105 protein-coding genes and 1 other annotated feature (1 of these 106 cut by a window edge) are annotated in these 94,836 nt (G+C 41.9%); of the genes, 21 read left to right on the forward strand and 84 right to left on the reverse strand.

Going from position 1 to position 94,836, the window contains the following annotated elements:
• Together CN378_RS04520 and gpmA are read right to left on the reverse strand one after the other, a co-directional pair.
• Positions 1 to 440 carry the start of a cell adhesion domain-containing protein gene (locus tag CN378_RS04520; RefSeq protein ID WP_142323569.1) on the reverse strand. Its footprint begins 631 nt before the window's first position, so the window shows 440 of its 1,071 coding nt (coding positions 1-440); the start codon lies at positions 438 to 440; its stop codon lies beyond the left edge, outside the window.
• A gap of 320 nt (positions 441 to 760) precedes the next feature.
• The gene (gene gpmA / locus CN378_RS04525) at positions 761 to 1,528 is read right to left on the reverse strand and encodes a 2,3-diphosphoglycerate-dependent phosphoglycerate mutase (RefSeq protein WP_098350739.1); all 768 of its coding nucleotides are present in this window, start codon (positions 1,526 to 1,528) and stop codon (positions 761 to 763) included.
• Between the two features lie 117 nt (positions 1,529 to 1,645).
• Between gpmA and CN378_RS04530 the strand changes: the two genes are divergently transcribed.
• A complete protein-coding gene (locus CN378_RS04530) occupies positions 1,646 to 3,346 on the forward strand; it encodes a pyruvate oxidase (RefSeq protein ID WP_098350740.1) in 1,701 nt (566 codons plus the stop codon).
• A 90-nt stretch (positions 3,347 to 3,436) separates the two neighbouring features.
• Here the strand turns inward: CN378_RS04530 and CN378_RS04535 are convergent, their stop codons facing one another.
• The 6 genes from CN378_RS04535 to CN378_RS04560 form a co-directional block, all read right to left on the reverse strand.
• The gene (locus CN378_RS04535; protein WP_098350741.1) at positions 3,437 to 4,123 is read right to left on the reverse strand and encodes a response regulator transcription factor; all 687 of its coding nucleotides are present in this window, start codon (positions 4,121 to 4,123) and stop codon (positions 3,437 to 3,439) included.
• A gap of 1 nt (position 4,124) precedes the next feature.
• Positions 4,125 to 5,210: a sensor histidine kinase gene (locus CN378_RS04540; protein ID WP_098350742.1), complete on the reverse strand. Its 1,086-nt coding sequence runs from the start codon at positions 5,208 to 5,210 to the stop codon at positions 4,125 to 4,127.
• Positions 5,211 to 5,405: 195 nt separating this feature from the next.
• Positions 5,406 to 5,927 (reverse strand): hypothetical protein, encoded by a 522-nt coding sequence (locus CN378_RS04545; protein WP_098350743.1) that lies wholly within the window; start codon positions 5,925 to 5,927, stop codon positions 5,406 to 5,408.
• A gap of 274 nt (positions 5,928 to 6,201) precedes the next feature.
• Positions 6,202 to 7,080: an AraC family transcriptional regulator gene (locus tag CN378_RS04550; RefSeq protein WP_098350744.1), complete on the reverse strand. Its 879-nt coding sequence runs from the start codon at positions 7,078 to 7,080 to the stop codon at positions 6,202 to 6,204.
• A 276-nt stretch (positions 7,081 to 7,356) separates the two neighbouring features.
• Positions 7,357 to 9,945: a phosphoenolpyruvate synthase gene (gene ppsA / locus CN378_RS04555; RefSeq protein WP_098350745.1), complete on the reverse strand. Its 2,589-nt coding sequence runs from the start codon at positions 9,943 to 9,945 to the stop codon at positions 7,357 to 7,359.
• A gap of 252 nt (positions 9,946 to 10,197) precedes the next feature.
• A complete protein-coding gene (locus CN378_RS04560; RefSeq protein WP_257141004.1) occupies positions 10,198 to 10,641 on the reverse strand; it encodes an SRPBCC family protein in 444 nt (147 codons plus the stop codon).
• A gap of 348 nt (positions 10,642 to 10,989) precedes the next feature.
• Between CN378_RS04560 and CN378_RS04565 the strand changes: the two genes are divergently transcribed.
• Positions 10,990 to 11,973, forward strand: coding sequence for a phosphotransferase enzyme family protein (locus tag CN378_RS04565; protein ID WP_098350746.1), 984 nt, complete (start codon positions 10,990 to 10,992; stop codon positions 11,971 to 11,973).
• 45 nt (positions 11,974 to 12,018) lie between these two features.
• On the opposite strand, the gene CN378_RS04570 is transcribed toward CN378_RS04565, so the two are convergent.
• The 5 genes from CN378_RS04570 to CN378_RS04590 all read right to left on the reverse strand — a co-directional run bounded on the left by CN378_RS04570 (position 12,019) and on the right by CN378_RS04590 (position 14,266).
• Complete coding sequence (locus CN378_RS04570; protein WP_257141016.1) at positions 12,019 to 12,444, reverse strand: ribonuclease FAU-1 family protein; 426 nt, start codon at positions 12,442 to 12,444, stop codon at positions 12,019 to 12,021.
• Positions 12,445 to 12,565: 121 nt separating this feature from the next.
• Complete coding sequence (locus CN378_RS04575; protein ID WP_098350748.1) at positions 12,566 to 12,964, reverse strand: VOC family protein; 399 nt, start codon at positions 12,962 to 12,964, stop codon at positions 12,566 to 12,568.
• A 60-nt stretch (positions 12,965 to 13,024) separates the two neighbouring features.
• Positions 13,025 to 13,240, reverse strand: coding sequence for a hypothetical protein (locus CN378_RS04580; RefSeq protein WP_098350749.1), 216 nt, complete (start codon positions 13,238 to 13,240; stop codon positions 13,025 to 13,027).
• 77 nt (positions 13,241 to 13,317) lie between these two features.
• Complete coding sequence (locus tag CN378_RS04585) at positions 13,318 to 13,713, reverse strand: VOC family protein (protein WP_098350750.1); 396 nt, start codon at positions 13,711 to 13,713, stop codon at positions 13,318 to 13,320.
• Positions 13,714 to 13,831: 118 nt separating this feature from the next.
• On the reverse strand, positions 13,832 to 14,266 hold the full coding sequence (locus tag CN378_RS04590; RefSeq protein WP_142323570.1) for a hypothetical protein: 435 nt from the start codon (positions 14,264 to 14,266) through the stop codon (positions 13,832 to 13,834).
• 514 nt (positions 14,267 to 14,780) lie between these two features.
• Between CN378_RS04590 and CN378_RS04595 the strand changes: the two genes are divergently transcribed.
• Complete coding sequence (locus CN378_RS04595) at positions 14,781 to 17,813, forward strand: efflux RND transporter permease subunit (RefSeq protein ID WP_098350752.1); 3,033 nt, start codon at positions 14,781 to 14,783, stop codon at positions 17,811 to 17,813.
• A gap of 175 nt (positions 17,814 to 17,988) precedes the next feature.
• On the opposite strand, the gene CN378_RS04600 is transcribed toward CN378_RS04595, so the two are convergent.
• Together CN378_RS04600 and CN378_RS04605 are read right to left on the reverse strand one after the other, a co-directional pair.
• Positions 17,989 to 18,414 carry a VOC family protein gene (locus CN378_RS04600; RefSeq protein WP_098350753.1) on the reverse strand — a complete coding sequence of 142 codons (426 nt, stop codon included), beginning with the start codon at positions 18,412 to 18,414 and terminating at the stop codon, positions 17,989 to 17,991.
• 16 nt (positions 18,415 to 18,430) lie between these two features.
• Complete coding sequence (locus CN378_RS04605) at positions 18,431 to 19,240, reverse strand: class I SAM-dependent methyltransferase (protein ID WP_098350847.1); 810 nt, start codon at positions 19,238 to 19,240, stop codon at positions 18,431 to 18,433.
• 188 nt (positions 19,241 to 19,428) lie between these two features.
• Here CN378_RS04605 and mraY point away from each other — a divergent pair, with 188 nt between their 5' ends.
• Positions 19,429 to 20,385 carry a phospho-N-acetylmuramoyl-pentapeptide-transferase gene (gene mraY / locus CN378_RS04610; protein ID WP_098350754.1) on the forward strand — a complete coding sequence of 319 codons (957 nt, stop codon included), beginning with the start codon at positions 19,429 to 19,431 and terminating at the stop codon, positions 20,383 to 20,385.
• Positions 20,386 to 20,521: 136 nt separating this feature from the next.
• Here the strand turns inward: mraY and CN378_RS04615 are convergent, their stop codons facing one another.
• The 6 genes from CN378_RS04615 to CN378_RS04640 all read right to left on the reverse strand — a co-directional run bounded on the left by CN378_RS04615 (position 20,522) and on the right by CN378_RS04640 (position 24,379).
• Positions 20,522 to 20,956, reverse strand: coding sequence for a hypothetical protein (locus tag CN378_RS04615; RefSeq protein ID WP_098350755.1), 435 nt, complete (start codon positions 20,954 to 20,956; stop codon positions 20,522 to 20,524).
• A 26-nt stretch (positions 20,957 to 20,982) separates the two neighbouring features.
• A complete protein-coding gene (locus CN378_RS04620; RefSeq protein ID WP_098350756.1) occupies positions 20,983 to 21,498 on the reverse strand; it encodes a GNAT family N-acetyltransferase in 516 nt (171 codons plus the stop codon).
• Positions 21,499 to 21,541: 43 nt separating this feature from the next.
• The gene (locus CN378_RS04625; RefSeq protein ID WP_098350757.1) at positions 21,542 to 21,766 is read right to left on the reverse strand and encodes a hypothetical protein; all 225 of its coding nucleotides are present in this window, start codon (positions 21,764 to 21,766) and stop codon (positions 21,542 to 21,544) included.
• A gap of 15 nt (positions 21,767 to 21,781) precedes the next feature.
• Complete coding sequence (locus tag CN378_RS04630; protein WP_098350758.1) at positions 21,782 to 22,717, reverse strand: GNAT family N-acetyltransferase; 936 nt, start codon at positions 22,715 to 22,717, stop codon at positions 21,782 to 21,784.
• A gap of 87 nt (positions 22,718 to 22,804) precedes the next feature.
• On the reverse strand, positions 22,805 to 23,344 hold the full coding sequence (locus CN378_RS04635; protein ID WP_098350759.1) for a DinB family protein: 540 nt from the start codon (positions 23,342 to 23,344) through the stop codon (positions 22,805 to 22,807).
• Positions 23,345 to 23,533: 189 nt separating this feature from the next.
• A complete protein-coding gene (locus CN378_RS04640; protein ID WP_257141006.1) occupies positions 23,534 to 24,379 on the reverse strand; it encodes an alpha/beta fold hydrolase in 846 nt (281 codons plus the stop codon).
• Between the two features lie 391 nt (positions 24,380 to 24,770).
• On the opposite strand from CN378_RS04640, the gene CN378_RS04645 reads away from it, so the two are divergent.
• Positions 24,771 to 25,409, forward strand: coding sequence for a zinc dependent phospholipase C family protein (locus CN378_RS04645; RefSeq protein ID WP_098350761.1), 639 nt, complete (start codon positions 24,771 to 24,773; stop codon positions 25,407 to 25,409).
• On the opposite strand, the gene CN378_RS04650 is transcribed toward CN378_RS04645, so the two are convergent.
• The gene (locus CN378_RS04650; RefSeq protein WP_098350762.1) at positions 25,398 to 25,790 is read right to left on the reverse strand and encodes a DUF1259 domain-containing protein; all 393 of its coding nucleotides are present in this window, start codon (positions 25,788 to 25,790) and stop codon (positions 25,398 to 25,400) included. The genes CN378_RS04645 and CN378_RS04650 overlap by 12 nt on opposite strands.
• Before the next feature lie 142 nt (positions 25,791 to 25,932).
• Here CN378_RS04650 and CN378_RS04655 point away from each other — a divergent pair, with 142 nt between their 5' ends.
• Positions 25,933 to 26,787 carry a helix-turn-helix domain-containing protein gene (locus CN378_RS04655; RefSeq protein ID WP_098350763.1) on the forward strand — a complete coding sequence of 285 codons (855 nt, stop codon included), beginning with the start codon at positions 25,933 to 25,935 and terminating at the stop codon, positions 26,785 to 26,787.
• 12 nt (positions 26,788 to 26,799) lie between these two features.
• The gene (locus tag CN378_RS04660) at positions 26,800 to 27,153 is read left to right on the forward strand and encodes a VOC family protein (protein WP_098350764.1); all 354 of its coding nucleotides are present in this window, start codon (positions 26,800 to 26,802) and stop codon (positions 27,151 to 27,153) included.
• A 25-nt stretch (positions 27,154 to 27,178) separates the two neighbouring features.
• Here CN378_RS04660 and CN378_RS22285 read toward each other — a convergent pair whose 3' ends face one another.
• A complete protein-coding gene (locus tag CN378_RS22285) occupies positions 27,179 to 28,060 on the reverse strand; it encodes a LysR family transcriptional regulator (RefSeq protein WP_179884813.1) in 882 nt (293 codons plus the stop codon).
• Positions 28,061 to 28,178: 118 nt separating this feature from the next.
• Between CN378_RS22285 and CN378_RS04675 the strand changes: the two genes are divergently transcribed.
• Positions 28,179 to 28,805 (forward strand): class I SAM-dependent methyltransferase, encoded by a 627-nt coding sequence (locus CN378_RS04675; protein ID WP_098350766.1) that lies wholly within the window; start codon positions 28,179 to 28,181, stop codon positions 28,803 to 28,805.
• A 62-nt stretch (positions 28,806 to 28,867) separates the two neighbouring features.
• On the opposite strand, the gene CN378_RS04680 is transcribed toward CN378_RS04675, so the two are convergent.
• From CN378_RS04680 to CN378_RS04695, 4 genes are all read right to left on the reverse strand, one after another.
• Positions 28,868 to 29,341, reverse strand: coding sequence for a GNAT family N-acetyltransferase (locus CN378_RS04680; protein WP_098350767.1), 474 nt, complete (start codon positions 29,339 to 29,341; stop codon positions 28,868 to 28,870).
• A gap of 27 nt (positions 29,342 to 29,368) precedes the next feature.
• Positions 29,369 to 29,839, reverse strand: a complete 471-nt coding sequence (locus CN378_RS04685; RefSeq protein ID WP_098350768.1) for a GNAT family N-acetyltransferase — start codon at positions 29,837 to 29,839, stop codon at positions 29,369 to 29,371.
• Positions 29,840 to 30,028: 189 nt separating this feature from the next.
• Positions 30,029 to 30,460 carry a GNAT family N-acetyltransferase gene (locus tag CN378_RS04690; protein WP_257141007.1) on the reverse strand — a complete coding sequence of 144 codons (432 nt, stop codon included), beginning with the start codon at positions 30,458 to 30,460 and terminating at the stop codon, positions 30,029 to 30,031.
• Positions 30,423 to 31,349, reverse strand: coding sequence for a DMT family transporter (locus CN378_RS04695; RefSeq protein ID WP_098350769.1), 927 nt, complete (start codon positions 31,347 to 31,349; stop codon positions 30,423 to 30,425). Before CN378_RS04695 ends, CN378_RS04690 begins: the two co-directional genes overlap by 38 nt.
• A gap of 106 nt (positions 31,350 to 31,455) precedes the next feature.
• Between CN378_RS04695 and pdxR the strand changes: the two genes are divergently transcribed.
• Positions 31,456 to 32,847 carry a MocR-like pyridoxine biosynthesis transcription factor PdxR gene (gene pdxR / locus CN378_RS04700; protein WP_098350770.1) on the forward strand — a complete coding sequence of 464 codons (1,392 nt, stop codon included), beginning with the start codon at positions 31,456 to 31,458 and terminating at the stop codon, positions 32,845 to 32,847.
• Positions 32,848 to 32,950: 103 nt separating this feature from the next.
• Here the strand turns inward: pdxR and CN378_RS04705 are convergent, their stop codons facing one another.
• The 7 genes from CN378_RS04705 to CN378_RS04735 all read right to left on the reverse strand — a co-directional run bounded on the left by CN378_RS04705 (position 32,951) and on the right by CN378_RS04735 (position 38,738).
• Positions 32,951 to 33,628, reverse strand: coding sequence for a phosphopantothenoylcysteine decarboxylase domain-containing protein (locus CN378_RS04705; RefSeq protein WP_098350771.1), 678 nt, complete (start codon positions 33,626 to 33,628; stop codon positions 32,951 to 32,953).
• Between the two features lie 197 nt (positions 33,629 to 33,825).
• Complete coding sequence (locus CN378_RS04710) at positions 33,826 to 34,350, reverse strand: P-loop nucleotide/nucleoside kinase family protein (RefSeq protein WP_098350772.1); 525 nt, start codon at positions 34,348 to 34,350, stop codon at positions 33,826 to 33,828.
• A 133-nt stretch (positions 34,351 to 34,483) separates the two neighbouring features.
• Positions 34,484 to 35,107: a hypothetical protein gene (locus tag CN378_RS04715; RefSeq protein WP_098350773.1), complete on the reverse strand. Its 624-nt coding sequence runs from the start codon at positions 35,105 to 35,107 to the stop codon at positions 34,484 to 34,486.
• Positions 35,108 to 35,368: 261 nt separating this feature from the next.
• Complete coding sequence (locus CN378_RS04720; protein WP_257141017.1) at positions 35,369 to 36,178, reverse strand: protein phosphatase 2C domain-containing protein; 810 nt, start codon at positions 36,176 to 36,178, stop codon at positions 35,369 to 35,371.
• A gap of 3 nt (positions 36,179 to 36,181) precedes the next feature.
• A complete protein-coding gene (locus tag CN378_RS04725) occupies positions 36,182 to 36,628 on the reverse strand; it encodes an HIT family protein (RefSeq protein WP_098350774.1) in 447 nt (148 codons plus the stop codon).
• 45 nt (positions 36,629 to 36,673) lie between these two features.
• Positions 36,674 to 36,892: a binding site (T-box leader), on the reverse strand.
• A 103-nt stretch (positions 36,893 to 36,995) separates the two neighbouring features.
• Positions 36,996 to 38,216 (reverse strand): GNAT family N-acetyltransferase, encoded by a 1,221-nt coding sequence (locus tag CN378_RS04730; protein WP_179884814.1) that lies wholly within the window; start codon positions 38,214 to 38,216, stop codon positions 36,996 to 36,998.
• Between the two features lie 57 nt (positions 38,217 to 38,273).
• Entirely contained in the window at positions 38,274 to 38,738 is a 465-nt protein-coding gene (locus tag CN378_RS04735) for a DinB family protein (RefSeq protein ID WP_098350776.1), read from the reverse strand.
• Positions 38,739 to 39,633: 895 nt separating this feature from the next.
• Here CN378_RS04735 and CN378_RS04745 point away from each other — a divergent pair.
• A complete protein-coding gene (locus tag CN378_RS04745; RefSeq protein WP_098350778.1) occupies positions 39,634 to 40,095 on the forward strand; it encodes a DUF4367 domain-containing protein in 462 nt (153 codons plus the stop codon).
• Between the two features lie 14 nt (positions 40,096 to 40,109).
• On the forward strand, positions 40,110 to 40,262 hold the full coding sequence (locus CN378_RS22530; RefSeq protein ID WP_179884815.1) for a hypothetical protein: 153 nt from the start codon (positions 40,110 to 40,112) through the stop codon (positions 40,260 to 40,262).
• Positions 40,263 to 40,529: 267 nt separating this feature from the next.
• Here the strand turns inward: CN378_RS22530 and CN378_RS04750 are convergent, their stop codons facing one another.
• The 26 genes from CN378_RS04750 to CN378_RS04885 form a co-directional block, all read right to left on the reverse strand.
• A complete protein-coding gene (locus CN378_RS04750) occupies positions 40,530 to 41,213 on the reverse strand; it encodes a class I SAM-dependent methyltransferase (RefSeq protein WP_179884816.1) in 684 nt (227 codons plus the stop codon).
• Between the two features lie 81 nt (positions 41,214 to 41,294).
• Positions 41,295 to 41,513 carry a hypothetical protein gene (locus CN378_RS04755; protein WP_098350780.1) on the reverse strand — a complete coding sequence of 73 codons (219 nt, stop codon included), beginning with the start codon at positions 41,511 to 41,513 and terminating at the stop codon, positions 41,295 to 41,297.
• 181 nt (positions 41,514 to 41,694) lie between these two features.
• Positions 41,695 to 42,633 carry a phosphotransferase enzyme family protein gene (locus CN378_RS04760; RefSeq protein ID WP_098350781.1) on the reverse strand — a complete coding sequence of 313 codons (939 nt, stop codon included), beginning with the start codon at positions 42,631 to 42,633 and terminating at the stop codon, positions 41,695 to 41,697.
• Between the two features lie 258 nt (positions 42,634 to 42,891).
• A complete protein-coding gene (locus CN378_RS04765) occupies positions 42,892 to 43,413 on the reverse strand; it encodes a DinB family protein (protein WP_098350782.1) in 522 nt (173 codons plus the stop codon).
• Positions 43,414 to 43,641: 228 nt separating this feature from the next.
• Positions 43,642 to 44,439 carry a phosphotransferase gene (locus CN378_RS04770; RefSeq protein WP_098350783.1) on the reverse strand — a complete coding sequence of 266 codons (798 nt, stop codon included), beginning with the start codon at positions 44,437 to 44,439 and terminating at the stop codon, positions 43,642 to 43,644.
• 646 nt (positions 44,440 to 45,085) lie between these two features.
• Entirely contained in the window at positions 45,086 to 45,532 is a 447-nt protein-coding gene (locus CN378_RS04775) for an SRPBCC family protein (RefSeq protein WP_098350784.1), read from the reverse strand.
• A gap of 620 nt (positions 45,533 to 46,152) precedes the next feature.
• Positions 46,153 to 46,719: a DUF2812 domain-containing protein gene (locus tag CN378_RS04785; protein ID WP_098350785.1), complete on the reverse strand. Its 567-nt coding sequence runs from the start codon at positions 46,717 to 46,719 to the stop codon at positions 46,153 to 46,155.
• Positions 46,706 to 47,023: a PadR family transcriptional regulator gene (locus tag CN378_RS04790; RefSeq protein WP_098350786.1), complete on the reverse strand. Its 318-nt coding sequence runs from the start codon at positions 47,021 to 47,023 to the stop codon at positions 46,706 to 46,708. The genes CN378_RS04785 and CN378_RS04790 overlap by 14 nt, the downstream gene beginning before the upstream one ends.
• A 176-nt stretch (positions 47,024 to 47,199) precedes the next feature.
• On the reverse strand, positions 47,200 to 47,556 hold the full coding sequence (locus CN378_RS04795) for a cell division protein FtsK (RefSeq protein ID WP_257141008.1): 357 nt from the start codon (positions 47,554 to 47,556) through the stop codon (positions 47,200 to 47,202).
• Between the two features lie 74 nt (positions 47,557 to 47,630).
• Positions 47,631 to 48,125 (reverse strand): AAA family ATPase, encoded by a 495-nt coding sequence (locus CN378_RS04800; RefSeq protein ID WP_098350788.1) that lies wholly within the window; start codon positions 48,123 to 48,125, stop codon positions 47,631 to 47,633.
• Positions 48,126 to 48,204: 79 nt separating this feature from the next.
• Entirely contained in the window at positions 48,205 to 48,492 is a 288-nt protein-coding gene (locus tag CN378_RS23115) for a GNAT family N-acetyltransferase (protein WP_098350789.1), read from the reverse strand.
• Between the two features lie 12 nt (positions 48,493 to 48,504).
• The gene (locus tag CN378_RS22535; RefSeq protein WP_098350790.1) at positions 48,505 to 48,951 is read right to left on the reverse strand and encodes a hypothetical protein; all 447 of its coding nucleotides are present in this window, start codon (positions 48,949 to 48,951) and stop codon (positions 48,505 to 48,507) included.
• Positions 48,952 to 49,087: 136 nt separating this feature from the next.
• Positions 49,088 to 49,807 (reverse strand): alpha/beta fold hydrolase, encoded by a 720-nt coding sequence (locus tag CN378_RS04815; protein WP_098350791.1) that lies wholly within the window; start codon positions 49,805 to 49,807, stop codon positions 49,088 to 49,090.
• A 71-nt stretch (positions 49,808 to 49,878) separates the two neighbouring features.
• Positions 49,879 to 50,694, reverse strand: coding sequence for an SDR family NAD(P)-dependent oxidoreductase (locus CN378_RS04820; protein WP_098350792.1), 816 nt, complete (start codon positions 50,692 to 50,694; stop codon positions 49,879 to 49,881).
• 114 nt (positions 50,695 to 50,808) lie between these two features.
• A complete protein-coding gene (locus tag CN378_RS04825; protein ID WP_098350793.1) occupies positions 50,809 to 51,294 on the reverse strand; it encodes an NUDIX hydrolase in 486 nt (161 codons plus the stop codon).
• Positions 51,295 to 51,407: 113 nt separating this feature from the next.
• Positions 51,408 to 52,010, reverse strand: coding sequence for a GNAT family N-acetyltransferase (locus CN378_RS04830; RefSeq protein WP_306471840.1), 603 nt, complete (start codon positions 52,008 to 52,010; stop codon positions 51,408 to 51,410).
• Positions 52,011 to 52,187: 177 nt separating this feature from the next.
• Entirely contained in the window at positions 52,188 to 52,379 is a 192-nt protein-coding gene (locus tag CN378_RS04835) for a hypothetical protein (RefSeq protein WP_098350794.1), read from the reverse strand.
• A gap of 542 nt (positions 52,380 to 52,921) precedes the next feature.
• Positions 52,922 to 54,871 (reverse strand): ABC transporter ATP-binding protein/permease, encoded by a 1,950-nt coding sequence (locus CN378_RS04845; protein ID WP_098350796.1) that lies wholly within the window; start codon positions 54,869 to 54,871, stop codon positions 52,922 to 52,924.
• Positions 54,872 to 54,889: 18 nt separating this feature from the next.
• Positions 54,890 to 56,335, reverse strand: coding sequence for an MDR family MFS transporter (locus tag CN378_RS04850; RefSeq protein ID WP_098350797.1), 1,446 nt, complete (start codon positions 56,333 to 56,335; stop codon positions 54,890 to 54,892).
• Positions 56,336 to 56,343: 8 nt separating this feature from the next.
• Complete coding sequence (locus CN378_RS04855) at positions 56,344 to 57,597, reverse strand: glycosyltransferase (protein ID WP_098350798.1); 1,254 nt, start codon at positions 57,595 to 57,597, stop codon at positions 56,344 to 56,346.
• A 133-nt stretch (positions 57,598 to 57,730) separates the two neighbouring features.
• Entirely contained in the window at positions 57,731 to 58,168 is a 438-nt protein-coding gene (locus CN378_RS04860; protein ID WP_098350799.1) for a MarR family winged helix-turn-helix transcriptional regulator, read from the reverse strand.
• Positions 58,169 to 58,733: 565 nt separating this feature from the next.
• Positions 58,734 to 59,489, reverse strand: a complete 756-nt coding sequence (locus tag CN378_RS04865; protein ID WP_098350800.1) for a serine hydrolase — start codon at positions 59,487 to 59,489, stop codon at positions 58,734 to 58,736.
• 95 nt (positions 59,490 to 59,584) lie between these two features.
• Positions 59,585 to 60,124, reverse strand: coding sequence for a GNAT family N-acetyltransferase (locus tag CN378_RS04870; RefSeq protein ID WP_098350801.1), 540 nt, complete (start codon positions 60,122 to 60,124; stop codon positions 59,585 to 59,587).
• A 114-nt stretch (positions 60,125 to 60,238) separates the two neighbouring features.
• On the reverse strand, positions 60,239 to 60,745 hold the full coding sequence (locus CN378_RS04875; protein ID WP_098350802.1) for an NUDIX hydrolase: 507 nt from the start codon (positions 60,743 to 60,745) through the stop codon (positions 60,239 to 60,241).
• Positions 60,746 to 60,805: 60 nt separating this feature from the next.
• On the reverse strand, positions 60,806 to 61,252 hold the full coding sequence (locus CN378_RS04880; RefSeq protein WP_142323573.1) for a hypothetical protein: 447 nt from the start codon (positions 61,250 to 61,252) through the stop codon (positions 60,806 to 60,808).
• A gap of 173 nt (positions 61,253 to 61,425) precedes the next feature.
• Complete coding sequence (locus tag CN378_RS04885; RefSeq protein WP_098350804.1) at positions 61,426 to 62,316, reverse strand: hypothetical protein; 891 nt, start codon at positions 62,314 to 62,316, stop codon at positions 61,426 to 61,428.
• Between the two features lie 233 nt (positions 62,317 to 62,549).
• Between CN378_RS04885 and CN378_RS04890 the strand changes: the two genes are divergently transcribed.
• Positions 62,550 to 62,753 carry a hypothetical protein gene (locus CN378_RS04890; RefSeq protein WP_098350805.1) on the forward strand — a complete coding sequence of 68 codons (204 nt, stop codon included), beginning with the start codon at positions 62,550 to 62,552 and terminating at the stop codon, positions 62,751 to 62,753.
• 544 nt (positions 62,754 to 63,297) lie between these two features.
• Here CN378_RS04890 and CN378_RS04895 read toward each other — a convergent pair.
• The 10 genes from CN378_RS04895 to CN378_RS04950 form a co-directional block, all read right to left on the reverse strand.
• Complete coding sequence (locus CN378_RS04895; RefSeq protein WP_257141010.1) at positions 63,298 to 63,831, reverse strand: GNAT family N-acetyltransferase; 534 nt, start codon at positions 63,829 to 63,831, stop codon at positions 63,298 to 63,300.
• A 352-nt stretch (positions 63,832 to 64,183) separates the two neighbouring features.
• On the reverse strand, positions 64,184 to 64,966 hold the full coding sequence (locus tag CN378_RS04905) for a hypothetical protein (RefSeq protein WP_098350807.1): 783 nt from the start codon (positions 64,964 to 64,966) through the stop codon (positions 64,184 to 64,186).
• A gap of 174 nt (positions 64,967 to 65,140) precedes the next feature.
• On the reverse strand, positions 65,141 to 66,130 hold the full coding sequence (locus CN378_RS04910; protein WP_098350808.1) for a S66 family peptidase: 990 nt from the start codon (positions 66,128 to 66,130) through the stop codon (positions 65,141 to 65,143).
• A 341-nt stretch (positions 66,131 to 66,471) separates the two neighbouring features.
• Positions 66,472 to 66,900: a hypothetical protein gene (locus CN378_RS04920; protein WP_098350809.1), complete on the reverse strand. Its 429-nt coding sequence runs from the start codon at positions 66,898 to 66,900 to the stop codon at positions 66,472 to 66,474.
• A 65-nt stretch (positions 66,901 to 66,965) separates the two neighbouring features.
• The gene (locus CN378_RS04925; RefSeq protein ID WP_257141011.1) at positions 66,966 to 67,190 is read right to left on the reverse strand and encodes a DUF3951 domain-containing protein; all 225 of its coding nucleotides are present in this window, start codon (positions 67,188 to 67,190) and stop codon (positions 66,966 to 66,968) included.
• A gap of 67 nt (positions 67,191 to 67,257) precedes the next feature.
• Positions 67,258 to 68,181 (reverse strand): alpha/beta hydrolase, encoded by a 924-nt coding sequence (locus CN378_RS04930; protein WP_257141012.1) that lies wholly within the window; start codon positions 68,179 to 68,181, stop codon positions 67,258 to 67,260.
• A 495-nt stretch (positions 68,182 to 68,676) separates the two neighbouring features.
• Positions 68,677 to 69,138, reverse strand: a complete 462-nt coding sequence (locus CN378_RS04935) for an NUDIX hydrolase (protein WP_098350811.1) — start codon at positions 69,136 to 69,138, stop codon at positions 68,677 to 68,679.
• 213 nt (positions 69,139 to 69,351) lie between these two features.
• The gene (locus CN378_RS04940) at positions 69,352 to 70,158 is read right to left on the reverse strand and encodes an aldo/keto reductase (RefSeq protein WP_098350812.1); all 807 of its coding nucleotides are present in this window, start codon (positions 70,156 to 70,158) and stop codon (positions 69,352 to 69,354) included.
• A 207-nt stretch (positions 70,159 to 70,365) separates the two neighbouring features.
• On the reverse strand, positions 70,366 to 70,572 hold the full coding sequence (locus CN378_RS04945; protein ID WP_098350813.1) for a hypothetical protein: 207 nt from the start codon (positions 70,570 to 70,572) through the stop codon (positions 70,366 to 70,368).
• Between the two features lie 52 nt (positions 70,573 to 70,624).
• Entirely contained in the window at positions 70,625 to 72,100 is a 1,476-nt protein-coding gene (locus CN378_RS04950; protein WP_098350814.1) for an amidase family protein, read from the reverse strand.
• 204 nt (positions 72,101 to 72,304) lie between these two features.
• Between CN378_RS04950 and CN378_RS04955 the strand changes: the two genes are divergently transcribed.
• The 3 genes from CN378_RS04955 to CN378_RS04965 are packed head-to-tail and all read left to right on the forward strand — an operon-like array spanning position 72,305 to position 73,839.
• The gene (locus CN378_RS04955) at positions 72,305 to 72,898 is read left to right on the forward strand and encodes a TetR/AcrR family transcriptional regulator (protein WP_098350815.1); all 594 of its coding nucleotides are present in this window, start codon (positions 72,305 to 72,307) and stop codon (positions 72,896 to 72,898) included.
• A 22-nt stretch (positions 72,899 to 72,920) separates the two neighbouring features.
• A complete protein-coding gene (locus CN378_RS04960; RefSeq protein ID WP_098350816.1) occupies positions 72,921 to 73,382 on the forward strand; it encodes a DUF2269 family protein in 462 nt (153 codons plus the stop codon).
• A 22-nt stretch (positions 73,383 to 73,404) separates the two neighbouring features.
• The gene (locus CN378_RS04965) at positions 73,405 to 73,839 is read left to right on the forward strand and encodes a DoxX family protein (protein ID WP_098350817.1); all 435 of its coding nucleotides are present in this window, start codon (positions 73,405 to 73,407) and stop codon (positions 73,837 to 73,839) included.
• Positions 73,840 to 74,068: 229 nt separating this feature from the next.
• Here CN378_RS04965 and CN378_RS04970 read toward each other — a convergent pair whose 3' ends face one another.
• Positions 74,069 to 75,649, reverse strand: a complete 1,581-nt coding sequence (locus CN378_RS04970; protein ID WP_098350818.1) for a bifunctional metallophosphatase/5'-nucleotidase — start codon at positions 75,647 to 75,649, stop codon at positions 74,069 to 74,071.
• A 461-nt stretch (positions 75,650 to 76,110) separates the two neighbouring features.
• A complete protein-coding gene (gene bla, locus CN378_RS04980) occupies positions 76,111 to 77,028 on the reverse strand; it encodes a class A beta-lactamase (RefSeq protein ID WP_098350820.1) in 918 nt (305 codons plus the stop codon).
• Positions 77,029 to 77,118: 90 nt separating this feature from the next.
• On the opposite strand from bla, the gene CN378_RS04985 reads away from it, so the two are divergent.
• A complete protein-coding gene (locus CN378_RS04985; protein ID WP_098350821.1) occupies positions 77,119 to 77,961 on the forward strand; it encodes a sialate O-acetylesterase in 843 nt (280 codons plus the stop codon).
• Positions 77,958 to 78,497, forward strand: a complete 540-nt coding sequence (locus tag CN378_RS04990; RefSeq protein ID WP_098350822.1) for a PadR family transcriptional regulator — start codon at positions 77,958 to 77,960, stop codon at positions 78,495 to 78,497. The genes CN378_RS04985 and CN378_RS04990 overlap by 4 nt, the downstream gene beginning before the upstream one ends.
• 596 nt (positions 78,498 to 79,093) lie before the next feature.
• On the opposite strand, the gene CN378_RS04995 is transcribed toward CN378_RS04990, so the two are convergent.
• The 5 genes from CN378_RS04995 to CN378_RS05020 all read right to left on the reverse strand — a co-directional run bounded on the left by CN378_RS04995 (position 79,094) and on the right by CN378_RS05020 (position 86,246).
• The gene (locus CN378_RS04995) at positions 79,094 to 80,665 is read right to left on the reverse strand and encodes a SagB family peptide dehydrogenase (RefSeq protein WP_098350823.1); all 1,572 of its coding nucleotides are present in this window, start codon (positions 80,663 to 80,665) and stop codon (positions 79,094 to 79,096) included.
• A gap of 20 nt (positions 80,666 to 80,685) precedes the next feature.
• Positions 80,686 to 82,632, reverse strand: a complete 1,947-nt coding sequence (locus CN378_RS05000) for a TOMM precursor leader peptide-binding protein (RefSeq protein WP_098350824.1) — start codon at positions 82,630 to 82,632, stop codon at positions 80,686 to 80,688.
• Entirely contained in the window at positions 82,629 to 84,539 is a 1,911-nt protein-coding gene (locus CN378_RS05005) for a putative thiazole-containing bacteriocin maturation protein (RefSeq protein WP_098350825.1), read from the reverse strand. The genes CN378_RS05000 and CN378_RS05005 overlap by 4 nt, the downstream gene beginning before the upstream one ends.
• 156 nt (positions 84,540 to 84,695) lie before the next feature.
• On the reverse strand, positions 84,696 to 84,965 hold the full coding sequence (locus CN378_RS05010) for a heterocycloanthracin/sonorensin family bacteriocin (protein ID WP_098350826.1): 270 nt from the start codon (positions 84,963 to 84,965) through the stop codon (positions 84,696 to 84,698).
• 339 nt (positions 84,966 to 85,304) lie between these two features.
• Complete coding sequence (locus tag CN378_RS05020) at positions 85,305 to 86,246, reverse strand: DHH family phosphoesterase (RefSeq protein ID WP_098350828.1); 942 nt, start codon at positions 86,244 to 86,246, stop codon at positions 85,305 to 85,307.
• Between the two features lie 93 nt (positions 86,247 to 86,339).
• Here CN378_RS05020 and CN378_RS05025 point away from each other — a divergent pair, with 93 nt between their 5' ends.
• Positions 86,340 to 86,645, forward strand: coding sequence for a YtpI family protein (locus CN378_RS05025; protein ID WP_061809474.1), 306 nt, complete (start codon positions 86,340 to 86,342; stop codon positions 86,643 to 86,645).
• 384 nt (positions 86,646 to 87,029) lie between these two features.
• On the opposite strand, the gene CN378_RS05030 is transcribed toward CN378_RS05025, so the two are convergent.
• The 4 genes from CN378_RS05030 to CN378_RS05045 all read right to left on the reverse strand — a co-directional run bounded on the left by CN378_RS05030 (position 87,030) and on the right by CN378_RS05045 (position 89,622).
• Positions 87,030 to 88,349, reverse strand: coding sequence for a DRTGG domain-containing protein (locus tag CN378_RS05030; protein ID WP_098350829.1), 1,320 nt, complete (start codon positions 88,347 to 88,349; stop codon positions 87,030 to 87,032).
• Positions 88,350 to 88,587: 238 nt separating this feature from the next.
• The gene (locus tag CN378_RS05035; RefSeq protein WP_098350830.1) at positions 88,588 to 88,836 is read right to left on the reverse strand and encodes a hypothetical protein; all 249 of its coding nucleotides are present in this window, start codon (positions 88,834 to 88,836) and stop codon (positions 88,588 to 88,590) included.
• Between the two features lie 294 nt (positions 88,837 to 89,130).
• Positions 89,131 to 89,364, reverse strand: a complete 234-nt coding sequence (locus CN378_RS05040) for a hypothetical protein (RefSeq protein ID WP_098350831.1) — start codon at positions 89,362 to 89,364, stop codon at positions 89,131 to 89,133.
• 15 nt (positions 89,365 to 89,379) lie between these two features.
• Positions 89,380 to 89,622, reverse strand: coding sequence for a hypothetical protein (locus tag CN378_RS05045; protein WP_257141015.1), 243 nt, complete (start codon positions 89,620 to 89,622; stop codon positions 89,380 to 89,382).
• A gap of 66 nt (positions 89,623 to 89,688) precedes the next feature.
• On the opposite strand from CN378_RS05045, the gene CN378_RS05050 reads away from it, so the two are divergent.
• Entirely contained in the window at positions 89,689 to 90,156 is a 468-nt protein-coding gene (locus tag CN378_RS05050) for an Hsp20/alpha crystallin family protein (protein WP_098350833.1), read from the forward strand.
• On the opposite strand, the gene CN378_RS05055 is transcribed toward CN378_RS05050, so the two are convergent.
• Entirely contained in the window at positions 90,146 to 90,373 is a 228-nt protein-coding gene (locus CN378_RS05055; RefSeq protein WP_098350834.1) for a hypothetical protein, read from the reverse strand. The two genes, CN378_RS05050 and CN378_RS05055, sit on opposite strands and share 11 nt — an antisense overlap.
• Before the next feature lie 39 nt (positions 90,374 to 90,412).
• Here CN378_RS05055 and CN378_RS05060 point away from each other — a divergent pair, with 39 nt between their 5' ends.
• The gene (locus CN378_RS05060; RefSeq protein ID WP_098350835.1) at positions 90,413 to 91,150 is read left to right on the forward strand and encodes a hypothetical protein; all 738 of its coding nucleotides are present in this window, start codon (positions 90,413 to 90,415) and stop codon (positions 91,148 to 91,150) included.
• Positions 91,151 to 91,344: 194 nt separating this feature from the next.
• Here the strand turns inward: CN378_RS05060 and CN378_RS05065 are convergent, their stop codons facing one another.
• Together CN378_RS05065 and ald are read right to left on the reverse strand one after the other, a co-directional pair.
• On the reverse strand, positions 91,345 to 92,025 hold the full coding sequence (locus CN378_RS05065; protein ID WP_098350836.1) for a metal-dependent hydrolase: 681 nt from the start codon (positions 92,023 to 92,025) through the stop codon (positions 91,345 to 91,347).
• 162 nt (positions 92,026 to 92,187) lie between these two features.
• Entirely contained in the window at positions 92,188 to 93,306 is a 1,119-nt protein-coding gene (ald, locus tag CN378_RS05070) for an alanine dehydrogenase (protein WP_098350837.1), read from the reverse strand.
• 242 nt (positions 93,307 to 93,548) lie between these two features.
• On the opposite strand from ald, the gene CN378_RS05075 reads away from it, so the two are divergent.
• The coding region (locus CN378_RS05075; protein ID WP_098350838.1) for a purine-cytosine permease family protein at positions 93,549 to 94,836 on the forward strand (1,288 nt) is incomplete at its 3' end.

The following is a 94,836-nucleotide window of genomic DNA, read 5'->3' on the forward strand; positions in this document are numbered from 1 at the left end:
GACACGGTTGGTGATCCTTCTGTGCTGTAAGTTCCGTCTTTTTTGCGCCAACGCATGCCCTTTGGTCCGGAGGTGGACCAAATTTTAGCTTCTGCATCCTTTACTTCACTTTCATCTGCGAGCTGATTCCAGTAAAAGATCCCTATGTTCCATCCTTTTGAAACCCAGTAGTCCACAGTATTTACGTCAGGACCATTTATTGGGTCATTTTGTTTAGGATTGAATGACTCGCGGTTCAAAAATGCGGTTGAGCCATTTTGCCATCCGTGAATATAAATCACGGTGGGCTTGCTTGCATTGAAGTATGGGTTAGTCTGCCCGTCAATGAACTTTTGTGAAACATTTCCCGAACCGAACCAGTAAATACCTGTGTCCAGGGTTTGTCCATCGTAGGCAGCTAAAGTAGGGGCAGGAAACCAAGGCACGATAACAAATAGCAAAATCATACTGATAAAAACCTGACGGAACTTCTTCAAATCATCAACCTCCGAATATCATTTTTGTTACAATATTCAGTATAAGTTAATAATCTGAATTTTCAATACAATGTCACACAAAAAATGTACGCGCTTACAAAAGTAGTCTTATTTAGACAAAATTAGATCTTTTTCACCTAAAATCAATAGTATAAGCTAGCTGGAACATGACTAGTTAATAATAAAAAAATGGCCAGTAGCATGAGCCACTGACCATTTCTCTTTTGTTTATCGTTAATCGTCTTAATAGAACATATCAAGTAACCAGATCCATTCTAATGCCCTTACCCCATCCAATCCCAATTCTCCCTATCATCCAAATCCATATGCCGAGGAATCTTTTCATGAGGCACCTCTCCCTCATCGTCCAAATAGTAATGCCTGATCGGCTTCAAATCGTCATCCAATTCATACACGAGGGGGATGCTGTTGGGAATATTGAGACTGACAATCCCATCATCCGGAATGTGGTCAAGGTATTTCACGAGTGCCCGGAGCGTATTTCCGTGGGCTGAGATGATGACGTGCTGATTGTGCCGAATGCTCGGGACAATCTCTTCATTCCAATAGACCAGGGTCCTTTTTTCAGTATCAAGGAGACTTTCCGAAAATGGCATATTCGACTTTCCTACAGTCGCGTATTTCGGATCGGACAGATTCCCGCGGTGGCCTTCTTCTGAAATCGCCGGTGGACGGACATCGGCAGACCGCCTCCATTCATGCACCTGCTCCTCCCCGAATTTCGCCGTCACTTCATCCTTATCGAGTCCCTGAAGAGCACCATAATGCCGCTCATTTAATCTCCATGATTTATAGACTGGGATCCACACAAGATCCATTTCGTGCAAAGTGATCCATAGTGTTCTGATCGCCCGTTTTAAAACAGATGTATAGGCAACATCAAATACAAACCCGTGCTTCTTCAATACGGCCCCCGCATTTCTTGCCTCGTTGTAACCGTCATCGGTCAAATCCACATCCGTCCAACCGGTAAATCGGTTTTCAAGATTATACTGGCTCTCTCCATGGCGGATCAACACGAGCTTCTTCATCTTCATCACCCCAGGTCGTTTTTTTTCAGTATGTGCATGTTGGATTAGAAATATTGAGTAATTTAGGAAAGATTGTACCAAAATAAGCATAACCAATTTTGGAGAGGAGACGATGTGATGTTTAAACAAAACGCTGGTGAGAAGTTAATTGATCTTTTGATTGAATGGGGAGTCGACCATATTTACGGCATGCCCGGGGACTCCATCAATTCCATTATAGAACCACTTCGAAAAAGACAGGACAAAATCAAATTCATTCAAGTCAGACATGAGGAAGCCGGGGCATTGGCCGCTGCGGCGTATGCAAAATTAACGGGGAAACTGGGTGTTTGCACGGCGATTGCCGGTCCAGGGGCGATCCATCTTCTGAATGGATTATATGATGCGAAGCTTGATAGAGCACCGGTATTGGCCATCACCGGCCAAGTGGAAACGGACCTTTTAGGGACGGACTCTTTCCAAGAAGTCAATCTTGAGAGAATGTTCGATGATGTCGCAGTTTATAACCAGCGCATCATGTCCGCTGAGCAGCTCCCTGCCGTTGTCAATCAGGCCATCCGGACGGCCTATGCAAAAAAAGGAGTATCGGTGCTCACCATCCCGGATGACATCCCCCGCTTTGAAGTGGGAAAAGAAGCCCGTGTGACGGCTCATTTTGCAGTGAAGCAAGAAATTTCCCCGCTCCCTGAGGATTTACAGAGAGCGAAAGAAATCATTGATGGTGCGGAAAAGCCGATCATCCTTGCAGGAAAAGGCGTCCATGGGCATCGGGAAACATTATTATCCTTTGCTGAAAAAGTGGGGGCACCCATCGTGTTGACTCTTCCGGGTAAAGGGGTCATCCCTGATAAGCACCCCTATTGCTTGGGTGGTCTCGGTCTGATCGGGACAAAGCCTTCGTATGAAGCGATGCAGGAAGCCGATATGCTCATGATGATCGGGACTTCATTCCCGTTCACTGGATTTCTGCCTGACAATGCAAAGACCATTCACATTGACATCGATCCTACCCAAATCGGGAAGCGCTACCCGGTTGATGCAGGTCTCGCAGGAGATGCCGCCACTTCCCTCAAGTGGCTGACGGAGCATGTTTCAAGGAAAGAAGATCGTACATTCCTGGAGAAGAATCAGGACAGAACGAACAAATGGTGGGAAAAGTTAGAGGCACAAGAGGAGGACGGATCGGTTCCCCTCAAGCCACAGAGGCTGATTCACGCTCTCAAGGAAGTCGCGTCCGATGACGCCATCCTGTCTGTGGATGTTGGAAACGTCACGGTTTGGATGGCCCGGCACTTCCCTATTACCAATCAGTCCTTCGTCATTTCAAGCTGGCTTGCGACCCTCGGCTGCGGCCTGCCAGGTGCCATCGCCGGTCAAATCGCCCATCCCCATCGGCAGGTATTTGCGATTTGCGGGGACGGCGGATTCGCCATGACAATGGCGGACTTCGTCACAGCGGTCAAATATGACTTACCCATCATCGTCGTGATCCTAAACAATCATAAGATTGCCATGATCAAGTTCGAGCAGGAAGTCATGGGGAATATCGAGTTCGGCACGAACCTTCAGAACCCGGACTTCGCCAAATACGCCGAAGCCTGCGGAGGAGTGGGATACCGGGTCGAACGCCCGGAGGACATCCTGCCATCACTCCAAAAGGCCATCCAACAAAAGAAACCATGCATCATCGACGTAGTCGTCGACGCAGACGAAGCACCAATGCCTGCGAAAATCCAATTCTCCCAGGCTGCCGGCTATACCAAGCACATGCTGAAACAACTATTTGAGGAAGGAAAGTTTGACCTTCCGCCACTATAAGAAAGAGGGACGGACCTTGAAATCGAAGGTCCGTCCCTTACATTTTTCGAGAAACAAGGTCCGTCCCTCTTAATGTTTACGGAATCCAGATTATTTTTTGAAGCGGTATCCGACGCCCCAAATGGTTTCAATAAATTCAGGGGTTGAAGGATCCTGCTCTATTTTCTCTCTGATTTTCCTGATATGAACGGTCACCGTCGTAATGTCTCCCAACGAATCATATCCCCAAATCCGTTCGAATAAGTGTTCTTTACTGAAAACCCTGTCCGGATGGGTCGCGAGGAAAACCAATAAGTCGAACTCCTTGGCGGTAAATGTTTTTTCTTCCTTATCGACGTATACTCTGCGTGAGTCTAAATCGACCACAAGATTCTTAATCTCGATTTCCTTTTTCTTTTCTTCTCGGTTGATTAATTGGTTATATCTGGAAATATGGGCTTTCACCCTGGCCACCAGTTCACTCGGAGTGAACGGTTTTACGATATAATCGTCTGCTCCTCGATCAAATCCCCGGATTTTGTCAATGTCTTCTTTTCTTGCGGTAACCATTAGAATCGGAATGTCCAGAAACTCCCTCAGTTTCTTGCATAACTGTAAACCATCGATGCCCGGCAGCATTAAATCTAACAAAATCAAACTGTAGGAATGCACCCTTGCCAGGTTCAGCCCTTCCTCTCCGGTCGATGCAATATCACTATCAAATCCATTCACCTCTAAATAATCCCTCTCTAATTCAGCAATATCCGTCTCATCTTCTATGATCAATATTTTTTGCACGTTAGTTCACCTTTTTCAATGTAAAATAAATACTCGTCCCCACTCCAGGCTCACTAACTGCCCAAATCTTCCCACCGTGATTTTCAATTATTTTCTTGGCTATCGATAGGCCAAGTCCGGTTCCTCCCGTGGCTGAGTTTCTCGAAACGTCTGTCCGATAGAAGCTGTCAAAGATATAAGGTACATCCTTGGCCGGGATTCCGCTCCCGTTATCTTTGATTTCTACCTGGACTTCACTCTGTTTCTCACTCAGAATGACTTGAATTTCTTTATATGCTTTATCCATATATTTTAAACTGTTTTGTGTAATATTCATGACGACCCTATTTAGTTTTTCCCTATCCGCCTCAACGATATAAGACTCATGATCATCATGATACAGGACAGCTTTCCCTTTCTCTTTTTCAAGCCTTAAAGAAAGTTCTTCAATGTAATCATCAAAATAGTGGTTCAGATTTACCTTCTCAAACATGAACGGCAATTGTTCCAGGTCCAGCTTGGAATAAAGAAACAATTCATCAATGAGAGTGTCCATATCATGAGCATTTTTCTCAATCTTAGACATGTAGCGATTCAATTTCTCAGGAGTACTTGCCACTCCATCTTGAATGCCGCTCACATATCCTTTAATCGATGTTAAAGGTGTTTTTAAATCATGAGAAATACTGGCGATGAGCTCCTCACGATTCAATTCGTATTGCTTTTGAAGAGCTGCTGCTTCCTTCAGTTTAAGGCGCATATCTTCAAAGGTATTCGACAATCGGCCTAACTCATCTTTCTTCTCTGACGCACAGCTATCATCAAGGTTACCTTCACTGATTTTTGTTGCTGCTAATGACAACCTTTTAATAGGCTCTATGATACTCCTGGAAATATAATAGGTCAGTAAGCCGTTGGTGATGACTACTATCAGGATCATTGCCCCAAAACGAAAGCTATTAAAAAATTGTAAGTCTTCTCCTTCCGGCTTCATGCCCATCGCATAAAAAAACAAATATCCAGCAACGAACTCGACCAGGATTAATCCGAGAATGGGAATGACAATCATTCCTATATTCGATAAGATCAGTCTTTTCTTTATGGACATACCATCACCTGCTCCAACTCAAATTCTCCTGTACAAGGAGAGTTTGGGCTGTCAGGATGACCAGACAGCCTCTTCATTCCTATTCCATTATTCGTCCATCTTCTATATAAAATACCCGTTCACATAGATGGAGATAAATTCCCATAATAAAAGGGTGCAATCCGGGAGATCTCAACCGTCCGACGACCCCAGTTTTTATTTATTTAACTCCCTTTGATTAGATTTGTCTGCCGTTAAAAAACAATCATACTTAATAAAGCCAATAAAAATAAACATTGATCCGAAAATATTACAGGCAACTCTGAACCAGTGTACGATTTTGAATTCACGCACGGTCTGTTTTAGAAATTCTACAGAATGAACGTCAGCCCCTTCAATGAACAGAATCTCATTTCTCGGCCACTCGAATAAGATAGAAGCCGCCCCTTCTAATATGATAGCCAGCAGGCTGAGCAGTACCCACTTTCTTGCCGGCTTGATTTTCCACGCTAAGATCGCTGCAAAAACACCAGTGACTATACTTACGAACCCTAATGGTGGAAAGTAGGTATGAGGACTTGCGACTTCCATCCATTCCATCGAGGACTCCAATGTCTCCGGTATGTTGTGAAAGATATTTGGATAGACCATAAATGTATTGAGGAGGATGCTTCCTAAAATGATCCATTGTATCCATAAGTGGGATAAAGTTGAGTAATAGCCTAATTTTTTTATCATGTGATAAACTCCTTTTCATTTTTAATTTTTCATATAAACTTTGAATCATTTACTCAGTGTCCGATTTTTACTGCTGAAACATAATGATTAACCCTCTCCCTCATTCGGTAATATCCTCATCTTAATGAGGAATTCTAAAGCCATTCTTATGTATTTCTTAAGGAATTCTTAAATAAATATCTTATTTAACAACCACCGCATATCCCCCCAAATTTTATTGCCAATTAGAAAAAGACACCCGAAAAGGAGTGTCTTTAACTATAGCTATTTAGAATCATTCAACGTTCTTTTTCTTTACGGGAATCCAAATCTCACTTCTATACTTTGGATCGCCTGTGTCCTTGCTCTCATTCCAAAGAATTTCAGGACCTTCCACTGCTTCATAGCCTGAGGTTGGAAACCATTCCGAGTAGATCCTTCCCCACACTTTTTGAAGTGTATCAGGGAATGGTCCAATGGATTCAAATACTGCCCAGGTACCTGCGTTTATTTTCAATATATCAAATTCTCCTATTTCATCTGAAGTTGCCACACCGATATAATGATCCACCTCTCCCTTTTCTTCCATCCTTCCTTCAGAGAAATTAGTTGAAGCGCTGATGATACTTGTTGGTTCAACGTTAGAAAGTGCTTTTAATTGTTTAATGACCTCAGGTGTTAACAACTCATACATTTTAGCAATCTCCGGATTCACTCCATTAAAGATGATGGGAACCCTCTTCTTGAAGCCCACTAACTTAAACGGTTCCTTTTCTACAATACGATAATTCATTTCGCATCCTCCTCTTATTGTGAGTTGAAAGGTCATTTTAGGATAAGCTTTTAGCGGTGTATTCTCACTTCTTGCTTCAGAAGGAAGAAAGCCATGCATCGAATGAAAGGCCCGGGTGAAGGAATCAGCTGAACGATAGCCGTATTTGACGGCAATATCGATTATTCTCAAATCACTGTCTTTCAAATCAAGGGCAGCCAGCGTCAGTCTTCTTCTCCGGATATATTCTGATAAGCTTATACCTGATAAAAAAGAAAACATCCGTTTAAAATGATACTCTGAACAGTAAGCGATTTTTGATATTTCCTTATAATCAATATCCTCCGTCAGGTGCTCTTCAATGTAAGACAATGCATTATTCATACTGCTTAAAGAATCCATTAAATAACCTCCTTTCTTCATCAATATTAGTAGAGGGGGAGTTAATCCATCCGACAATCTGTGCACAATATAGTCGACATCTTTTAAACATTATATTCCTTCTGGTATCACGTCTCAATAAACTCCTTCAAGCATTCCCGAGGTCATGAATATCTAATCATCCACACCCCTCTGCTTTTCTATTGAGTTGGAGAATCGGCTTATTTACTGGATAGCCCAATGAGTAAGGCGCAATCCAAGTAGGGGATTACGCCTTTTGAGCCGATGGCTTATTCATTACAATATTTCGATATACCCTTCCGTCCCATTCACCCTGATCCTCTGCCCATCTTGTATTCTCTTAGTTGCACGTTCAACGCCGACGACAGCCGGCAGTCCATATTCCCGTGCAATGACGGCCCCATGGGTCATCAGTCCGCCAACCTCTGTGACTAATCCTTTGATGGATACAAATAAAGGTGTCCAGCTCGGATCAGTAAACGTGGTGACCAGTATATCTCCCTCTTCCAAATCCGCGTTTTCCATATTGATAATCACACGCGCCCGTCCCTCTATCACTCCTGATGAGACAGCCAAACCGGCTATGGCACCTGCAGGCAGATCATCCTGCTTGTATTCACCGGTGATGATTTCTCCGTCCGACGTGATTACCCGTGGCGGCGTTAGTTTTTCATAAAAGTAGTACTCTTCTTTTCGCTTACAGATGAGATCGTCTTCCCGTTCCTGGGTTCTCACCAAGTCCTTCAATTCTTCAAATGTAAGATAGAAAATGTCCTCTTTTTCTTGAAGAATATTCTGGTGGACAAGCCGTTCAGCTTCTTTTAATAATGCCTGCTTATAAACAAAGTAGCGGTGGATCATACCGTATTTCGGATATTCACGGTAACCGGTGAAATGCCTGATGATGTCGATCCTTCTTTTCGTCTCTTTTACCTTTTGTTCGCCATCTGGTAATGAGCTTAATCGCTCCAGTAATTCTCGTTCTTTTTCTAACGCTTCCAGACGCCCTTTCTCAAATTTACGTTTGCTCTCCTGCGGTTCAAACTGTTGGATGTTCCTGAGGATCATTGGGACAATGATTGTTGGCTTTTCACTCCAGCGCACTCTCGAAATATCGATTTCTCCGCTGCATCTCATCCCATAATTCGAGAGAAAGTCTTCGATAGCTTCCCTGGCTTCCTTTCCACCCTTGACTTTCACCAGTTTATCCAGGAAATGGTCGTCTTTTACCTGGTGCAAATAATCGATGACTGCCTGATGCGGACGTATAACATCGGCTACGTCCATCAATGCCAAGCCCATATCGGAAGTGATATTATTCGGGACCGATTGAGACAGTGTATCTGCCACATTTTTTTCTCCCAACCACTCGTACATATGGTCATTGATCCAGAATAAAGCATCCATCGCAGCCATGATCACCCGGGAACTTTGCGGATCAAATAGAATCCTCTTTAATTCCTTCATATCTTCTAAGATAAAATTGATTAACTCCGATCCCTTTTTCAAATGAATCGTTTGTTTCAACTGTTCAATCGAGGACTCACTTTTCTTAATGAGTTCCGCAACGATGGCAGGATCGGGGGCGATTGGATCCACTTTTGCCTTTGCTTGAGCAGGCTTCCCTTCATCCTCTACCGTTTTGATGAAACCTTCCCGCTCTACAATCGTTGTGAGAGCATCTTTTATAAGTGGTTCGGATTTCCCCATTAATTCGATGAACGAATGTCTCATGGCAGGGGATGCCAACCGAGGTGTGCAATCCACGAACAATCTTCCACCGGCGACTTTCATCGGTGCAGGGGTCGTCAACAGGAAAAAGGATAACCCGAGGGGCTTCATGGCATCCGTCATCATTTGTTGATGGCCCACGGATAAATACACTCGATTCGGCCCATCAACCACTTCTGGAATCGGATATAAGGTGGTGATCGGCCTACTTTGCACAATGTAAAAGGTGCCATCTTCCAAACACCATTCAATATCTTGAGGACAGTCAAAATGCGCTTCAATCTTTCTACCGATTCGGGAGAGTTCTATAACCTGTTCATCCGTAAGGGCCGCTGTCTTTTGCTGGTCCAGAGGGACATGCTTCGTTTCCGTCCCTCCCCCGTTCACTCCATAGATCGCCAATTTCTTCGTTGCAATCTTCTTATCTATGATCATGCCGTCCTGAATTTTATAGGAATCTGGTGAAACCAAGCCGGACACCAACGCTTCTCCAAGACCAAAACCTGCGTCAATAGACAATACCTTCCGATTGGAACTAACCGGGTCAGCCGTAAACAGAATTCCTGAAACCTGCGGGGATACCATCCTCTGAACGATAACTGAAATGTGAACTTGCCTGTGATCTACCCCATTCTGCATGCGGTAAATGACGGCGCGATCCGTAAAAAGGGAAGCCCAGCACTTGCGGATATGGTCCAGGATGGCATCCTTGCCGATCACATGAAGGTACGAATCCTGCTGCCCGGCAAAAGAGGCATGTGGCAAATCCTCAGCCGTTGCGCTTGAACGCACCGCGTATGCATGTTCCTCGCCAAACCTAGAGTGATAGTAAGTAACAGCTTCCACTACATCGGAAGGAATCGTTACATTCAAGAGGACATCCCGTATCTCCTTGCTGACTTCCCCAATTTGATTCCGATCTTCGGGTTTAAGCTTGGATAACCTCGCCAGCAATGTGTGATACGTCTCATTCTGTTCAATCGCTCTTTGAAATCCCACCGTCGTCACACTGAATCCGTCCGGAACTTGAATTCCTTGAATCTTTGATAACGCCCCCAGATTCAACCCCTTTCCACCTACTAGCGAAAGCTTCGACTGTTCCATTTCTTGAATACTGAGAACCACTGAATTCATACTGCCACTCCCCTATCCATCAATGTTATTTGATTTTAGCAGTAGTACATGGGAAGAAACAGTCTATAATACGTTTTTTTAGCGTGGTATAATGAGAGTAGGAAGAGACGTTTGGTTTGTAGAAAACCTACGAATAAAGATGATAAAAGCTCAGAGATAATTGCTCTGAGCTTCTTTAAATTCAACTTCATATTGGTCATTCTGCTAAAAGCTTTATCCTTCCTTTACACTTCATTTACATTAACTCAAACCTTACTTAACAAGCGATGCCCTAAGGTTCACACCATACTCCATGTACCCTTTCAAGCATGTTAGCATATATACCCAGCCTTCTTTATTATCCACTAATTCGTTGATAACCTTTTCATTGTTCTCGTCGAAGCCTTCTTCTTTAACCCCTACCATTGTGCTGCCTGTCTCTTCTTGAGTAAAGGATATGGTGACTTTATGGTTTCCTGCCCACTCGAAAACAATCTTCTTTTCTTCTTGGATTTCTACTATATGTATATCACCTTGAGCGTCATACTCTTCATACCTTAACGTAACCGTCTTTCCTTCCTCCCACCTTTCAGAGCTTGAAGAGAACCAGAAGTTCCCTATCATTTCGGGATCAACAAACGCCTTGAAGATTTCATGTGCCGGCTTTTGAATTTTCATTTGAGTGATATTATACATAATCCATCTACTCGCTTTCATTTTATTTAACACTCATTATACATCAGACTCCCCCATTCGAAATCCCTTGATTTGCCAATCTTGAAAATGGTATAATTTTCTTATCAATAACGAAGGGAGTGAGATGACGCAATGACTAATTTCATGAAGATAACCTTGGAGAATGATACGGATTGCCCTCTCACTCATACGGATACATTTTGAAAAAAGAATGAGAATGGCAGTATTGGCTTGTAATGATAAACGAAATCTTTAGCCACAGGGTTATTTTATATACCCTGTGGCTTTTTATATTTCGTTTTTTACCAGGAATATCATCTCCAGTTATTCTTCTCAAATTACCTAACAAAATGAGGAGTTGACTGTTTTATGTTGAAGCTGAAATACCTTTTTAACAATGAGGACCTGGCAGAGATGTTGTTAAGACATTGGGAATGTGATGGACAATCACCAGAATTGTTCACAACCTACAGGATCTCATCGAATGCTACTTATTCCTTTCAATTCAGAGATAAGACGCAGTTTCTGAGATTTACGCCAACATCAGAGAAGTGCCGGGAAAATCTTCTTGCGGAACTTGATTTTATTTCTTATCTTCGTTCAAAGGAGTATGGCGCACTAGAAACGGTGGGTTCAAAAAGTGGAAATGAGCTTATGGAAGTTCAAACACCATGGGGGGAATACTATGCTTCCATGTTCAAACAGGTACCAGGTGTACCAATTAGCGAGACTGATCTAAATGATCATATAATTTTCAGTTATGGAAAATCATTAGGCAAACTTCATCGGTTGTCCAATGAGTATCAACCTGTTCAATCCAAGCGGTGGTCCTTTAGCGATGTACTAACTTCCATTGAGTCGATTCTGATTGATCTTCCACATGAAACATTGGCATTAAAGGAGACAAAGTTATTACAAGATTATTTTCAGACCATTCCTAAGTCCAAGAGCAATTTTGGATTGATTCATTATGATTTTGAATACGACAATGTATTTTATGATGCAGAATCTCAATCTTGTTATGTCATAGATTTTGACGATGCGATGTATCATTGGTATGTGATGGACATTGAACAGACACTTGATAGTTTGCAAGATTGCATTCTGCCTGAATTGTTTCAGGGGAAAAAAGAATGTTTTCTGGATGGGTATCGAACCGAATATGAAATCGAGGATGATATGATGGCACTACGGCCGGTTTTCAGAAGGTTTGCCGATTTATATGGGTATGTACGTATCTTAAGATCAACAGAAGATCAGTGGAACCATGAACCGGACTGGTTAGTAGGCTTGAGAGGAAGGTTAATGGAGGCAATGAAGAATAAATCGAAGTGTTTTGGAATGGATTTATAACATAAAAAGGGTGTCTGGCTCAAGGTTCAGACACCTTTACTCTGTCTACTTAAGTTTGATCTCCAACATACTTTTATGTTCTTGAGCCAGTGTCATTAATCTAAACTCATCATTATCTAACTGTCTCATAATTTCTTTAACTTCATTATGTGCTATATCATATTTCTTCTTTGAGATAGTTCCACTTTCATACGCCTGTTCCAGTTCATCCTCATCCAATACAAAGATCTCACCTGATGGCAGAACCACAATATCCAAGTAGAGATCATCCATCCACGGAACACCGTCCTCCACTCCATTTTCCAGGCATATATCTATGTACCACTGAACGATCTCCCCATTTGCATCAAACATGGTAGTCACGGAATGATGTTTACCCAATGGAAAGTGTTGAAGCCACATATAACCGTTATCAACGATGCATATATCTTTTTCTCCATACCGGGTGGTTAATGGCTCCTTCACTTCCACTGTATTCAACAGAGTGATATTCCCTTGGAATTCCTTCGTGTGAAGATGTGTTTGAGCATATTTCCTTTGTTCTACTCTCTTCCAATCAGCACGGTTTCCATATTTTCTTTTGAGCATAAGATCAATTAGGCAAATTCAGCTGCCACGAAACACCAAAACGGTCATTCAGCCAGCCAAATTTCTTACTGAAACCGTAATCTCCAAGTGGCATGAGTGCTTGACCACCTTCATTCAGTTTCTCATAGATCGTCTCGAGTTCTTCTTCCGTATCACAAGTTAAAAAAATGGAGAAAGAAGGTGTGAAATCAAACTGATGCTTCACATTACTGTCAATGCACATAAATTCCTGGCCCTTCAACCTAAAAGTAGCCTGCATGACCGTTCCTTCATCTCCACTTTCATTTGCGCCATATCGAGCAATATTGGTAATGGATGAATCTTCTATCAAAGATGTGTAGAAGTTCATTGCTTCTTCAGCATTTCCGTTTTGAAACATTAAGAATGGCGTGACTTTTTTCATTGTTGATCTACTCCTTTTAACAACTGTTTTCTACAGTATAATTAAATATAAATGGTATTTCTAATCTGGTTTATTAGCCAACCCTAAAAGTTCTGCAACGATATCAGCGCTCCCTGGAGTAAACATAAAAATAGATAACCCAATTAACACCGCACCCATAATTCCAAAAAGAAATACCCTTGGCTTTAAGAATGAACCCTGCTTAAACGCCTGCAAACCTGCTCTAAATACGAGAAAAACGCCAATAAAAAGAAGTGCAAAATAATAAACTCCCACTAGATCACCCCGTTCTTTTTTTTAACCACAAATCAGAACCATAACCTCTGATTTCTTACAGAATTCCATTGCCTGGATCAGTTACGATCATTCTTTACTTTCATACCAAATGCTATCCATCTTCCGTCTATATCTTCAACCAGGAATTCTTTATTATGGTAATCTGTACTATGTAACGGACGGACAATGTTAACTTTTGAGAGAATGAACTCTTCCTGGAGTTGTTCTTGATTTTTGGTGATAAAGTAAGCGTCATACCCGTAGCCATATAACTCCCTATTCGGAATCACTTTTTGTCCATTCGAGTTAGTTAAGATTATTTCTGTTGTATCCCGATATAAACAAATATGTGGTTCAATGGCATCCATATAATATACAGCCTTAAACCCCATTTTCTGTTCGTAAAATTCAGCAGTTTCTTCCGGATTAGGCGTTGGGAATATACAGTGCGACGCTACTAACAGATTGGTCATTTTCCTCTCTCCATTTCAATATACCAATTATTTCAAATTAAACCATCATATTCAAGACAAATCTTTCCACTCCATAAACCCATTTCCTTTCAATTGTCACCAATATTCTGTGGTTTAACTACTCACTCGTCTCTAGAAGCTCCCTCGTTTTAGAGTCATAAATTTTATAACTAATTTCAAACGCATGATCCTTTGTCACAGTAAGCTCACAATCATACGGAACGGTCCTTCCATAGGAATCCAAGTCCGGGATATCTAGAAAATAAAATACATCGGATGATTCAATCATTTTAAATGCTGCTTCATTGGACCGTCCCGCTGAATCTATTTCGATGGTACATCGCCCTTTTACAACATCGTACTCTTTAAAGATCATATATTTTAAACTTGGGAGAGTGATAACCAGCAGCAGGCCACTCAATAATAAGGAAAGAATAGCTTTAAATGTATTCGAAATGGAAAATTCTTTTTCCTTAAACATATAAACCAACCAAAAAAGACCGACCAATAATAACACTCCGCTTATCGTCACCATAGCATAATACATTTGCACCCTCTGCAGCCTCATTCCCAAGTTGAAAGTAATTTCATTTCTATTACTCAGTTTAATATATTTACGTAAAAATACATCAAAAAGTTTCGAGAACCTATATCTAAATATAGATCCCTTCGAAAGTACTTCCCTCTGCACGTTCAGTATCATTTTCCTCAATCAAAAGTCCCATCCACAAAACCGTTTGAGCTGAATCACCACTTTAATATTTGTATTTTCTTCCACAAAAACATTCCATAATATTCCTGTTCGTACTATAATTCTATAGTGTAACAAGCCTTTACTTACAAGGAACACAGTCCTTCCCTATTTTAAAATAAATGTAACATTTTTTAAGAATACCGGGCTCTGTTCCACAGTAAAATGAATTTTGTGACCATTTGTTGGAAAAGGAGGTTGAAATCCGCCTCAAGACCTAGGCGAATATTAGCCTGGAGGTGGCTGTGATGCCGTTCGTATTACAGTATCTTTAAAAAGAAGATTCAAAGCTAAATCAGTATTAGGGGGGAAACACATGCAAGCTTTAACCAATTGGGTATTCCGCAATAAGGCAGCCATGACACTATTTATCATCATCACATTGCTTCTCGGCATCATAAGTTATTTCCGTCTGCCTATGGAATTCCTGCCTGAAGCGGATAATCCACAAGTGACAGTCGTCACCCTGGGACAGGGGTATGACGCCGGATCCATGACAACGAACATCACAGAGCCTGTGGAACAGGCAGTGACATCGATATCAGGAAAAACATCGATTCTGTCCACGACTGGGGAAGGGTATTCCCAGGTAACCATCAACTTTGATTCAAAAAGCGACATGAAGGAGGCCAAAAACAAGGTCGAAGAGGCCATTAAAGGAATCCAGCTTCCTGAGGGAGTCGGGCAGCCGCAAATCTCCCAGCTGAATACCTCGATGATTCCGATCAGTCAAGTCTCGGTGACATTTGATGACGGCTTGACGAAAAAGAATCTTGATCTCGTCAATGATGAGTTCAAGCCGCTCTTTGAAAATAAGGGCTCTCTGTCTCAGGTAAGCATTGCTGGAGAAAACAGCCCACGGGTCCAAATCAATCTTGATCACGACAAACTGGAGAAGTTACATATCCCGGTTAACGCCGTGATGGGTGTGCTGCAAGGGCAGGATGTTTCCGCCTCTGCCGGGAGCACCACGATTGACGGTCAGAAGAGTACCATCAACGTCACGGACAATCTGACTTCCGTTGACGCGTTGAAGAACTTGCCGGTTCCTTTGCAAGTCCCGAACGCTCCTGTCGTCCAATTGAAAGACATCGCCACCGTTGAAAAAGTGAAACCCGAAAACACCATTACCCGTGTAAATGGGAAAGAAGCCTTGGCATTCGTCCTGTTCAAAGAGAGCGATGCCAGTGCCGTTACGGCTGGAGAAGATGTAAAGGATACGGTAGATCAAATCAATAAGGACTATGATGGTGTCGAGGCAACTGCACTGTTTACCACTGGTGATATGGTGGAGAACTCGGTCAACACGATGGTTCGTGAAGTAGCTTTAGGTGCTCTTTTCGCAACCCTTGTCATTCTGTTATTCCTAAGAAAGTTCAAGCCAACACTGATTACCGTCGTGTCCATTCCATTATCACTCTGTATCACGCTATTCCTGCTCTGGTTATCCGGAGTCACCTTGAACATCCTGACACTGGGAGGGGTCGCGGTGGCCGTCGGTAGACTGGTCGATGACAGCATCGTCGTCGTCGAGAATATTTTCCGGCGCAGCCAGAATGAGAAGCTGTCCAAGCAGAATGTACTGTTTGCGACAAAGGAAGTTTCCCGTGCGATTACGTCATCCACCCTTATTACGGTGGCCGTATTCCTGCCGATGGGACTCGTCAACGGATCGTTGAAAGCGTTCCTGCTTCCATTCGGTTTGACTGTTACGTATTCATTGCTCGCATCTCTGCTTGTAGCCGTTACGGTCGTGCCATTATTAAGCAGAGGTATGTTAAAAAATACAACCTTGCCAAAACACAACACGCCACACCGCTATGTAAATGTGCTGCGCTGGTCACTCAATCATAAATGGATTCCCATCCTGTTGGCCATTCTTGTATTCGGGGGATCCATCGCTCTTTATATCACGTTACCGAAAGCAGCAACGACTGCGAATGATGCCTCTTTTGTAGCCGTCACCATGGAGTTTCCGAGTGATACACCAGAAGACACGATTAAAGAGCGCACCATGGAATTCGAAGAAACGCTATCAGGATTTAAAGGGTACGATTACTTGATCACCCAGTACGGTGCAAGTGAAGAAAATGCCCAATACGGAGCCGTGAGTGATCCAGACAAGGCGGTCTACACCGTTATCTTGGAAGAAGGAACCGATGCGGAATCCTTCATTAAAAAAGTAAATGACACAAAAAAGAATGAAAAAGATGTGAAGATTACAGCATCTCCATCGTCCATCTTCGGAGGCTCGTCCAACTCCAGCATCACCTATGATGTCGTTGGAAATGACACCAATGAACTTCTGACTACATCCAAAACCATCATGGATAAGATCAAAGATGTAGACGGAGTGAAAAAAGTATCAAGCAACCAGGAGAAAACGTCACCTGTCTTCACCGTGAACGTCAACACGGAGAAAGCGAATGCCCAGCAAACGGCCATGCAAATCCGATCATTACTGAACCCGCAGCCGATCGGGACCATCAATTTGGATGATGTAACGACGCCTGTATTTCTGGACGCAGGCGTCAACCCTGAATCAACGTCAGATTTGAAAGACTTGACGATTGCCACAAACTCAGGCATCCAGCCTCTTACGGAGGTCGCTTCCATCACGGAAGAAGAAAAACCAAGTACCGTCCTGCATAAAGATGGTGATTTATATGTTCGAATTACGGCAGAGGTAAAACCTGAAGAGCTTTCGGTCATTTCGAAGAATATCGATACCGAAATCAAGGATATCGACCTGCCAAAAGGCGTTTCCCTTGATACTGGCGGTGCCGCTGCCCAGCAGGCCGACGACTTTAAGGACCTTGGCATGACGATGCTTGCTTCCATCATGATCGTCTATCTGATCATGGTCCTGACCTTTAAGACGTTGAAAGCACCACTTGCGATTCTCATTACGCTGCCACTCGCCTCAATCGGGGCTGTCCTCGGACTGCTCATTGCCCGGGTCCCTGCAGACGCAACGGCCCTGATTGGAGCGTTGATGCTGATCGGTATTGTTGTGACAAACGCCATCGTCTTGATCGACCGCGTGAAGCAGAACGAGGAAACGATGATCATACGTGATGCCATTCTGGAAGCGTGCGGTACCCGTCTCCGTCCAGTTGTCATGACGGCGATCGCCACCATCTGTGCCATGCTTCCGCTTCTCTTCGGTCACACGGAAGATGGCAGTCTCGTATCGAAATCGCTGGCCGTTGTGGTCATCGGAGGTCTTGCCGGTGCCACGGTGCTGACGCTTGTGGTAGTTCCTGTATTTTATGAATTGCTGTATTTCAGGAAGTCAAAGCGCCAACGTGCTCAGCAGTTGGAAAGTGAGGAGAAGGTCGCTCAGTAATTTTAAAACTGGGGATTATTATGAAAAGGTGCTTATCCTGTCTGGATAAGCACCTTTTTTGGTGGGTTGAAGAAATCTCGATTTCCATTTAGACCCGTGGTTTATTCAGCTGCTGAACCTAGAACTCTACCCCATAAAAAAACCACACCCATCAGATGTGGCACACCCATCTATATCACTTTGATTCCGAAATCAAATACTTCTCCCTGAAAGTCGGACTAAGTTCACTCCACACATCGAACTTATTACCATCCACATCATAAAAAATAAAATTCCTTCCGGTGTGACCTCGGTCCACAATCTCTCCAACCTTCATCCCGCGACGAATAAAATCACCGCGCACATTTTCCAGAGCTTCTAACCCATCCACTTCAAATGTTAACGAAAAGCGTTCCTTACCATGGACATCTATAAAGTTAGCACTCTCGTTTTCTTTTGATTTCACAAGAAAGATACTCTGGTTGGCGAGATTCAAAATGGCTTTATCTTCATCCCTGTAGTTTAATTCTGCATCCAATTTGGTGACGTACCACTCCGAAGAAAGTTCCACGTCAGCCACTGGAATATATGTAGTTCCGACCCTTAACAATTTTTTGTTCATCTTTGATCCCTCCGTTTTATTTTTTCCGGCCAATGTAAAGCAAGTGAGAAGAAATGCCAAGGATATAAGGATCTGTTGCTCTTTCGATAATCAAATCTATGATTTTCCTTACTTCTTCTTCGCCTTTTTCCCTCCAGTAATCCCAATTGCCTTGATTCAACACAGTGCCTGCATTGGAACCGATCAGTTCGATTGTTTCAAATCCGTTTGCTTCCATAAAAGGATTGATGTCTTCTATTTCAAAATAATATGCCCCGGTAAATCGCCCTTCATCTGCGTGATGAAAGCAGCCTGATTGGGAAAATTGCAGTATGTTATCCATCTCATCATGGGGCTTCCAATTGTCAGGAGATAGGAGAGATGTGAGGATATGTCTGATCCGCGGCATAAACGCAACAAAGACCAGCCCATCCTTTTTGGTCACCCTATTTAATTCTTTCACTGCCCTTATACGGTCGTTTTCTTCCTGCAGATGGTACATGGGACCAAGCATGAGGGAAGAGTCGAACTGTTCATCTTCGAGCATGTGAAGGTATCTGGCATCTGCTGCATGAAACCCTTCAAAGTGTTCTTCTAAATGAAGTTCCTTTGCTTTCCCTTTGGCAATATCAACTAATCGTGGGGTCAGATCGGTCAGTGTCACCCTATAGCCAGCTTTGGCAAGTTCCATTGAATATTTCCCGGGTCCCGCTCCATTATCAAGAACGGATCCTGTACCGGGCAAATATTTTCTCATGTAATGCCAATTCACCTGAAATTCAACAGGTTCACGTTCAAGTCTTCCCCATTCATCAAAATGATTGTAATACTCAATAATCTTACTCAGCATTCCCACCTACCTTCCACTTTTTACCTAATAGATTCGATGCAATTTATGTCAAATCCTGCCTACTGCCTACTTTTTTTAAAAATCAGCCCTTGATTGATTTACTTATTATGGATTTGATTAGAGGATATCCACACTCTTCATAGAACTTATGTATAGACAATTAAATAGAATAGGAGAAGATACGAGTGAGAGATCAATTAATCCCGGCCATTATTGCTTTTGTTTTAGTCGCAGCTTTATCCCCTCTGTTCATTGCACTCTTACGAAAATTAAAGCTTCTGCAACCGATACGAAAAGAGCTTCCTTCCAATCATCAAATAAAAAAAGGTACACCGTTAATGTTTGGAATCATTCTCTTTATCGGAATTATCGTATCCTTATTTTTTTCACCTACGCCCCTGATGTTCTTCTTGGCCATTACCTATATTCTATTCAGCTTCATTGGCTTTTTGGATGATTTTTGGAAAGCGTCTCGTCAAGATCCCGGAGGTGTCTCAAGTAGAACGAAGCTTATCTTCCAGTTTCTATTTACGGGTACCCTGCTTTACTACTTGATGAATGAACAAGGAATAGATACGACCATTGGCATCTATCAAGATTTATCTATTAATCTTCCAATGGCCTTGTATCTCATTGTGATCACCTTATTTGTCGTCGGTTCTGCCAATGCCATTAATTTTACAGACGGCTTGGACGGGCTGTTAGGGGTCGTCGCCATCCCTACATACTTTTTCTTTTTCATGATTTCAGATACAAGCGAGGTTAAACTATTCTGTTTAATCATGATCGGCTGCTTACTCGGATTCCTGATTTACAATATCTTTCCGGCAAAAGCGTTTATGGGCGATACGGGGTCACTTGCGATTGGGGGGTCCCTTTCCTTCCTGGCCATCATTGAGAAAGTGGAGATTCTCATTCCCTTATTGTTCTTTATCTATTTTGCAGAACAACTGTCGGTCATATTGCAAGTGGCCTCGTTTAAAACAACAGGCAAACGGATCTTCAGGTTTACCCCGATTCATTATCACTATGGTTTAAAATATGGGTGGTCTGAAACCACTATTGTCACCGTCTTTGGGTTTGTTTCGTGGATTTGTACATTTATCTGTTTTGCTTATTGGAAGTTTGTTCTCCTTCCATAAGGATTGGGACATAAGAATACAATAAAAAATCCGGACGAATTCGATTACCATCTAAGCATCTCGAATGATCGTTCGGATTTTCTTTAGGTAGTAGATTTAAAATAGACACATTACATCTCGAAAAGCCACTCTCTATCTACTTACTCTGGGAATCAATTGACTGTAATGCTTCAGATAATTCACTCTGAATCTTTTCATCCTCACTAATGTAAAACACCAATACGTTTTGGATTCCGTAAACCTGATAGTCTACTAATTCATATGTTGCTGTTAGCTCTTCGAACCTTTGAATTCCTTTGCCACGATCACTGGCTGAAGAAAAAATATAAATGGATAATGTGTCACCCTTCAAATTAAATACCTCTGGGGTAACACCATTTAGTTTTTGGGTAAAGACGTTCTCTTTTGGCAAATCAGATGATTCTTCTAATTCGTATCCTTGGTCTGTGATGGCATTTGTTATTTCTTTCAGAGTTAACTGATTGATTTTGGGAGAGAGTTCTTTTTCCTCTGATTGGCTGCAGGCACATAATAAAAATATGCATAGTATGGAGATTAATTGTTTTTTCATTTCCTTACCTCTCCCTTCTATACACATCAAACAAACCTGTACATAAGAACATCATCCACATATGTATCTTCATTTATCTTAAATTCCCTAACTTTCCGACCTTCTTCTATAAAGCCCATCCTTTTGTATAACGCAATGGCTCTATGATTGGTTGAAAACACTCCTAGACTTACCTTCTCGATATGAGGGTGATTCTCTGCCCAATCCAGCAGGGCTTTCAGAAGTAATGTTCCGATTCCCATGCCCCGGTATGGTTCCATGATTGACATGGAAATGGAACCGGTGTGGGACATTCTTTTTAGTCGGTTTGACCGAAATTCGATGGATCCTATAACCGTTTGATTCACCTCTGCAACAATCAGGGTTTCCTTTTCATTACTTATGATCCCCTGAATGATTTCTCTTTGTTGCTGGATGGACTCCTTATCAAACTCTTCGGCTGTGGATATGAAATAGTTTCCTTCAGTAATAACGGAGGATGATATTTCTAAGAGTGATTCTGCATCTTCTTGTCTTCCAGTTCGAATGATGCAATTTCCCATAAAGATTCCCCCTGTTCATGCGAGCTGAATTTCAGTTCCGGTCTCACAACAAGAACCAGGCAATGATACTTACAACGACTAGTATGTATCCGACTGTTATTTTGTAAAATTGAAGAATATATCCTGCTGCCAATAGGAGAAGTGCAGCCCATTTAAAATGATAATAATCCCTGATATTTTCAGCGATATACCCCATCCATGTTGCAAATGCCAAAAATAGTAGGAGAAAAGGAATCAAAATAGATGCCCCAATCCTTAAGACATTCATTCACTCACTCCTCTTCTAAAGAGTATTCAGCGGCTCATCACCAATGTACATATCCACCAAAGATCCATTCCGAATAAACCCAAGGTCTTCATAAAGCTTAATTGCACGATTATCTTTAATGACAGATAATCGGGTAGCCGGGTACGCTTTACTCGCTATGCTGATTGAATGGGTTAACAAGTACCGTCCAAGCCCCCTTTTTTGATGGTCAGGGTCTACGACCAAGCTCATGATGAGGGGATAATTTTCAAATTCCATGTGAAGACATACCCCGACAATGGTGTTCGTCCTCTTGTGGACAACCACTCTCGAGCACTCATCCATGATGGTATTGTTTTTATGTACGTCCAAGAATTCGTTTACGTGGGGTAAATAATCCTCTTTGGATCCAATTTTCTCATAAGCCGGATTGGCTTTATAAGCTTTTACAAGTAAGCCTGCTATATCTTCTGTATCTTCTCTTGAAACGGCTCGTGATTGATACCCTTCAGGAAGCACGGCCTTAAGGGGTTCTGTCGGACGGATCATCCAGTGGTTCGCTTCATTGATTTGACATCCATACTGTTCATAGGCTGGCACCTGTTCTTCCACGATCTCTCTAATCATGATTTTCTCTTCCGACTTCGATACCTTTTTTAAATAATGTAACAGCCTGTGGACCAAGCCTTTATAATCATTATAAGGTGGGACCACAAACAAATCGTACATGAAATGTGGTTTTAGAAATACACCGCCTATGATGGTCTCATCCTTCATGATGAGATATCCGCAGTCAAAAATGGTTGCCACTTCGATTAATGCCTCAGGTGACCTTCTAAAATAGTAATCTGCACATTTTTGTCCATGATAGATGGAGTGATATCGAACGAATTCTTTAGGTTCTTGATACACTAATTGCAATCCGCCTTCTAAATTTATCTGTTTATCTAATACTTGTACTTGATCATTCATATTTTTCTCCCTCTTCTTCAGCTTAGCTGTCCGAATCCCCCGGTAACCTTCAGCTTATCCCCCAGTGTATCTGATAACGTAAAAAACTCAATAAAACACCCGACCATCATCCGAACTCAAATATCGATCCACAATCAGCCTTCGATGATGGATCTCATGCCCGGCAATGATGTATGCAATCGCTCTGGCCGTGACTTCTGCTCCATTGGCGTTCCCTCGCTGAAGCAGGGCTTCTTCATCCATGCTCTGTAGAAGGAGAATGGTATTCTGACGGACAAGAGATTGATGATGTAATAGCTCAGATAGGGTAAAACGGTTGAATTTGGCCCTTTTCACATACTCATCGTCCTGATAACCCGGCAGCATCGCCTTCTCTCCCCTGCCAACAGATAGAAGGCGATAGCCCATAATGCGTTCTGTATCGGTTATATGGCCGACCACTTCCTTGATTGTCCACTTTTTCGGTGCATACCGTAACTCTGCCTTTTCTTCACTTAAATTCTTTAACAAATTCATGGTTTCGTTGAGTTGACCATCAAGCACCTGGAGCAGGTCTCCGTCAGGTACATTGTTCACATACTCCTTATAATACGGAGGATACTCGTTTGTTTCTGGTTTAATTAGCATGACTTCTTCCCCTTTTATATGTCTTACTTGTATCTACCATTATTCCAAAACATCACATACCAATTATTTCAAAAACAGTTTATTCTTACAATCATTTTTGCAAAATAGTGCATCATGAGTGGACTCACAACAACATTCAATAAAAAAAGGGCACTTCTTATCAAGAAATGCACCTTTTCACTAGAGTTCTTAAACCAAACAATTGAAATCCTTCACCATTTCACTGAACTTTTCTTTTTCTTCTATATGAGGCAAGTGGTCGCTATTCTCGAAAATATAAAATGATGAATTGGGAACAAGATGAAAGATTTCTTCAGAAAACACAAATGGGCATTGAGAGTCGTACTTCCCACAGAAAATGATGGTCGGGGTCGTGATTTCTGAAATGTTTTCTCGAATATCATACGTTGAAAGTTCTGTATTAGAATAATAATCCAAACGTTTTTGAGCCACTTTGCCGCTGCTTGGCTTAGAGAAGTAATCCTCGTATCTCTCCGGGTCATACAATGACATTTCTGCCCATTCCCGGCCTGCTTGTACGAGCTCTTCTTTGCTTACGTCTTCAGACTTAAGGACGGAAACGATCTCTTTCAAACGGTCATTATCAGGATTCTTGTCGCAATAAATACTGTCCTGATGCTCCATATATTCATTTGTAGCGGATGCCCCGCCTACAATCAAGCGCTTTAAGGAATCCGGGTGATCAGCAGCATAGTGCAACCCGAGCATCCCGCCGGTTGAATGACCGGCAAAGTTCCAGTGATCATACCCCAGAGCCATGCGAATCGCTTCTAAATCTTTGCTTGTCTCACTCATGCTCAGTTCATCTTCGTGTATCACTTCAGTGGAATTCCCTGTCTCCTTCAGGTTCACAAGGTACACTTTAAAATCTTCGACAAATCTGTCAGCGAAATGATACCCTCGCTCGTTAAACTCACTATAAAGATGCGTCACACATAACGGTTCCCCATTACCCGCTTCAAAGATTTCGAATTCGCCTCGATCTGTCTGGATCAGCTTTTGTTCCCACATCATGTTTCCCCCATTCTGTTTTGTCTGTATCGTTTTATTATTGGGTATATATCTTAAGTACTATTTATTAGACGGGAGCCAAAATAGAATAGTTTCAATTATTCTGTTAACTTTATTTATATTTTTATAGAATCTGGGTCACTGCAGATCGTCATCTACTCCAGAACCTTTACAACCCCTCTATGAGCCGACTCAGCAAACGGTTGTTCTAGTATGATATACGTCTTATGAAAGGTAAAAGTTTCGAAAAATCAGGATCATTTTATAAGGCTCTTTTCGTAAATATTGTTGCTTTTAAATAAGACAGGTTTAATTTACTTTTTATGGTATTATATTTACAGTAGCTTGTTCAGCAAACGGACAGAAAATATTCAAAAAAGGGGGACTTTGTGTTTTGGGTTCAAGAATAATGCATTTAATTATTGGTAATAAAATTGCAGATTCTTTATCGATTGAAGATAAAACAACATTTTTGTTGGGGAGTATTGCTCCAGATGCTGTTTCTTCATTTGAAGAAAAAAACGTATCACATTTCTTTATAGGGGAAGTCAAAGATTATTCAAGAAGCGTTGATTATAAAGGGTTTTTAAATAAATATAATTCTAGAGAGGAAAATACAAATCCATATATATTAGGATACTATACACATTTAATTGCCGATGATATATTTCTAAGAGGTTTTAACCTTTCTTGGTTAAGGAACAGAATGGAAGCTGATGAAGGATTATATAAGTTGTATCATAATGACTTCCGATTACTAAATGGAAAATTATTAGAATACTACGGTTTTACAGATGAACTTAGAAAACAACTAAGTTATTTTCCTGCAATTCTAGATTTAGAAGAGGTTAAATCGAAAGATGTTAAAAAATTTGTCTCTTTTGCATTAGGTGATATGGAGTACGATAAGAAAGTAATAAATGAACAACTTAATGTATTTACATTTAATCAGATCATCGGTTATATAGAGACATCCGTTGATTTAGGATTGCTAAAAACGAAACAAATTGGGGAAGAACCTTTATTTCTTTAAAACAGTAAGAGCCTCGGCAACCTTGTGGGCAAAACGTAAAGGCGGCTCCACGGATTGAAAGTGAATGTACATAATTTCTGGTTTGGCAAAGAGCCAATGATTGTGGAGAGCACTGATGATCACCCCTTTTTGGATAAGCCGTTTCGAGAATGATTGAATTTCTTCTTCCAACAGGACTACTTCCCCAAGATTCAATGCATGACCCTCTTGATCCATTGCCTCGAATGAGAAGCCTGCCTTCAGCTCCCCTCTGCTTGGCCTTCCTTGAATCGTTACATATAAATGTCTGTCGATGGATACGGAACATACTCCATTTTTCAGCTTTGCTTTCCCATTCAGAATCTTACCGTACTCCGTGCACAACTCATGAAACTGATACATTGATTGAACCCACCCTTTTTGTTTCCACTTTATTCTTAACAAGGTTGTAACATACCATGATTCGGTAAAGTCATTGCAGGAGAATGGGTCTTAGACTTGAATGTAATATAGTAGACGAATAGAAAGTAAGAAGGTGTTTTGTATGACACGTTTTCATTTTTTCCGGCCAACGATCATGCCAAGTCCCTATACAGAATATAAGGAATTCCAACCGGCACCGTTTCTCCGCCCCTATATTTGCTGCTATTGGCTTGCCTCCCCTTATAAGAAGCAGATCCCCCACTATACGTATGACATCATTCCAGACGGATGCACTGATCTTCTATTTGAATACGATCGTCTGCGACAAACCAGTTCTGTTACTTACTATGGAATCTTTGATGGGTATTTTCGTACGACCGGACAGCATAATCCCGATAAAATCACCTTTGGCATTCGTTTTTATCCGGGTAGTTCAGCTTATTTTATCAGGGAGAAGGCGAAGACGACCGCCCACTCGATGATCGATCTGAATCTATTAAATCATTCTTTTATCGATAAACTTCGAGATCGATTGCAGCAGGCAAGCCATCTCACGGAGATGATTTCGTGTTGTGATGAGATTTTTTCGAAAGCGTTGAAAGATCAAAGGTCATTAAGACAGGATGCCTCTCTTCAACAAATTCTTTATACCATTGTATCTGGCCGTGGGACAGCGACCGTGGAAGAAATCAGCAGACAAGAAGTCATGAGTGGCAGAACGATGAATCGCCTCTTTGAAGAACGCATCGGGTTAAGTCCCAAGAAATTCAGCCAGGTCATCCGCTTTCAATCCGTATTGAAAGAGTGGTTGAGCCATCCTTCCAGAACTAATCTTGCTGACGGATATTATGATCAATCGCATTCCATTAAAGATCTCAAAAAACGGACAGGAAAAAATCCTTCTCACCTTAAAGTGTCCGATTTTTACAATACGGCCTTTCATCTTTCGGATACCATGGAACATAGTCAAAGATAGGAGGAAAAAAAGATGAACTATTCAGGAGTGACCTTTCAGGTTCGAGTCACAGATTATGAAAAAGGGTTGAGATGGTACCAGACACTATTCAATCGGGATCCAGACTTTATCCCCCATGAGGATTTTGCCGAGTGGGAAATCGTGAAAGATACCTGGCTGCAGGTGGCTAAAGGAGAACCTGCGAAAGGGAATGGTCCATTGCGTTTAGGGGTTCAAGATATCCATTCCGAACGTGAGAGGTTGATGAAATCAATGAATATGATGATTGAGGAAGTTCAGACCAGGGAAGGGGTTCCCGCAGCCTGGTGTACGTTTAGCGATCCTTATGGTAACCTGGTCGGATTATTTGAAGAGTTAGAGTCTTAACAATAGAGCGGGGAAGTCCCCCGCTCTATACCTGTTCCCATGAGCCGGACCTCACTGTGTCCACGAAACGCCGGGCAGCTGGAGGCAGGGACGGTTCACCATCCAGGCTCACTAAGGCGATTTCCCTGTATAGTTTCGGCATATCATCTGGTACGAGCCTGACCAACGTGCCTTCTTCTAAATGGACGGAAACCATGGACTCTGTGAGAAGCGCGGTTCCACGGTAGTGACGGACAAATTCCATTGCAGTGGCTGGAGGCAATTCGATGGAATCCCCACCAAATGGCATATGGGTTCTCTGCCAATGCTTACTCTCCTCGCTCCAATCGGTCATGATGTAGGGTTGGCTTGTGAGAAAGACATCCTCTACCCTATACCTATCACTTTTAAGTGGCTCGCGGGCTACTAAGACCAAAGGTTCTTTTATCGTATAAAGCTTTTTGAGATCTTTATTGAAAAACGGGCAAGTAATCATCCCCAATTTAATACTTCCGTCATAAAGCATGTCGATGATCTGTTGATTATGGCCGGTATGGATGGCCAGTTGGATATCTGGAAATTCCGTGTACATTTCCATGACGATCGAGGTGAAATGTCCGGAAGTAAAGGTCGGAAGGGTTCCGATGGTGATTTCCCCTCTTCTTCCTTCTTTTATCGACTGCGCCCTTTCTTTCCCTTTCTGCAGTACCTCAAGAGCCTGCCTGGCAAAAGGAAGAAACCCCTTACCCAAATCCGTCAGCACCATCTGTTTCCCGAACCTGACAAAGAGGTACCCCCCGACATCTTTCTCTAACTCTTTTATCCGCAAGCTGACAGAAGGCTGCGACACGTCCAGATAGCGTGAAGCCTTGCTGTAAGAACCGAGCCTTGCCACGAGCTCAAACGCAATCAGCTGATTGATTTCCACCCTGACCCCTCCACAACTATAAAAATAATTAATAGTAACTATAAATGATATAGGATTGTTTAATAGTAATAAGAAAATTATAGTGTAAAGACACGATGAATAAAAGGAGGGATTTAATATGAAGGTAAAAACAACGTTCCAACGAATCATGGACACCCAGTACAGCCGGCCGACTGGAATTCTTGGATGGATGATTGGGGAGAAAATGATCCGCCAGCATAAGCCTGAATCGCTTTGGACCATCGAAAATCTTAAACTACAGGAAAATGAACAGATCCTCGAGATTGGATGCGGGGCAGGATTTGCATTGAAGCAGATCGCTTCAATGAAGGGAACCCACACACTCACGGGGCTTGATTTGTCAGAAACCCTTCTCCTGTCAGCTGCTTTACGCAACAAAAAAGATGTCAGACAAAAGAGGATGAAACTTGTGCATGGCAGGGTCGAAGAAATGCCTTTCCCCAATGAAAAGTTTACAGCCGTGTTCAGCATCCATTCGGTTTATTTTTGGGAGGACCTGTACAGATCGTTTAAAGAAATTCACAGGGTGCTGACTCCTGGAGGGACCGTCCTGATTACACTTTGCGATGGAAAAGACGGGGAAGACTGGGATTCGATCAAGAAGATGATTCGAAGTGAATTGCTCCCAATAATGGAGGAAATGACATTCAAAGACATTAGCGTACTGGAAGGACCCGTCTCCCGTGGGTATCATACAGTGGGTGTATTTGGGGTGAAATCTTGATAGGAGATATAGATACAAAAAATGGTGTGGAGGGTTGGTGATTGTACCAACCCCTCGACTGTCTATAATTCAATCCCCATCCGCCTTGACTTTGTCTTTAATTTCATTGACTCATAAAATTTTATCGCATCCTCGTTAAACTCCCACACGGCGAGTTCCAACGAGTCCGCTTCTAGACTCTTTGCGTACTCCACTATTTTTCCGAAGAACTGTTTCCCCATCCCTTTTCCTCTGAACCGATGATCCACACCGAAATCGTCCATATAGACAATCTTCCTTGGCACAAGGATAGGCCTTTCCTCGGTAAGTTTAATCGTGAGGATGGTATACGCGATCAGCTGTTCATCTTCTAACAAGAATACCTTGGTATTTTCTCCACGTATTAAGCTGGTGAAGTACTCCCTGTCTAACGTCGTATCAGCCATTCGATAATGATCCGGTCTTTCCTTTGTATGCATTTCGTGAACTTGCTTCTGGATGCGATGAACCGCATCATAATCATCCTTGGTGGCTTCTCTCATATGTACAGTCAACATTTCTTCCCCCTCTTGAAATAAAGCAGTCTAACAAATCTTTTTATAAAAAATAAGTGTGGCATGATCATTTAATCCCTTGGAGACTCCCGTTTTATGAAAGCCCATTTTTTCGTACAGATGGCAGTTCCCCGCTTCTTCTAACAGCGTAGCCAATTCCCACGTTTGTGCTTGAGGGAATAGGTCTTCCACCAGGAGGATCGCCTTCTGCGCAATCCCTTTTCCTTGGTAAGAAGGAAGAATGAACATAGGGCTGATCCAGAACTGCCCATCTTCTTTCCAATAGACGCAAATGGCACCTGCGAGCGTATCATCAGTGAATATCTTATAAAAGCCACCGTTTGGTCTGTTGATTCTGTGTTGTACTTTTTCAATGGTTTCGTTCGCTGGATTGGTGTCATGATCTTTGTACCTATCCAACAGTGGCTTAAATGCCTTCACTTGGATATCAAAGATGGATTGGGCATCTTGATTTGTTGCTTTTTCTAATCGAACCTTCATAATACCCTCCGATTTATATGTTGCTTAACATTTCAATCCAATATTTCTTAAGATTTATTGCTCTGTCATCCACATCTATTATTTCAAAAACTCTTATTTTTTACAATATACCGGATGGCAGGAAACCTTAGCCGTCATCAGTCTGTGAAAAACTGATCATTAATTGGCATTCCACACTAAAGGCTACGTTTAGATCTTTTTCCTAAACGAATAACACCACTTCTCATACCCCATCTTGCTTTCATAAAAGCGGTGGGCCTTACTTCTCATGATCCCTGACTCTAACGCGACGTACTCTGCTCCAGTCCTTTTCGCATAGGAATGGATGTAATCCAACAACCTCTCCCCATGACCGCTTGATCGCTGTGTCGGATTTGTAACCAAGTCATAGACGAATAAATGATGCTTATTATAGAAATTAATCGACTTTCTTACACCTGCCAACGAGACGATTTCATCTTCAACAGACAACGCAAATAATAAATACCCTTCTTTCCTCATATCATGCGCAAGCTCCATATACCTTCCAAGCGTCAAATCTGTTCTTAACTGTTTCATGACCTCGAATGAACGTGTCCACTCCTCATCGGTTACCAGCTGTTTGATTGTGATAGAATCCAATATTATTTCCCCCTTCTGTCTGTTTCTTATTAGCTTTCAATGCAATAAAAGCCCCCAGGCTCGATACCAAGCATCCCGCCACTAAACATACGTTCAGTTCCGTCTCACCGATGATGACTGAGGCAGCACCACCCACTGCAGGAAACAAAGCCACCATGTAGCCGCTCTTACCCGCTCCTATTTCACTCACCAATTTCAAATAAAACAGCCAGGCGAAAAAGGAAGCAAACAATGAAAGATACACAACCGCCATCCAGTAGGAAGGTATCGCAGGGAACGTCATCTCGGTATCTTGCATAACTATTCCGCCTCCAAGGAAGATGCTTGCAGCCGTGAAGCCAATGGCATTCGAATAAACTGGATCAATCCCTCTGTCAGAATTAATGGAGGAACATACATCTCCTATGGACGTGATGATGGTTCCTGTCAGCGCGAAGAGAATCCCTTTAACGGATAACGTTTCAGGGTCCTCCATCAGGGTTGGAAATAACAATAGAAACACTGCCATGATTCCGAGTGCTCCCCCAATGCCTAACCCTTTGCTTACAGGTTCTTTCTTCACTAATGCAAGGGCTGCCGGTGTCAGCACGACTTTCAGGGAAAAGATCATCGTGACGATAGCCGCTGAACTCATGATGGTCCCATGATATAGAAATAAATAACTCCATGCGAAGTTGCATAAGCCAAAGAGAATGACCGTCAGATAATCTCTCTTTTCAAGTGTGTGTAATGGTCTCCTCATAAAGAGAAGCAGAATAAAAAGAATGGTTGTGATGGTCAAACGGTAGAATAATGATAACTCCAAAGGGACCCCATCCCCTTGTATCTTAACCGCAATGAAGTTCAACCCCCAAACCAATGTGCAGAATCCAAACAAAAACTTTGTCATATGATGGCCTCCAGTAGTTGTGCTCTCCACTTATTATTGATTCTCACTGTCATTTCTTAAAGGGTCAGTTTACAATAAACCTAAATGACAGATCGGAGGACCTAAGATGTTTGAGCTTTTATTCAGTATCGATCGAGAAAGCCATATCCCTATGTATCATCAAATCTATCAGTATCTGCGTACTCAGATTCTATCTGGAAAAATAGATAAAAACACGAAACTTCCCTCCGTCAGACGTTTGGCTGAACAACTCAATGTAAGTCGGAATACGACGCAAGTTGCGTACGAACAGCTGCAGTCAGAAGGGTATATCCGGAGTGAAAACAAGAAGGGCTATTTTGTGGAAGCAATGATTTTAGAAGACATGCTTGCCTTTGACACAAAGAAACAATCTGCTCCTATTGAAGCCCTAACGAAACCTGAGCTCATTGATTTCAGGCTAGGGACAGTGGACGAAGAGAATTTCCCTCTGAAAAAGTGGAGAATGTTCACAAACAAAGTCATGAAAGATCCGGACATGTATACGTATGGGGAGAAACAGGGAGATAGAAGGTTGCGTGTAGCATTGGAAGATTATCTGTTTCAATCACGAGGAGTCAAAACGAGTGCGGAGCAGATCATGATCGGGGGCAGTACCCAACAGTTATTAGTACTCGTATCACTCCTCCTGAAAGATAGCGTCCAATCGATTGCCGTTGAGGATCCCGGATACGATGTGGCAAGAGAGCTGTTCAGTTTAATGTCCTTCTCCGTTCACCCAATCCCCGCGAAAGATGACGGCATCATGGTCGATCAATTAGTCTCAGCGGACACCCAATTGGTATATGTGACGCCTACCCATCACTTTCCTTATGGAGGGACCATCCCGGTCAGCCAACGCGTCGAATTGATCCAGTGGGCTAACGAAGTGGGGGGATATATCATCGAGGACGATTATGATAGTGAATTCCGATACATCCATCAACCCGTACCTTCCCTTCAGAGTATCGATTCGACTCAAAGGGTGATCTATATGGGAACCTTCTCCAAAGCACTGCTCCCGACCATCAGGGTCAGTTACATGGCCTTGCCGGAAGAACTGATGGTAAAGTATCGAAAGACCATGGCAGTATTCGAACAAACCGCTTCTGCCATACATCAAAGAACACTTGCCACTTTCATGAATGAAGGACATTGGTACCCCCATTTAAGGAAGATGAAGGCCTTATATAAACGGAAGATGAATCTACTCCTCAATGAATTAACCAAACACTTTGGGGATTCCATTACTATAAAGGGTGGTAACTCAGGTATATTTATCATCATTGAAGTGAAAACAGATGTAAGTGAAGAGCAGCTTCTGGAGGATGCCTTTGAGGAGGGCGTCGTCGTGTATCCATGTTCCAGATACTATGTTAAAGAGCGACCAGTCTATCCACATGTGCAGATGGGGTTGGGGAATTTGACCGAGGAAGAGATTGTTGACGGGGTTTCTCGGTTGGCGAGTGCCTGGTTGTGACGATTTTTACAATAAATCAATGTTTTCAGGCGTACTCCCTGGGATGTACGCCTGATTCGAATAGAAACTTTTCTTTATTTGGTCCTGTTAATGAAGTGAAGGTTTAAATACTCTCCGCAAGTATATGTATTAAACCCTCAGCCGTATCTTTTTTGCTGGCGTACTTTTGTGGGGATTGACCCTTTGACACGATAAAATGCTCTGCTTCTTCCCCATAAAGGGAACTTGTTTTATTTGCAACCATATATTCAGCCCCTGAAGTCTCCATTCGGAGATTAGCCCTCTGAAATAAATAATCCTGGTCCTCACTGTGTTCTAACTTAAATCCGACAAGTAACACATCTGGATTCCATTTTTTAATTTGTGACAATACTTTCGGAGCTTTCTTAAAGTGTATAATTGGAGGCTCGTCACTGGACATCTTTCCTGACTCTGGCAGTGGATTCCCTTGTGAGTCCAATACTTTATCAACCACCCAATCGGATCCCGCAGCTGCCATGATGACAACGTCAACAGCTTCAGATTGCACAGTCGTTTTAATTTTCTCTCCTAAATCCTCAATACCCTCGAACGGTATTAGTCGCAAGTTAGGATGATTCTCAGGGAGCTTTGCAAAATAACCGTGCAAATAAATGACCTCTGCCTCCTGCTTCAAGGCTTCTTCAGCTAAATAACACCCTATCGTACCTTTTGCTAAATTAGTGTGCCCTCTGACATTATCCCACTTTTCAAGGGTACCGCCGCTTGTAAATAAAATCTTCTTACCTTTCAATTGACTCATATAGTCACCATCTGCTTTCCGTCCATCTTCAGCTCTTGAACTTGATGCTCGTTTTATTTCACTCACAGAGACTAGGATTGCTAAGATTCAAAAAAGCTCTTTTGGACATGTCCCCAAATGCACTTTTAGCCATCCCCTCTTACCAACTGGAAACACAATCTGCTCCAAAGATGGGATCTATAGGGTTTCTTTCAACCTTATTCATTCAAATAATCTATTACCTTATCTATATATGTTTCCAACGGCTTACTAGTATCCACCACCAAACATGGATATTCAACAGGCTTTTTACTACTTTCAATGGTGTTTCTGAACGCCTCTAATGAATGTACCGATTCTATTTGACTGATCTTACGCTCCCTGTTCTTCAAACGACGATTTATCTCGTTAAAATCGTCCAGGCAGCACTCCACATACTTGTATTTCACTTTAAATTTCTCAGCAAGACTTGCTCCCTTTTGTACCATTTCATCATATAAACAAGGACTGTCAAATATCACTTTTTGACCTTGGTATAAAAGAGATTCAATTATTGCCCAATCAATCATATAGGATATTTTCCCTGATGTGTGTCCATCCATTTTGGCTCCCTCATCGGTCTCTAATAATGCCGTCTTTCCAACATCATGGTCAATAATGATTGCACCTGTGCTTTTGGCAATTTCAAGAGCAAGAGTAGATTTTCCCGAACCTGGAAAACCTGACATTTGTATAAATAACATGAATATACCCTCGATTCTATTTGGTTCTTTAAAAGGATCAATACTATTTGTTTAGACAAGGGGCACACCTCACAGGATTAAAACACTCCTTCATCCATTCCAAAATAGCCGCCCCTCCCTGCTCTCTTCACCATTATTTCCTCCTGCGAAGAAAAATCTTCTGAAGAAGAGAGGTTTTATGTACGGGTGCTGGCTCTCTTTGAATCTGTATGACCTCCCAAAACCCATCTTTCTCTGAAGGATCTACTAATATATCCAGACCAAAATAAAGACAATATTCCTGCATATCCTGATAGTCAAAGGAGTTGGGATCTTCCTCTGCTAAAACCACGCTGTGATTCACTGGGTCTTTTTCAAATGATAGCGGCTCACCGTATTGTTCTATACCGTCATACCCTTCACCAACATCAAATTTCCGCAACAGCTGGCCCTCTTGAAATATGTTCAAATGGTAAGTATCAACGGTGCTCTGACCTAAGGTATGAATGACCAGGGTATTGAAACGAGAAGAAAGCGTGGAGGTTAACTCCATTAACTGTTCATATGAATCATGCAGGACCGTCACCCACTCCTCATACAGGTGGCACAAAGCAAATTGCGTCGGAATGTCATGATCAAAAAACGGTAAAGTAGAATCCTGATTGGAGAGGATCACTGGCTTACGGCCGTGTTGATCCTCTAGCCATCTAACCAAAACAGCTTTTACTTCCTCTACCCTGTCTGTCTTAATGTGAATGTGATACATGGCGACTGACAAATGCATTCCTCCTTAACAACTACCTCTTAATACCAATTATTTCAAATACCAGAGTCTTACTCAAGGAAAAGTTTACAAAAAAAACGTTTCAGCCGATTCCTGGAGCTTCTCTCATTTTCCAACGATTTAGACTCCACCTAAAGGAGCTTGCTAATTAAAAAAGACTCGTCAATCTCGAGTCTTCCGTAAAGAATTTTAGCCATAATCATGAAGTTCGCCATCAGCAGCAAATGAACCCAGCCAATTACCAACACCAACACATTAAAGATCACTTGGTTCAGTCACATCTGTTAATATATTCACGTCCCAAGCGATGATGGTTGTACTATCTCTAACATTATTTTCTTTGATGGTATTTAGTAATGCCATTATTCCCTCATTAAGTTTGTGGTCTTTTGTATCGTTATAAATGTCTCTAGGATTAGAATAGGGTTCATTAGGACATTCAACTAATCCATCCGTTGTTAACAAGATACGATTCAAGCCTTTTCTTAGTTCTCTTATTCCTCTATTATAACAAGGAACTTTTTGATCGAACGTATTGACCTGGCCCACCCATTCATAAAATTGTCTTTGGTTCACTTGATATTGGCCGAGCTTGGCGAGGTCCGGATGGAACAAGTATGAAATACAATCTCCTATGGAGAACCACCAAAGATATTTTTCTTTCCTTAATGCGATTAAACAAGCTGTTTCGCCTTTAACTCTTCGACACTCATCAATGAATTTTTCATCCTGTAAGATCTTAAGTATCGTTCCTTCAAGTGTTTTTAACGTTTGTTCAAAGTGCAGCAATAATATAGTTTGTATTTCTTCTCGGAAAATTAGAAATTGGTTGATGACTAATTCAGCACTTTCAGCTGAATTGTGAGCATCTAATAGAACTACAAACTCCCAATCTTGTTTATCATCAGTCCATATAAGGCAACCGTCTTCGTTCTTATACTGTCCTGCAACTGAATTCCCACCAAACCGCCCTAATGTGATGTGGTTGATAGTATGAACGATTATTTCGTCTACAAGACTGGTTTTACTCCCAACCCAACTGAATTCACTCATTTGAGCTGCCATCAATCAGTTATTCTCCAAGTGCATTCTGATCCGATTGCATAGGTTCACAACTTGCTCGTTGTCTCCCCTTGGGGCGTCCTCCCAATCATACACTTCCATTGGTCCCCAGTGTTCTATTGGAGTATTGGGATAACGGGCCACTATGTGCATATGAAGATGAGGAACAGAGTTTCCTGAAACAAGTGAATAGATATGCTCGGCGTTTTCTGATTCCTTTAATGCCCTACTTACCCTTGCCATCATCACCCCAAATGCTCCTGCTTCTTCTACCGTCATATCGGCTAGCGAGGGAGTATGTCTCTTTAAATCAATCATCATATGACCTAAATAGTTCGGCTTCCCCTTTCTGTCAATATGACCAACATATACATAATCGTCTTCATAAATCTTTACTCCTGAAGTGGAGATTGTGCCATCGTGCTTCTGACAGATAAAACAACTTTCACTCATACTAGGTCCCCCTTAAATTAAAATAAAAAAATCCTGCCGTCTCATTAAAGAGACGATAGGATTAGTATCGTGGTACCACTCTTCTTGTTTCAATTCTTTTGGAAGCAAAACATCTCAGAACTCTTTTACGGAAGTCAACCGTATAGATTTACATCTCAATCTATCCACTCCCAGGCGAGTTGGGGACGCTATTGACTGTCTCGCACCTTCCGACAGCTCTCTACACAATAACTCATCCTTACTACTCCTAATCAAAGCGTTTGGTTTATTCATTTTTTAAAATTCTATATTTTTCCACTTCGGTTGTCAATAACTATTTTTCGAATAAATACCTGGAGACAGGTGTTGGGCCACCGTCCCCAATGACCTAGAACGCCTTCGTACACATCGGTCTTCCCTCCGTTTGAAAGAGGTTATTGATGTGGGGAACATACTCTGGATTAGAGAGCTTTGCCTTTCCCCACTTATACAAAGTCCGAAAATTCACCGCCCCCATGATCATAGAGGAGAATTCAGGGGTCTCCATTTTCACTACGGTATCGACTGGGTGTTCATGGAAGCTGGTGATGGTCCCATCTGAAAACGTCACTGTGAAATTTTTTGAATCATCACTCTGCAGTTCATCCTGTATTTCAAATTGGACCGTCAAGGAGACGTTGCCGAATGGGTGATTTTTCTCGGACAGCTCCACGAATAAGCCCTTACAATCTATCACTCTATACATCACACCAACCCCAAGATTCACCATGTGCTTATTATCAACAGAGGGCGCGGTATCAAGCATTGTATTCATTCCACTCTCAGGTGAACGCACAAAATGGAGGAAGTCATCATTGTTTGAGTTGATGATGATTCGTTGGAATTGATCTGATTGTTGATGTAAGAAAGTCGATATTTCTTCAATCACTTCGCTCGTTTCAAAGAATAGTTCATGGATATACAGATCTTTTCCCTTGGGTTCATACAGTACGTAGCCAAGTACCTGATCATTCCGTTTGAATCCCACAACTCTTCCGAAATTGAAGGGTCTGTTTAACTCCCGCTCAGTTGGAAATCGCTTCGTCATCCCATGCGTGTTTTGATAGACCCGGTTGTAGCAATCCAGTATCAAAAATCTGTCCTTCCTGCTTAGCTGTGTAAGGTGGTCTTTACGGGAATAATCTTGAAATGCTGTTGGATGTAAGTAATATTGATAAACGTGAGTCCCGATTCCGAATCCCATTTTTTTATAAAACGAAACGTTAAAAGGATATAACATAACGAGATGATGGCCTTGGGACTTATTAAGCTCGTAGAAGTAATTTACTAATTGAAAAGCATTTCCCTCTTTTTTATGTAACACATCCACTGCAAGCATTCCTACCCCGCCAACCGAAATGGTGGTTTGGTTCAAGTTCATTTCGAACATGAATGTCCTCATACCCGCTACTAAATGGCTTCCTTTAAACATTCCATATAAGCTTTCACTTGGCGTTTCCTCAATATGGTCTTTCAACCACTGATCGGCGTTCAAACCAGGGAATGCCCCATTGGCAAGTGTACAGAATGACTCGTATGTAGAATGAGTGATTGCCTTTATTTCGTTCAACATGAAAACTCCTTTCGATGTATCTATAACGTGAATGTCTGAAGAGAAAACGCCACCTTATTCAAACATCAGAATATCAGGGTCTTGATCAAGACAGTGAACAAGCATAGCGTGCAGCTGCCCCCTGTGGTGGTAGATGTGTGCTAATATCTCTAATAACCACTCATATCTAGTGTACGTCACGCCCCAATAGGAAGTGGTTTCAGACATAAGTTGATCTTCAGAAAGTTTACTATAGTTATTTTTAAGAGCATGGTAATTCGCGTTTAACCCTTCTTTAACCGAGTTCAATGTGGGATATGACACGCCTGAATAAAAACGTTTCATGTCTTCCCCTGACGCTCCATTTGAAATACGCCAATCCGCTTCAAATAAGACGGCTATATGTTCTAATAATTCTCCGATTGAGTGCTTATTGGGAGTGGGCCGCTTGTTTAAGTCTTCCTCTGTTAACTGATCCATTATTTTCAGGAGTGTGTTTATGGCTACTTCTATTTGTTGGAATACACTTTCAATAATCATTATGCTCACCTCGTTTTCGGTTCTTTCACATCATTGTACCAAGGGACCTGATCCCTTGGCTTACACGACACTCTTCATTGGTACCTTATTTTTTTGTACACCCCAAACCCGAGGTAATAAATGAGACCGATCCCCATAATGATCACACCATAGACTATAAATCCCATTCCACCCCAACCTCTGATAAAGACAATCCCAATTACAAAAGAGATATACCCTATAATTGATATGAGTAAAGGGGCAATGAACCCTTTTTTCCTTTTTGCTCTAAAGAAATGAATAAAAGTCAAAATCAAAATGGCAGTCAACACGGATACAGCAATTACCGCATCTCCGTAATACTCCCACCACATAAACATCTCCCCTTTTGCTTTCACCTTATTGTTTATCAAGGAATCTTGTGCGTAAACTTCCAGTAACCTGCATCTTAACTCCATACCAATTATTTCAAAATAAGGAAGCTTCCTCAAGGAGTATTTTTATATAAAAAAAGAGCCTATCCTGTTTAAGTAAAGGGTTCCGTTTTCGGGTACTTTTTGTATGAACGGCATTAAAACTGACCTATGGATTGGCATAGGTCAGTTTCTTATTATATCGAGGTTTATAAAGTATTAACCATGTAAAATGACAGTCCAAAATACAAGGTTTTTATTCCGGACAACATCTATTGTCCTCATAAAAAAAGGTGCCAAAAAGAGTGTCAATTGCCTCGCCGTTTTGTCTCTCAAAACAAATCATAAACTGTTATATCGGCAACTTAACCTATGGTAAAATAAGGATAGACAAAGAAAGTTTATATTCCATTAAAGGGCAGGTTAATTGAACAAGTTTTTTACTGAAAATTGAAACTTTTCCCACTGCTTCATCGTATATATAATTAGTTAGGAGGGAGTTTATGAAAAGATTATTCGTGTTATTCGTCATATTGTTCCTAGGAGCTTGTGGGAACGGTGGGACTTCCAGCAGTCTCGAAGACTTTGATAACTCCAATTTAAAAGAAGACCTTAAAGAGGAGGCATTTCAATCAGAACTGCCTACGAAAATGCCTTTCGAAGTGAAAGAAGCAACTTTTACACCGACTCCAGGAGAGCAAAGAGAGGTAATGCAGACTTTCCAATTCGACGGAGTGGATGGTCAATTGATGGATTTGAAAACCAATAGTGGCGAAGTTCACTTTTCAGGCACTGATAATGAGGAGCAAGTGGAGATTGGTAATAATGAAGGTACTTTTGGAAAAACTGAAAATGGTTCATTGAGTCTTCATTGGGAAGATGGAGACCTGACGTATCACTTAATGGCAAATGGTGATGAAATTACGAAGGAAGAGTTAATTGAAACAGCAACATCATTTGAATAATGGGAGGATGAACAATGGGAATTTATTTAGGAATTGGACTTTTTGTTGTTGTAGGCATCGGTTTATTTGGAGCTTTAGGAAGAAGGACCCTTCAGGGGAGCAAAGATGAACAGTTGCAGGAATTGGAACGTGTGAAATCACAAAGTAGTGGATTTGGAGGATTTTAATCTTTTCTTGTTTTGTTAAGTATTAACGTATAAGTTTTCTCATAAAGGGGAGTAATTCCAGGTTAATGGATAGCTCCCTTTGTTCCGTTATAGGGGGCTTTAATGGAAGATCAATATGCCGTACTAATTTCTAATACAAGACAAAAATACTCGTCAATCGACGAGTCTTTTTGTCTTGTATTATAGTTTGCAGTTTGTGTGTCAATATGAGTGCCATTAGGGCTTAATTTTTGGGTACGAGCATCTCAAAACGGAACCCTTTATTGTTTAAGATAAGCTCCCCTTTAGTTTATCGTTCCATTTTTTATATACCGTTTCAACAATACCATGATAATGAGGCTCTCCGTGACTCATATCCAACATAAAGGTCTCGGATGCCTTTATGTTTTGATATCCTTCAAAATGATGAGCTAATTCTCTCAGAGTGAAAAAGTGGATATAGGTATCTGACTTGGGACGGTAAAATGTAAAATCATTTACCCGCTCTGCATTTCTCACATTCTTATCGTAACTTGGATCATTCACACCGAAAGCATTGATATAGATGAGACCACCTTCTACTAAGCCATTCTTTGCCTTCTTGAGAATTTCTTTTATTTGTTCATCATTAAAAAAATTGAGGACATTTGCGAGTATGATCAGTGAATAAGTATTTTCTTCTATCTGAATGCTGGTCAAATCATTTACTTCGGCTTTGAGCCCTACCCCTGCTTTTTGCGCATTCGATAATGAACGCTCTATCGCTGTTTCTGAGATATCAACTCCTTCAACCTCATACCCTTTACCCGCAAAGTATAGAGCATTCCTTCCTTCGCCTATTCCGAGGTCTAACACTTTTCCTTTTTTCACTAATGTAGAGTAATCAACCAATGTTTGGATTGGATTTAGCCCCCACAAATGATCCTCTGCCTTACCATACTGGTTCTCCCAAATTCCTTTATTTCCAGGCATCATAGTCCCCCTTCTCAAAAACCATTGGGTCAGGTCCCTTGGTTCATTCTTGTATTGGGCCTACGGACCTGACCCCGTGGCTCATTTAGTAAGCTCTTCCAGTTCCTTTTCTATCTCTTCATTACTTACTGGTCTATTGGCCTTTTCTTCCTTATTAGTTAATAGCAAAATACCGATTAAAGCAGCCAGTACTATACATGTTACAGATATAATAAACCCTTCTTCGGTAAGAATTACTGATACCAAGGCAGTTGTTAATAAAGAAAGTGAAACAATTAATGCTCCAAATAATCTATCCACCCCATCGCTCCTTTATGTTATAGAAAAATTTGTTATTTCAATTATTTCAAACTCCTTCAGGTTGCACAATCCCCTACTTAAATCATTTAGGCGTAATCCTTTTGGGGATTACGCCTAAGGGAGATATGCTGTTTACTTGCCCGATCATGGAAGAAGCCACTCTCCGGAGAGTACCATCATGTTAAAAATTCATCATGGAGTGATTCTGTTCAAACCTGATTCTAAAATGGTTCATGATTCGGATTTGTTCCTCCGTTAACTTCTCTTTATCCCAATACATATGCATTAAGCTGTATTCAAAAAGTTCTTTTAATTTTATAAACAGAGGAAGCTTGTCTAACATTTCTGAAGATATGTCATTTTCCTCCTGATACCCTTCGATTATTGCTTTCGTAATGGAACGTCCATAGTCAACAATGTTCCCATTGCCTACATATGAATACTCCATTGCGCTATAGATTGGAACAGCTAAATCAAATACATAATAATTTTTCTCACAATCCTGAAAATCGATCATTGTCAGGTTCGAGTCACGATCTACCAATACGTTCTCCAACCATAAATCACCATGCAGCAAACCGTATGTTAATGGACTTTTGGGAAGATTTTTTATTGTAGATAAGACGGCCTCTGCCACTTCCCTAATCGACCTTTCTTCTTTAGGGATATATTTAAGAAAATCATATTCCTCATTATCATACCAATCGTTAATATGTTTGATTGTCCCCATGTTTTCATATTCTTTTGATAAGCGGTGTAATCTGCCAATTTGCCTGCCCAAACCTTTTAGTACTCCAGCATTCCATTGATTTCTCGGTAAATGCACACCAGGAGCTTTTCTATACAAAACCGTTAATCGTTCTCTATCAAGTGTTATTCTTTCTACTAATTTACCACTTAATGAAAGTATGGCTGGGGATACGCCAAATCCTTGATGATACAAAAAGTTGGTATAGGTTACTTCTTCTAACTGTTCATCGTATGTTTTATAGTTCGTGATCCTGGCGAAGAAGTTTCCTTGATCTGCCTCACACCGGTACATTTCATTTGTTACTGGTTCAACCTTGGTGAAATCTATTGGATAAATCATGTTCAGGAATTCTAGTATTTTTTGTTCCATAAACGTTATTCTCCTGTCTTATAAATTCATTTGACTAAGTAGTGGCAGGGAATATTTTAAGGACTCACCCATATACAAAAATAACATAAATATCCAATTTCATTTAATCTTTTTCTAATCCGTTAAACCGTGGCCAATGTAGTTAAGTGACTGAGGATCTGCATAAACAATCATTTTACCCATAGGACTCTCATTCGTTGGGAAATCTACGACGAATACTTCCTCCCTATAATATGTATCCTTTTTCCTCCAATATAATTACCTGTTATTCTGAAGCATGCGTTTAATGGTTCTGATCTGACCACGATGATTGATTTCATCTTCAAACACGTGGAACCAAAGATAATAATGATTATAGGCTACACCATTCCCCCATTGTTTTTCCTGAAATAGCCATTCATCATTTAGATCTTTGAATTTCTTCATTGTCTTCTCTCTGACTTTAGACATCTCGTCTATATAATAATTCACTGAATTCTTATGAATGGCTTCTCTTGCCCCCTGTCCCAGTTCCAAGGCAGACTTCCACCGTTTAAGCTCCAGTTCATTAATATCCCGATTTTCAAATGCTATAATTTGGTGAACAAATTCGATCGAGGCGATATGAAGCAATAGTGAACCGATAGAATTCGAACCTTCATCTACCAAATAATCCAATTCTTCTTCAGTTAAATCCCTTATCTCGTCTAAAGTAACCGCCCTTGTATGTTCTAACATAGAAGCAAGTTCACCAATTTTTGGTGAGAAATCTCCATGGTTTTTAATCCGATAATCGATCATCCCATTACCTCCTAACAAATCTATATTAAGGTTATCAGTATATTCGAATAAATAAAGACTGATATTTTCTGGAAATGAATGGTACAATGAAATTAGGTACAGAAAAGGCAGCCTTACGTTTATAGGCTGCCTTTTCTATCTAAAAAACCGATGGGTCTAGTCAGGTCCCCGGTTCATTTTCATGATCGAACCAAAGTACTTGACCCCCCGGCTTCTTCAACATCCCCGTTAAACCCATTCGTTCCCATGCTCTCGGAGGAATTCAAGGTCCTTTTGGTAATGCTCGTAATGTCCTTCATCGATCATTTTTTGGAAGGCCTTATCCCCTTCTTTGGCTTTCCTTTGCATCAGTTGGCATAGACCCTCAATCCGCAGCAAAACCATCTCTAAAAAGCCTTTTTCCATCCCTTCGACACCATATGCTTCGAAGAACAAATGAATTCTTTGTTTGATCCGGTCTGCATCCTTTGCAGGGTCATATTGGACGGCATCGCCTGTTTCCAAATGATAGTGTCTACTTAAGGGAACACACGTATAAAGCGTATAGGCGATATCCCAAAGCCTTGGACCTGGAGCTGCAACGTCAAAGTCAATAATCCCTACCGGCTTTTGCTGATTGAAAATAATATTATAGATCGCAAAATCATTGTGACATACTACCTCGAATGGCCGAGGCGTATGATCAAGGGGTTTCCAACTTTCTTCAATTGGAAAGTCACTTACAGCGTCATGATAGCGACGCTGCATTTTTGCTATCTCTTTTAAAACATCATTAGACCACATATACCTTTTTAATGGATAATTGCCTGCTTCTCCTTCAATAAAGGATAATATTTCTCTATTTTCATCATCAACACCTAAAAATGTTGGTGCGTAATGGAAGCTTTTTTTCTCCAAATGCTTTAATAGTTTATGAACTTTAACACTTTCGTTCTTTACGTCTCTCCGCACCGTATCTCCCGATCGATACACGTTCGAGACATTTCCACCAGATAACATTTCTTCTTGATCGTACTGACTGTTCATTAATATTCCCCCGAAATAGGGGCCCAATGATTGTGGCAATAGAGATGTGCGTTTCCCCAAAAATAAAAGCAGATATCCAATGGTATCTGCCAGGCAATGGGAATGTAAATGTCCACACCATGTGACCCTTGAATGATTTTTTAAGATAGACAAATAAACGCATCCCTCTGAATGTCAAAGAACGCTTTTGTCTATATCTAATTAAATAATCATTTCAAGGCTTTCCACATATGGATAGATTCCCCTTTCGTTACATCTCCACTATTATATTACCAAATATATCAATTTCAGTAAATGACGGTCACAATGAACCGTTAATTTAACCTCATTTTATATTGGACTTCTAAATTTAGTTTTAAGTAGACCATTCACTTTTTCAGTATTTAAAGAAGTATCCAGGATTAAAGAAGGATTTTCATTAGAATCAACTGTGGATGGTTTTATCACATCATCATCATAACCAAGATCTCTCAATTGCTTTTGATAAAACGGAAAGTAACTTTGTTTATGCAATGGACCTACCTAACACTGTGTAATGTAATTCTTCCGCTATACCTAGTAACCTCGATCCCAGAAAACCAGTTGCACCTAAAACTAGTACTCTCAAGTTTCATGCCACTTAGAAATGATGGTTGACGCTTTCACTCTAAAAAAATAGTAAATCCTTCTTGTATACTATTCCATGCTCTAAGTAGATCTTTAGCAGAGTTAATGCTTCCCCCCAGCCTACCGCACATCCCATGCAGGCTCTTAAACTTTCTACAGAGTGTGTATAGCCTTTATCATTAAGGATGACTAATGTACCCTCTTTATACGGCTCAAACTTGAAGGTGACGGTTGAAGTCACTTCTCCTGGTGACCATTTGAAAGCAAAACGTTCGTTAGGGATTGCCTCAATGATTGGTCCACCATCTTCAATCGTTCTATGTTCATTATTTCCCCATACCAAGCGTATCTGACCTGTTCCATTTGAATCGATATTTATAGAAGCATCATCTGTAAACCAGGCATTCCAACCTCGAGAGGTCGAAATCGTTTGATAGACTTTTTCTAAAGGTACTTTAATGTACGTCTTATGGTTAATTTCCAGCATTTTGCGTTTCTCCCATCCATGCTTTTTATAACAATCTAGTAGAGATAGTTGAAAATGGAGTTAATAGTATTAAAACGGATTTTCACCTTTTAAAAAGGTGAAAAGACCACATAATTTGCGGCGATAAACATTATCCAAAATATAATGGATGAGGCCCTTTGGTGAAAAAAGGCACTTCCCTTTACTATAAAGAACGACGCTATTAACGTATATAACACATACAGGATATAACTAACTCCAAACCAGTTTATCCATATATTCCCAATAAACTCGATTCCGAATTTCTCGTAAGCTGGTTTCAAAACATATATTGTACAAAGAAAACCAATGAGCAGAAATATTATACTCTCCATAAACTTAATAGTTGCTTTTTGGAATTCAGTCAAATAAACACCTCTTTCAGTACAATTCTATTTTTGGCTGATTCGGTAACTGTAGTAGAATTGAATACCACCAAAAAGCCCATATTTAACTGAAAGTGGCTTTTAATCAAACACCACCTCAACCCTCACAATAAAAATTTATAAACCCAATACCAATTATTCCAAATTAAACCATCATACTCAAGAAAAATTTCAGATAAAAAGGGCTCATCCTCCCCGGATAAGCCCCCTTTCCCTCTATTGCTCTTTCAACACCGAATACTTCCGATAAGCTTTATAATAACTTCCAGCCAATAATACAACCATAAATGCGGGAAACAATTTCAAAAGAACAAATGGTGTTTCAAAGATAAACGCTTTCCAGAATAATGAATTTTCCATATTCCAAAGACCTTCATGATATAATGCGGAATCCCTGTAATACACAAAAGAATAAACCAGGAACACCATACAAAGCCCTAAGGAATATCCCATCAATCTTTTATAATATTGGCTCTTCGATTCTCGGTCAGAGAAGATTTCATCCTGGTCATCGCTTTCTTTCTGCCAATAGCGTATTCCACTCAGCCAGTACCCCTTCAGGTAGTTCCAACCAAAATCCTCATAGATCCCTTTGTATTCCTCAAACTTTTTCTTAGATAGATAATCCTGATAGTCCAGTCGCATCACATATCTCTTGTCGGTTTTTTCGAAGGTGTAGATTCCCAGACCGCTAATGTTTGTGCAGCGATAGCCTTTTTGCAATTGCTCGTTCAGCCAACGTTCTTCTTTTTCAATACTGATGAAAAATTTAAACTTCTTCATTCGCTTCACTTCCTTCGTACAGGGATAGAATATGCAAGAGCCTTTCCTGCTCCATTTTTAAAATGGCGCTTCCTTCAGACGTGATCTTATAGATTTTTCTCCGTCCTGAGTGTCCAACAGGTTCGATCCATCCGTGTTTGTTCAAGTTTTCAATCGCACCGTATAATGTTCCGGCAGCTAACATAACGGCCCCGTTACTCATTTCTTCGATCTTCTGCATGGCCGCATAGCCGTGAAGTGGCTCACGCAGTGCCAGCAAAATATAATGCATCGTTTCAGACAGCGGCAATAATTTATGTTTCATACTCTCACCCTTTATTAAGTTCAACTATATAGTTCAGCTTAATATCAATTTAATACAGTTCAACTGAATAGTCAACCATATTTTTGAAATTCAATTTAAAAAAGCCGACTCCCGCTACATTCGGAAATCGGCTTGCTGTATGACCACCTCTCTTATAGAAAAGAGAAATGGTCTACTTACATTAGAATGTGAACTGCTCCCGCAATATACATATATAATCCCGTAAGAGACAAAACAGTCCCCAGGAAAAATGTCCAAGGGTTGTCTTCTTTTTCTTGATCAAAGGTCCAAATGGTAAGGAATGCTACTGTCAACGTGATGACAGGTAAAATGACATACTGTGGTCCAAATGCGAATGAACTCATACCAAAGATCAGAACGAATTTTCCATACGGATTAGCATTCTTGATATTATCAATATAGTCTTTCTCAGCAGTCAAAAAACCTTCATCGTCATAGGAGTAAAACACTTGCTTAAGTCTATTAAGGAGATGGACGATCTTTTTAAATCCGGCCATATAACCCTGTTTCAATCCCTTCTTTTGTGCAGAAATTCTTCAGGAATTAAATTCACTTACTTGCCCTCTATGGTTACGCTTTTCTTAAGCTAATCTCCTTCGATTTTACGGACGATCGCATCGACTACGTCCTCAATCGGTGCAGTTGCATCAATGATCGTTCCAATTTGGGGAATGTCTTCTTTCGTCCGGTGCAAGCGAGCAATGAGTTCCCGTTCCGACTTCTTCCCGCCAAATTCATTCTCCGGTCGCTCGTCCAGTCGTCGGTGTAAAGTTTCACGATCGACCTCCAGAACAAACACCCCATCGAATAGATCGAGAAATTTCGAGAAGTTACGAGACCCACCGCAGAAAAATGTTATTGGCTCATTTTTATTATCTGCCAACGCTTTTACCTTATCGACATCCCATATATGGTTCTTGTGCGAGGCAGTATCGGTCTGTTTACCCGTTTCCGGATCGCCTTGATAGGCCAATTCGCGGTCGCCATGAATCGCTTGATAACCGCGCCGCTGCAATTCATTGCAGACCGTTGTTTTGCCTGTGCAGGAACCGCCTTCGATTAGATAATTCCTTACGCCCATTCTTATCCCTCCTTTTCATTTAAAAATCATTGTTCTGTATGCCTTCAGATTTGGATCTCAATGATCTCGACACAATGTTTTAATTTTTCCTTTTGTATACTTTATTTCTTTCTATAACCGTACATCCGTTATTCTCGAATGTTTTAAGCATTGGGAGGTTGTTGTGACCGGTAGAGCCTATGTAATAAGAAGCGTTGAATTCCTTTTTTAAGATTTCTAGCGTTTGTTGGTGGAGAAGTTTGCTTTTCCCTTTCCCTCTTTCCCTTGGAAGGATCCCGAAATAAAAGATCCTTCCCTCTTCTAACGTTCCTGGCTCTATATGAGGCATTGTGACTCCGAATGGAGCTCCATTGTCATAAGCAATCATACAAGACTTCTTTTAGTCCGGACCTAGTTCCACTTCTACGCTTCGCATCTGTTCCTCAATATTTAACGAAGATGGTGCATTTAATGATTCCTCCATCGAAGCTTCCCAGACCCTTTTAAACTCTTCCAGCGGAATGTCGTGTAAGTCTTTCAATGAAAATCCATCTCCCAAATCAGATGATTCATCAAGCACTTTGTGAACGGTAACGTTTTGGTCATGTAACGTAAACCCATATTCTTTTAGAAGGGAGTCTACCTCTTTACTACATTGACCATCAACAAGGATATTTACGATTTCAGTCGTTTTTATAAAAGGCTGGTCCATCATATATGGGATAAGTTCAAGCAGTTCCAAATTTGTAAGACTTTTTGTATGTTCGATTGTTACAAAGTTTGCCCCTTTTACAATTTTAATTTTTGCCATTAGATTTGATGTGTTGTGTGATTTTTTTCTTTGCATATATTGCACCTCCCTTGATTGGAGTCTCACAATGGCCGTCACCAGTGCTCTATCTGAAGTTCTATTATCAATGTATATTTCTGAGGTTTTATAGTAATTGGTCTATCATACCGCTCCCAAAATAAGCGAATACAAATTAGCTCTTAACTTGTATTTCACTGAGAAAATCTAATAGTACTTCCGTATACCTCTCGGGTTTTTGCTCATGAACCAGATGCGAGGCAAATGGAATGACGCACACATGCACATGAGGATGTACTCTTTGGTATTTCGCTGCAGTTGCCACTTCTGCTTTATTCCCTTCTCCTACCATATACAGGATCGGAGCACGAATATGATCTAAGTCAGACGTAAGGTCAAAAGGGTACCAGTCTTCGTCTCTGGCCATATAAATAAACTGCTTCCAATCAGAATCATGCTGCTGATCCAGTGGCTTGGTAAATTCGCTATTTTCCAATAACTCTCTTTGGAATTGAACATCTTGAGAATGCATTTCCTTCCAATTGTCCGGCTTGTCAGAAGTAATTCCAGACAAGGTTAAGCTTCGTAAACGATCAGGGTATTTCTTTGCGAAGCGTAAACCCACTAATCCTCCTAGTGAGCACCCTACTAAGTGCAGTTGATTTATCTGTAAATGATCGAGGGTTTCTTTCAAATCATCTGCAGCGTCTTCAAAGTAGTTGCCAAAGTCATTATTTACCGACTTCCCATGTCCTCTTAAATCCGGCACTATGACTTTCATGCTTTCTTGAAGTACCTCTCTTTGTTTCACAAAATCCGTATTTCCTGTTTGTAACCCCGTATGGAGCAAAACAATTGGTTCCCCTTCTCCATATACTTCTGTGTGTAAAATCATTTAGTCGTCCTCCCAATTATGCGAATATCATTCGGTACTTAAGCGCTAATCTTTCGAAAACCAGTTGCTGATTATACAAACGGCAACGGTTGAGTACCATCCACATCTGTAAAACCATATAATTTTGCCAGATCAGCCACCATCAAGGCGTCGCCTGAAAACCTTGATACCTTTGGATCTGTTGCTAATGACACTACAGCACGCCCTACATATGCTGTTGTTTCCGTTGCTCCATCTTTTGGTCCAAATCCTGAATCAATCACTCTTTCAGTCCTCATCCAACCTGGACAAACCGCAACGGCTGAAACATTGAAGTCCTTTAATTCCTTTGCCATTCCCAATGTCATTCGATTGATAGCATTCATAGCTAAATCATAATATAAATTACCTGAAATCTTGCCTTTGATAAAAAATGTCATATTTACAATCAACCCTCTTTGGTATTGCTGCATCAAAGGCACAGCGTAGCGACTGGTCAGTAAATATGCTTGAGGTCCAGCAACCATCATCGCTTCCCAATGCTCCTTAGGACGTTCCCAAAAATGTCTTCCTTCTCCTGAAGGTAAAGAACTTTCGGAACCACCAAATACACTATTGACTAAAATATCAATCCGGCCATGTTCCCTTTCAATTCGCTCAAACAGGTTTCTCACATCATTGTCATTTGTATGGTCACATCGTACGGCGATCCCTTTCCCTCCACGTGAAGTGACACCCTCGGCCGTTTCCTCAATCGTTTCGGGTCGATCATCGGTTGTAGCTCCCCTTACACTGCGACCCGTCACATACACCGTTGCTCCGGCAGTGCCTAGTTCGAAGGCAATCCCTCTACCCGCTCCACGGGATGCACCTGTGACAACAGCAATTTTCCCTTGTAGTGGTTTCATAGTTTTCTAACTCCTTACCTATCTGGAATATAGATATAGTAAAATTCGTTAAATAAATTACTTACAATCTTATTGCAGAGAATAAGTTCATCTTCATTTCAACTGATAAAACAGTCATTTTAACACTTCCCATTCTTCATATATCTCTGCGCTCAACCTTAAATCATTGGTTTTCATCCACTCAAAGGCTTTCATAACTAAAGGGGATGCATTTTCCCAAGATACCTCATGTTCGGATACCCACACAGCTCCTAATGAGTCTTGCCCTTCAAACTGTTCAGGTATGCTTATTTCACCACCAATCTTTTTCACAGAATAATAGACTGCAATATGATGAACATCCGTAAATTCTTTCCACACAGACGGAAATTTGAAATCAATAACCCCAATGTTTCTCTCAATTTCAATCTCTATACCAGTCTCTTCAAGAAACTCTCTCCTCATCGCTTCTGCTAAACTTTCACCTTCTTCCAAACTTCCTCCAGGTAAGTCAAAACGATTAATATAAGGGCCACCAGATTTATGTATTACTAAGAGTTTTCCATCTTTTATATAGATACCGTATACTCCAAAAGCTCTATAATACTTTTTATCAGTCATACTTGTTTGTCCTCCTAACATGTCCATTAAAATCCCGGCCTCTTACCCAAATACCTGAGCAGCAATTCCAAATAATTCATTATTTCTCTGCGGCATCTTAGTGGAATTAAATATCATAATGGGTGGATTATCATGTTCCCTTTTGTATCTTTCACTACCACACATTGCTCAGACTGATTTATTCTATGTTTAAGAAAACGACTTCTTTTATCTCCAAAGGCTGCTTCATCTAACTTAATCATTTTATGTAAGTCACTGTCCTTAAAACGTTCAATGGTCATTGTATTATTGGTTAGATTAGAAGTTGAATAGGTATCGCATATATACTTATGTACACGATCAACGGTTTTAAATCCCATTTTTTCATAGAGAGGCTTTCCGTCTTCAGTCGAAATGAGCATAATTGAAATATCACTTGAAAGCGAGTCCAGACAATGTTGAGTCGCTACTCTTCCTAATCCCAATCCCCTGTATTCTTTGTTGACTATGACCATTCCTAGGGAGGCGAAACTGTTTTCATAGGGGATGATGGCTGCACTTGAAACAATTTTTCCCTCACCATTTTTATGACCAAATATTTCACCAGATGACATCAATGTTCGAATTTCCTGTTCATCATAATCCCACCCAACTGATTCAGACAACTCAATTAAACCTTGAATGTCTTTATGGTCACATTGAGATAAAGTGACCTTTAACCTGTTGCTTGTCATCATAAATTTTCTCCTTAATGAATTCCATTTTGAGGATGACTCCCTTTCCCGACCAGTATATCCACAGATAGAGTACCTATTTTTACACTCATCGGGTTCTGGATAAGCCTTAGCTTCAAATTCATTGAAAGTTTCCTGTTTTATATCCGGGTAGTTTTTTTAGTACTGTCACCAATCAACCTAGCCTTTATAGTCATCATCTTCAACATCTTTCACTTTACCATCAAGAATATCGTCCACAGGAGTGTATTGATTATTAGGGAGCTTCTTTCTCCTTATAGCTTTTATAAGAATAAACGCTGGAATGGCAATATAAACAACAAAAGCAAGTCCACTGGTTAATACTTCTTGTATTCTATTTATGACCTCCATCTCTTTACCTCCCATTGAACGGTAGATTGTTTGATCAACTTCTGAATGATTCCCAATAGCAAACCTGCATTTTATTAAAGATATCTTTAAACATTTTCTATAATTAGGTAATTAACACCTTTATTTTCTTCATTTAAATCAAAAAAACTCCTGCGTATTCAAATAAGATGATGCTACTAAACTTCGAGATAGAGTTAAAAGGTGTAAGGGAGTTAATCCATTTACTTAACCAAAATGGGCTTACCTTATTTGAAGAAATCAATGAATTGCTGAATATCTTTACAGAAGAAGTAATAACACAGAAGGCAGACAAAGAAATAATGGGATCGATCAACATTACCTTCCTTAACGACGAGCCAAGTACAAGAAATCATATTCCAGCCATTCCAGGATAACGCTGTTTTTATTCCACCTCATTGCCCTTTACTGGTCCGATGTGTTAATTCGAACCTATCTCCACTTCATGAAAAAGAGTCCAGCCGAATGGCCTGGACTCTTTACTATTCTTTCAATGGGTTCATTCTCCCGGATGGGCTTGTTCATTATTCATATCCCAGCGATTCCATTGGATCCAGCTTTGCCGCTTTGGAAGCCGGGAGCAAAGCAGCAAGGATGCTGATGATTACGCTAATGATAACTCCTGTCAGCATATTTCCTGCACTGATCTGGATCAACTTCGTTTCGAATGCCTGCTGCATGACATTATTGCCCAGAACTCCGATGCCACTTGCAACGAGTACACCGATCACTCCGCTTGCAAGACCCAGTAAAGCCGCTTCAGAGAAAAAAATACGTTTGATATCTTTTCTTCTGGCACCCACGGCCCGTAGTATCCCGATTTCCTTTGTTCTTTCCACCACACTGATATACAACACGACAATAATCATGATGGCCGACACAAGCAGAGAAATTCCCGCTATGCCTGCGAGGACGTTCGTGGCGATTTTCAAGTAATTTGTCACCTGGTTCAGGATGTTCCCTACTCCGGTACCGGTGAAGCCGGCATCTTTGAGGTCTGTCTCAACCATATCCACATACTTCTCACCTTCCACCGTCACATCCAGTTGGGTGGCCTTTAGAGTGATGTCATCCTGTTTGAACATATTCTCCAATGTCTGATAGGATGTATAGGCAAGGTCTTGATTCATACTGCCTTTGATGACTCCGGACACCTTCATTTCTTCCTGAAGGACAACGGGTCTGTTCTGATCATCCGTGGTGTTGATGTAGACTTCCACGTTTTCTCCGACCAGATCTTCCGGAGAATCTGTCGCCTTTTCTGCAGCAGTTTCAGATAGCAATACTTCGTTCTCATCAGGAAGATCTCCTGCTATCAGATCTTCTCCCGTCACGGATTGATTCATCGTTTGGTACTGAACGATATTTACCGAAGTATCCTTATAGAGAATGGAGCTTCCCATCGTTAAGGTATAGACCTTCTCCACATTCTTCACATGTTCAATGTTCTTCACTTGATCGATATCCTTCTGTTCCAGAGTCACTGTCTCCTGTACTGGATTTGGAAGGGGTCCTGACCCGGAATTGGATTGATCTTCAGGGGCTTTCGTCACTTGAATGAGATCGGGATTTACATTTACATTTATTTCTTTATTGATATAGTCGGTCACCCCTGAACCAAGCCCCAACATTAGAATGACACTTAAAATCCCGATTGCCCCTCCAAATGAGACGAGAAGATTCCGTTTCAGGTTCAAACGAATATTGTTAAAAGCCATCTTTATAGCTGCTCCAAACTTCAAATTCTTCGTTCTCACCTTTTGTCCTGACGGTTTCCTGTCATAAGGCTCCCTGATCGACTCATCTTTTATGATGGTTCCGTCGTCCATCGTAATGATCCTGGTTCCATAGTCCGCCACCTTTAGAGAATGGGTAACGGTGATGACAAGTTTCCCTTGTGCAGCAATTTGATCCAGCAGTTGCATGATTTGTTCGCTGTTTTTCTTATCCAGCGCCCCTGTCGGCTCGTCCGCGAGGATAATATCCGGGTCATTGGAAAGAGCACGGGCAATGGCTACCCTTTGCTTCTGACCTCCCGAAAGTTGATTCGGTTTCTTATGGAGATGGTCGCCCAAACCAAGTTCAGTTAATGTCTGCTTTGCTTTTTGTTCTCTTTCAGAAGTCTTCATATCGGTCATCTGCATCGTCATCACCACGTTCTCAAGGACCGACAAATGGCTGATCAGATTAAAACTCTGGAAGATAAATCCTATTTTTAGCTTACGGTAGGCATCAAGTTCGCTTTCACTCATCTCTTGAAGGCTTTTCCCATCCACCTTCACTTGACCTTCGTACTCACGGTCCATGCCACCGATGATGTTCATTAAGGTGGATTTCCCACTCCCGGACTCCCCCAGTATGGATACAAACTCTCCCTTATTGAAAGCCACATTTACATCATGCAATACTTGTATTCTGTCTTTCTTACCAAGCTTGTAATATTTATTAACGTTACTGATCTTAATATCATTCATATACTCTTCCTCCTACTTTTAATATGCTTTGCTTAAATCCTTTTCCGTTTGCTCTGCTGTTTCTTTATTTAAGAAGAGGGATAGAATCAATGCACCAATGGCAAGGAATGAAGCAAAGAGAAATGCTTGGTTATATCCGTGAATCATGGCCAACTCCCCAAGCGCATTGGTACCCTTTCCCTGTACATCTGTGTAACTCTGTGAAGACATGGTCATAATCGTAATCAATATAGCGGTTCCAATCGAACCTGATACCTGCTGGAACGTATTCGCCAGTGCCGATCCATGGGCACTCCATTGAACAGGAATCTGATTCAGGCCATTCGTCATGACTGGCATCATCGCTAAAGATAAGCCGAACATCCGAAGGCAATAAACCGAAGAAAGATAGACAATCGACGTTTCCATGGACAAATTCGTCATGAGGAAAGAGGTCACGACAACAATCAGGAGTCCAGGAACCGCCAGTTTCTTTGCCCCCCATCGATCGAAGAGGATTCCGGTTACAGGGGACATGATTCCCATTACAATCGCCCCCGGCAATAGCATCAATCCAGACTGAAGTGGACTGAACCCTCTTACATTCTGCATATACAGGGGAAGCAATGTTTCTGCGCCGATCATGGACACGATCACGACCATGGTAATCACAAGAGATAATGTAAACCTTTTATAACGAAATACTCTAAATTGAAGTAATGGCTGTTTTAATCTGAGCTGCCTCCAGATGAACACTCCAAGTATCACGAACCCAAACATGATGAAGAGAAAGACACTTTGGCTGGACCAACCTTTTTCCCCGGCTAGGCTAAACCCGTAGAGCAAGCCCCCAAATCCTAAAGAGGAGAGGAAGATCGACAGAATGTCAATTCTTGGCCGGGTCAGTTTTGTCACATTTCTTACATAAACGAATGCTAATACCATGACCACTGCCACAATGGGCACAACGATAAAGAACAATGCTCTCCAAGAGAAATATTCCAGTAATAACCCCGACAACGTTGGACCAATCGCCGGGCCAAAAGAAATGACGATTCCAGCCCAGCCCATCATCCTTCCTCTTTTACCTCTGGGAATTACCGTCAAGATGATTGTCATGATGAGAGGAAGCATAATTCCTGAACCCGCTGCCTGGACCACTCTTCCAAGCAATAGCATTGAAAAGCTCTGGGAGAGTGCAGCCAACAGTGTGCCAAGACCAAATAATCCGATGGCAGAAAGGAATAACATCCTGGTGGAGAACCGCTCAATCAAATAAGCCGAAACGGGTATCATCACGCCGTTGGTCAGTAAGAAAGCCGTTGTCAGCCACTGGACTTTATTTTCCTTCAACCCAAAGTCATTCATAATCGATGGTAACGCCGTAGACAATAACGTTTCATTTAAAATCCCCATAAAAGCCCCAAGCAGCATGACCGTAAACATTGGACCAAAAAGAAGGTCCTTGTTATTTCGTTCTGACATGTCTATCCCTACCCTTTCAGAAAATGATGTATATAATGGGCCGTATCTCTGGCACCATTTTCTTGTTGCAACTGCCTGCCTAACTCAAAGGCTGCCTCTTTGACCTTGGATGATTGGATAGAAACGATCGCTTGGGATAGATGATCCACCGTCAGCTTCTTTCTCGGAATAGGGGCGGATCCCACTCCTAATTCTTCTGTCCGTTTACCCCAAGCGAACTGGTCATTTCCATGGGGGATGACGACACTTGGAACACCTGCACGGAAAGCAGCTGCAGTTGTACCCGCTCCTCCATGATGAATGACCACGGAAACTTTCGGGAAGAGCCATGTATGAGGAATACTTTCTATAAAGAACATATCTTCATATCCATTCTTGTCATCGACGTGATTCCACCCCATACCAATAACCCCCCTCTTTCCGGATTTTCTCAGAGCTTCTACGACTAATTTGGTTGTATCTTCTTGGGATTCATCGTAGATGCTCCCGAATCCAACATAAACAGGTTCATTTCCTTTCTCCAGGAATTCAACCAGATCCTCCGGTGGGCTCCATTCACCTAGATCCTCATCCAAAAACCAGTACCCAAAGGACTTCATCTGTCCTTCCTGCTGCGGAAAGACATGCGGACTAATCGACATCACAGATGTATGATTGTTTGTCTCCGCCTTACCGAATGGGTTGATGAAATTAAGAGGGAGCTTCCCAAATCGTTCCTTCCAGAATGCAGCGATAGGAGGCTTGACGGTAAGCCAAAATCCCTTTTCAAACAACTTGTGGGTCAGCAGATTGGCCGTCTTCCCCCATCTCAGCTGATAAAAGATCAAGGCAGGGTACTCCTTGGTAGGTGCCATAGGAAAAGGGGAGGCAAGGATCGCCGGTACACCAAAATGCTCACCTGCAAATTCCCCGATGGCTGCTCCTGGATGATAGATGATGGCATCCGCTCCTTCGCAAGCCTCGAACAGATCCCGTTGCATGCCCAATTGTTTATCCTTTATATAAGGTTTCATTTTCTGGAAGCTCATAAAGAATTTATTGGGATTGTCGGACTCAATTGAACTCTTGGACATCTCCCTTGAAATCTTAGCAATGTCACCCTTGATGGGGTGGAAGTGCAATCCATGATGTTCTACTAACTTCCCATAATTCTCAAACGCAGCAAGTTTAACTTCATAACCAAGATTCTTTAATTCCTTTCCAAGGGCAATGTACGGTTGGGTATCTCCTCTTGTACCTGTTGTTAAGATTGAAATTTTCATCTATACACACTCCAAATAGTGATTTATTTAAGTTTAATTTAATTAGTTAGTTTAACTTACAATTTTATACTATATATTAGTTAGACTAACTTACTTTCCTTGGGAACAGAGTCCTATCCTCTGCTCCAACAGGTCATTGAGCGTTCTTTTCATAGAACCCTTTAATCAATTTTTCCATCGTTCGCTTGAACTGCTCCGCTTCATCCACTGTAAGGAGATGCTCAATAAATGAGACATAATCCTCCAAGGCTTGCTGATTCAGACGCATGAAGGTCTGGCTTGATTCCGTCAATGCCACATGATAAATTCTCTTATCTTCGTTCGATTGAGTTTTCTTCGCATAACCGAGAGAAACTAGCTTATTAATCCCTGCCGTGGCTGAAGCCTTCGTAATATTGAGTGAATCCGCAATCTCACTGATCGTCGGATATCCAAGTTTCCCGATGGCTTGTATATACTGAATCTGATTCACACTTAGATTTGAAACACCTGCAGTTTCAATTGTTTCTTGTACTAACTTCTTGAATGAGGTGTCGAGTGTGACGATGAATTCACGAAGAATGTCTTCCATAGTAGCAACTCCCACCTTTAATTTAGTTTGACAAACTAAATATAATGCATGGTTGAGATTTTGTCAACTGAAATGAGGACTCATAGATTTATCCGTTCTTGATGTTCTCATTCTTTCTGTATGAATAATCATTAACTTGGTTGCAACTGATTGAAGATCGGCCTAATCTATCTCCTTCATTAAGTATATGATAAGAACGTGTTAGAATCCTTACTTCAAGTGTCAGTCAGCTTACTGCCCTCTGCGGATAAATCATCATTTCTTAACGTTCCCTCTAATTCAAATCCCAGCTTTTATCTCAATTCCATAAGTACAGTTAAACTGCTTCTTTTTTTGAAGAAAAGGACAGCTTTACATCCACTCCTATGAGGGAAGAGTGACTTATTTACAATACTTACGTTCATAATGTTTCCCTTCGTTTGGGACACTTCCCTCTGGGGGTGTCCCAGCGCTTTAGCAAATATTCTTTTCATCTACCACTGAGTAAGTATAAGTCCACTCTTTTTCGTTATCAAACTCAACCCTTAAATGATAAGGGTTGTCCACTAATGAACAAAGCTGCTTACTACTTTACATATTCACCATAAAGCAACTCCATCGCTTCAATAATCTTACTGTCAGCCACCTGGCTGGTTAATCTATTAGGCAGGTGAATCGCGCCTAATGCAAAGATATAAGGGGCTTCACTAAAGTCACCCATTACGCCCATATCAACAGCAACATTCTCAAGTCCACCCGTCATATGGTTCAAATGGTGTGATGGTATCTGTTTTATATCTCCCTTTTGTCTAACTAACCCATTCGCAATGGGGGCCCATAACAGAGGTTGGGTTTTGTATCCTTGATAAATATGTATCATCAAATCAAGCATGTCGTTTAACTGCGCCTTATTTTCAACATCCCTTGGGTTTTCAGTCACATGTACGGAAGGATAAAAAGACTGAATCGACTGATTCAACTTTTTCCAGCCTCCACAAAAATGAACGATGCATCCGGCCATATGGCTATCGTGACACGCAATCATGACTTCAACCGCCTCCCTCAAAGGAAGAGAAGCCCTGCTTTGTAGATGGGGATAAAGTTCTTTGCTATCTTCTTCAGGATTAAATGCTACGTCTTCAACAATAGCATCCCATTTAACCAAGCCTCCCTCTACCCATTTTGCTATACAAAATGCAATTGCGACTTTGGCAGCTGATGCAAGGGGGATGGTAAGTTCACTATTTAAAAAGATAACTTGTTTCAGTTGTTTAGTGGAATAAACGATCATCCCCACTTCCCCGACATCTACTTCTTCAAGTTTTTCTATAACTCTCCTCACTATTCTTCACCTCCTTAGTTTTTAAAAAGAAAAAAACGTGAGGACAGGTCCCTTTGTTGTTCCAACGAACCTGACCCCTGGCTCTTAAATGATGGTTAGCGTGTTAACGCTTGATAAATCGAATAATCCACCTCACCTGAGATATGTTCCAGCCCATCTTCACACAATTCCAGAGCCATTAAGTTCTCAGGAGAAGGTGGAAGGTTTTTCTTGGACGCATGGATTCCGAATTCGGTTGATGTTCTGAATCCAAAGCGTTGATAGTATCGATGGTCTCCTTCCACAATGACTCCTTTAAACCCCATGCCAGCAGCTAATTTGATCCCTTTCGGCAACATATACTTGCCAACACCCTGGCGCTGCTGATGGATGGCCACAGATACCGGGGATAACATCAACACTTCATTTTCATGCTTATGACTAATCGGAAGTTTTGAAAGCATAAAGTGACCTATGATCATTCCGTCGTCCTCAACCACTAAATCCAGCTGGGGAATATAATAATGTTTTTCCCGGATCTCTCTTACCAAAGCTTTTTCTAGTAATCCATCTGAATAAGCGGTATGTTTGAATATCTCACGAACGAACTCTTCAGTAAAACGATGTTCTTCTTTTTTGACTGGTCTTAGCTTCATTCATATACCCCCAAAATATTGCTGCATCTAAGTTTTACATATTCCTCAATCTTTTTAAAAATCCTTTTTGTGTTATGGAGAAGGGCAATGGCCGAATAATTATCTGATCTTCAACTATTGCCCCCCGTTGGTGAAGTAACCATTATCTACTTTTTTCTTATCATCTCTGTAATGTTTAGATAAGAATTCATCCAATATAACTTTATGGCTTTTAACCATATTGCTTGGCAACTCATCAGGATAAAAGAACTCAACTTTAATAGACTCAGCTTTGTCTATGTTTAATTCCCCTTCATCCCCCTCCGAAAAGTAGGCAACCGTTACGACGTAAAACTCATCACCATTTTCAGCCTTTATAAAGTTTTCCGGGCCTGAATAAACATTGATTAAATGTAATTCATCTAATTTCAACCCAGTTTCCTCATATACTTCTCTTCTCGCAACTTCTTCTGTAGATTCTCCAAGTTCCATCAGTCCGCCCGCAAGGCCCCAAGCACCCTTCGGAAACTTTCGTTGTTGAAGTAATAATCTTCCCATTTCATCCACAATAACAGTAACGGAGCCTACAAATATTAAAGGTCTATGACCAACTATTTCCCTCAATTCTTCTATGTATCCCATAATCTTAACTCCTTCTCAAACTATTTATCGCAGATGGGCAATTGCTGAATCAGAGAATGCCTAATATACTTCTAGAGCAAAAGCATAAATGGCAGATCCATTCGATACGTTCTCTTTTTTATCATCCAACCACCATACTGAGTACGTATAGTAATAAATCCCAGGTTTTTCGGGTGTAATAAAATGATCATTCTGTAGTTTTACTGCCGTCTGCTTTTCATCCATGTGCTGGTTGAGGTTGAAATCATTAGGTTTAGTTTTGTAATCTATATCCAAAGAAACTGTCTCACCTGATTTTATCTTGACAGGTTTCTTTCCTTTCAGCAGCTCACGTGGACTCCTCTCAGCATCAGCACAGGTTCTTCCCCAACAGTAGCTACCCAAGGTAGTTTCATAACGATCATCATCAACCTCTAACGAAGCAATAGGTGGTTTTTCATTTGATTGGGAATTGGAGCAACCAGCCATAATAACAATTAAAATAAAAACAGATAATTTTCTAACCACCAACTCACCTCGTCTTTCTTAAACGTTCTCCTATTTCGTTAAGAGTACAATAGGAAGTTATTTGCGTGATGACGGCATACCATCTACCCGCTGTACCATCTTATGTACACAATCAATAACTACATCTGGTCGGTCGAGGAACACAGAATATCCTGAATGACCCTCAAACAACTTTAAACGGCCCTCCGAAAGATCTTCATACTAAAACGACCCCAATCTTCTTCCAGATCATCAAAATGGACAATACTCCAAGCATTAAAGAAGGTCTGTCCACGTTTATTAAAGAAGAAATCACCGTCTATGCAGTAAGATGCATGTTGAATGAGGCCGTCTGAATTTTCCCAAGTAAGCACATCTCCCGCCCTCATATCTTTAGAAGTAATCACGAGATAATTTTCATATTCTAATCTTTGAAGAAACGTTTTAGGATGTACCCATTCATGTATGATCCATTCTTGCCCGGTGATGGCGAAGAGTGTTGCCGATAAACAATTACTACCTGCAGTGGATGGAAAGGTGTTTGCAAACTTTATTAAATGTGGAGGTGTTTGGAGCGGATAATCGTAGGAAGTCCATTCCTCCCATTGTTGGGCAATATCTGTCATAAGTTCTTCTTTATAACTATCAGAAAGCTCTTCCCACATCCCTTTATGAAGGAATAGATAGTCCTCTCCCTCAACTTCTATCCTATCTTGACTAAGGGCTGATGGTTCCACAGAGAAGTCAGAAACCGGATGAATCAACCCCCGCCCCACTTCTATCTGAACATGAAAAAGGTCGATTCTCTTTTCTGCAGGAAGATGATTAACCCAGCCTGGAGGTGTCACGAGTACATAGGAAACGTCCTTTGATAGATTCCAATACTCATAACTATTCGCGAGTTGTACCTGTTTATAAGAAGAATGGTTCAGGAACTCATCGTGGGGAATGATCAAAACATCACTTACATATTCTTCAAAGCCGGCAAGTTTATTCTCAGGAAGGAAAAACAAATCTTTATCCGGTACGTATGCCTTTATCCACTCTTTCAGGGTGTCGGGTGTTGGCTGGATCTTTCTTTTCAATTACACTCACCTCTATATTCTGGAGTAGACTCATCAAAATCTTATGTCTATTTTAACATAATTAACCAAAATTATTTGTGAGTAGTTATTCAATTAGAAGCAATTCATTAAATATAGGCTCTTGCTGGAAGGGGTGGGGAGTCATGCTCATATTCTTTTAATGATATTATGTTAGTGACAGCTTATTACATGACTAGTACTACACTTGAATTCATTAAATAAGGAGATATTTTATGAGAGAGATCTTTTCCGATTATGGAATAGTCATTCATGAAAAAGATGGGGTCTATTTATTCACGACTGACAGTGGTGGATTTGTATCCCGTGATATCACTTTTGAAGTTTCCAAAGAGGATGCTAAAATAGCTCAAATTAGTGAGGAAGAAGCATACTGGGTAATTTTGAAGTATGAAAAACTGGGTAAATTTAAATTTTAATGAGTCGATTTATTTAACATAAAAAGCAAAATAATGATTTCTGTGAAAGATGGAGAACAACTACCCGGTTATATATTGGAAAGTGAATGTTATTGAAAGGAGAACTTACAATGGAAAAAGACTTTTGCCCTGAAAAGGATTCTCTTATTATAAGAGTGAGATAACTTATATAATTAATTCTCAGGAGATTCAGCAGAAACTAGGCAAGTCAAATAACTATCTAGAATGGGAACAAATTCGCACAGTATATGAAAACACAGATATGTTCCGGCTATATGTATCATGAGGCAAAGCTATTGTACTTCCTAAAAGGTACTTTGCATCTGAGGAAGAAATTCAGCTATTAAAAAGGCTGATTATCAAAAACGTAAGTAAGGACAAAGTGAAGTTTTAGGCTCCACTTATTTATCGGAAAAACAGGGCAACTTCCCACCTAAAGTTGCCCTGTTTTTATTCCGTTAACCTGCTTAAAAAAGAAGAAGATACTAACCGAAGATTGGTTGACTGATCTTCAGTTATTGCACCCCTATAATTGAACAAGATATTAATTATAATCTGACTTAGTTAAACCATATATATCAGAATCCTCGAATACACCTAATTTTATAAAATCTTGTTTTAAAACCCCCTCTTTTTTCATTCCAACATTCATCATTACTTTACTTGAGGCTGGGTTCTTCGACATTGCCTTTGCCCAAATTCGGTTAAGTTTTAAATTTTCGAAACCATATCGTAGTATTTCCTTAGCAGCTTCAGTTGCATAACCATTTCCCCAATATTCCTTACCTACCCAGTATGCTAATTCAGCCTTTTTATGAGTATCGTTTACGCGAATCGTTATAGTTCCAATTAAAATATCATTAGATTCTAAAACTATCGCAAAAGGAAAAATACCATTTTCCATCATTTTAGGATGATTTTTAATCCACTGTTCAGCAGCTTCTATTGGATATGGATGTGGTATACCTAATGTTGTTTTAGAAACATCTTTGTTGCCAGCCAATTCTTGGACACTGGTTGAATCATCTATTGTAAATGGACGAAGAATTAAGCGGTCCGTTTTCATTGTTATTAACACTTCTTCACTCTCCCAAAACTTATTATTCTTTAACTGCTGCCCGTTACCTGAACAAATACAAGAGGATGTTCGTTCAGCAAACTAACCCTATGGTGGAACAAGAGTATTTTACATTACTCCAACTTTTTTTATTTCTAAATCTAAGATTCTTGTCCTTAAATCGTTTTTTGATACCAAGACTTCATTTCCATCCTTATCAAAGCAAAATGCTACTGGAATCGAAAACCCACAATTTCTATATGACCCATCAGCAAGAATGGCTCCTATAACATAATTAATTAAAGCTACAAACCCCACACTATCACCTTATAGCCAATATTTTGTTTTCTACACCCTTCTATCATGCCACCGCTTAATAAGCGAGCCACAAGTTTTTCGCATCTTCATTAGATATATGCAGTTTATCTACAAAGTACGTTTGCAGGTTACTTTCTTTACTACTGCCAGCCCATTCTTTATAGATATCGATAAGTGTTTGAACACTACCATTACAATAATTTCTGATGAGTAAATCAACTACAGCTGTACTTCTCCAATAATCATAAAATGCTGATGAATATTCTAATTCTTCGCTATGACCTGCAGATTCACCAAACAAGTTAAGCGTATATTCGCCATATTTTTCTTTGAATTTGTTTATTAGGCAAGACTCTACATTCATAATCGAATTGAACTTTTCTTCAGATAAAATAAATTTACGAGGTATATAGAAACATAGGCCCTCTTCAAACCACATATTTTCTTCATCAAGCTCTTCGAAATCTGAATGAAAAAAATCGACGTGATGCGTTAACTCGTGAGCGGCTATGACCGCCACATCTTCCATATCAAGTGTTGTATAATACGTTTTAGCAACTTCTACTCCATTTGTTGTCGAAATATAGATATCTTTCCACGTTTCAACCAATGGTGTAATATGAATCAAATCCCTGGAAGTATAGGCTGGTAAAGGAAGGGTTGAATACAGTTGAGTTGCAGATGCTAGATCGTGAAAAATAATTCCTCTGGGTGACTGGAAAGAAGCAACCTCATTTAAGGCTTTTGAAAATTGAACTAGCTTTTCTAACAGCTGCAATCCACTTTTTTCGATTTTTTTTACTTTTGAAGTGTCTGTGACAGAGACTCCGTATTTCACATTATTTCCCCCTTTTACTTTCGTTGTTCCCGTTTGAAGACTATCAAACCATTAAATTCAAGGTTATTCAGACAACCTGTTTTTTTGAAGATGGGCGTTACGTTGGTCTTCAGGTATTACCCCCCTTTAATGAAAGATGGAAGATGCCTCACGAGATGAATGTAGAGGTTTTATTTAGATCCACTCTTCAACGCAATGGACTGACTTTGCCTGTGTATCTAATTTAACCTTCTTTCCTATAGCCATAGGATGCATGGGATGAGTATGACACGTGTCAAACTCACCTAAAACAGGGATCTCTTTATCATCTAATTGTTCCATCAGAATATCGATTGGCTTCCTACCAGTTCCTAGATCGTCATATCCCTCATGTTTCCCCAAAATGATTCCTGACACCTTTTCAAAGATTCCGTGCATTTTTAACATCGCAAAGTTCTTTTCTACTATCGACGCATTTTTAGCGCAATCCTCTATCAATAAGACGTCCCCATTTTTTATAGTAGGGAAATACTCCGTACCAATAAAACCATACATCGCATTTACATTTCCACCTATTAATCGACCTTCCGCGACTCCGGTGTTTCTTGTTATCCATTCATTTCGATATAGCGTTTTTTCTTTTGTTTTGTCTAACCAATTAACAGGTTCATCAGACCAATAGGTAGGCATGGGAACTTCATAAGGAAGACTGCTTTCTGTCATAAAGTAGTTAACAAAGTATTGGTACGTATCGTTAACCAAAGGCTCGAATTCACCAAAAGAAGGAATGAGTGCAGGCCCATAATATGTAGTGATATTCGTTTTATGATAAAGTGCAAGAAGTATAGCCGTTGCATCTGAGTAACCTACTACGATCTTCGGATTATTTATCAACGCTTCGTAATCTATATAGGGTAAAAGACTATTAGAATTGGTGCCACCTATCGTGGACATCACCATTTTTATTTCTGGATCTCGCAATAACTCATTTAATTCATTTGCACGCTCTTTAGGGGTACCTGAGCGATATCCTTCAGCCTTTCCTGTCAAATTTCCTTCGACTATACATAAACCTTTGCTCTCGAGGAATGATTTTGCCCGTTCATATCGTTTTCTTGCTGTAACTGTTGCTGGTGATGATGGAGTGAAGATCCCCACTTTGTCACTTGCGTTTAATTTATTCACGGAAGCCACCGTCCTTTCTTTCAGGAAAAATGTATTTCAACAATATGTATAGTTGCACAATCAACTATCAAACGTAATATCCTTACATGGGTATACATCTGCAAACCAACGTAATACTCCATTATGATGGTTTATAATTTGTTGGGCAGTCTACGGTAGCTACCGAATACCGAAACTAAGAGAAGTAAAATCATAAATATAACGTAAATGGATAATCAATTGATTTCTTTTAAACCTTTATTATTGGCCGCTACCCATATTGATAATCCAATCAGCATTAAGGAACAAAATCCAATAACAAGGAGTAAAATCAGCAAGAATATAATCCAAGTATTTTCCACTTATTTACATTGGTTACTTTCAACATGCTTCCCTTCCTTTGGCAAACTCCCCTCTGGTGGTGTCCAAGCATTCTGACAAATATTCTTTTCATCTACCACTGAGTATGTATAAGTCCAGCCTTTTTCGTTTTCAAACTCAACATTTAAATGATAAGGATTGTATTGCCTCCCTGTTAGATGACCAATTTCCCACTCTTGATTGGGGTATCTCTTCTCAAGAATATGGTTTAGTTGTTCTGTCTTCTTTGATACTTGATAATCAATAAAGTAGGGTCGAATCACGAAGAATGAAAGGACTATAACAGTTAGTGAGGACGCGAAAATTAAACAGAGTTTTCTAATCTTTTCAGGCAATAAAAATGCGACTGCAAATATGATCATGATAAACGCAGCACACGTGGTCATTTCAACTACTGTTATTGGATGCACAAAAATCCCCCCATCGTTCCCAAGAGCCTTAAAAGAAGATCCATTATAATTATGAAGCAAAAAGATTATGGGTTTATATATTTACTTTTATCTTTATCATCAGCACTATCATTTTCTTCTTCTTGTTCATCTTCAATATTTTCTTCCTGAAACTCGCTTACAGTCTGGCCAGTTATATGGTCAAACGGGGTGTAGTAATGATGAGGATTTTTCTTCTTAATTAATACTCTATAAGCTACTATTAGAATGAATATTACAAACACCAATACAATAGTTGACGTTAAATACAATAAAAAAAGAATCCTGAAACCCCTCCCGAAATTAAGTTTGCGTGTTCAGTTAACCCAACCTCTCATTTTAGGTTTGTGCTGGCACACTATCCCCCCGCTGTACCATTTTATGTACACACTTAATAATCAAATCCGGTCGCTCTAAGAACACAGAATGCCCTGAATGACTCGCAAACATTAATTCACCCTTTAAAGACATTTTACTCTGGTTGGTAATGAACTCTTTCCATTTTTCCTCGAACACTCTTAACTCCCATTCAGGTATTCCATTGTCCAATTCAGATTTAATCGTAAATTCTTTGTCCCGCCCAATGACGATCAATGGAACATCGGGAAAATCTCCTAAACTCCTAATAACTTCTGCATCTTTCGTCCATTCCTTAATCTCTGATGCCATCGCTTTATATAGTAATGGGGTCACCTGAAAGTCCATCAGTTTTTGCTGAATGGTCTTCGGAAATTGACGTTGTTTTTCATTAAGTGAGGGTTTCAGTATTTTCATTAGTTCTTGCTCACTTTTGGTTGAATACTCCAAGCTTTTTTCAATCCACAATTGATCTGTCTCTTGATTTAAAACAGGTAGATCGAGCTTTTCTAATTCTTTTAAGTCAACAGAAGTCGAGTCCACTAATATCACTCCGGCCACCTTTTCAGGGTGAACTTTAGCGAAATGTTGAACACAAAGGCCTCCATACGAGTGTCCCATTAAATAAATCGGCTCGTCGATTTGAAAGTAATTGAGTATTTCAGCTAAATCACTTATGGTTGATGCCGTGTTTTGAATCCCAGCCCCGATCTCACTCCGCCCCAGTCCCTGCCGATGAAACGCTAAGACTCTATACGATTTACTTAAATTTTCTATTACCTCATACCACTCTTCAAATGAGCAGCCCATTCCTGTAAGGACAATTACCAGTGGACCTTTATTCCCTTTAATAAGAACTTCAATTTTGTGGTCATTGATTTTGATCAGTTGATTAATAAATCTCAATCCTTTCTTCCTCAATACTAATTATTCCAAATTTTGTGTATTTGGGCAATGCTCTTGTTTAAATAACTGGCCTCATAACTGAACAGGGGGAACCCGAATAGAGTGAAGAAATTTCCTCACTCCCATCTAAAAAACATCCCATGGCCAGCCCACGGGACGTTTTTTAGGATGTTTTTTCATTTAATACTCTATTTTAACCGTTTAGCCCTTCAATCTCATACTACTGAAAAGAGGTCCGAAGAAGAATCATGCCAGATTCACACTTATCATGCGGGATTTGGAATAATTATGCGGCTTCACTAGTAATCGTGCGAGTTTCAGAGGCAATCCTGCATGATTTCCGATAATCATGCCGCAGTGTCGAATCCTCTTATTCTGTAAGCATGAAAAGCTCAACGGGTACAGGTACAGCGACTCTTCTCCAGATAGCCAAGGGCCCTGTACCCGTTGATACCTCGCATAATTTTTAAGCCATAGATCAGCCGGTCATTCATTTTAGCCATTAAAAAGTTGCTCATTCATTACGCTAATTGGATATATGTTTTCTTCTAATAAGTTATTAATTATTTGTATTAATACATGCGGTTCTCTTAAATCCTCTTTTTCAAATGCTAAAAGGTCATTCGTTTTTATCCACCTGCTGTCAGTAATTTCATCTTCTTCAAGCGTTAATGTACCTCCAGTAACCTCACCAATAAAATGAAATAAAATGACTTGATTGTTCGTATTACTGGTAAAATTATATACTCCAGTCATGCCAATCAGTTTTACATCTAAACCCGTTTCCTCTTTAGCTTCCCTCCTGGCTGAATAAAGAATATACTCACCATACTCTATATGCCCACTCGGAAAGTTCCACTTATGGACGGCATTGGGTTTATTTTCTTTTATCATTAAGACTTTATCATGATGAAAGATTGATACACTTGCTACTAATACAATTCCATCTTGAGACATTCATTTCTCCTCAATTCTATTTAAATACCGCATTTTCTTTATTATGTACTCTTTTTAACCTGACGTATCCATACTCCCTTACGGCTTCTGTCATATATCCATGCCCACTAATGGCGAGTTCTGTAAAAAGCGGTACTACGCCAACCTCATTGCTTTCAATAAATCAAAATCCTAGTGATACAATTTATATCACTAGGATCAAGGACAAACGAATTATAAGTTTTCAATTTTTTTCATATCTTCTGCAGATAATTCGAAATCGAAAAGATCTAGATTAGATGCCTGATTTTCGCGGTTGTGAGATTTAGGAATGACGATCACACCACGTTGGATTTGATATTTTAATAAGACTTGTGCGCCAGATTTTTTATAGGATTCCCCAATTTCATCCAAAACATCTTTTTGATGGGCTTCGGCTTTCATAGGTCCCCATGCAACAGGTGCAATGCCCTCTTCTTTTAATATAGTAAGGAGATCTTTGTTAGGTTCTTTTAGGTTAATTTGAATTTGATTAACCGCTGGCTTCACTTTAGCGAATTCGTTCAATTCTTCCAGATGATCTTTTCCAAAGTTTGAAACGCCGATTGCTTTTAGTTTGCCCGCTTCGTAATATTCTTCAAAGACTTCCCAAGTGTTTTGAAGTTGTACCTTGTCTTCGATAGGAAAGTGAATAAGAAGCAGATCAAGATAGTCGGTTTGAAAGTTTTTTAGACTGTTATCGATTGCTGCCCGAGTAGCTTCCTTTGAAGAAATATATTCTTCATCGGCTGGAACTTTTGTCGTAATAAATAACTCTTCCCGAGGCACTGTGCTTTCTGCTAAAACTCTTCCGACAAGTTCTTCGTTTCGATACATGATGGCTGCATCTATTGAACGGTACCCCAACTCAAGTGCTGATAGAAGTTCAGGAATTTCATTTGTTAACGCCGCGTTATACTCATGATTTTCTTTCCCATACGTATTTGTACCTGTACCTACAATTGGCATTTTCAACCCATTATTAAGTGTGATGTATTCCATATGGTTAAGCACTCCCTCTGTATACTCTATTCTTTCTGCTTACAAAATCCATCATATCAAATTATTGAATTTTCAAAAAGTAATATGGAAGGAGGGATATGTCCCACTTACGTCAATGCACAGGTACTTTTATTACATTTCTTCACCATTAATCTTGTTTCATTTACTAAATGAATGCTGTCCCATATGGGATAAACCTATGAAATGTTATACTTTACTATTATCCTTATCTCCTAAAAGCTTATCTAATTTTTCTTCGACCCGCTTTAGCCTGCTATTTCTTCTCCTAAGGATAACGACAAATATAATGATGCCCACTGGGATGGCCAAAAGAAATAATAAAGACATTAACTGAAAAATAATATCACCTGTATTTAAGGTTGCTGTTGATTGCGCTGATGCTAATAAGAACAAAGAAACATCCCCTTTTCAATATAATTTTTTATCAAAGTAACGTAAATTTATTTTAGTCCAAGCATGGTGGTCTTCGAAGTTTGGTAGCTTGTTCCAAAGAATACCCCAGCTTAATCAAAGTCCCCTCACTAAATGCACTCCCGGCAAAAGTAATTCCAAAAGGTCTTCCGTTTTTCATATAACCTGCTGGGATGGCGATGGAAGGATAGCCGGCTTTGGCACAGATTGTAGAACCGATATAAGAAGGGAACAGGATGGCATCCAGATGATGGTTTTTCAACGCATAATCGATTCCCTGGTTTTGAGAAAAAAATAAATCTTCCAGTTTGGTATGTAAGTACTCAGGATTTGCTAACGTGTTATGGGGCAGACCCGCTCTATATTTCAGCATATTCTGTCCGTACTTTAACGTTTTGCCTTCGTTCTTTTTATTAAATTCTATTAATTCTTTATCGGAATGGACAGGCAGGTGAGAAGGCAATTGGGAAAGATAGTTTCCCAGTGCATGCTTCATTTCATATACAGGCACTCCCCAGCTCCATTCTCTGTGGAAAGAGGGAATGTCTATTTTCTGGATCACTTCCGCTCCTTTCTTACTCAAGATTTCAATGACATGCTGAAAAAGCTCATCATCGTACTCACCGGAATCTTTGTAATAGTCTTCAGGGGCATCCATGTAGACACCAATTCTTGCCCCATCCACTCCATTCGGATCTAGAAAAGGAGTGTAATCTTGAAAGGCTGCACCCTCACTTTTGAAGGTAGCCGGGTCAGTCTGATCCACACCCGTTAAAGCACCTAATAAAATAGCTGCGTCTGTAACCGTCCTTGCAAATGGACCTGGAGTATCTTGTGTATACGTAAATGGAATGATCCCGCTGCGGCTAATTAAACCTACGGTGGGTTTGATTCCTACTACCGAGTTTTGAGTGCCAGGACTAAGAATGGAGGCGTCTGTTTCAGTCCCGATAGACACAGTGGTTAAGTTGGCCGCGACGGCCACAGCAGAGCCTGAACTTGAACCCCCGACAAATAATTCACCCGGTTCATAAGGGTTCAAGGTTTGACCACCCCTTGAACTGTAGCCTGCCCACATCGTGGTAGACATTCCATTCGCTAATTCGGTCATATTGGTTTTCCCCATAATGACAGCCCCGGCTTCCCTTAGCTTTTCCACTAAAAAAGCATCCTTTGTACTCAAGTGGTTTTCTAAAGCTAAGACTCCTGCGCTCGTATGCATTTTATCTTTGGTTTCGATATTGTCTTTAAGCAATATAGGAATGCCGTGAAGTGGACCTCTGGACCCTTTCATCTTCCGTTCGTGATCTAATCCCTCTGCAATAAAAATAGCATCAGGATTGATTTCCAGGACAGCATTCAATTTGGGTCCGCTTTGATCGTACTTGGCTATCCTGTCCAGATAATACATAACGAGTTCCCTTGATGTGATTACGTTCTCCTCAAATGCAGCTTGAATGTCTTTAATCGTTAATTCACGGTTGAGAAGTTCATTAAAAGTAAGATCCATCATAATCCTTCACCCATTCACCTATGTAATGATAATCAACATCATTTTAACATATTTTGACACATTCACCCTCTCATAAATGAAATAAAAGCGACTAATAAGGACTCTGTGGGGAATTCAAGTTTTATTTAAAACTTTACAAACCGTCGGTCGGTATGTAATAATTTGATTAATAAAAAATCTAACAAGAAAGGATGAAGGGTAATGGATCGGGAAACAAAAAGAAGGCAAACAAAAAATTTACTATTGGATACAACGAAAGCTTTGGTAGAAGAGAAAGGTTGTAATACCTTAACGTTGAACAATATTATTGAGCGCTCTGGACTTTCCAAAGGAGCCATTTATCACTATGTAAAAAGCAAGGATGAGCTGTTGGCATTAGTTTTAAAGGAGAGAATGGAAGAAATCAGTGATCGTTTTTTTGCTGAAGTAAATAAAGGAAAAAAAGAGTTTGAAGGACCTTTGAAAGAAATCGCAAAAAAATTACCATCGCTGCAAGATCCACAGGATGTCACAAACCAGATCTTTCTTTATTTATTAACGAATAACGACCAGCCTGCTGTCCGTGAAATTATACAAAGTTTTTACCAACAGGCCGTTCAAATGTCTAAACATTGGATTACAAATGGTCAGGATTCTGGGGTCATTCCATCATCAGTTAATGCTGATAAGACTGCGGAGTTATTCACTCTGATTTCCTATGGTTTCCGGGTCCGAAGTTCCACATTGAATGATTCTTATGCATTCAATATTGATGATTTCACTAAACTTATGGGGGAGTTACTGCAACCCCAATAATAGAACAAAGGATGTGGACTCAATGAACGTTTTGTTATTTTTGCATATTTTTGGAGCAGTCATATTTCTCGGGAATATTGCCACAGCGGCACTCTGGAAAGTTAGAGCGGACCTCACTAAGGACCCAAAATTTATTCATAACACTGTGAAAAACGTAATGTTGGCTGATTTCATCTTTACACTTCCGGGATTGATACTCATTATGATCTCCGGCATCCTGATGGCTGCCCAATCGGGACACTCGTTAGCAGTCTTTAACTGGTTTACCTTATCATTATTCCTGTTCGTATTAACCGGTATCATTTGGTTCTCGATCCTGTTGCCAATACAACGGAGGTTAATTGATCACAGTGCCCAATCAATAACCAACGGTATGATATCCAGTGAGTATCGAAACGTTTCACGCTATTGGGCGATCTTTGGCATTACAGCTACTTTATTACCTGTGGTCGTCCTTTATCTTATGGTAACCAAATCATTATAATGAACCGGAAGGAGATAATCAGATGGCTCCGTTTATCGTTCTATTCTTTACATTTATGATGTTTAGCGTAATTGGTTTCTTTGAACTACCTTTGAATGAATGGCAGACATCATTGCGCCTCGCCATTGCTCTTATGTTCACCTTTACAGCCATGGCTCACTGGGGAAAAAGTCGTTCAGACCTCATTAAGATGGTACCTCCCTCACTGCCTAATCCTACATTTATCGTATCGGTGACAGGAATTCTGGAGATTATTGGTGCTATAGGTCTCTTGATACCGATTACATCTAGAATCGCCTCGATATGCTTAGCCCTTTTACTAATTGTCATGTTCCCGGCTAATATCCGTGCTGCAAAGAATAGTATAAAGATTGGAGAAAAACTTTCAGCCTCCCTACTACCAAGGACCCTTTTACAATTCATATTTATCACTGTCTTATTCTTAGTTGCAATGTAAATATGTAAAAACTTTGATCCAACTTTTCAGTATTTCACTCAAATGTACCCCACAGGCCAGCTACTTCATGGACATCTAATCAACACCCTATTATCGTGGGCACATGTTCATCTTCCAGTAAAGCAACTACCACCACACCTTCGAAAATAATTGATTCCAGGGCCAGAATTTTTTATTAAAAAATAAAAACAGTAGCGCGGGAATCTGCCCCCACTCTACTGTTTTTCATTTACTGTACATTAATTCGACCTGTCCGGGTTGGTGCTACGCTTCCGCCTGATTCAATGATATAGGTAATGAATGAGTCCAATGTCGGCGGACCTTCCACAGAATCCTTGCCTTTTTTAAAAGCAGTGAACCCGTCTCCTCCGGTTGCAAGATAATTGGTGAGGGCTACGGTATAAGTCTGGTCCTGCTTAATGGCATTTCCGTCTTTATCTGTCATGGCTGTGACTTTTTGGCCGGGTGGTGCGTCTTTATCGTAGGTGTAGTACAGCCCCGATGTCTGCATGATGGTTTTGAAATTCCCTGTCCACTGCTGTTCCAGTGCTTCTTTTATCTCGGCGCCGGTCAATGATAGTTTGACCAGGTTGGTGCCGAACGGGAGCATGGTGTACAGTTCTCCCCAAGTAAGTGCGCCCTCATCCAGGTTCGCCCGGATTCCACCCGGATTCATGAATGCGAAGTCGGTGTTCATATTCTCCCGGTGTGAATCTGCGATAAGATTACCAATCGACCGCTCCCCACTGGCGGTTTTGTCCTTTGTGATGGGGGCGTCGGCCTGACCCATCTTCTGTTCCAGCATCATCTGTTTGTCTACCGAGTAAGAATCGACCATCTCTTTGATTTTTTTGTCGGGCAGGATTCCATCGTGATAGGTGGAGATGATGGCTGCCTGCTTATTGACGATTTCCTTCGTCTCCCGGTCGATGAGGAGGTCTACGTCTGAAAAGGCTGTTCCATAGGAGTACGCTTGAACAATCATTTTCCCGTCAACGGACGTATTGGCAAAGCCGTGACTGTGACCGCCGAAGATGATATCTACTTCATCATCGATGAGGGGGGCAAATTCAGCGAGGTCTTGAGCAGGAATTGTTCCGTCTTCCTTAGAAGAAGCGGAAACATGCCCGAGAACGATGATGGACTGAACTCCTTTTGCCTTCAATTCTTTTACGCTTTGATTGATGGCAGTGACTTCATCCGTGAATTCAATGCCTTCAATCCCGCTTGGCAGGACGATATCTTTCGTTTCGGTCGTGACTACCCCGATAAACCCGATGGGCACACCATCGACTTCTTTGATCAAATAGGATGGTAAAATGGATTTCCCTGTCTTTTTATCGATGACATTGGCAGCTGTGTATGGAAAAGCCGCCCCTTCAAAGTTACCCGTTTTCTCATGTTTGCCGCCATCAAGGAGCCTGAACATCTCCTCCATTCCTTCATCGAACTCGTGATTCCCTAACGTCCCGATGTCGAATCCAACCTCGTTCATCCATTCGACGGCAGGTTCATCCTGCATAAGAGATGACACAGGTGAGCTTGCACCGACCATGTCGCCGGAATGGACCAACAAAGTATTTTCTTTTTCCTGCCGGTGCTTTTTTAAATAGGCAGCCAAGTATGCAGCACCGCCTACCTGCTTTCCATTCCTCGTTCGAACCGTTTCCAGCTGTCCATGAAAATCATTGACTCCCAGAAGCTGCACAGAAATATACTCTCCAGGGTCGGTGGAAGATGAAGCAAATGATGATCCAATGAAGAAAACCCCAGTTGCGATTGCTGCCAACATCCATTTACTTAAAGACATGGAAAACCTCCCTGTGCTTTTGTCATCTTCAAGGTAGCACAGTAGTTTTGACCCGTTTTTAATGGAACGTTATGGTTTTGTAAAGAAGTTAATATCTACTAAACGCACTGGGCAAAGGTATAAGCTGTTTCTCAAAATTAAAATAAGCGGAGATATTCCGCTTACATTCAGAATGAAAGGTGTATTTGGGGTAATTAAGCGGAAAATTTCCGCTAATGCACAGAAAAATCATGTGATATTGTATTTTTTGGGGTTAATAGGCGGAATTTTTCCTTCTATTTCAAACTTTCATGTAGTAATGACGAAATAAGCGGAATTTTTCCGTGTATCTGTCATCTCAGGTAAGTAAGCGAGGACGGGGACAGGCTCCACGACTTCTGCTCAAAGAGCCAATGGACATGTCCCCGCGGCTGAAGGAGTAGCAATGCCAAAGAATGCAATTGCTATTCCTCCTTGGAAAATCACTTAAAAGAATTCAGTACCACCTTAGCCGCCTTTGCGATAAGTTCATTATCATAGGCAGCATCCTTAGTATCACGGCTGGATAGAATCGCAATGATGATGGGATCTCTATTCGGCGGCCAAACGATAGCAATATCGTTTCGCGTTCCGTAGTCTCCTGCTCCGGTTTTATCGCCTACCTCCCATCCTTTAGGTACAGCTGCACGGATCAGTTCGTCTCCAGTAGTATTCTTCCGCATCCAATCTGTTAGGATTGTACGCTTATCCACCGGCAGTACGTCGTCGACCGTGAAAGCCTTGAGGTTAGTGGCAAGTGCTCTTGCTGTACTGGTATCACGGATGTCTCCCGGGATGGCACTGTTCAATTCCGTCTCAAAGCGATCAGCTTCAGTGACATGATCGCCGATTTGTCTCAGTGCATTTTCGAAGCCGTCAGGTCCACCGAGTTCCTGAAATAAAAGGTTCCCTGCGGTATTATCGCTGTACCGGATAACTGCATCGCAAATTTCTCTAAGGGTCATCCCGGTGTCCACGTATTGCTCTGTAATGGGCGAATATGTGACGAGGTCATCTTTAGTGTAGGTGATGACCTCATCAAGTTCGTCCATCGAGTGTTGCTGCAGCACTGCCCCTGCAGCCAAGGCCTTATAGGTGGATGTATAGGCGAACCGTTCATCCGGTCGATAGACCACCGTGCGATTGGTACCGGTGTCAATCGCATAAACACCGAGCCGGGCATCGAACTTTTTCTCAAGTTGCATGAACTTTTGATTACGTGTGCTTTGTGCTTGATCTCCTTTTTCTTTTGCCTCGGTCAGCTTTCCCCCGTCTCCAAAGAGGCTTAGACTGATAAGACTTAAACACAATAGTCCCACACTCATCCATATTTTTAACATTCTGACACTTATCAACATCATCCGTCCTCTCCTATTCTATTGACAATAGTCTAATTAGACTCTATACTAACTTAGTCTAATTAGACTATCGTGTAAAGGAATGAAACTGTAATGATAAAATCTTTTTTAATGCTAGGACAATCGAATATGGCAGGTCGTGGATTCCTGCATGAGGTAGATCCTATCTATAATGAAAAAATAAAAATGCTTCGGAACGGACAGTGGCAAATGATGACGGAGCCGATTAATTATGACCGTCCTGTGGCTGGTGTAAGTCTGGCTGCCTCTTTTGCCGACCTGTGTTCGAAAGCCAACCCGGATGATGAAATTGGTTTGATTCCTTGTGCGGAAGGCGGCAGTTCTTTGAATGATTGGCACCCGCAAGGCACTCTTTTTCAACATGCTTTGTCTGAAGCCCGGTTTGCTCTTGAAACGAGTGAAATTTGTGGCATCCTTTGGCATCAGGGTGAGAGTGACAGCCATCAATCTCTACATGAGACGTATTATGAAAAGTTATCTCTTATCATTGAAACGTTACGTAAAGAATTAAACCTTCAAAGTGTACCATTTATCATTGGTGAGCTTGGTCATTTCTTAGGGAAAGAAGGTTTCGGAAAGTACTCATCAGAGTTTCAAGAAATCAACGCAGAATTACGTCGGTTTGCTCATGAGCAGCCAAATTGTTATGTTGTATCAGCAGAAGGTCTAACTTCCAATCCGGATGGTATTCATATGAACGCTGTTTCGCAACGCAAATTCGGTTATCGCTACTTCGAGGCCTTCTCGAAAAAGAGTCATATCTCAGGACCTCTTCCGGATGAAAATAAATCACTAAAGATCAACCAAACCTATTCGAAAACGGAACAAATGTATATTCACAGTATGAATTTGGCTCTTGGAAAAATCTCATACGCTGAATTTGAAGCACAGATGGCGAAGGTGATGCAGCCTTGATCCCTTTACTGATCCTTGGCTTACTTATTCAAAACCCTGGCTCTCATGGATACGAACTATTAAGTTTAATGGAAAAACGCCATTATCAATATATCGTTAACTATACGAAAGGATCATTTTATTACAATTTGCAACAACTTGAAGAAAAAGGGTTGATAGAAGAAACACAACAAGTACGTCCAAACAACAATCGTGACATTCACACCTTTAAGGTCACACCTTTAGGAAGAGAAGAATTTGATAAATTAATGGCCAAATACGGTACCAAATCCGAGTATGTAAACTTACCAGTCTATGGGGCATTACTCTTTGCAGATGTCTACGATAAAAACAAATTAGTAGACTTAATCCAATCCCAAATTAATCAAACAGAAGCCAGAATTGCTCTTCTCGATGACTACTTAGCTACCATTGAGGAATCACCCGGTCAGATTGATTATTTTGGTCGCATGAACGAAAATTCCCGTTCTCACCATTTAGTAAACTTAAAATGGTTTAAGGAATTGAAGGCAGATATAGAAGAGGCTAGTGATTAAATAAACTAATATCACTTGTCCAAATTGTTATCGAAAAAAACGTCCCCTTGTTTTGCCGGAGGGACGTTTTTTGTGTATCTCCTATTGATCCACCATAATCCCGTCTAAACCCGCTTCCTAGATAGAGAGCACCGAGCAGAATCGTGCGGGATTTGGTTTAATCATGCGGCTATCGTAATTATCGTGCGAGTTTAATAGAAATCATGCGAGAAATGCGTTATTCATTCCCCGGTGTAGAATTTCCATTATTCATGCGGAAGCAAAGCACCACGGCGCCAAGTACAAGCCGTTTCACAAAAGAAAAATAAGCGGAGTTTTTCCGCTTACATTCAGAATGAAAGGGGTATTTGGGGTAAATAAGCGGAATTTTTCCGCTTATCCACAGAAAAATCATCTATTATTGTATTTTGTGAGGAAATAGGCGGAATTTTTCCTTCTATTAGACTCCTTTTCAACCAACAAGGACGAATTAAGCGGAAATTTTCCGTCTATCTGTCAGCTCCGGTAAGTAAGCTCTATGGAAAAAAGCCACGGGGACAGGCACCGCGGCTCCGATTCAAAGAGCCAATGGACCTGTCCCCGCAGCTCACTCCACTTCAACTCAACAAACTCCCCCTCATCCAGGCCTTCTCCCGAAAAGGTCCGATCGGGATCTGAATCAGGGTGGTTCGGTCCCCTGAATCCAGTTGGTAAATTTCATCCGTCAATGTTGTATCAAAACCAAGAAGTGGATGGCCCCCAAATCCTGCAGCCGAGGAAGCCAGGAGCAGGCGCTGTACAAGCATTCCCGCTTCCATTTGCATGATCCTGTAGCCCCTGTACCCAAGGCTTTCTTGGTAGTGATTTTTGTTTCCAATGATGTGAAGGCACAGCGGCACCCGAAGCAGATTGACGTTATCCAGTGAGAGACCTGACTGCAGCTGGAGGCGATAATCGCCGGTACCGATTTCCCGCAAGGAATGGCGGACGCTGTCATAGACGTATGCCCCATTTGGGATGCCTTCTACATTATACAAACAGCCATAGATTGAAACTCGGGGTTCTCTCCCGTTAAAAACTTCATCTATGTCACTTCGATAAGAATATGAATGGGTTGCCCGTTTCAATAAAGCTGACAGCTGCTCCTGACTCACCTTCTCCATGACAAAATCCATTTCCGGGGAATGGCGATTCTTGCATGCTTCCACAAAATCATACGTAAAGGAGTCCATTTCCGGCAGATGGATTTCGTTTTCTCCACTTCTATAAACCGGTGAATTCCCAACCGTACGGAAATCACCAGTTGTATGCATGTGGGAAGCTTCATTCACCGTCAGTAACATAGGAAACTCCCTTACCTTTTCAGACCTTTCGTAGTGTTCCACAGTAAGTGCCGGCATCTCCCGGCATAATTCTTCAGCGGTGACTTTTCGTTCCACTCTGGTTCCAGCCCAGTTCGTAGCTGCGACCGAAAGCGGGATGACAGCATATACGTTTTCTTCTTCCTCACTCAGTCCGATCAAGTGGTTGATTGCTGAATCGAGGAATTGAACGTGCATCCCTGACTCGAATCCGAACCGTTTGGCCGTTTCCAATAGCTGCCCCGTCACGACACCGGTATCCAGTCCCTGCAGCCGGTAGGAAAAGTTATTGTATTTAAAGAAGTTTTTCCAAAACCTTGTGGAGACGAATGCCGTGGCAAAACACGTTGAGATCTCGCAGCGATTGCCGAGTGCCCGTTCCACATACGAATCGACATTCCCATCCCGGAGCAGGACGAGGCGATGGTGGGCGGCATCATAATGGTAGATACCATCGGGCAAATCATCGAGCTTTAAATAGAGATATAATTCATTCGGATACAGCGCCCCTCCGGAGGGAGCAAACCGCCGATAGGAGTGGATGGGGTAAGACTCTTCTTCCTGATCCTCATCGGGATACACCGTCTGACTTACCCCGGTGATGCCGTAGACGTACCAGAGAAAATGACCGATCCTTTCTACATCAAGTTGTAATGGCGGCTGACCCTCAGGGAGTGACAGCGGTACTTCTGTAGACAATGGTACCGCCGGCAACCCCCGGTACAGCTTATAGGGAAGGGGCCCATCCTCCCAGTCCACTTCCCAGTTAGGCTGATTGGCCCGATTGATATCGAATTGCAGATTGTGCAGAAATTCTTCCAGACTCATCCTCCTCACCTCCTCGTACCTTAAGGAAACGGATGCGGTTTTTGATTGAGCTCTTCAAATGTCAAAGGCCGGTCCCTATATCCCAGTTCCGCCGGGACGTTCAGGACCCTTTCAAGGCCAGTCACACGGGTAAGGTGATGCCCGAACGTCATGGGAAGCATGCCGGGGATCAGGACTTTGACGCAGTGAAGTCCGTTCTTTTCGAGCTCTGGCGCCGTTTGGTCCACGACAATGACGTCTAGGTCCCGGCTTCGGAATCGTTCAAGGATCTCCTTCAGGTCATCCGTCAGATCGCTGTGTTCAGACCTCCAATCGAATTCCTCCTGGAAACTGCGTAAATCCCGGCTGTCATCCTGTAAAAAGGCAAAACGTTCTTCAGCCTGGGGGAGTCCGTACAGCATGCCGTGATCATCCATCTGTCTTACGAGGGAATCATCGTACAGCATCTTTTCATATTTCGCCCTGTTCTTCTCCAATTTCTCATCAAGATTCAGCATCATCCCGGCAAGCTCCTGAATCGCGCTTTTGGCCGCTCTGACAGGATCCAGATGGGCACCTGCCGCGAGGATCAGATTCAATCCTTTATCTTTTCGGTTTTTGGCCATGGCAAAGACGCTTGGAATTCCGTGCTCCATGGTGGAGTTATATAAATGGAGATCATACCCTGCGACGGCCCGCATCCGTTCGATCATTAACTGTAGCTCTTCGTCCTCTGATGTAAGGGGATCAAGGCGAGGCAGGCCCAGTTCTGCATACCAGGTCATCAGGAATGAATCCCGTTCGACAACCTCCATGATCCCATAGAAGATCGCTTCCTCCCTGCTTCCTCCAAGGGCACAGCCATTGGACGTTTCATAGACAAAGCCCGATGAGCCGCAGCCCAGACTGTAATAGGCAAGGAGCTCTGGGACGAGAATCGGGCGCTCTTCCATGAGTGAATATCCCCACACCCAATCAATCGCCCTGTCAGGGTCGAACTTTTCAAATGGAAACCCTGGCATCCCGTACTGTTCGTCGGTGTGAACGCCGACCTTTAGGGGATCCAGTGCATGGTCCTCCACATTCCGGTAGCAGTCATGAATGACGGTCCGTTTGCCCCGGGGTTCCAGCCCGCAGTGGCGCTCCAAGCCTTCAAGGATGGCGGTCAGTTCGCTGTCTGAGTAGACTTGAGTCCGTCCCGCTGTCCCTTCATCCCCGGAGAACATTGGCATGTTCACACTCGCATCGGCAAATGGGGTCACCAGGTCATACATTTTGCTGTTAAAAAGTCCGGTCCGATTATCCAGATAATCGTTTATCAGGACGTTTTCCAGTTCATCCAATGGTGTACAGCGGAAACTGTCGGCACGGATTTTCGGGCTCGGCTTAAGGGAGACATGTGCTAACTCCGGTGAATCATCCGGGATCCCGCTGCAAACCGGACATAACGAGTCTGGAACAAAGCTGTGCCAGGAGCTGTTCAACGTTCTCAAGTCGGTGAAGCATAACCGTCCTTTTGAATGGGCCTCATCACCTTCAAGGATCCTGACAGCTTCTGAGGTGATGATGTGAGCCATGTGCAAGATACCTGTATTTGAAGCCCACGGGTCTTTCGTCATTCCCCCATCATCCCGGAGCTTCCTTTGCACTTCCCGCATTTCATGTCGTTCCTTTCCTCCCAGGAGACGTCTCACATCGGCACATTGTGAGCACCCTGGTGTGTGGGGCTGTACCAATGGCCCGATCACCCCTTCACCAAAGGCGACGAACCCTCTCAACCATGGAATCTGAGTCCCCCTCATTACTTCTTCTGCCATCTGGTGAACGCTCGGGTTCCATGTATCATCCAGTGTCAGCACCAGATCCGTATTGGCCGGGATGCTTTTTTCTACTTTTTTTTGCCGGAAAACGGGGAACCGGGCTGACATTTGCTCACATACAAGGTTTGAGAGCAACCCCTCTCCCACAATGACCACGAAAGAACTCATTTCACTTCCTCCTCTCGCAGCAGCACACCAAACACGCCTGCGAGCTCCTGTTTAAAAGCAGGTTCCATATCCAGTTCGTACGCCACTACCTGTTTCCGATTCCGTTTCAAGATGTCGATTGCTTCTTTCAGGTTTTCATACTGGTTCCTATCATCAGTGGCCGGAATGGTTATCCTGTGCACATTCTGTTTCTCTAACGTAACGGCAACAGGGTTTGCGTCAAAAGCATCCGTTCCATTCTGGGCTTGAAAGAGTGCATGCTGCAAAGAGTTCCTCAAAGCCATGGTGACGGTGAAGCCGGTATTTCCATACCAGCCTTTCTTCCCCCGTACATAGGCGACAGGAAACCCAGCCACACCCTCCCCTATTCCGATTTCCGGCTCTCCTTGCATGGTGGTCAATGCGTTTAGATAAAAACGGCACGTTTCATCTTCAACCGCATCCAATGCCAGAGGTGAAATGGTGCTTTTTCCAACTGATTCTCTTTTTCGCAGCTCATCAGTCAGACAGTGATGAAGCCCGCGTCCCACGCATTCTGTAAACGTCGCTCCTGTGCAGACGGCCATATGTTCACCAGTCTGATGAGGAACGATCAAACCGGCAAATCTTGACGCGTATGCCTCTATTCCCCTTAATCCGGCTTCCCGACGTGCATCTGCGTGAGTCAGGCCATTACAGATCATCTCATCCAGCAGTTCTGCAGGACCTTCCGAGAATCCATCGACAGGCTGGACGCGGCATTGAGCGAGTGGCAGCTGTTTCGTATCCCCTTCTTCCCACACATGAAACACCCCAGTCTCTTTTGACGTCAGCAGACTGAAGAAATACAGCATTTTTTCTGGATCAGACCTTTCCGATACCTGTTCCAGCCGCATCTCAAGCCCCTGAACAGCTTCAGCTGCCAAACGCCCTGTCTCTAAGGGGTGTGGCAAAAAAGAATGCCAGCTTCCTTCAAGAGTCTCTTTATCCAGGAGAAAAATCCGATTTCGCTGATCGGCTTTTGCCACTCCTGTTATCTCTTTGAATAGTTCAAAGACGATCATGTTCGCAAGCATGGCTCCCGGGATCGCCGATTCAAGAGATTGGCCATCCTCTTTACGCAGAGCCGTTGAGTGGATGCGCCTCCATGCTGATTCCCACCCTGCCTCAGTATCGGGATGGATGATGGGTCCGGCCATCCCTTTATCCCTTTGACAAATGGCTGGAATGAACAGCTTCTGATCCGTCCTGCAAATCGCATGGAGGAGGTCGAGTTCCTCTTGGTTTCCGTTTTGACTCACATATAAAATCGAATCAAAAGGCTCCAATGTCTCCCGCCAACCGCCTTCACTGAACCCGACTTCCATGAGCTCTAATTCCGGATCCGTTTTCCGGGCATGGTCCACAAGCTCGATCACCCGGCGTCTATTCGTAGGTACCTCATCGGTCACGAGCACCTGCAGCTTTGCGATTCCTGATTCAATGAGTGATGAAACCAATGAAGTCAGGAAAGGACCCGATCCCACTGCCAGGACATTGGCCCGACGGTAGGTTTCAAACCTTGCAGCTCCAGAGTCTGCCAAGCTATCGACAAACTCGATTTGTGATGCGAATTTTTTCATGGCGTGTTGGGACAGCTGATGTGGAAGGTCCCTGCTGACGTCCCGGATAAATCCATTTTTATGCAATACCTCTGCCATTTCCATGACCCTGTTTTGATAAGGTCCAGGCAGTCCACTCGTCAAATCCTCAAGGGAGTACTCCCCGTTGAACATCGGCAAGAGCTTCTCAACCCATTGATCAATTCCGCTACCTTCCATACGGAAAGAACATAGGTTATTCCTGAAGTAAACTCCGCTGTTTGGTTCAGGGAGGTAAAACGTATCCCTCTTCACTTTTAACCGCATCGAAGGGTCCAATTTTCCCATAGTGCTCCTCCTTACCCCCGCTTATCTCTTGTATTTTGGCTGTCATTACCATCGTATGAGACTCACTTTGTCCCATATGTATAGGTGAGGAATAAATAAAGACCCCTGCACAATCTTACACAGGGGTCCAATTGAACACGATATTCTAAATGCCGATTAACGACCGCAGCGTCCACATCTTCCGCATCCGCCACAACGGCCGCATCCGCCACATCTGCCGAATCCACCGCAACGGAAGCATCCTCCACAGCCACCGCAGCCAAAACAACTAAAGAAACATGAGAATCCAAAACCAAAACAGCCTCCAAATCCTAGGAAAAGACGTTCGTCATTCGGATCATACATGTTTTGATCCCAGGAAACGGGCTGTGTTGCCTGGAAATCACCTACATTCAAACTTTGAAGTTCATTATAAAAATTATTCATATCTTTATTCCTCCCAAAAAAGTATCTTATGGCTCTCGAAACGTGTAGTCATGAAGCTTTTTATGAAGAGTTGCCGGCAATTAGGTCAATACACTATAAAGGTGAATCATCCTCAACAATTTATGTACATTTGCTGGGTATTGTTACTGATGCATAAGCCTATTTTTGAGGGACATGGCGTAAGGAAGAACACAAAAAGACCCCAGTCGATGACCGGAGTTGATGGTGAAATCCCAGAGAAAGCTCCTGTTTATCTCAGACTTGTTGGGCCTTTTCCCTTTCCTATCTGAATGATACAGTCAACAAAAAGAGCCGGCATCCGCCGGCTCTTCTAAAGTCTTATTTGTGATTCCTGCACACTTCCCGTAAATCCTTCATCACTTCTTCTTTTTCTTCCCATGAATAAATCGATGCACCAGCCGCCAGTGGATGACCTCCACCGTTGTACTTCTTGGCAATGGTGTTGATGACAGGACCTTTCGAACGCAGGCGAACCCTGATCTGGTCGTGTTCTTCGATGAAGAAGACCCACGCTTTCATGCCCTTGATATTCCCTAATGTACTGACGAGGAGGGACGCCTCAGATGGTACGACGGCGTGCTCCTCAAGGATATCCTTCGTCATCACCATCATGCCGCAGCCATCCTCGTCCATCTCGAAGTTTTGGAGCACATAGCCGTTAAGCTTGGTAACGTTGGCGTCCACTTCATACATTTTATTGAACAATTCATTCCGGTCAAAATCATAGCGGATCAATTCACCCGCGATATCAAACGTCTTCTGGGTGGTGCTAGGGTAGAGGAATCTCCCCGTATCGCCGACAATCCCTGCAAACAGGAGTCTCGCCCCCGAATCAGGGAGGGTCAATCCTTTGTCTTTCCCGAACTGGTAAAATTCATAGATCATTTCACTGACGGAGCTTGCCGTCGTATCGATCCATAAGTGATCTCCGTAGGCATCCTCGTTTGGATGGTGATCGATCTTCACAAGCATGTCCCCGAGTTTGTAGCGGCGGTCACAGATCCGTTCTTCGTTGGCCGTATCACAGACGATGATCAGGGCTCCTTCGAAGACAGAATCCTCGATATCATCGAGACGGTTTAAGTAATGTAGGGTTTCCTCTTCTTTTCCGACAGCGTAGATGTTCTTTTCCGGAAAGGATGCTTTCAGGATTTCCACGAGTCCCCCTTGGGAGCCGTAAGCGTCAGGATCCGGGCGGACATGTCTATGTACAATGATGGTTTCATATTGTTTGATGAGGTTCAGGATTTGTTCTTTCATGGGAATCTCCTTTGTAGTGGAATTTTTATTTGGCATTCTGCCCTGTTATCTGTAAAATAGTAGCGAGAGATGTCAACGATGGAGGACTAAACTATGTATTTTCTCGCATTACTGATCGTCGTCACGTTCACGTTCTATGTCTTTTATAAAATCAGACAGGTGCGGACTCGACGACCGATGGAAAAGAAATGGTTATCAGCGAAAGCAAGTATTGCCCTAGGGCTGTTCGTTGCCCTATTTGGGATCAATCAGCTGTTTTTATTCCCTGGCACACTGACGTATGTCATCGGCACGCTGTTCATCCTTTTAGGACTTGGTAGCTGCTGGGCTGGATATAAAATGTATAAGCATGTGCTTCCTTTTGCACAGAGGGAAGCGAAGGAACTGGATAACCAATAAGGTTTTTGGAAGACTAGATGTTTGATCTAGTCTTTTTTATTTGGTGTGATTTAATGCTTTTTAATAAGCGAGTGGTGGTTGATTTCCGCTGCAGATGCTCGCTTTCCGCGGGGCGGGCGGTGAGCCTCCTCGGCTTCGCCTGCGGGGTCTCACCTGTCCAGCTCCGGCGGCTAGCCCCTCGAGGTCATAAGCTAAATGGTCCAAGAAGGCAAAAAACGCCTTCCCGGCCCATTCATCTTATGCTTGTCGGGGCTGAACAAGCCGCCTGCGCTTTTCGTACTTTCCCGCTTTTCCCGCAGGAGTCGAGCATCTTCCGCTACAATCAACAAGAGTTTTAGCTTCTTACCTACTTCCAATTATCCTTATATTTGGAAGGGGAATACACTAATGCCGATCAATTAGCTGACAAATCATTAGGGATTTCCCCATGAGCACGCCTTCGGTATATACTTCTACATCCACTTTACCAAATTTTCTCCCGACGTCGAGTACTTTTGGATGGATTTCGAGGATGCTTTCCATTTGGACAGGCTTGATAAAATAAATAGTCATGTTTTCGATGACGAGGTCGCCTTTTTTGTATGGTTTCAGTGCACGGTTGGCGGCTTCGGTCATCAATGTGGTGAATACGCCGTAGGAGAGCGTCCCGATTCCTGTGGTCATTTGCGGTGTGACGGCAAATTGGTAGATTTCTTTGTTGTCTTTTTTCTCGCCGACCACTTCTACTGCGTTGGAGATGAGATCATCAATTGTTTCCCCGACCTGCGGCTGGCGCTGGATCATTTGCAGGGCTTTCAGTACATCCTGACGGCTGATGATCCCCTGCAGCTTGTTCTGTTCATTGACGACGGGAAGTAATTCGATCCCTTCCCAGATCATGATGTGAGCGGCGGATGCAACGCTCGTATTCGGGCTGACGGTAATCGGCTGCTTCGTCATGATCTTATCGATGCCCGCATACTTTTCCTGCCCCATGACGTCCTTTGACGTTACCATACCATGGACTTTCAGATTGCGGTCCACGACCGGGAAACGGCTGTGGAACGTGTATTGATTCTTTTCGTACCATTCTTCCAGCGTGTCATCCAAATGCAGATAAATCGTATCATCGACTTTGGTTAAAATGTCTTCCACTAAGACGATCTCTTTTTTGATCAACTGATCGTAAATGGCCCGGTTGATCATGGTAGCGACGGTAAAGGTGTCATAAGAGGTGGAGATGATCGGGAGTTCGAGTTCATCCGCGAGCTTTTTGACGTCTTCATCTGCATCGAATCCCCCTGTGATCAGGACGGCGGCCCCTGCGCGCAGGGCATGTTCCTGTGCCTGGGTTCTGTTCCCGATGATCAAGAGGTTCCCGGCTTCCGTGTATCTCATCATGGCTTCAAGCTTCATGGCTCCAATGACAAACTTGTTGAGCATTTTATGCAGGCCGGATCGTCCACCGAGTACTTGTCCATCGATTATGTTGACCACTTCTGCGTAGGTGAGCTTTTCGATATTTTCTTTTTTCTTCTGTTCGATGCGGATCGTGCCGACGCGTTCGATGGTGCTGACGTAGCCTTTCGTTTCGGCATCCTTGATCGCCCGGTATGCGGTTCCTTCACTGACGGTCAATGCTTTTGCTATCTGGCGGACGGAGATCTTTTCACCGACTGGCAAGGTATCTATGTATTCTAATATTTGTTCGTGTTTTGTAGCCAAGCTTTTCACCCTTCTTTATAACGTCCTGCTTCATATGTTTATTATAATGTGAAAAGCGCGGTGTTTCAATTTAATCGGGGCTTTCGGGAGAGAAAGCCCCACTTAGATTAGAGAGTGCTGGTTGATTTTTGCTGCAGGGCTCGCTTTCCGCGGGGCGTGAGTTGAGCCCCTTCCGCTACAATCAACTTATTAGGTTCGTGTTCTTCCACCTCAATAATATTCACTCTCTCCACAATACTTAACCAAACGACCGTGCTTTTACTTTGCGCACTGGCTTGGATTTCAACTTTTTGCCTTTCCCTTTGCCTGTTCCCTTAGGTGTGTAAAGAAGGGCTGCGAGGTTTCCGGCTGCGACACAGGTGGCGAGGATGAGCCAGCCGATGGCGAAGGTTCCTTGTAGGCCTTCTGCGAAGATGGACATGCGTGGGGCTCCGTAGTAGATGAGGGCCCCGGTGATGAGTAAACAGAGAATGTATCGTTGTTTCAAGTATGGTTCCTCCTTTCTAGGCTTGTATCATGTATATGCGAGTATTGGGAGGATGTTGTGTAAAGGTGAGATAAAAGGCATTGCTTTTGTACTTAACTAGTTAAGTTTTTCTTGAGGAACATTGAAAATGGCATTTGAATTAGCATGATCTAATATAAAAGAGGAGCTGCAATGTCGTTTGCACTCCTCTTTTTTTGCATTTATTTATTCCTCGATACCGCCTGCAAAAGGTATGGCAAATATGTTTTTCTCCCTCTGAAACGAACGGTTTATTCAAGCGAAGAGAGAGGCATTTTAGATAAAACTGTTCTTTATTGCATTGCTGTCGCTGACATCCTGATCATTGACAACACTCAATGGCATATTATAAAAAACGGCGTCTCCCGTTTCCTCTCCATGGCCATAATTGAGTTTCATTGAAAAGAAGATATCGATCTGCTGCGTGGGGCCTAAACTGATAAACGCTCCGCGGTCAATCGCGTTGGCCTTTATGCCAACCATATTCACAATAACGGGACCTGCAAACATCTTGTATACCCCCCTTCATAATTTTGTCGGCAGTGACTCAAAGGAGGAGGGGGAATCAATTTGGTCTTTATCATCGACAAAGCTCCTTGTTCCCATAAAGGTGCTTTCATCCCCAAAGTTTTGCCCAAACCCTTGATTTTTCTTACTGGAATTATGCCATTCGGCCAATAAATTTTGTCCGATACTTACAGCCGATGCATTTTCAATGGAATTAATCTTCAAGAGAAAAATATTAATATTAATAGAGCTGCCCGCCAAGATGGTTACCCCCTTTTTACAATATATTAAGGGTTCCGCCATTTATGAGGGGAAGGAGGGAAAATCTTGGATTTTGAAAAATTGAAGCAGTGGATGGACATTGCTCAAAAATACCAGGTAGGTGATTTCTGGAACAATGTCTTCGATCAGGATTCCGCAAAGAACTTTATGCATGAATTCCAAAGCGATCCACAACAGCAACAGCAGCCAAGGTCACAAAAAGATTATCCTCCGGTTGATATTTTCACAGTCGATGGGCAAGTGGTCATCATGATTGAGGTACCAGGTGTTGATAAACAGGACATCCAGTTAACGGTCAGCGGACACCGCATGTCGATAAAAGGAATGCTGCGTCTGCCTTTTAAACCCGATACCACACTGAAAAATGAGAGACATTACGGGGAATTCCAACGGACGATCGAGCTCCCGGAACCAACGGACGGAAGCCAGGTGAAAGCCCGCTATAATCACGGGCTGCTGGTCCTGACTTATCCGATGATATACGCATCAGAAGATCGGGTCATCATCGATTAGTTTTCATTCGGCTATCGGAATCAGTAATATCGCGGTCATCCACCCACTGAACACCATTGATGTTACTCGAACAATCACCGTGAGATCCGCCGAAGCCCTCGTTACGCTTATTGACGACATTTTTATTGACGCTGTAAAACTTGCTCACAGTCATCGATGAACCTTTACCCATCGTTTTGATAGTTGTATACGAAAGATGAATGTTGGTCTTATTCATTCCATTCCTCCTCTAAAAATAGTATTGTGTGGTGATGAAATGCCTATAAAAGGAATATTCACTGGTAATGACAAACATGACAACACCCAGGAAAGAATCCATCAGCTAGAAAAAGAGGTAAAAAGAATCAATTCACTCGATGTGAATATGAAACGATTCCTCAGTATGGAAGGGAAGCTCCGTACACTGATGCACGGTAACAATGCTCCTAAATCAAAGCCTGTCAAACCGGAACCCGGTTGGGAGCGCGAAGACTCTCAACCGGATATATTAAAACAGGTGAAGAGCCTGATCAGCTATGAGGTTAACCAGCAAATCAAAAAATGGGACAACCACCAGAAACAACTGCAGTCCCTTCAAAACGAAATAATCGATTTAAAAGACACGGTCGCCAAACAACAAGCTCAAATCGAAACAGTCATTGAGCAAATTCAGATCATAAAGAACCAGGCAGCCGAAACTAAAAAAGGAAAAGAACAGCCTGTCGTTTATCAGGACATCACGGTTGAACGGATGATGATCGATAAATATGAAATGAATAACAACATCCCCCATCTCGGCGTGAAAGAATTGAGCGGATTTTTAAATATCGGGGCCACATATGGACGGGGAATCATACCGGACGATCTCGCTGAAGATTTTAAAAAAGGGATGGATGAATTCAAGAAAGAAAAACAGAGTAAGGAAGAAGAAGAAAGTGATGAAAACGAGGAAAGCAGTGATGCTGAATATCCAAGCGAAGAAGAAGAATTTACGGAAATTAAAATAGACGATTAATCCCCCTAATAAATAGCCTATCTCTTTGATAATCAACAGACGGGGGCTTTAATTTAACACCAAAAAGCTTGGGGTATATCCCAAGCTTTTTGGTGGTTGATTGTTATTTAAGTCGCAACGTATGTTAATGGGGCTGCAATTTAAAGCTTTATCCATTTTTTCTAAACTACTTAATTTGCATCGCCCTCACCCTATTAATATTCGATGACATCTCCAGCCTTCATAACTTGTCCTTCAGAATCCTCGAGCATTTCAATGAATTTATGCGGATCCTGCTTGATTGGCGGGAATGTGTCATAGTGAACCGGTACGACTTTCTTCGCTTTTAGGAAGCTTGCTGCTGTCGCCGCATCCTCTGGTCCCATCGTGAAATTATCCCCAATTGGAAGGAAAGCGAGATCAATCGGATGGCGCTCCCCGATCAGTTTCATATCAGAGAATAAGCCTGTATCTCCTGCATGATAGATGGTTTTCCCTTCAATCATCAAGAGGATTCCTGCAGGCATACCCATATAGATGATTTCATTGCCGTCTGTGATGAGACCTGATCCGTGGAAAGCCTGTGTGAATTTCACTTTACCGAAGTCAAATTCATAGGCTCCTCCAACGTGCATCGGGTGGGTCTTCACTAACTGCCAGCTTAAGTAGGTTGCCAGTTCATGATTGGCGATAACGAGTGAATCGTTTTTCTTCGCAAGCTCCACTGTATCCCCTACGTGATCGTTGTGACCGTGCGTAAGGATGATGACATCCGGCTTTTCGTCATCCACTTTCAGATCCGTCAGTTCGTTTCCATTGATGAATGGATCGATTAGGATCGTTTTACCATTTGTTTCGATTTTCACTACTGAATGTCCATGATATGAAATCTTCATAATTTCTCTCCTCCAAATAAACTTATCTATTTTTCTTACTCTCGTATGCTATTTTATGTTATACCCGAATTTCATAAAAATAAAAGTGAGTTTGATCTTTGGTGAAGAATTCAGCATATAAAAAAGCCGACTGAACATTCCCATGCAGTCGGCTTCCTGTTGTTATTGTTGCTCTAATTGAGTTCTAGTATCTGAATAGTCTACAGCATGCGCTTCAGCAACCGCCTGGTAAGTAACATATCCATTCAATGTGTTAATACCTTTTAACAGCGCTTCGTTACCTAAGCACGCTTTTTTGTAGCCTTTGTTCGCGATTTGAACCGCGTATGGTACGGTTACGTTGGTTAATGCGATGGTAGACGTACGAGGTACGGCACCAGGCATGTTGGCAACGGCATAGTGTACAACACCGTGCTTCACGTATGTTGGATCGTCATGCGTTGTGATGCGGTCTGTTGTTTCGAAGATTCCGCCTTGGTCGATGGCGATATCGACGACAACTGAACCAGGTGTCATCGCTTTGATCATGTCTTCTGTTACTAATTTAGGTGCTTTCGCTCCTGGAATCAGGACAGCTCCGATGACTAGGTCTGCTTCTTTGACAGCTTGTTCGATATTTAATGGGTTGGACATAAGCGTTGTTACGTCGCTACCGAAGATATCATCCAGCTGACGAAGACGATCCGGGTTAAGGTCCAGGATCGTGACGTTGGCACCAAGTCCGACAGCCATTTTCGCTGCGTTCGTACCAGCCACTCCTCCACCGATGATCGTTACTTTACTGCGGCGAACCCCAGGGACACCAGAAAGTAGAACACCTTTTCCACCGTGGATCTTCTCTAAGAACTGGGCACCGATTTGAGTCGCCATACGTCCAGCCACTTCACTCATCGGAGTAAGTAATGGAAGGGCACGATTCAGTTCAACCGTTTCGTACGCGATTCCGATCACTTTATTATCAATTAACGCTTTCGTTAATTCCGGCTCTGGAGCAAGATGTAAATATGTAAATAAGATAAGCCCCTCGCGGAAATAAGAGTACTCACTTGGAAGTGGCTCTTTTACCTTCATGACCATATCCATGGACCATGCTTCCGCTGCCGAATCAACGATGTGTCCACCTGCTGCTTTGTAATCTTCATCTGTAAATCCTGAACCCATTCCCGCTCCAGCTTCAATGTAAACGTCATGTCCGAATTGAACAAGGTTTACAACACCAGCCGGCGTCATGGCCACACGATTTTCGTTGTTTTTAATTTCCGTTGGTACACCAATACGCATACTAAGCCAACCTCCTAAATGCACTATTGCTCCTTGGAGCATTCACTTCCTAAATATAACACTTTTCATATATAATAGCGAAGGGCAATTACTCACCCTGTAAGCACTTACATTCTAACAAATAAATAAGGAAATATCTCTATTTTTCTTTAAAAAAATAAATGATTATTTCTTCGCTTTTTTTCAAAAATTCTTTAAAATAGAAACCATGCATCCTAGTATACCTAAAGGAGACTTTTTTTATGAAACAACCCATGATCGAACGGCTCGGACTCGAAAAGGTCCCACCCGAACTAAAATCAACCACATGGATCGAATACTTTATCATACAGCTCGCCTTCTCCGTGAACGCAGGAAACTTCCTTATCCCGGCACTCGCCGTCATGGAAGGCGGACTATCCTTCCAGGCAGCATTTCTTGCCACCGTACTCGGAGCAAGCGTCGCCTTCCTATTCGTATCATTCTTATCACTACCGGGCTCCCGCTACGGCCTGCCCGCACAATACGTCCTGAGATCCATCATCGGAACCCGGCTGTCGATGCTCATCGCATCCCCCATCCGGTCCCTGACGTCCCTCTACTGGTTCAGCGTCCAAACCATCGGAGGCACCTTCGTCATCATCTCCATGGTGGAAAAAGTAACACCGTACACCATCCCGTTCATACCGGTCGCCATCGGACTCGCCATCATCATGACCCTTCTAGCCCTCATCGGCTTCGAAGCCGTCAAAAAAGCGACCAAACTATTCATCCCGATCCTCGTGATCGGCCAGGGAATCATCCTCTACCTGTTCCTAACAAAAGGAGCCGATTCCCTCCCAACACTAACACAAGGCCAGGAACCCTTCTCCATCGGAACGTTCCTATTCTACTCAAGCCTCGTCTTCGTCCAATACATCTCAGGCGTCAGCGCATCCTCCGACATCACCCGCTACAGCAAAAGCGACCGCCACGGATTCTGGGGACTGTACGGTGGAAACGTCGTTGGATTTATGATGACGGCGCTGCTCGGAGGATTGAGTGCCAGCTTGTTCAAAGATTTGAATCCATTCGTCGCAGCTGGGCAGCTGACTGACTCCAGCCTGCTTTTAATAGTGATCACAGCTTGTGCGATGGTGTCGATGATTTCGATTAATCTTAGTAATGCATATACAGGGGGATACAGTTTGCTTAATGCACTGCCATCTCTTTCGCGTATCCAAAGTGCATTATTGTTTAGTGTCGCAGGGATTATTTTAAGTTCCTTTCCGCAGCTGGTTTATAATGCGCAGGAGTATATTTCTTATCTGGGAATCCTGATTATTCCGATATCGGCGATTGTGGTGGCTGATTATTTGGTGATTAGGAGAGGGAGGATTTCTGAGAATGCGCTTGTGAGGCTTGCCAATGGGGAGTCGAATTTTAATCGTGAGGCGTTAGTTGTGTTGGGGATTGGAATGGTGTTTTATTTGGTGATTCCGGATTCGTTTTCGCCGGGGTTTAGTTGTTTTATTGTTACTTGTGTTGTTTATTGTAGACGTCAAGTTGAAT

It is taken from the genome of Bacillus sp. AFS015802 (genome assembly GCF_002561455.1).
Lineage (GTDB): Bacteria > Bacillota > Bacilli > Bacillales > Bacillaceae_B > Rossellomorea.

Bases quoted from the DNA above. Each gene is read 5' to 3' on its own strand.
- CN378_RS05040 (WP_098350831.1), bottom strand. From the start codon at position 89,364: ATGTTTGCAGGTCCCGTTATTGTGAATATGGTTGGCATAAAGGCCAAC.
- CN378_RS04935 (WP_098350811.1), bottom strand. From the start codon at position 69,138: ATGTCTCAAGATGGAATTGTATTAGTAGCAAGTGTATCAATCTTTCAT.
- CN378_RS04775 (WP_098350784.1), bottom strand. From the start codon at position 45,532: ATGCTGGAAATTAACCATAAGACGTACATTAAAGTACCTTTAGAAAAA.
- CN378_RS22530 (WP_179884815.1), top strand. From the start codon at position 40,110: ATGGGAATTTATTTAGGAATTGGACTTTTTGTTGTTGTAGGCATCGGT.
- CN378_RS04800 (WP_098350788.1), bottom strand. From the start codon at position 48,125: ATGGGCGTAAGGAATTATCTAATCGAAGGCGGTTCCTGCACAGGCAAA.
- CN378_RS04970 (WP_098350818.1), bottom strand. From the start codon at position 75,649: ATGTCTTTAAGTAAATGGATGTTGGCAGCAATCGCAACTGGGGTTTTC.
- CN378_RS04850 (WP_098350797.1), bottom strand. From the start codon at position 56,335: ATGTCAGAACGAAATAACAAGGACCTTCTTTTTGGTCCAATGTTTACG.
- CN378_RS04940 (WP_098350812.1), bottom strand. From the start codon at position 70,158: ATGGAATACATCACACTTAATAATGGGTTGAAAATGCCAATTGTAGGT.
- CN378_RS04890 (WP_098350805.1), top strand. From the start codon at position 62,550: ATGAGAGAGATCTTTTCCGATTATGGAATAGTCATTCATGAAAAAGAT.
- CN378_RS04585 (WP_098350750.1), bottom strand. From the start codon at position 13,713: ATGACCAATCTGTTAGTAGCGTCGCACTGTATATTCCCAACGCCTAAT.
- CN378_RS04745 (WP_098350778.1), top strand. From the start codon at position 39,634: ATGAAAAGATTATTCGTGTTATTCGTCATATTGTTCCTAGGAGCTTGT.
- CN378_RS04960 (WP_098350816.1), top strand. From the start codon at position 72,921: ATGAACGTTTTGTTATTTTTGCATATTTTTGGAGCAGTCATATTTCTC.
- CN378_RS04820 (WP_098350792.1), bottom strand. From the start codon at position 50,694: ATGAAACCACTACAAGGGAAAATTGCTGTTGTCACAGGTGCATCCCGT.
- CN378_RS04985 (WP_098350821.1), top strand. From the start codon at position 77,119: ATGATAAAATCTTTTTTAATGCTAGGACAATCGAATATGGCAGGTCGT.
- CN378_RS04635 (WP_098350759.1), bottom strand. From the start codon at position 23,344: ATGCTAATTAAACCAGAAACAAACGAGTATCCTCCGTATTATAAGGAG.
- CN378_RS04765 (WP_098350782.1), bottom strand. From the start codon at position 43,413: ATGATCGATTATCGGATTAAAAACCATGGAGATTTCTCACCAAAAATT.
- bla (WP_098350820.1), bottom strand. From the start codon at position 77,028: ATGATGTTGATAAGTGTCAGAATGTTAAAAATATGGATGAGTGTGGGA.
- CN378_RS04680 (WP_098350767.1), bottom strand. From the start codon at position 29,341: ATGTTGACTGTACATATGAGAGAAGCCACCAAGGATGATTATGATGCG.
- CN378_RS05010 (WP_098350826.1), bottom strand. From the start codon at position 84,965: ATGAATAATTTTTATAATGAACTTCAAAGTTTGAATGTAGGTGATTTC.
- CN378_RS04825 (WP_098350793.1), bottom strand. From the start codon at position 51,294: ATGACTGATAAAAAGTATTATAGAGCTTTTGGAGTATACGGTATCTAT.
- ppsA (WP_098350745.1), bottom strand. From the start codon at position 9,945: ATGAATTCAGTGGTTCTCAGTATTCAAGAAATGGAACAGTCGAAGCTT.
- CN378_RS04790 (WP_098350786.1), bottom strand. From the start codon at position 47,023: ATGAAACATAAATTATTGCCGCTGTCTGAAACGATGCATTATATTTTG.
- CN378_RS05025 (WP_061809474.1), top strand. From the start codon at position 86,340: ATGTATTTTCTCGCATTACTGATCGTCGTCACGTTCACGTTCTATGTC.
- CN378_RS23115 (WP_098350789.1), bottom strand. From the start codon at position 48,492: ATGATTGCTTATGACAATGGAGCTCCATTCGGAGTCACAATGCCTCAT.
- CN378_RS04560 (WP_257141004.1), bottom strand. From the start codon at position 10,641: ATGAAAGCGAGTAGATGGATTATGTATAATATCACTCAAATGAAAATT.
- CN378_RS04870 (WP_098350801.1), bottom strand. From the start codon at position 60,124: ATGAAGCTAAGACCAGTCAAAAAAGAAGAACATCGTTTTACTGAAGAG.
- CN378_RS04965 (WP_098350817.1), top strand. From the start codon at position 73,405: ATGGCTCCGTTTATCGTTCTATTCTTTACATTTATGATGTTTAGCGTA.
- CN378_RS22535 (WP_098350790.1), bottom strand. From the start codon at position 48,951: ATGCAAAGAAAAAAATCACACAACACATCAAATCTAATGGCAAAAATT.
- CN378_RS05020 (WP_098350828.1), bottom strand. From the start codon at position 86,246: ATGAAAGAACAAATCCTGAACCTCATCAAACAATATGAAACCATCATT.
- CN378_RS04550 (WP_098350744.1), bottom strand. From the start codon at position 7,080: ATGGATTCTTTAAGCAGTATGAATAATGCATTGTCTTACATTGAAGAG.
- CN378_RS04815 (WP_098350791.1), bottom strand. From the start codon at position 49,807: ATGATTTTACACACAGAAGTATATGGAGAAGGGGAACCAATTGTTTTG.
- CN378_RS04750 (WP_179884816.1), bottom strand. From the start codon at position 41,213: ATGCCTGGAAATAAAGGAATTTGGGAGAACCAGTATGGTAAGGCAGAG.
- CN378_RS04685 (WP_098350768.1), bottom strand. From the start codon at position 29,839: ATGAAGGTTCGATTAGAAAAAGCAACAAATCAAGATGCCCAATCCATC.
- CN378_RS05005 (WP_098350825.1), bottom strand. From the start codon at position 84,539: ATGGGAAAATTGGACCCTTCGATGCGGTTAAAAGTGAAGAGGGATACG.
- CN378_RS04950 (WP_098350814.1), bottom strand. From the start codon at position 72,100: ATGGATCTTACTTTTAATGAACTTCTCAACCGTGAATTAACGATTAAA.
- CN378_RS04875 (WP_098350802.1), bottom strand. From the start codon at position 60,745: ATGGGATACATAGAAGAATTGAGGGAAATAGTTGGTCATAGACCTTTA.
- CN378_RS04675 (WP_098350766.1), top strand. From the start codon at position 28,179: ATGAAGGTAAAAACAACGTTCCAACGAATCATGGACACCCAGTACAGC.
- CN378_RS04530 (WP_098350740.1), top strand. From the start codon at position 1,646: ATGTTTAAACAAAACGCTGGTGAGAAGTTAATTGATCTTTTGATTGAA.
- CN378_RS04845 (WP_098350796.1), bottom strand. From the start codon at position 54,871: ATGAATGATATTAAGATCAGTAACGTTAATAAATATTACAAGCTTGGT.
- CN378_RS05000 (WP_098350824.1), bottom strand. From the start codon at position 82,632: ATGAGTTCTTTCGTGGTCATTGTGGGAGAGGGGTTGCTCTCAAACCTT.
- CN378_RS04660 (WP_098350764.1), top strand. From the start codon at position 26,800: ATGAACTATTCAGGAGTGACCTTTCAGGTTCGAGTCACAGATTATGAA.
- CN378_RS04630 (WP_098350758.1), bottom strand. From the start codon at position 22,717: ATGAATGATCAAGTACAAGTATTAGATAAACAGATAAATTTAGAAGGC.
- CN378_RS04595 (WP_098350752.1), top strand. From the start codon at position 14,781: ATGCAAGCTTTAACCAATTGGGTATTCCGCAATAAGGCAGCCATGACA.
- CN378_RS04860 (WP_098350799.1), bottom strand. From the start codon at position 58,168: ATGGAAGACATTCTTCGTGAATTCATCGTCACACTCGACACCTCATTC.
- gpmA (WP_098350739.1), bottom strand. From the start codon at position 1,528: ATGAAGAAGCTCGTGTTGATCCGCCATGGAGAGAGCCAGTATAATCTT.
- CN378_RS04830 (WP_306471840.1), bottom strand. From the start codon at position 52,010: ATGATGACAAGCAACAGGTTAAAGGTCACTTTATCTCAATGTGACCAT.
- CN378_RS04620 (WP_098350756.1), bottom strand. From the start codon at position 21,498: ATGGGAAATTGCATCATTCGAACTGGAAGACAAGAAGATGCAGAATCA.
- CN378_RS04705 (WP_098350771.1), bottom strand. From the start codon at position 33,628: ATGAGTCAATTGAAAGGTAAGAAGATTTTATTTACAAGCGGCGGTACC.
- CN378_RS04995 (WP_098350823.1), bottom strand. From the start codon at position 80,665: ATGAGTCTGGAAGAATTTCTGCACAATCTGCAATTCGATATCAATCGG.
- CN378_RS04625 (WP_098350757.1), bottom strand. From the start codon at position 21,766: ATGAATGTCTTAAGGATTGGGGCATCTATTTTGATTCCTTTTCTCCTA.
- CN378_RS04710 (WP_098350772.1), bottom strand. From the start codon at position 34,350: ATGTTATTTATACAAATGTCAGGTTTTCCAGGTTCGGGAAAATCTACT.
- CN378_RS04615 (WP_098350755.1), bottom strand. From the start codon at position 20,956: ATGAAAAAACAATTAATCTCCATACTATGCATATTTTTATTATGTGCC.
- CN378_RS04540 (WP_098350742.1), bottom strand. From the start codon at position 5,210: ATGTCCATAAAGAAAAGACTGATCTTATCGAATATAGGAATGATTGTC.
- CN378_RS04955 (WP_098350815.1), top strand. From the start codon at position 72,305: ATGGATCGGGAAACAAAAAGAAGGCAAACAAAAAATTTACTATTGGAT.
- CN378_RS04855 (WP_098350798.1), bottom strand. From the start codon at position 57,597: ATGAAAATTTCAATCTTAACAACAGGTACAAGAGGAGATACCCAACCG.
- CN378_RS04640 (WP_257141006.1), bottom strand. From the start codon at position 24,379: ATGATGTGGGAACAAAAGCTGATCCAGACAGATCGAGGCGAATTCGAA.
- CN378_RS04600 (WP_098350753.1), bottom strand. From the start codon at position 18,414: ATGAACAAAAAATTGTTAAGGGTCGGAACTACATATATTCCAGTGGCT.
- CN378_RS04655 (WP_098350763.1), top strand. From the start codon at position 25,933: ATGACACGTTTTCATTTTTTCCGGCCAACGATCATGCCAAGTCCCTAT.
- ald (WP_098350837.1), bottom strand. From the start codon at position 93,306: ATGCGTATTGGTGTACCAACGGAAATTAAAAACAACGAAAATCGTGTG.
- CN378_RS05060 (WP_098350835.1), top strand. From the start codon at position 90,413: ATGCCTATAAAAGGAATATTCACTGGTAATGACAAACATGACAACACC.
- CN378_RS04650 (WP_098350762.1), bottom strand. From the start codon at position 25,790: ATGTATCAGTTTCATGAGTTGTGCACGGAGTACGGTAAGATTCTGAAT.
- pdxR (WP_098350770.1), top strand. From the start codon at position 31,456: ATGTTTGAGCTTTTATTCAGTATCGATCGAGAAAGCCATATCCCTATG.
- CN378_RS04565 (WP_098350746.1), top strand. From the start codon at position 10,990: ATGTTGAAGCTGAAATACCTTTTTAACAATGAGGACCTGGCAGAGATG.
- CN378_RS04735 (WP_098350776.1), bottom strand. From the start codon at position 38,738: ATGATTATTGAAAGTGTATTCCAACAAATAGAAGTAGCCATAAACACA.
- CN378_RS05055 (WP_098350834.1), bottom strand. From the start codon at position 90,373: ATGAATAAGACCAACATTCATCTTTCGTATACAACTATCAAAACGATG.
- CN378_RS04785 (WP_098350785.1), bottom strand. From the start codon at position 46,719: ATGAAGAAGTTTAAATTTTTCATCAGTATTGAAAAAGAAGAACGTTGG.
- CN378_RS04545 (WP_098350743.1), bottom strand. From the start codon at position 5,927: ATGATAAAAAAATTAGGCTATTACTCAACTTTATCCCACTTATGGATA.
- CN378_RS04770 (WP_098350783.1), bottom strand. From the start codon at position 44,439: ATGAACAGTCAGTACGATCAAGAAGAAATGTTATCTGGTGGAAATGTC.
- CN378_RS04835 (WP_098350794.1), bottom strand. From the start codon at position 52,379: ATGGAGGTCATAAATAGAATACAAGAAGTATTAACCAGTGGACTTGCT.
- CN378_RS04725 (WP_098350774.1), bottom strand. From the start codon at position 36,628: ATGAGTGAAAGTTGTTTTATCTGTCAGAAGCACGATGGCACAATCTCC.
- CN378_RS05065 (WP_098350836.1), bottom strand. From the start codon at position 92,025: ATGAAGATTTCATATCATGGACATTCAGTAGTGAAAATCGAAACAAAT.
- CN378_RS04695 (WP_098350769.1), bottom strand. From the start codon at position 31,349: ATGACAAAGTTTTTGTTTGGATTCTGCACATTGGTTTGGGGGTTGAAC.
- CN378_RS04760 (WP_098350781.1), bottom strand. From the start codon at position 42,633: ATGGAACAAAAAATACTAGAATTCCTGAACATGATTTATCCAATAGAT.
- CN378_RS04575 (WP_098350748.1), bottom strand. From the start codon at position 12,964: ATGAAAAAAGTCACGCCATTCTTAATGTTTCAAAACGGAAATGCTGAA.
- CN378_RS04720 (WP_257141017.1), bottom strand. From the start codon at position 36,178: ATGGCAGCTCAAATGAGTGAATTCAGTTGGGTTGGGAGTAAAACCAGT.